This is a genomic window from Bradyrhizobium iriomotense (assembly GCF_018130765.1).
In the GTDB taxonomy this organism is placed as follows: Bacteria; Pseudomonadota; Alphaproteobacteria; order Rhizobiales; family Xanthobacteraceae; genus Bradyrhizobium; species Bradyrhizobium iriomotense_A.
In genome coordinates, this window is record NZ_JAFCJZ010000027.1 from 1 (window position 1) to 113792 (window position 113792).

Consider the following 113792-nt stretch of genomic DNA (forward strand, 5'->3'; position numbering starts at 1 on the left):
TCCGGCCGCGCCTCGCAATCGGCCGGTTCGTTCCAGCCTGAGCAACCAAACCACCAATTCTTGCCCAGCCTCGACGGGTCAAACGAATTTCGGATAATGCGTAAGTACTTGTTTTCGCACGCCCCGGCTACTGTGCATGGGGTTGTTTTGCGACTTTTTTGTTCAGCTCGTCCGGGCGGCGTGAGGAATCCGTGCGGCTCTCACATTCGCGTGCGGAAAAATTCCGTCTGCATCGCCGCGACCGTTTGAAAGATTAATCATGCACTCCGCCACAAGCGCAGTGCTCGCATCGCTATTTTTCCGCGTGTCTCGACACCTCCGCCGCTCCGCACCATCATTCCCGAAACGTGAATGGTGACGGGCGCAGGCGGCCGGGAGTGTGGAATGAAGCGTCGGGACTTTCTGAAACTGTCGATCGGAACAGCGGCTGCCGCGGCGTTCGCCTCACGCGCGAATGCACAAGGCGCGGTGAAGGAAATTCGTATCGGCTACCAGAAGAACGGCGTGCTGGTCATCACGCGCCAGCAGGCCGCCCTGGAAAAACATTTCGCCCCGCAAGGCATCGAGGTGAAATGGGTGGAGTTCTCCTCAGGTCCTCCGATGATGGAGGCGATGAATGTCGGCAGCGTCGATTACGGCGCCGTCGGCGATTCCCCGCCGGTGTTCGCCCAGGCCGCGGGCGCGGCGATCGTCTACGCCGCCGGACAGCCGATCACCAACGGCCAGGGCATCCTGGTGCCGAAGGATTCGCCGATCCGCTCCATTGCTGAACTGAAGGGCAAGCGCGTCGGCTTCACCAAGGGCTCCAGCGCCCACAACATCGTGGTGCAGACGCTGGAGAAGGCCGGCCTCACCTATGCCGACATCACCCCGGTCTATCTGACGCCGCCGGACGCCGGCCCCGCCTTCGCCAATGGCAGCATCGAGGCCTGGGCGATCTGGGATCCGTATTTCGCGATCGGCGAGACCAAGCAGAACGGCCGCATCCTGATCAATGCGCGCGAGGTCACCAAGACCAACTCGTTCTACATCGCCAACCGCGACTTCGCGAAGAACCACGGCGCCATTCTGCAGCAGATCGTCGACGTCACCACCGCGACCGCCAAATGGGCCGAGCAGCATCGCGATGATGTGGCAAAGTCGCTCGCCGCAGTCACCGGCATTCCGCTAGACATCCAGACCATCGCTGCCAACCGCTCGTCCTTCGTGGTCGGCCCCGTCACCGACGACATCGTCGCGACCCAGCAGGGCGTTGCCGACCGCTTCCACAAGCTCGGCCTGATCCCGAGGCCGATCGTCATCCGCGACATCGTCTGGCGCAACTCGGCAGCCTGACCGTGCCGATCGATCTTCCCATTTCAAAAGGTCTGAACATGAAACGCATCGTTCAACGCGTGATCGCAGCCATCGTCATGTCGATCGGCATCGTCGCGGCCGCCGTCGGCACGACCTACGGCTAGGGGCACAGAGATGAGTAAACAATCAAACGCCAACATCCTCTGGTTCCTGCCGACCCACGGTGACGGCCGCTATCTCGGCACCGGCATCGGCGGCCGCGAGGTCAATTTCAACTATCTGCGCCAGGTCGCGCAGGCCGCCGACCAGCTCGGCTATTTTGGCGTGCTGCTGCCGACGGGCCGATCCTGCGAGGATTCCTGGATCGTCGCGTCCAGCGTCGCACCGTTCACCGAGCGGCTTCGCTACCTCGTGGCGGTGAGGCCCGGTCTGCAATCGCCAAGCGTTGCCGCGCGCATGACCGCGACGCTCGACCGTGTCACGGGCGGCCGGCTCCTCGTCAACGTCGTCACCGGCGGCGATCCCGTCGAGAACAAGGGTGACGGGATCTTCCTCGCCCACGACGAGCGCTACGAGGTCACCCGCGAGTTCCTCAACGTCTATAGCGACCTGCTCGCGGGCAAGACGGTGAATGTCGAGGGCAAGCACATCCACATCGAGGATGGCAAGCTGCTGTTTCCGCCGGTGCAGTCGCCGCGCCCGCCGCTCTATTTCGGCGGCTCGTCGGATGCCGGCATCGACGTCGCCGTCGACACCGTCGACAAATATCTCACCTGGGGCGAGCCGCCGGCCCTGGTTGCGGAGAAGATCGCCAAGGTGAGGGAGGTCGCAGCGGCCCGCGGCCGAAAACTATCCTTCGGCATCCGTCTTCATGTGATCGTCCGCGAGACCAATGAAGAGGCCTGGCGCGCCGCGAATGAGCTGATCAAGCATGTCAGCGACGACACCATCGCGCTGGCGCAGAAGAACTTTGCCCGCATGGACTCGGTCGGTCAGCAGCGCATGGCGCAGCTCCATGGCGGCAAGCGCGACAAGCTCGAGATCGCCCCGAACCTGTGGGCCGGGGTCGGCCTCGTGCGCGGCGGCGCCGGCACGGCGCTGGTCGGCGATGCCCGGACCGTCGCGGCCCGCATCAAGGAGTATCAGGACATCGGCATCGATACCTTCATCATGTCGGGCTATCCGCATCTGGAGGAGGCCTATCGCTTCGCCGAGCTGGTGTTCCCGCTGCTCTCGCTGGAGCAGCCGAGCGACGTGACCAGGCTGCACTTCAACGGCGGTCCTTTCGGCGAGACGGTCGGCAGCGATTTCCGTCCGCAGCACCGGGTGTCGCAATCATGAGTCTCATCGACAGCATTCCCCTTCCGCGTAGCCTTCGCCTGCCGCGCGTGGACGGCCTGGTCCAGTGGATCGTGCCGCTCGCCATCATCGCGATCTGGCAGGTCGCGAGCGTCACCGGCTTCGTGCCGGTTCGCGTGCTGCCGGCGCCGAGCGATGTCGCGCTGGCGGGCTGGAAGCTGCTGCTCTCCGGCGAGCTCGTCCGCAACATCTGGGTGTCGTTCTGGCGCGCCTCGATCGGCTTTCTGATCGGCGGCAGCATCGGCTTCGCCTTCGGGCTCGCCAACGGCCTGTCGCAGCTTTCGGCCAAGCTCACCGACACCACGCTGCAGATGGTGCGCAACGTGCCGCATCTGGCGCTGATCCCGCTGGTCATCCTCTGGTTCGGCATCGACGAGAGCGCCAAGCTCTTCCTCGTGGCGTTAGGGGTGTTCTTCCCGATCTATCTCAACACGCTGCACGGCATCCGCACCGTCGATCCGCAGCTGATCGAGATGGGCCGCATCTACGGCATGACCGATGGCGAATTGTTCCGCCGCGTCATCTTCCCGGGCGCGCTGCCCTCGATCTTCGTCGGCATCCGCTTCGCGCTCGGCATCATGTGGCTGACGCTGATCGTCGCCGAGACCATCGCTGCGTCCTCAGGGCTAGGCTACATGGCGATGCAGGCGCGCGAGTTCATGTTGATCGACGTCGTCGTGCTCTCGATCCTGATCTACGCCCTGCTCGGCAAGCTCGCCGACAGCGCCTCCCGCGTGCTGGAGCGCCTGACGCTCTCCTGGCACCCCGCCTTCCAGAAACGTTGAGCAGAAATACTGGGAATCACATGCAGACAGCGCTTCGTACGTCCCTTTCCGAGACCGAGTTCGCCAGCCGCGCCAGTTTTGCGCCTCACGCCCGCGTGGTCCGTGAGGAGCGGCCGATGCAGATCAGCGGCCTGCCGCTCAGCATCCGCGGCTTGCGCAAATCCTTCGGTGATAACGAGGTGCTGCGCGGTATCGATCTGCACATCCCCGCCGGCCAGTTCGTCGCTATCGTGGGAAAAAGCGGTTGCGGCAAGAGCACGCTGCTGCGCCTGATCGCTGGCCTGGACAAGATCGATGCCGGCAGCATCAGCTTCGGCGGTGACGTCCAGCCCGAAGACATCCGTGTCATGTTCCAGGAGCCGCGGCTGCTGCCCTGGGCCCGCGTGCTCGCCAATGTCGAGGTCGGTCTCGGCCGCGATCGCGCCTCGAAGGACGCGCATGCCCGCGCCGAGAAGGCGCTGACCGAGGTCGGTCTCGCCGACAAGCGCGACCAGTGGCCTTCCGTGCTGTCGGGCGGCCAGAAGCAGCGCGTCGCGCTCGGCCGCGCGCTGGTCTCCCGTCCGCGCGTGCTCGCCTTCGACGAGCCGCTTGGTGCGCTCGATGCCCTGACCCGCATCTCGATGCAGCGCCTTCTGGAGCGCGTCTGGCGCGACCAGGGCTTTACCGCGATTCTGGTCACCCACGACGTCGCCGAGGCTGTCGCCCTGGCCGACCGGGTGCTGGTGATCGAGGAGGGCCGTATCGCCCATGATGTCACGATTAACGTGGCTCGCCCCCGCCAGCGTGGCTCGGCCGAGCTGGCGGGCCTCGAAGGCTCGATCCTGAGCCACCTTTTGTCGGCGGACGATCGTACCTAAATAGAAGGGAACCCCATTTCGGGGACCACGCCATGAATGTAGTGCCCCGCGATCTCATGACCGAAATCCCCGTTTCGCCCGCCGATTTCCGCGGCGCCATGCGCCACCTCACCGGTGGCGTCAGCGTCATCACCGCCGGGCGGGGCAAGGACATCACCGGCATGACGGTGACATCCGTAACCTCGCTGTCGGTGGAGCCGCCAACCCTGCTGGTCAGCATCAATCGCGATGCCTCGTCCTTCCCGCTGATCAAGCGCCATGGCGCCTTCGGCGTGAACATCCTCAATGCCGACCAGCTCGATGTCGCCGAGCGCTTTGCCGGCAAGGGCGGGCTGAAGGGCGCCGATCGCTTTGCCGGCGCCCAGTGGGTGACGGCAGTCTCGGGAGTCCCGCTGCTGGTCGGTGCATTGTCGGTGTTCGACTGCGAGGTCGAGGAGATCGTCGAGCGTCACTCGCACGGCATCGTCATCGGCCGTGTCAGGGACGTCAGGAACTCGACGCGCAATGCGGCGCTCGCCTATTGGCACGGCCAGTATGTGGCGGTCGACCAGGACGAGGACGCCGCAAGGCTCGCCGATGTCAGCGTTCCCGCGCGCACCCGGCGCGGCATTTGATCGCCGCCCGCAGGCGCCGGCTGGCCTTTTCCGCCTCATCGCTCTAGAAGCGCTGCTTGAGCCGTCCCGCCGGGACGGCATCGGAGCGGATAGATGAAGCGCGTCGCGACCCTAGCCTTCTACGCCATCGGCGCGCTCGCGATCGCCTATCTCGCGCTCTACGCCTACGCGATGTTCTCCGGGCAGCCGATCGTGCCTGGCGATCCCATCCACATCTTCCGCAAGCCCGACGCGCCGAGTTATTCGTGACGGTCTCGTAGGTGCGTAGGGTGGGTTAGCCGAAGGCGTAACCCACCACTGTTTGTGTCCGCGGAGACGAAAGAGGTGGGTTACGCCGAGCAGATGCGCGTCGCGCATCTGCAGGGCTAACCCACCCTACGACCCTACGGCACCTCTCCCTCACCCCCTCAAAATCGCCAGCGCCAGCGCCTGTGCGCGCGGCACGATGCTGTCGACCTCGAGATATTCCTCCGGCGTGTGCGCGAGCCCGCCGACCGGGCCGAGGCCGCAAATCGTCGGCGTGCCCACCGCGGCGGTGAAGCCGGAATCGGCGCAGCCGCCGGAGAACTCGCCCTGCAGCGTGGTGAGGCCGACCTGCCTAGCAGCGGCCTGATAGCCCTCGAACAGCGTCTTCGACTCCGCGCTTTGCACCACCGGCACGAACTCGCCCTTGATCGTCAGCGTCGCGCTGGTGCCCGGCACGTAAGATGTGGCGACGATCTTTTCGATTGCGGCCATGATCCGCGCGCGATCGGCCGGATCGACATAGCGCAGGTCGATCTGGCCTTCGGCGAAAGGCGCCGTGGTGTTGACGGACTGGCCGCCCGAGACGAGGCCGACATTGAGCGTGATGCCCTTGTCGAGATCGGTCAGCGCGTGGATCTGGACGATCTTGTGCGCGAGCTCGCCGATCGCGCTGACGCCGGCAGCGAAATTGGCGCCGGAATGCGCGGCCTTGCCGGTGATGGTCATGTGCATGAAGATGCCGCCCTTGCGTCCCGTCACGACATTGCCCGTGGGCCGGCCAGGCTCGGAGTTGAACACGGCGCGCGCGGCGCGTCCTTCGCGCTCGATGATGGGGCGGCAGGCGGGCGAGCCAATCTCCTCGTCCGAGGTGATCAGCACCTTGATCGGATGCGGCGAGCCGCCGAACTTATGGAAGGCGGTGGCCACGAACACGTTCATGACGAGGCCCGACTTCATATCGGCGACGCCGGGGCCATAGGCGCGGCCGTCTTTGATGGTGAACGCGCGCCGCCCGGCCTCGCCCTTGCCGAACACGGTGTCGCGATGCCCCATCAACAGCACCGGCTTCTCGTTGCTGCCGGGCTTGGCCACCTCGGCATGGATCGCATCGCCGAAGGTGGCGTTGGCCTCGCGCCGGAACGGAATGCCGTGCTCGGCAAAATGCCGCTCGAACCGCGCACCGACCGCATCGACGCCTTCCTTGTCATAGGACCCGGAATCGATGTTCACGACGTCGCGCAAGAGATCGATCATCGCCTGCTTCTGCGACGCCAGCCAGTCCGTGATTTGAGCTTCAGACATGTTTACCCTCGTGGTTCTCACGCGGGGTTATAGGGCCTTGCGCCGGCCGGACCTAGTCGCCGGATGCGGTGCGGCCATGTGCTGGCTCCCGTAGCCCGGATGAGCGAAGCGATATCCGGGACTCTTTTTCACGGCTTCCCGCATGTCGCTGCGCTCATGCGGGCTACGGCGCTCCAAAAAGGTCGCCCGCCTAGCGGCTTGGCTGCGCTATTGCCTCGACACCGCGAAGCTGCGTCGCGACGACCAGCGCACCGACCTTTCGGCCCATGTCCTTGCCGACTTCGGTCGAGAAGCGGTAGTGAAAGCCGGCCCAGATGCGCGCATTGGAGACTTCGTCGCTATAGTCCTGCAGCCGCGACCATTTGCGCGTGACCCCCGGTGCCGTCGGGCTGGTCAGGGAGAACTCGCCAAAATCTCCAACGACAGTTTGCAGCACGGTCGAAATTGCGGCCGAGACGATGCAGTGGGCGCAGGGATATTCCGGATGCATCGGCGTGTCCCCGAGCGGCAGCCAGGAGGGATCGCGAGGCGTCGCGGCATTCGAGGTCAGATCGGCATTGCGTATGGCCGTGATCGGGCGCCAGAAATTGTAGTGGTACTTGGCGTCAAACACGGCGACGATGGCATCGTTGCCGGCAATCGACGTCAAGGCGAACAGGCGGGCGCAGTCGACGAGATCCATTCCCTTGGCCATCGCGGCCTGCCTCACGATGGGATTGTAGGTGCGGGCGCCGACAAAGAACCAGAAGCGGCCGATCGTCGTTTGCTCAGGCGTCCGGGCCGAACTGCCCCGGCTGCCGACCTCGCGGATTTCGTTGACGTCCCTGGTCCAGACCTCTGAATCGAGCGCGGGCGGCGGTCCGGGACGGAACTGCGATCCCGACGTCATGACCCACGGCGTCGTCGCACCCGTGGTCGAGAAAAGCGGGACGACGGTTGGAACATAGGCGCCCGGCGTGGTCAGGGGCCGGTACGTTTCCACGGCGGCGCTGCCATCCTTCGCACGAAGCTCGATGATCTGCACTGCCGCCTCTTTCCCGAGCGTGATGCCGGCAGTCTTGGACTCGCCGTCGGCAATCGGCGCCAGCGCGTTCGTCAGTGTCGCATCCAGGTCCGGCTTGAGGTCCGGATAGATCGACAGCAGTACGTCGTGAGCCGCAACTGCCGCTGCAGCTTCCCGCGAGGTCGAACGATCCGCGGACAACGAGATCTTGTAAGGCGCGTAGCGGTGGTCGATCGCGTTGACGGCCTCGAACATGGCAACGTGCATCATGGACAAGGCGCGGCTATGCGGCGCCGGTAGAATTTGCTTCTCGGCAGCGATCGCGTCGGCTTTGGCGTTCCAGTCCATGATCACGTCGGCGCGCGCAAGCGGCGCTGTGGCTGCGATCAGCGTTGCAATCAGCGATAAGCGGGAAATCGTCCACGAAAAGCGGTTCATGGCATGCCCTTTCGGTTGGAAGGACGTTCGCAAAGCGGATGCGCCCCCCGGTGGACGGACATCACGCCACGCTGCTCTTGAACACTAGCGCTCCCGGCGCATCCTGCTTGTGAACTGCTTCACTCTGCGCGCGGCCGGGTCAGTCTCGGCCGGCACGATAGTCCGGTAGCCCGGATGAGCGAAGCGATATCCGGGGTTCCATAAGGCGGCGCTGTTCCCGCATGTCGCTGCGCTCATGCGGGCTACGACAGCAGTGTATCTCCGTCATCCTGAGGTGCTCGCGAAGCGAGCCTCGAAGGGCGACGGCCCGGCTGAGGCCGTGCATCCTTCGAGGCTCCCCATGGGACGCGTCGCGTCCCATGCCTCGCACCTCAGGATGACGGAACGGGTGTTGGTGCGTGTGGCGAAAAGAAAATGCCCGGGACTGGCCCGGGCATTTGCATCTCTCAATCTTCGAACGAGGCGCCTATGCCCCCACCATCGGCATCCGCGGATACTCCCCTGGCGTGCCCGCGGGCGGGATCGGGATGCCGCCGTCGGCGTATTCGTTGAGCTTGTTGCGCAGCGTGCGGATGGAGATGCCGAGAATGTTGGCGGCATGGGTGCGGTTGCCGAGGCAGTGCTTCAGCGTCTCCAGGATCAGGTCGCGTTCGACGTCGGCGACGGTGCGCCCCACGAGCGCGCGCGTCACCTGCTCGGCGGCCATGGTCGCATGCGCCACGGCCGGGGCGGTCTTGGCGAGGTCGAGGCGGTCGCCGTCCGGGGTGATGATCGCGTCGGGGCCGATCTCGTCGCCCTGCGCCATCAGCACCGCGCGGTGCATGGTGTTCTCGAGCTCGCGGACGTTGCCCTGCCAGCGGTTGGCCGAGAGCACGCGGCGCGCCTCCGCCGAGATCGGGCGCAGCGGAACGCCGTTGGCCTCGGCATATTTCTTCACGAAGTGCTGGGCGAGCTCGAGGATGTCGGCGGGACGCTCGCGCAGCGGCGGGATCTTCAAATTGACGACGTTGAGGCGGAACAGCAAATCCTCGCGGAACGTGCCTTCGCGCACGGCCTCCGCCAGATTGCGGTTCGAGGTCGCGATGATGCGGATGTCCACGGCGACAGGCTTGGTGCCGCCGACGCGGTCGATCACGCGCTCCTGGATGGCGCGCAGCAGTTTTGATTGCAGGCGGACGTCCATCTCCGAGATTTCGTCGAGCAGCAGCGTGCCGCCGGTGGCTTCCTCGAACTTGCCGATGCGGCGGGCCACCGCCCCGGTGAACGCGCCCTTCTCGTGGCCGAACAGCTCGGACTCCAGCAGATGCTCGGGGATCGCGGCGCAATTGATCGAGATGAACGGACGCTTGGCGCGAGCCGAGCGGGTGTGGACGTAGCGCGCCAGCACTTCCTTGCCCGTGCCGGACTCGCCGGTGATCATCACCGAGGCGTCGGAGCCTGCGATCTGCTGGGCGAGCTTGATCACGCGCGCCATGGCTTCGTCGCGATAGACCAGCTCGCGGGAATCATTGGCGACGGCAGCCAGCACCGCAGCGATCAGCTCCGGATCCGGCGGCAGCGGGATGTATTCCTTAGCGCCGGCGTGGATCGCGGCGACCGCGGCGCGGGCGTCGTTGGTGATGCCGCATGCGACGATCGGAGCGTGGATGTGCTCGGCCTCCAGCCGCATCACGAGGTCGCGGATGTCGAGGGCGACATCGACCAGCAGGAGGTCGGCGCCCTTGCCGCCGCGCAGCACCCGCATCGCCTGCTCGTGATCCTCGGCGTGGGTCACGGTGGCGCCGTTCTCCATCGCGATCTTGGTGGCGGTGGTGAGCTGGCCCTTCAATGTGCCAACGATGAGAAGCCGCATGTCAGTCTCCTGTCCGTCTGGTCGCGCTATTGCGCGTTATCACGTGCGTTCGGTCTTGATGATTTCGGTCATGGTCACGCCGAGCTTGTCCTCGACCAGGACGACCTCGCCGCGGGCGACCAGCTTGTTGTTGACGTAGATGTCGATGGCCTCGCCGACGCGCCGGTCGAGCTCGAGCACGGTGCCGGGCCCGAGCTTCAGGAGCTCGCCGACATCCATCTTGGAGCGGCCGAGCACGGCCGAGACCTGCACCGGCACGTCGAACACCGCCTCGAGGTCGGCGGCGGCGCGCGCCGCATATTCGTCCTCGTTGTAGCCGACATCCGCGGTCGGCGGCATCGGGCCGTTGAGATCGGGCAGCGGGACCTGTCCGTCGGTGTCGCTCATGGCTTAGCTCCCCCTGCGGGACGCGATATAGCGTCCGACCATGTCGTCGATCTTGGCCGCGATGGCGCCGCGCTCCAGCACGACACCGCCATCGGCCCATTCGATCCGGCAGTCGCCGGTGGCAATTTCCGGCTCGGCCAGGATCACCAGCCGTCCCTCGAAGCCGCTCTGCTTGGCGAGCCGCTCGATCTTCTCGCGCGCGCTGTCGTAGAGCGAATCGTTGATGCGGACGACGAGATGCGGCGTCGCGACCAGATGCGAGAAGCAATCCTTGACCAGCGCGACGATCTCGCCGAGCGGCTCGGCGGCGACGAGGTCGGCGCACAGCTTGCGCGCCACCGCGATCGCGACCTCGACCGCCTCGGTCTCCATCTTGGTCTCGATGTTGCCGAAGCCAGCGGCGACGCCCCGGATACCGATATTGATCTCTTCCATGGCGAGCGCGACGCGGCGGTCGCTCTCGGCCTTGGCCTCGCGCTGGCCGGCGGCAAAACCGTCCTGATAGGCGCGCGCCTCCGCTTCCGCGATCTTCTGTGCGATCTCGGCCGCGGTCGCGGCCTTCTCGCGCGGCGACCGCTCGGGCGCCGCGAAGTCGGTGTCGAACAGGAATTTTGCCGGAGCGGCCATCAATACACCAGCTCGTCGTCGGCGCGGTTCTTGGTCAGCATGATCTCGCCCTTGGCCGCGAGGTCTTTCGCGAGATTGACCAGCAGCGCCTGGGCCTCGTCGACGTCGCGCAGGCGCACGGGGCCCATCGCCGCCATGTCGTCCTGGAGCATCTTGGCCGCGCGCGAGGACATGTTGCCGAAGAAGAAGTTGCGGACGTCCTCGTTGGCGCTCTTGAGCGCGACGCCGAGCTTGTCCTTGTCGACGTTGCGCATCAGGGTCTGGGCCGAGCCGGAATCCAGCTTCACGAGGTCGTCGAAGGTGAACATCAGCGCCTTGATGCGTTCGGCCGATTCCCGGTTCTCCTCTTCCAGCGAGGTGATGAAGCGGGTTTCGGTCTGGCGATCGAAATTGTTGAAGATTTCCGCCATCACCTCGTGGGCGTCGCGGCGGCGGGTCTGCGACAGGTTCGACATGAACTCGGTGCGCAGCGTCTTCTCCACGCTCTCGATCACCTCCTTCTGCACCGCCTCCATCTTCAGCATGCGGTTGACGACGTCGAGCGCGAGATCCTCGGGGAAGATGCCGAGCACGCGTGCGGCGTGTTCCGGCTTCAGCTTCGACAGCACCACGGCGATGGTCTGCGGGTATTCGTTCTTGAGGTAGTTGGCGAGGACCTCTTCCTGCACGTTGGAGAGCTTCTCCCACATGTTGCGGCCCGCGGGGCCGCGGATCTCGTCCATGATGCCGTTGACGCGCTCCGGCGGCAGGTATTGCTGCAGCAGCCGCTCGGTGGCGTCGAAATTGCCCATCAGCGCGCCGGAGGCCGACATGCGCGAGACGAATTCGAGCAGCATGTCCTCGACGGTGTCGACCTCGACGGTGCCGAGCGTCGACATTTCCAGCGAGAGCTGGCGCACCTCGTCGTCGTCAAGCAGCCCCCAGATCTTGCCGCCATACTGCTCGCCCAGCGCCAGCATCAGGATCGCGGCGCGCCGCGGCCCGGCCAATTGCTCGGGACCCTTGCCGCCCTTGGCGCGGTCGCCGGCACGCTGGCCGAGCGTGGAGATCACGCTGGTGATGTCGTTGGAGTTGGCATTCTGCAGGGAAGCGGCCATGTCAGTTCACTTCTCGATCACTTCGTGGGTTCCGCCAGCCACTGGCGGATGATGGCGACGGTTTCGTTGGGGTTGCGCTCGGCGAGCTCGCCGACGCGATGAACTGACTGGGCGTGGACCTGGCCCTGGATGGTGGCGACGTCGATGGCGCTGGCGGCGCCGCCGGGCAGCAGCGCCTGTCCGCCGGCGGCGGGAGCTGTCTCTTCCGAGGCGGAGGGGCCGGCGAGGACGCCGGAGATGGCGGCGGCGACTTCGTCCGAGGCGAGGATGCGCTTGACCAGCGGGCGGATCACCATGAACAGCACGACGAGGCCGAGCAGCATCATCACGCCGAGCTCGACGAAGTACATGACGTCGTCCTTGGTGAACTGCAGCATGCCGAGGAAGCCGCCGGGTTCGCCGATCGGGGCGGTGGAGGGGGCGTCGGCGAAGCGCAGATTGACGACCTCGACCTGGTCGCCGCGCTTCTGGTCGAAGCCGATCGCCGAGCGCACCAGAGTGGCGATGCTGTCGAGCTGCTCCTTGGTGCGGTCCGTATAGGCGAGCTCGCCCTTGTCGTTCTTGGTGTAGATGCCGTCGACCAGCACTGCGACCGAGATGCGGTTGACCCGGCCGGCCTCGGTCACCTCGGTCTTGGTGGTGCGGGAGATCTCGTAATTGTTGGTCTCCTCGGTCTTCTTGCTCTGGTCCTTGGCCGCGACGCCGTTGTTCTGCTGGTTGCCGGGCAGCTCGTTGTTGACGGTGACCTGGCCGTTATTGTCGGCGGTCATGCTGCTTTCTTCGCGGGTCTGGCTCGAGCGCAGCACGCGGCCCTCGGGGTCGAACTTGTCCGAGGTCTGGGTGATCTTGTTGAAGTCGAAATCGGCGGAGAGCTGGACGCGGGCCCGGCCGGAGCCGACCACCGAGGAGACGATGTCCTCGACCTGCTTGCGCATCCGCTTCTCGAAGGCGGTGCGGCGTTCGTCGCCGAGCGCCTGCTCCGGATCGGTCTGGGCGCCGTCGGCGAGCAGCTGGCCGGCCTCATCGACGATCGAGACCCGCTGCGGCTTCAACCCGTTGACGGCGGAGGCGACGAGATGGCGGATGGCGCGGATCTGCTGGGCTTCGAGCGAGCCGCGCACGCGCACGACGATCGAGGCCGACGGCTCCGGCGCCTCGCGCGCGAACAGCGGACGCTCGGGCAGCACCAAATGCACGCGAGCGGCCTGGATGCGGTCGATGGCGCGGATGGTGCGGGCGAGCTCGCCTTCGAGGGCGCGGAGATGATTGATGTTTTGGACGAAGGAGGTGGTGCCGAGCGCGTCCGACTTGTCGAACACCTCGTAGCCGACGCCGCCGCCCTTGGGCAGGCCGCCCTCGGCGAGCTTCATCCGCAGCCGCGTGACCTTGTCCTTGGGCACCATGATGATGGAGCCCTCATTGCGGATCTCGAACTGGATCCCCTGGCGTTCCAGATCCTTGATAATGCTGGAGGAATCTTCGACGCTGAGGTCCGTGAACAGCGTCGTCATCTGCGGCGTGGTGACGCGCATGATGACGAACGCGAAGAAGCCGATGAGCGCGGCGGTGACCGCGATCATCGCCCCGAACCGGGCGGCGCCGATACTTTTTAAGAAGTCCGCAAGACCTTGCAAGCAACCGCCCCGACCAATTCGACCCGCAACCGAGCGGCCGACTGGGCAATTATTGCCTAGGGGATGGTTTCGATATGGTTAACGAAGGTTAAGAGGTCGGACAAAAGTAGCGTCATGAAAAAAATCGGCCTCGCGGGGCGAGGCCGATTTTCGTCAAAAGCTGCAGATTTCCGGATCGCTTACTGGCGATATTGCTGGATGCGGGTGGTGCGAAGACCCGCCAGACCGTGCTGGTCAATGGAAAACTGCCAGGAGAGGAATTCGTCGACCGTCAGGGTGTAACGGCTGCAGGCCTCCTCAAGGGAGAGAAGTCCGCCACGCACAGCGGCGACGACCTCGGCCTTGCGGCGGATGACCCAGCGTTTGGTGCCGGGTGCGGGCAGATCTGCGATCGTCAGCGGACTGCCGTCCGGCCCGATGACGTATTTTACCCTCGGGCGATGGGGTTCTGTCATGGCGTACTCACAAACTCTCAACCACTGAACTCACGCCGTAACCGTAACCCCGGCGGCTTAAAAATCCGCTAAGCCTAAGGCTTCAATACAATTCTCGTTGAAACTTGCGGGAACGCGGCCGGCCTGGCGGGCGAAAAGGCCGGTCAGGCGGGCAGAAGGTAAATACTTTACTAACGAACAGGGGCCTGTGCGCGATGTCGGCAAGCCCTCAAACCGTCGTCCCGGGGCGCGCGTAGCGCGAGCTATGATGCGCAATTGCGCATCTGAGGACCCATAACCCCAGGAAGGGGTTTGACGAAGACTCGGAGTGACCAGCTGCGCGCTACAACCGCTCCCTGGGGTTATGGAGCCCCGCGTTCGCGGGGATGACACTGAATCTGTTGCTGCAGCGTTCCGCTATCAATTGCTGCTCGTCGCGATGATGCTCTTCACCTGGCTCAGCGTGTAGCTGGCGCCGTCGATGGTGAGCAGCGGCGGCGACTGGGTCAGGTCGACGGACGACACCACGCCCTGCACCTGCGCGGCGATGCCGATATTGTTGTTCGCGACGTCCTTGCCCGTGGCGGAGATCGTGTACTTGCCGTCGGGCCATTGCGTGCCGTCATTGCCCATGCCGTTCCAGGTGAAGGGAATGTCGGTGCCGGCGGCGGCGGTGTATTTGCCGGTGAACACGGTCTGGCCGCTGGCATTGGCGACGGTGATGTCGACGGTGGAGTCGGTCGGCACGTTGAGATGCCAGGTCGCCGACGAATTCTTCATGGTCGCGGTCGAGCCGTCGACCAGCGCGGTCTTGCCGACGAAGCCCAGCGCCTGGGTCGCCTGCGTGGTCTGCTGCAGGGTGACGAGCTGGGCCAGCGAGTCGTTGGTTTTGAGCTGCTGCTCGACGCCGGCGAACTGCACCAGCTGCTGCGTGAACTGGTTGGTGTCGAGCGGATCGAGCGGGTTCTGGTTCTGCAGCTGCGTCGTCAGCAGCGTCAGGAAGGTCTGGAAGTTGCCGGCGAGCGTCGAGCCCGTGCTCGAGCTCATGGTCGAGCTCGATGAGGATTTCGGGATGTCGGTCGTGCCGGAGACGACGGCGGGCGCGGTGGCGGCATTCGTTGTGGTCATTGTCGAATACTCCTCACACTCTGATGTCGACGCCGCTGCTCGATCCGAGCAGGCGGCCGTAGCCGCGCCCCACGGGCGCTGCGGGAACGCTGTCGTCCTCGCTGATGATCAGCCGGCGGGCATTGCCGCCATTGTCGTTGTTCTGGCCGGACTGCTGGCCCGATGAATTCTGGTCGCGCAGGCTGAAGGAGAGCCCGTTGCTGCCGGTCTTGAAGCCGGCATCGTCGAGCGCGCGCTGCAATTGCGGCGCGTCCTGGCGCAGCATCTGCAGCGTCTCCGGCTTCTCGACCGTGAGATGCGAGGTGACCTGGCCGTTGCGGTCGACATTGATGCGGACGTCGATGCGGCCGAGATCGACCGGATCGAGGCTGATGTCGAAGCGTGTCTTGCCCGCGCGTGCGGCCGCCGCGATCTCGATCGGCACGGCGTTGATCGGCACCGCCGCGGAGGTCGCCGCAGTCGCGGTCAGCGTTGCGGTCGAGGCGGTCGCGGCCGAGGTCGTCGTGGTCAGCGGGGCCTGGACGGCGGCGGCGGCCTGCGCGCTGCTGTCGGTTGCGTTGAAAGCGGCCTGCGCATTGGCATGGGCGTGGGCGGCCGGTGCCGCCGGGATCGCGTCGGGCGCACGGTCCGCGGTACCTGGCTTCGCGTCGGTCGCGCTGCCATCGGCCTGCGGCTTGGCGGCTTGCGGATGCGCGGCGGCGTTGGTCGCGGTCGCGGGCGCCTGCGGCGTGGCCGCGCTGGTCTTGCCCGTATCCTGGCCGATGTTGGAGACGTCGGTCTGGGCCTGCGCGGTCGCGGCGGCCTTGAACGAGGTTTTTGGCGTGCCCTGGTCGACGGCGGCGATCAGCCCGCCTTTGCTCTTGGCCTCGGTCGCGGTGCCGTCGGTGGTGCCGGTCGCGGCATCGGCAAGCGTCGCCGAGGTGTCGGCATCGACCTTCGCGCCGGCGGTCTTGGCGCTCTTGTCGCCGGGCGTCGCGGTGTCGGTCTTGCTGCCCGCGATCTGCGCCGCGGTGGAGGCGCTGGCGGCGATGCCGGCGGCGGCGATCGTCAGCGGCGAGGACGCGGTGTCGGTGGCCTGGCTCGCAGCCGCATTCGGATCGACCGGCACGACGGGCGCGGCGACCGGAATCGCGTTCGGATCGGGCACGGCGGTTTGCGTCGCGTCGACTTGCACTGTCGCCGCGGCATCGACGGCAGCAAGACCGTCGGTGGTCTTGTCACCCTTTGTCTCGTCGGACTTGTCCGCCGACTTGGCGTCTGACGTCTCGGACTTGTCCTTGGCTTTGGTGGGCTTGGTGGAATCCTTGGCCGGATCGGCGGTCGCCTCGCTCATGGTGTCGTTCCCGGCGGGCGCAGTGTCGGTGTCGTCGCTGGCCTTGCTCCGCGCGGAGGAGTCCGTGGAGGCGGTGTCGCGCGAGCTGCGGTCGGAGGCGGAGGACGACGAGGCGGAATCGGTCCGGCGCGGCGCGGTGTCCTGGGCCGGCGAATTGTTGCTGATCGCCTGGGTGTTGCTGTCGACCAGCGAGCCGAAGGAGTCGCTCGGAGAGGTGTCCTTGTGCCCTTGCGACCGCGCAGGCTTCTGCTGCGCGCTCGAAACCTGCACGCTGGCAGCTAGATCTGAGGAAACACCGACCACAGGCAACCCCTTGGAAACATCTTCGGCAGAGGGGTAGCAAGGAGCGGGCCAGCCCCTTCATGTGCGATTTTATCAAGTAAAATCAATGCATTACATGATTTGTCGCCGAGCTGCGAGGGGCGCAAAAGCCCCGCCATTTCTGCCGCCCCGGCAAGAATTGCCCCAAGCTTGAGGCCGGCGTGATTGCTTCACCGGAAGGCCGCCTATATTAAAGAGGCAGCTCTCAGCCGCTTTCGACCGGGCAAGCCGCGCCCCCGCGGGAACCGAAGTTCCCCCGGGACCGTTCATGTCCCGGCCAGAAGCAAATCGCGGATCGCCGAACCGCCGTCACAGCTTAAGAACCCATGCTCAACAGTCTGGATCTTGAAGGCCGTCCTGAGGACACCAGGGTCGTCGTCGCCATGTCGGGCGGCGTCGATTCCTCGACGACGGCTGCGCTGCTGAAGGCTGAAGGCTACGACGTCGTCGGCATCACGCTGCAGCTTTACGACCATGGCGCGGCCACCCATCGCAAGGGCGCCTGCTGCGCCGGCCAGGACATCCACGACGCCCGCGACGTCGCCGCCAAGCTTGGCATTCCCCATTACGTGCTCGACTACGAGGACCGCTTCCGCGAGTCGGTCATCGACAATTTTGCCGACTCTTACGCGCTCGGTGAGACACCGGTCCCGTGCATCGAGTGCAACCGCAGCGTCAAATTCCGCGACCTGCTGAAGACCGCGCGCGAGTTAGGGGCGCAGGCGCTCGCCACCGGCCATTACGTTGCTTCGCGCCGCCAGGGCGACGGCTCGCGCGCGCTGGTCTGCGCCGCCGACGCCGACCGGGACCAGAGCTATTTCCTGTTCGCGACCACGCAGGAGCAGCTCGACTTCCTGCGCTTCCCGCTCGGCGACATGACCAAGCCCGAGACGCGCGAGCTGGCTCGCCGCTTTGGCCTCAGCGTCGCCGACAAGCACGACAGCCAGGACATCTGCTTCGTGCCGACGGGCCGCTACACCGACATCATCACGCGCCTGCGTCCGAACGCGATGGACCCCGGCGACATCGTCGATCTCGACGGTCGCGTGCTCGGCCAGCATCACGGCATCGCCAATTTCACCGTCGGCCAGCGCCGCGGCCTCGGCATCGCCTCCGGCTCGCCGCTGTTCGTGGTGAGGCTGGATGCGGCGCACCGCCGCGTCGTCGTCGGCCCGCGCGATGCGCTGAAGATGCACCGCATCAGCTTGCGCGACGTCAACTGGATCGGCGGCGGCGACATCGATAGCGCCATCGGCAACGGCTTGGAGATGTTCGTGCGCGTGCGCTCGACCCGCTCGCCGCAGCCGGCCTGGCTGCGCGGCGGCAATGGCCATTACGAGGTCGAGCTCGTCGCCGGCGAAGAGGGTGTCTCGCCCGGCCAGGCCTGCGTGTTCTACGACGCGCCTGGCGGCCAGGCCCGTGTGCTCGGCGGCGGTTTTATTCAGAGCGCGGCGGCGAAGGTCGCGACAAGCACAGCGAGGCCGCTCGCTGAGGCGGTCCGCGGCTAATCTTGCCGAGATTGGCCCCACCTGCTACCGCGAAGGCAGTGCACCCCCTCTCCCGCTTGCGGGGGAGGGTCGGGGAGGGGGCTCTCTCCACCAGCGATATATCGCGAACGGATAAAGCCCTCACCCGGCGCTACGCGCCGACCTCTCCCGCAAGCGGGAGAGGCGCTAGACCGAGTTCGGGACTGACTCCAATCTCACCAATGATCATTTCTCTTTAGAGTTTCGCGTAAGGGCAGGGGGCATGGCAGCAGACATCTCGCGGGCCGGGGTCGAGAAGGCCTATGGCCGCTGGGCGCCGGTCTACGATCTCGTGTTCGGCAAGGTCTTCGACGCCGGACGGCAGTCGACGATTGCGGAGGCCGACCGCATCGGCGGCCGCATCCTCGACGTCGGCGTCGGCACCGGTCTGTCGCTGTCGGATTACGCGCGCACCACAAAAATCTGTGGCGTCGACATTTCCGAGCCGATGCTGCGCAAGGCGCAGGCCCGCGTGCGCGCGTTGCGCCTTAGCAATGTCGAAGTGCTCTCGGTGATGGATGCGAAGAACCTCGCCTTCCCCGCAAACTTCTTCGATGCGGTGGTCGCGCAATATGTCATCACCGCCGTGCCCGATCCGGAAGGAACGCTCGACGAGTTCGTCCGCGTGCTCAAGCCGGGCGGCGAGCTGATCCTCGTCAACCACATCGGCGCCGAGAAGGGTCTTCGCAAGCTCTCCGAGCTCGCCTTCGCGCCCCTGGCGCGCCGGCTCGGCTGGCGCCCGGAATTCCCGTGGGACCGCCTCGTCAATTGGGCCGCAAAGCACGGCGGCGTCACGCTCGCCGAGCGCCGCCCGATGCCGCCGATGGGCCATTTCTCGCTGATCCGCTACCGCAAATCGTGATCGTGTCGGGGGAACGCGCGCCAAGGCCGGCGCGTTTTCCTCCCATGCGCACGACATCAAACATCATCCTGGCTGGCCTCCTGATCGCCGCCTCAGGCGCAGCGATCGCGCAGGCCCCGCCCGCTCCTGCGACGCCGCCGCAAGCGACCGCGCCGCCATCCCCGCAGCATGCGGCCAACTGCACCCCGCAGGACCGCCCGAACCGTCTGGCCGACGGCACCACCACCGGCCAGTCCCGGGAACCGCTCGGCGACAAGCTGGCAAAGTCCGACGGCGTGCTCTGCCCGCCCGCCGGCATCGACCCCGACATGCACGCCCCGGCCCCCGACACCGGCGGCAACACCCCGGTCATCCCGCCCCCCGGCAGCCCCGGCGGCGACCCGAATGTGAGGCCGAAATAGGCGGCTTTTCTTTCGCCTCTCCCCGCGCGCGGGGAGAGGCCGGAATCCGCGCAAAGCGCGGATTCCGGGTGAGGGGGCTCTCCGCGAGTCTGGTGCCGGAAACGGACGAATCCGGCGCCAAATCGCCCGCTTTTCCACCCTCAAACGCCTCGTCTTGCAAACCTTTCCGCAAACGCGGATTGACTTCCCGCCGCCCCCTTCATTATATGCCGCGCGTTCGCGAGATCGGCGGTAACAGCCGTTCGCGACCCTGTGGCGGGGTAGCTCAGCTGGTTAGAGCACGGGAATCATAATCCTGGGGTCGGGGGTTCGAGTCCCTCTCCCGCTACCAAATTGACTTCCCCAATTGATCTGCATTTCTGTGCGCTGAAGGACGAGCCCTAGCGGCGCTACAGTTTTTTACCCAGACTACGACTATCGAGCTCGTTTCTCATTGTTTGGGCTCGGCCTTCGGATTCGCTTGACCGCAACCAAAGTTGCGTTTCCCCCGATATGTTAATCGCTTCACTTTTTAGCGACGATTCGAGGCGCTATAGATCTTACGTCAATTAATCGGGTGGCGACCTTTGGTTGCAAGGCCATCATGGGGGCTGTGAAGAAGATGGCGTCCGGCGATCGTAGGTCGCTGGCGTGCGTTGATCTATTTGCCGGGGCTGGCGGCTTTTCACTGGCTGCCCATCGGGCCGGCTTTTCGGTGAAGCTCGCAGTGGAGCGAGACAAGCATGCATGTGCCACCTACAAGCATAACTTCCGTCGACGCCGAACGATTCTCGAAGAGGGCGACATAACCGAAATGTCGCCGCGTGAATTGGCGCGCAGGCACTTTGATCGGGGCAGCATTTGCGACCTCCTATTGGGTGGCCCGCCATGCCAAGGATTCTCGATACATCGCATCAACGACGCTGGCGTCGAGGATCCGCGAAACAACCTGATACATACTTACTTTGATTTCGTTAGAGCGTTTGAACCGTCGATATTCCTGATGGAAAACGTGCCCGGGATGCTCTGGAGCCGCCACTCAGAATTCCTCGCAGACTTCTATGCCCGTGCAAGGGCCGCCCATTATGACGTCCGCCAGCCTGTGGTTATTGACGCTCGGGACCATGGATTGCCTCAACGGCGGAAGCGAGTCTTCATCCTAGGCGTCCGAAAAGAGTTGGAGAGTGACAGCCTATCGTGGCCACCAGCTCCCACGCATGGTAATGACGCAAAGCTTTTGAAAAACAAGAACTTGAAGCGCTGGATCTCTTGCGCTTCAGTCTTTAGAAATTTGCCGCTGGACGATGAGAACGCCATCTGTATGCAGCATTCTAAGGAGTTGGTGGAAGCATTCAGAAATACGCCCGCCAACGGCGGTAGCCGCAGCGATTCCGGCCGAGTGCTGGATTGCCACAAGGGGCATGACGGACATCGAGACGTCTACGGTCGGATTGACCCGAGGCAGCCTGGTCCGACAATGACAACCGCCTGCATTAATCCTTCTAAGGGAAGATTCGTGCACCCCACGCAGCACCATGGCATTACGGTCCGCCAAGCCGCACGTATTCAAACGTTCCCAGACGACTTTCTGTTCAAGGGCGGATTAATGGCCGCCGGAGTGCAGATTGGAAACGCGGTGCCGGTGCAACTGGGCGAGATCCTCATCAAGTCTCTTCGGCCGTTTTTAAGGAAGGCAAGACGGCAAAGAAGTGGCTGATCGATCGAGGTTTTTTATCGCGAGTGATTCGCCCTATGCCACCCGATCAGACCCGATGAAGTCGAGCCCGACGCGGGTAAAATTGGTGCCCAGCATCTGTGCAAGATTGATGGCGTATTCGTAGCGGAGTTGTGCGACTACCGCGGCTTGATGTTCCTTGGCAGCGATTTTTCCCTGATCTATATGCAGTTTGGTGAATGTGAATCTTTTGTCCTCATCTTCAAAGCGCCCAAGGTTGGACGCGTGTAGAGGGTACCAGTGTGGCGATGAATTTGGATGGTCCGGTTCATTGATGCACAGGGTGTGGGACTTGCCATCCAACTCCAGGAAAATATATCGATTCGAATGCACGTCGGGGGGCACCTCGCTCTTGTGCCATGGCTTGAGCCGAACGGCTAGAAACGGCATGTGGTCCGACATATCCTTGAACATCCCGGTTTTCCTCTGGCCGGGAACAAGATCGCACGAGGGTGACAAACATACCCAGAAAGCATTCTCAGCCCTGAAAATATGCCCAGTCTGCAGATGCCAGCCATGCGCCTTCTTCGTGCACGCGAAGATATTGTGATCTTCGTCTGCCTTGTTGCTCGATCTCTTGTCGGTGAGATCTACCTTAAAATGCTGCTTGACGAGTTCGTCACCGGCTAGTGGTCCGTTGGAATCAGCCTTTATCAGTCGTTCCGCAAACTCGAGCACATTCTCTTGCACATAGTCCAACAGCTGCTCCGAGTGGCGTGCAACAGCAGTGCCGATGAGCGTGCGACGCGCAGGTAGATCGCCTTTCAAGAGCTCACTGTACCATCTTGCAAGCACGTAATCATTGCCAAGTGCGGCATCCTCGGCGGCTACGCCGAACTCCCCTAGCTGCGAGCGAAGCTTGGTCAAGAAGAGCCGAGACGGTTTGGGACTCCACGCGATCAGGGACTTGAAGAGCACCTGTAGTATATCGACCTCACCGTCATTCTTGTTCGTGAACGCTATAAATCCTTCTTTCGACCGGATCCAAAGATCGTCCTCGCTCCACTGAGGCTGTGCCTGCACTTTGGCCGGCTGCATTTTGCCGGCGGATCGTTGTTCGAAATCCTTCACGATCCACCTGAAAATAATCTTCAGATCAGCTTCCCTCCAGCCAGCCGCTTCGCAGATGTCAGATAGGATCGAGAAGGGCTGTTCGCCTTTTCGAAATGCGATAAACGCCTTCTTTGCGTCCTTCCTCAAGCAGAAATATTGCTCTACGCGGAAAGCTGCGCGGATATTCACCAGCAAGTTGTCATCATCAAATTCGGCTTTGGATATAAGATGCGTGGAGCGATCGCTTTCTTTCTCGGATAGCTTCTCAGTGCAGGGCGACATCAGCCCAAGCAGCATCTCTCGAAACGCATCCTCCAACTTGGCAGATGTGTGAACCACGACAAGATTGAAGCGATCATTCGCCATGACTTGGCGTGCGATTTCGATCGCGCGCGTTCCGTCGCCGTCAGCCCCATTCAACTGATAATCGAGAACCAAGAGATCAGATTGATGAAGGTGATATGCGAGCTGTTCCTCGCTTCCATCATTGCCGCGGCCGTCATGGATGTCGACCAAGAGAGGGAGCTTACGGAAACCTTCTACGATCTTTTTGATTTTCGTAGGACCCTTCATCCACGCCTTGGTGGATTGTGGGGGCTTTTCACCCTTGAGGACAATGCTTTGAATATCGAGGATTTCAGAATACGTGGGATAATCGTCGTCCACGATCAAGACCGATCTAATCGGCTTGATGAATGCCTCCTCTATAAACGCGTGATAGCCGGGGTTACTCCCCATATTCCGCCCCTCTAAATTCTATTACGAAGTTTGCGCCCGGTAACTCCGGTCCCGAACTAGAGCCGCGCAAATAACTGATCTTGTGGCCGCCAGCTGCTAGATTTGCCCGGCACAGATAAAGTCCCACGCCCCGTCCGCCTCGAAGCTTACGTGTAAAGAACAAACTAAAGAGGTTATTCACGTCGTCGCTATCTACACCTGGGCCAGTGTCGGAAACGACCACCCGATTTTGGGCGGCGGATAGCAAAATCTTTCGGGGCGGCTCCTTCACCCCGACCCAATAGAGACTGTTGTTCACCAGGTTTATAAAGACCGGATACAATCTTGAAGGTTGATCGTAGACTCTGAATTTTTTGAATTCCGGCGTCGCCTCGAAGGATACTGTGGCTCTGACGAACAGTGGCCCAAAGAAATCTCTGATGTAGTTGAAAATCTGCTCTCCTGTCACCCAGAGTGTCGGTCGATGTCCCGACAGCTTGAGTGGAGATAGAAAGCGCAGTTGGTCCGTCAGTCCCTCGCAGCCGAACTCGATATCCTTTGCCGCCGAACTCGATTTCACTTCAGGCGGTAAACGATTGAGGCCTGATCGAATCATGTCGTCGTAAGATTCCATCTCATGGCCAATAATCTCGACAGCTATTCCGAGTTGAGCGAGGCTATTCAAGCGATCGAGTTCCTGTCGGAGCTCGTTGACTTCCTCCATGCCGAAATTCGCGAGATGTTCTAAGTCGATGCTTTCGCCGAGGCTCTCGAGAGCGCTGATATAGGGCTCGAATAGATTGGCGTTCTCGCGATCCATGCGCTCGCGCAAATCGTCCATCGTCTTGACGAGAACAGGCAGGCTCAGCTCGTTGCGGTCGAGGGAGTTTAGGAGAGGGGACATTTGTAAGTGAAAGGCTTTGTTGCGCTGATCTATGAGCGCAAGCATCCTTGAGAATTCTTGCTTTTGAAGCACGTCAATCCTTTTTCGCCATGTGCTGATGCGGCGGGATAATAGTGTGCCGTTCCGCGCCAAATGGCGTTGCGCAAATTCCCGTGGTTTGGTCGGTGCAAGGGTTTTTATTGCCTCTTGAATGCGCTCGTCCAAACCAGAGATCGCCGCCTGCGCGGACTGGATATCGCTCCGATACTGTTTGAAGGCGGACTCTAAGCTGCCGAGATTTTGTGGTGTCTCTCCCAAATTGAAGCCGACGCGTCGGTCCTTGAGCTCGCCGAGACTTGCCTGTGCAGCCTCAACACCCTTTTCCGAGTCGAGTTTTGCGGATTGCTCGGCTTCTCGGATCATCGCCAAGAAGGCTGGAAGCTCCCTGCTAAACTGTCTTAGTTTCGTGCTGAACTGCGATCTCTGTTTTCGTCGTAGCTTGTTTCTTTCTTCAGTCGCCTTCGCCTTTCTGTTGGCTTCCTGAATCTCCGGCAGTATTTCGGTTCGGATGTCCGACGCCGATCCGAAGAACTCCCGCGCAAGCTTCATTAAGATATTGGATACTATGATCTTCAGCGCCTTCGCGGCATTATTGTCTAGAAGTCCCTCGCGGCCGGCCTTGTCCTTTAAGTTGGGGTTGCGCGCACGACTGATGCCGAGACGTCCGAACATCTGCCGGTGGTTCCAGAACTCGCGACCCGCGCTCTTAGAGCGCCTCATCTCAATCTCGAAGAAGTCGTTGTCCGTTCTGCCGTAGGGCATGATCCGCAATCCGTCGCGGAACATCATGAAACCAGCGTACCTTTTGGCGAGCTCTCTGAAGTGAGTGAATTGGGCCGTTGTTAGTGTCGAGTTGATAGCTTCGAACTCCATTGCAGCGATGTAGATGTCAATCGGGCCCATTGCTGCATCGGGACGTTTGGAGATGACAAGGTCTTGAGGAGGCTGGATCTCGAAGCTGCTGGAACGCCACTCGCCGAAGGCCTTAATTCGTCCCCGAAACACTCCATTGATGTCTATGACGCCATCAATGATGTGCTCGATAGGATCGAGCATCTGACGGTTGAATTCTTTGCCGACCCCGACGATCGTCCTCGACTTGTCTCCCGCCCAACTTCGTACTTCGTAAGCGAATTGCGGATCTCTTGCGCTGATCGTTAGCGCGCTGGACGATATGTAAGGATCAACGAAATTAGATAGAGTTTCGGTGAACTTCTCCCGCGCAGCCGTCGAGGCGGCGTCTGGAACGGTGGAGGGCAGCTGTGCCTGCAAATCGAAGTTGATTTGGGAAACGAGGAGAGCGGTTCCATGATCCGATGCTCCGGACCAAACCGGCCATTGCGCAATGTGCCGCTCTTCGAACGATGCATCGATAAGAGTAGCCGCGATTCGAGCCGACGGTGCTGGACGCTTCTCCGGCGGATCACGTCGAGCATCCTCCCGTTCCTGCAGAGCGTCATAGTCGTTCCAAGCTGCCCGGATGCGCGATTGTCGCGCCACATCCCCACCTCCCCACACGTTTTCCATGAGCTGGTCATATAATCCACCCAGAAGCTCAAAGAGTTGTCTTTTACTTGAGAATTCGACGACAGGAATTTGGACGTCGGCCAGATTGAGAAACGGGTTTTCGAATAGACGCCAATCCAACAGAGCCGCGACGAAGTCTTGATCGCGACGTTTCGATACGAACAGCAGCAGAGGGCCTAAGTTCGCGCATGAGAGTCGACCGATACCCTTCTGGCCCTGCTTGGGTCTATAGTCCAAGCCGTTGCGGTCCTCGATATCAGCTAGACTATCGACGGCTTTAGACTCGGTTCCAACGACGAGCCATTTCTCTACGAACTCGCGACGGTTCATTCCATGACCATCGTCGACGACGGCCGCGACCGGTTCCGCTCCGTCGAAGATGTCCAGATATACCGACCGCGCGTAGGCGTCGAAACTATTCTTCCATAGCTCGGAGATGGCGGTTGGGCAGTCGGCAATCTGCTCGCGTCCGAGATGGTCGAGAGTTCGGGCCTTCGTCTGAAAAGCAATGCTTTCAATCATGAAGAGGCTGGGAAAATGAAATGAGAAAAGAGCAGGACCGACTCCCAAGTGGCAAACGGATGGCTCTGAGCGTTGGCTCGGCGCCCGAACGATGCGGCCGCCGAAGTCCGGTGAGGGAGACCCAGGCCGACCGTACCTATGACCATAAGAGCAATCCCCCGCTTCGACAACCAGGAGACGTTATGGCGCGGGCCGCCGATGGCTTATACTTAATTCCAATGCCAGCAGGAGAGAGCAAGGCAGCCGTCGCTTCATCACTTCCGGGGACGCCGGAACGCTAACGAGGGAATGCGTCGGAGGGCTTCGGTTGCCGCAAGATCATCGCCAATATTGCATTGCCAAATAACCGCGACGTGCCAGCCTATGGCCCGGAGTGCAGCATGGTTCTGGCGATCTCGTTTGACATTCCCCGCCAACTTCTTGCGCCAGAATTCAACGTTGGAGGTCGGCAATCTGGACCTACGACACCCCCGGTGGCCGTGCCAAAAGCAGCCGTTCACAAATACAGCCGTTTTCCATCGAGGAAAGATCAAGTCGGGACATCCCGGCAAATCTCGGCGATGCAAACGGAAACGCAGGCCTAATTTGTGAGCTGCCCTCCGCACGGCCATTTCGGGGGCCGTATTCTTTCCTCGGACCGCCTTCATGTTGGCCGACCGTTGGAGCTTCGAAATCGTATCCATTCGTCGTACGCTAAGGGACGGTCGCTGCTGATGCAACGGGCGAGCGGCGATTTGATTTTGCAAGAAGGCTGAACGGTGGTTCTCGCGAGAAGCTCCAGCACTGTGTCGCCACCCCGTCAACCCCTCCCCGCAAAAATATTCCACTTTACCGAAATTCGGAAATAGCGTACATCTCGCCCATCCCGGCTCATCCTTGAGGGGCGATCGTGAGGTCGTCATTTTCGCGAGCCGGGCTTGCGGTGGACGCGGCAGCGTCGGCACGAGAGGGTGCGGGCAGGGCGGGTAGTCCCTGTGAGCTCGTCACCGCGTGCGGACGAGCGGCGCTGCTAGGCTTCGTCTCGTCTGTAAGTTTTCGGCTCCGTCGACAGGGCTGGAAATACTGCGGCGACATGGCGGGCCGAGCGTACGGCAAAACCGTGTGGTCCTGGCCGTCGTTGCTACGGTCAAGCTCTTGCGAAGATGCGCGCGAACCCAACCGGGCAGACGGCATCGTCAATTCGCGAGGGCGAGGGAGGCCAGAGGGAACTCGGCTCCCGGGAGAGCGCGGCATAAGCCGTCCAACCATCGCGCAGGGAAGGCCGAGTGATTGGCTCCACCTGTATGCTGCTGTGCGGTCTCCTTGCGCTACATTTTCGCGCGGCGGACCGCGGGTGCGATGTCAGCACCCGGCCTTCCCTGCGCCCTCTTGGCTTTGAGGGTGGAGAGATCAAGCAAAACTCGGGCGACATCAGCCGCGAGAATTCAGAGCTGCGTCGCGTGCGCGGCGCAGGCTGCCGCAGCGACGATCAAGAGAATGAGAGATGTGAGGGATCTCACACGGGGATCTCGAGTCTTGCACTAGTCAGGGCTTCGACTCTCTTCGAACCAACGGAGGTTCGCATGAAGCTCCTGATGATCTCTGTCCTGGCCGCGCTGACGGCTGTCGTGGCCGCGGAGAATATGCTGCGCTCGCATCCGCTACCGGTGAATAGTACATCGCGGGCAGGGATGCCTTCGGTGCAAGAGATGCAAAGGCAGGCGCAACAGCGCGGACTTCCGGTTCAAGATTTCGCAGATCGATCTCTGGTGTTTCCAGGGGGAACGCAGCAGTAGAGAAAATCCTGCCGTTGCGTCTCAACCAACAGTGATCGAGCCAGGACGTCCTGGACGGCTCGCATATCTTCGAACAGGGCGATGCGTCATGCGGCCGGTCGAGCCGCGCGTGCCCGCAATGGCCGCACGCGCGGTCTCAAGGACTCATGAAGATCGGGTTGATCCCATGGGGATCGCCGGGCAGATCCAGGGATGGAAGCCGGTGGAGGTCGATTTCAAGCACAACCAGGAGCGTCGCCAACACGACGACGATGTAGATGAGCAGCGGCGATGCGCCCTGCGTGTCGGGATCGCGATGTCGCGGCGGCTGCGCGAGAAAGTGCCACAACCGCGAGATGAATTGCAGATAGGCTTTCGGGCGTAGCTGCATCTTCGGCCTCGGTCCATGAGGCGCCGCTAGCCAGACTGCGACCACGTTGATCGCCATTCAAGGCGCCGCTTGTCGCACCTGGAACCGGATACGAGCTGCCCTCGTTGAGCTGGATCAAGGGGCTGCGCTTTTGCCCGGAGGCCAGGACTGCGCGACGCGCCACGGCGGATCGCCGCAGAACGATCGCCGGCGGCAATCGCCCGGCGTCACGGGACCGAATTTGGCCGTGGTGCAAAGCCGGGCAGAGTGGCACGGTGGGGGCTTCGAGTGTCTCCGACGGCCAATGGATTTGACCTTGCGCCTTGCCACCGTCCTTCTGACGGCATCGCTGCTGCTCCCGCTGCGGCCCACGCAGGCGCAACTGGCGGGGCACGGCGGGCCTGTCCGCGCGATCGCCGTTTCGGTCGATGGCAGGACGGTCTTGTCGGGCAGCTTCGACACGGCCGCGATCCGATGGTCGCTGGCCACCGAGTCCGCCGAGCAGGTCCTTCGCTTCCATTCGGGTGCGGTGAACGCGGCCGCCTTTCTCGGAGACGGACGAATGGCGACGGCCGGTGCGGACGGCCAGATTGCGATCTGGAAGGCGGGCCAGCCGCAACCGGACCAGGTCGTCGAAGCTCATACGGGACCCATTGTCGGGCTCGCCGTGTCTCCCGATGCATCGAAGCTCGCATCAGCCTCGTGGGACCACACCGTGCGGATCTTGTCGCTGTCCGACGGCGGGACGCGCGTGCTGCATGGCCACTCGCAAGGTGTGAACGGCGTGGCCTTTGCTCCGGACGGACAATCGCTGGTGAGCGTCGGCTACGACCTGACGGTGCGGATCTGGCCCCTGCCGGGCGGCAGCCCCGAGACCATCGTGATGCCGGCACCGCTGAACGTCGTCGCCATTTCGCCCGATGGCGGAATCGTCACCGGCGCGGCAGACGGCAAGCTGCGCATGATGACCGCCGATGGCAAGGAAAACGGCGAGGTCATGGTCGGCGCCAGTCCGATCGTGGCGCTTGCGATTGCGCAAGACGGCACCTTGCTGGCCACGGGGGCCATCGACGGCACTGTCGCGATCGTCGATCGCAAGGCGAGGAGCGTGTTGCGCACGCTCGCCGGGCCTGGCGCGCCGGTCTGGTCGGTCGCGTTCTTGCCCGATGGCGCGACGCTGCTGACTGGCGGTGCTGACGGCAGGATCAGGCGCTGGAACGCGCTGACCGGCGCGGCGATCGGGTCGAATGTGCTGGGCACGCCGGCGGATCCGCTTGCGGCCTATGCCGGCGATCACGGCGCCGAAATCTTCAGGGCTTGCGTGGCCTGCCATACATTGTCGGAAACCGAGGTCCAGCGTGCCGGGCCGACGCTTGCGGGACTGTTCGGCCGGAAGATCGCCTCGCTGCCGGGGTATCGCTTCTCCGACGCGCTCAAGGCCATGGATATCGTCTGGACGCCGGAGACCGTCTCAAGACTGTTCGAGATCGGGCCGAACGCCTACACGCCCGGCACCAAGATGCCGGAGCAGCACATCGGCTCGGCCGAGGATCGCCGCGCGCTCACCGACTTTCTGGCGCGCGCGACGTCGAAATAGCCCGGCAACAACGCTCTAATAGGCCGGCCATTGCTCGACGGGAATATCTGTCAGCTCCGGGTTCTCGTTGAGCATGCTAGCGACGTCGATGCTGGGATGTTCCTTGAGCGCCGTCACGACGCACTCATTGACGTATTTCCGGCGTGACAGCCACTTGATCTTCTTGCCCTTTGCCTCGGCCTTGCAGGCAACGACCGCCTGTTTGAGCGCGACCTTTTCCGCCTTGGTGAGGGCGGCGGCCTCGGCGGCCGTGCCGGCGAGAACCGTGATGGCAAGGCACGTCGAAAAACCCATCGTGAAACGAGGCATGCGGCTATTCCTTGTTCTCGCGTTGACGCAGATAGTCGTCCGTCGTCCGTGGTGGCGCGCGCTCCGGAACGTCCTGGATCGGATCGAACTGCTGTTCGCTCATGACAATGACGCGACAATCGGCGCACATCCGCAAGGCCTCGGTTCGGCGGTCCCCGGCGGGATACATCCAATGGCGCCCCTCGAGCTTGGCCGCGATCCGATCGATCGTGCTCTTGACGCCGAAGGGCGTGCCGCAGCGAACGCACAGGGCCGGTTCTTCCTCCTTGATCACCCGCGCCGGCGCGCGCCTCGCCCGGAAGTCGATCTGCGGGGTGAGCGTGATGACTTTCTCAGGACAGGTGCTCTGGCACAGACCGCACTGCACGCAGGCGTCCTCCACGAATTTCAGGACGGGACGCTCGGGATCGGCGCGAAGCGCGCCGGTCGGGCAGGCCGACACACAGGACAGGCACAGCGTGCAACCGCCGGTGTCAACGGTGACTGCACCGATCGGTGCGCCCGAGGGCAGGGCGATCACGTCGACCGGCTTGGGCGCGAGGTTATGCAATTCACTGAGGCCAAAGCGAAGCAGATCGCCGCGCTTGCCGACCGTCCGGAAAGTTGCAGGAGTGGCGAGGCTGGCGAGGGGACCAATCCCCGTCAGCTGGTCAGCCAGAATGTCGGGATCGTCGGTTTCGATCGTGGCCACGCGGCGGCCGTCAAATCCGAGCCCGGCAAGAACCGTCTCGGCCATGGCGATCGTCTGCAACAACCCGGTCACACCGTGTCGCGGCTTGGCGCGCAGCAGGAACCGTACGGCCGCCGCGCCATACGCAAACACGCCGATCACGGCCTCCAGGCCGACCTGCGTCAACTCGTTGACGGCGAGGGGAAGCACGTTGGCCGGCAATCCGTCGCCATGACGGGCGAGCGCATCGATCAGCGGCGTGCCGTGCCCGCTGTCATGCAGCAGCAGGACCGGATCCGCACCGCCGGCCTCGCGATAGGCGAGCAACATGGCGCGAAGGATCTGCAACTGGGTGTCGGCGGGCGGCAGCGCGTAGGATGCTGCTCCCGTCGGGCAAGCCGCCGCGCATTGCCCGCAACCTGCGCAGACTTCTGCGTTGACGACGACATGGTCGCCGCCCGGCGTGATCGCGCCGGTCGGGCAGAGATCGAGGCAGCGATGGCATCCGGTCAGCTTCGAGCGCGAATGCGCGCAGAGGCTGGGGGTGAAGTCGACATATCTCGGCTTGTCGAAACGTCCGACGAGATCGCGCGCGGCAAGCACCGCACGCAGCACGGCCGCGGGATCTCTCGGGTCCGCGCGGAGATAGCCGTCCCGCAGGTCGTGCGCAGGGAACAGCGGCGAGTCGCCGGAGAGGTCGAGCACGAGATTGCAGCGTGAGGTCGCCCCATTGCGCGGGGTTTGGAACACAAAGTGGTCGCGCGAAGACGGGTGCGGCTGTGCGTAGTCGTCGATCGTGAGCTCGAATGCGCCAAAATGGCCGCGCGCGTTGCGGATCGTGCCCTTCACGATCGGGAACACTGCCGCGGCAGGCGGCGTCACGTCTGCCGGCTGCTTGAGCATGACCGTCACATCGAGATGATCGGCGAGCAGCCGCCCGGCTTCGATCGCGGCCTCGTCCCGCCCATAGACCAGGATGATGCCGTCGCTCGACAGCGTGACGAGCGGATAGTCCGGCGCGGGAATCTCAGCCGCGGCAAGCAGCGCCGCCATCTTCGCGCCAGCATTCGCGCCGTCGCGAGACCAGCCCGCCGTCTCGCGGATGTTGACGAAGCTGATCCCTCCAGGGCGTTCGCCTGCCTCATCGGTGAACTGTGCAGCCTGCTGGGTGCAGGCAACCGTCAGCGGGCCATCAGCCTTTGCCGCGTTGCGGAAATGATCGAGCTCCGCGCCGCAGAGATGACGATAGCTGCTGATCTCGCAATTGGGGCATCCACGCCGGATCGTGGCCACGTCTGGGCGCATCGTGTCTTCACACGAGCAGATCAGGACGGTTTTCGCTGGCTGCTTCAGGTCAATCCCTCCGCCAGTGCGGCGCCGACTTACGGACTCGCGCCATTGTTGCACCTCGTATAGATATTCACTATCGGGAAGAAAAGGAAAGTGGAGGACGGCCCTGCGGTCGACCCCAACCAGCCACGTTTCCCTGGCGGAGCCGATCCAGCTGCCGCCGCCATTCACGCTCGTCCGCTTGCGTGAGAGCAAAGACGCCTTTGCCGACGCTTGCCGCATTGCACCCAAGAGCGGCGCCGGCACGCTGGTGTATGTCGGGCGGTTCGATCTCGCCGAATTCGCCGTGGTGCTCGAGCCGGGCGAACCCTTGCGCACCGCGCGGCGCGCCTTCTACGCCGGCATGGTCGCGCTCACGGACGCTCTTCGCGCCTACGCACCGCCGAACAAGACCGTCACGATCGGCTGGCCCGATGCCGTCGAGATCGATGGCGGGCTGGTCGGCGGTGGGCGGATGGGATGGCCGTCGTCTGTGCGCGAGGCCGCGCGGCCCGCCTGGCTGGTGTTTGGCGCCATGATCCGGACGGTCGCAATGGCCGACCAGGGGCCCGGCATTCATCCGCTCGCGTCCGCACTGGATGAGGAGGGGTTTGGCGAAGCCGGAGCCGCAGAGGTGACCGAGAGTTTTGCGCGGCACCTGATGCGGGTGTTCGATAGTTGGCAGGTCGACGGCTTTGACAGCGTCGCACGCGATTATCTGAGCCGGGTTCCCCGTGAGCGGCGGACCGTGCTGAGGATCGACGAGAGCGGCGATCTCCTCACGCGCCGTGTCGGCACCGATAGGGTCGAGCGGAGCGAGCTCGTCAAGGCGCTCGCCAAGCCATCCTGGCTCGATCCGAAACTCGGAGGACCGCGACTGTGAAACTGCTCCGCACCATCGCGCTCGATCCCTCCGACACCTTCGTGTTCGATGCGGCGGCGGAGCCCGGCGAATGGGCCGTCTCAGGCGCGTTCCGCTTCTGCGACCAGGATCCCGCGACGCTGAGCGGCAAGGCGCGCGCGGCGTTTCGCAGCGGCTTCCTCGGGGTGCAATCCTGGGGCTGGTCGACGCTGGCGCAGATTGTGCCGGCAACGGAGAGCGATTGCCGGGCGCTGATCGAGCTCCTTGCCGGCCAACTCATCGATCGTTTCGGCGCGCCGGATCCTGCAACCGCGCGAACGGCCGCCGAAGAGGAGGTCGCCTTTGTGCAGTCGCTCTGCACGCATCCGATCAGTTCGCTCATCGCCGTCCACCGCTCGGTGAGCGACGGCGAAGTCCGCGAGTCGTTCCGCAGGCTGCAGCTGCGGCAAGGGCAGGGGCACAGCAAGGCGTTCTCGTTCATGGAGGTCGAGGAGGACGTCGAACCCGACGGCAATGTCAGACTTGCCGATATGAGCCAGGAGCGACAGCACCGATGAACGATTTCTGGATCGCGTGCGGCCACCATCTGCTCGATCGCAATGAGAGCGGCGGGCTTTGCGTCACCGACGAGTTCCTGAAGGCCTATTTTGCTCGTCCCGAGCTGATGCCGCCGGACGAGGCGTGCCCGGTCGAGCGGCGGCTGCACCGCGCGCTGCTCGCCGCTCCCCGCCGACCGGTCGGCGCTGATGAGGTCGCAGCGATTGTCGATGCGGATGCCCGGGAGAACTGGCGGTTCGTGCTTGCCTTTCGCGATCTCCTGGTGCGGCATCCGACGCTCGAGGCCGCCTATCTCGCAACCGTCCGCTCGCGGACCAACGATCTGCCGCCGCTGTTCGTCAATCAGCTCGTGCATGTGATCCTGCGCAATGCGCTCGATGGCTGCGATGATCCCTTCGTGCTGCGCGCAGCCGAACTGTTCTTCCGCCCGCAGCGCATCCTGCCGCATGAGCAGGCCTTGCTGCTCGGAGATGAGGAGGTCGTCGGTGGGCAGAGCCCGACCCCGGTGCTGTCGCTGATGTCGATGCTGGGGGCCGTGACCGATGCCCAGCTCGACGTCCTGAGCGAGGACAATGCCGACGACTATTGGCACCGAAGCGACGATTTCGACATGGCCTTCGACCTCACCGCAGGGGGCCGCGGGCCGAAGGCGTTGGCGCAGGCGATGGCGCGCTGGATCTCCCATCTGCTTGGGATCGACGTCGGCATCGAGCCGCTGCGCGAATTGCGTGATGTGCGGCTCACCTGGTATGTCGGGCTCGACGCCGATGCGACCAGGCTGGGCGACCGTCTCTGGCACGGGGAGCAACTCGATGACCGCAGCGCCGGCCGTGTGCTTTCATTGTTCCGCCTGACGTTTGCGGACAAGAGTGCGGCCGCGGACGAGATGCAGGGTGAGCCGATCTATCTCATTCTGTCGATGAATTCCGATCAGAAGCTCCGGATGAAGCCGCAGAATTTGCTGACGGGGTTGCCGATCAAACATCTGGAGATGGTGACATGAGCCCGGCTGCGCTGCCGCTCGTGCGCATTCCCGTCGGCATCGTGGTCGAGCGCCACAAGGCGGAATCGCCCTGGGCCGACTTTGTCTGGCGCGCTGTCGCCGTGCTGCCGGACGAGCCGGACACAAGGTCCTGGACGGTGCTCCGTCAAGAGGGCGGCGAGACACTGTTTTATGCCGGCAGCGCTATGGTCGATCTCTACAGTTCCGAGACGGCGCGCTATCGCGATAATCTCGTTTCGGGCAGTCCGAGCATCTGGACAGTGTTGTCGCCTGCGGAAGGCGCCTGGCCCTATTCGGTGGTTGCCGCCACCGCCGATCCTGCGGAAGGCGAAGCGTTCACGGAGGCCGGTGCCAATCTGGTCGAGGCCGTTCCCATGCCCGACGTGCTGCGCGAGCAGATTGAAAGCTTCGTTGCCGAGCACCACGTCGAACGGGAGTTCTTCAAACGCAAGCGGCGGCAGGCCGATCCGGAGGCGCTGGCGCGCCGGCAGCATGAAGGCGGACACGAATGAGCGAGGATAAGTTCCTGGCGCGCTGGTCCCGGCTCAAGCAGGAGGCAAAGACGAACGCCCCGCAGCCGGATCCGGCAATGCGCGACGACCTGCAGCCGGCACCGCCGCCCGCCACGAAGGACGACGAAGTGGCGTTCGACCTCTCGAGCCTGCCTTCGATCGACTCGATTACGTCAGCGACCGATATCCAGGCGTTCCTGCGAAAAGGGATACCGCAGGAGCTGACACGTGCGGCGCTTCGTCGCGCCTGGAGCGCCGATCCCGCCATACGCGACTTCGTAGGACTTGCCGAAAACGCATGGGACTTCAACGATCCCTCCGCAATGCCGGGTTTTGGGCCGCTGGATTGTTCGGAAGCAGAATTGGCTGCGTTCGTGGACAGGATCATCGGTGGCATCAGCAAGTCAGCCGAGACGCTGTCCGAGACCCCGGTTGAAGTCGCGGATTCTTCGCGGGAATTGCGCCAGGTCGAGGGACTAGGTGACGAGATCGTCGCCGAAGAAGAAGTGCGACCCGAGCTAGCACCTGCTCCTGCTGCAACGCAACGAACGGTCGCCGAAAGCTCTGGAAGCGAACAGCTGTCGATTCCTCGGCGCACGCATGGCGGCGCGCTGCCCCGCTAGGGCCCCCGACGAAAGACCATAGCCTCAGACTATGGGGAGGTGATTGACCCTCTGTCGGGCCAGGACTACGCTTCGTCTAGTGCTTTGTAGCAAAAGCAAAATCAGCACCTGGGACTTGGATGGGAGGTCCACGTGCGTGATGACGGCCTTGAACGAGCCATTGACGCCGCTGGCGGCGTCGCAGGACTTGCGCGCAAAATCGGCATTAGCCAGCCCTCCGTTTCGAACTGGAACAAGGTGCCCGCACAGCGGGTGATTGCGGTCGAAGCGGCCACCGGCGTATCGCGCAATGACTTGCGGCCTGATCTGTACGGCGAGGCGCTTCTGTCCGAAGTTCCGATTGAACCCGTCGATGCGGCGCGCGCGCAGGAATATCTGTTGCTGGCGACGCTCTTGTCGGCAGCACCGTCAGGAAGGCTGCTCGATCAACTGGCCGCATTGACTGGTGATGCGACGCCGCTCGGGCGCGCGCATGCCGAGCTGGCCGCAGCCGCCGCCAATGCAGTCCCAGCGAAGGTCGAGCGCGAATATTTCGATCTGTTCACAGGTCTCGGCCGCGGCGAGCTCCTGCCCTATGCCTCCTACTACCTGACGGGATTTCTCAACGAGCGGCCGCTGTCGCGCCTGCGCGCCGATCTCGCCGTGTCAGGGATCGAGCGCGCCGCGAACAATCCGGAGCCGGAAGATCACGCCGCCATCCTGTGCGAGATCATGGCGGGCTTCGCGGGAGGCCGCTTCCCGGCGTCGTTCGAGGCGCAGCGCGCATTCTTTGACAAACACCTCGGGCCCTGGATAGGCCGGCTGTTCGCCGACATCGAGCGCGCGGAGAGCGCCAACTTCTATCGTGCAGTCGGCGCGCTCGGTCGCGCCTTTATCGACATCGAGACGGAAGCATTCACGTTCGCCAACTGACCTGCACCGGCAGGTCCAGGAGAGATGCGATGAGTGAAGACAGGAAAACCACAGTCGGGCGGCGCGATTTCCTGCGCAAGGTCGGCGTCGGCGCGGCGGGCGCCGGCGCGACGCTCGCGACACCGCTGGTCGGATCCGCTCAGGCGGATAGCGAAACCAGCGATGAAAAGCGCAAGGCGCGCTACAAGGAAACCGATCACGTCAAGACCTTCTATCGCGTCAATCGTTATCCGGCCAAGGGAGGTTGACCGTGCTGATCAAGCGAACAAACCCGCGTTCCCTGCGCCATGGTTCCGTTGCCGAATCCCTTGCGGGGCAAGCCGGCGGTCTCGACCGCCGCAGCTTCTTGCGCAAATCCGGTCTTGCCGGTGGCGCGCTCGCCGCGCTCGGCACGCTGCCGGTTGGCGGCGTACGCAAGGCGGAAGCGGCGGTGGCCGGTCCGCTCACCGCAGGCGCGACCGTCCGCAAGAGCATCTGCACGCATTGCTCGGTTGGGTGCACGGTCACGGCCGAGGTCCTGAACGGGGTATGGATCGGTCAGGAGCCGAGCTGGGATTCGCCGATCAATCGCGGTTCGCATTGCGCGAAGGGCGCCTCCGTGCGTGAGCTCGTGCATAGCGAGCGGCGGTTGCGCTATCCGATGAAACTGGTGGGTGGCCAGTGGACCCGCGTCTCCTGGGATACCGCGATCAACGAGATTGGAGACAAGCTTCAGGCTGTGCGCGAGAAGTCGGGCCCTGACTCCGTTTATTGGCTCGGCTCGGCCAAGATGACCAATGAAGGCGCGTACCTGTTCCGCAAGCTCGGTGCATTCTGGGGAACCAACAACACCGATCACCAGGCCCGCATCTGCCATTCGACCACCGTCACCGGCGTCGCCAACACCTGGGGCTACGGCGCGATGACCAACAGCTACAATGACATCCGCAATGCGAAGACGCAGATGATCCTGGGCGGCAATCCGGCAGAGGCACATCCGGTCTCGCTGCAGCACCTGCTCGAGGGGAAGGAGCTGAAAAAGGCCAACTTCATCGTCATCGACCCGCGCCTGACGCGCACCGCCGCGCACGCGACCGAATATGTGCGGATGCGGCCGGGCACCGACATCCCCATACTCTACGGCATGATGTGGCACATCCTCCAGAACGGCTGGGAGGACAAGGAGTTCATCCGGCAGCGGGTCTACGGTTTTGACGACCTCAAGAAGGAGGTTGAGAAGTGGAATCCGGAAGAAGTCGAGCGTGTCACCGGCATTCCCGGCGAGCAGCTCAAGCGCGTCGCCAAGATGTTTGCCACCGAGAAGCCGGCGACGCTGATCTGGGCGATGGGGCAGACCCAGAAGACCGTCGGCACCGCCAACGTGCGCGCCAGCTGCATCCTGCTGCTGATGACCGGCAATGTCGGCGGAGAGGGCAAGGGAGCCAACATCTTCCGTGGCCACGACAACGTGCAGGGCGCGACCGACGTCGGGCTCGATATCGTCACGCTGCCGTTCTACTACGGCCTCGCCGAAGGCGCCTGGAAGCATTGGTCGCGGGTTTGGGAAGTCGACTATGACTTCCTGAAGTCGCGCTTCGACTCCAAGCAGATCATGGAAACGCCGGGCATCCCGCTGACCCGCTGGTTCGAAGCGGCGACGCTGCCGAAGGACCAGGTCGCGCAGAAGGACAATGTCAGGGCGGTGTTCGTGCAGGGACACGCCTCCAACAGCATCACCCGTATCCCTGAATCCCTCAATGGCCTGAAGGCGCTGGAACTGCTCGTCATTGCCGACCCGCATCCGACGACCTGGGCCTCGCTGGCAGTCGAAGCGGGGCGCAAGGATGGCGTCTACATTCTGCCGGTCGCCACGCAATTCGAGTGCAAGGGCTCGCGCGTCGCCTCCAACCGCTCGCTGCAATGGGGCGAGCAGATCGTGAAGCCGGTCTTCGAGTCGAAGGATGATCTCGAAATCATCTATCTGATGGCGAAGAAGCTCGGCGTCGCCGACCAGATGTTCAAGAAGATCAAGGTCGAGAACAATCTTCCTGAAGCGGAGGATGTCCTGCGCGAGATGAACCGCGGCAGCTGGTCGACCGGCTATTGCGGGCAATCGCCTGAGCGCCTCAAGGCGCACATGAAGAACCAGGCCAAGTTCGACATGCTGACGATGCGCGCGCCGAAGGACGACCCCGAGGTCGGCGGCGACTATTACGGCCTGCCCTGGCCGTGCTGGGGATCACCGGAGGTCAAGCATCCCGGCACGCCGCTGCTCTACAATACCAATCTGCACGTGATGGACGGCGGCGGCACGTTCCGCCCGCGGTTCGGCATCGAGCGCGAGGAGAAGCTGCCGGACGGCACGACGCGCAAGGTGAGCCTGCTCGCGGATGGCTCGTACTCGCTGGGGTCGGGTATCCAGGACGGCTATCCGGAATTTACGCTCGCGAGCTTGAAGAAGCTCGGCTGGGACACCGAACTCACCGAAGCGGAAATGGCCGTGATCAACAAGGTCAACCCGGCCACTCCGGACGCGGTGTCGTGGGCGCTCGACCTGTCGGGCGGCATCCAGCGCGTCGCGCTGGCGCATGGCTGCGTTCCCTATGGTAACGGCAAGGCCCGTATGCATGCCTTCGGCTTGCCCGATCCCATCCCGGTTCACCGCGAGCCGATCTACACGCCGCGCGTCGATCTCGTCGCCAAATACCCGACGCTGCCCGACGCCAAGCAGTTCCGGATGCCCAATATCGGCTTCTCCGTGCAGAAGGCTGCGGTGGAGAAGGGAATTGCAAAACAGTTCCCGCTCATCCTGTCGTCCGGCCGCCTGGTCGAATATGAGGGTGGCGGCGAGGAGACCCGGACCAACCCGTGGCTCGCCGAATTGCAGCAGGACATGTTCATCGAGATCAACCCTGCCGACGCCGCCGAGCGCGGCGTCAAGGACGGCGGCTGGGTCTGGGTTACGGGAGCCGAGAACAATTCCCGGGCAAGGATGAAGGCGCTCGTCACCGAGCGGGTCGGCAAGGGCGTTGCCTGGATGCCGTTCCACTTCGGTGGCTGGCTTGGAGGCAAGGACCTTCGCGGCAACTACCCGAAGGGCACCGACCCGATCGTGCTCGGCGAAAGCGCGAACACGATCACCACCTACGGCTACGATCCCGCGACGAACATGCAGGAAGCCAAGGTCACTCTCTGCCAGATCGCGGCGGCATAAGGAGCAACGACGATGGCACGTATGAAGTTTCTCTGCGACGCCGACCGTTGCATCGAGTGCAACGCCTGCGTCACGGCCTGCAAGAACGAGCACGAAGTCCCCTGGGGCATCAACCGCCGCAGGGTCGTCACCATCGCCGACGGCAAGCCGGGCGAACGATCGGTCTCGATGGCCTGCATGCACTGCACGGATGCGCCGTGCGCGGCAGTGTGTCCGGTGAACTGCTTCTATACCACCGCCGATGGCGTGGTCCTGCACTCCAAGGATCTCTGCATCGGCTGCGGCTATTGCTTCTACGCTTGCCCGTTTGGCGCGCCGCAATATCCGAAGGTCGGCAATTTCGGCTCGCGCGGAAAAATGGACAAATGCACCTATTGCGCCGGCGGCCCCGAGGCCGACGGCAGCAAGGAGGAATACGAAAAATACGGTGCGAACCGCCTGGCCGAGGGCAAGCTGCCGCTGTGTGCCGAGATGTGCTCGACCAAGTCGCTGCTCGCCGGCGACGGCGAGATCATCGCCCAGATCTATAAGGAGCGCGTGTTGAAGCGCGGCTATGGCTCAGGCGCATGGGGCTGGAAGACCGCCTATCGCGAAACAATCGAGTCCTGAAGGCGCCGCGCGCCGGGGCATAAATGCCGGGAGGAGCAGATGTCCTCATTTGCAAGGTTCATTCGACCAGCCATCGGCGCGTGGGCGTTGCTTCTGTTGGTCATGGCAGCGCCAATGCCGTCGCCGGCCCAGCAGATCAATCCGACGGCGAGCTCGGTCAATGAGCAGAAGTTGCTACAGGAGATGGATCGGATCCAGGGACGCGTCAGCATCCCCGACCAGCGCTCCGGCGTGCTGATGCAACCTGCCGGCCGCGAATGGCGTGAATTCCGCAACGTCGCGCTGCGGTGGATCGGCGGCGTTGCTGTGCTCGGCATGCTGGTGGTGCTGGTGATCTTCTATCTGACACGCGGCATGGTCCGCCTCGAAAGCGGGCGATCCGGCCGCACCATCGTGCGGTTCAACACCTTCGAGCGTTTCGTGCACTGGATGACCGCGACCTGCTTCATCATCCTGGCGGTCTCGGGATTGAACATCACGTTCGGGCGCCCGCTGCTGCTTCCGCTGATCGGATTTGACGCCTTCTCGGAATGGTCGCAATGGGCGAAATTCGCCCACAACTACCTGAGCTTTCCCTTCACGATCGGCGTCGTGCTGATCTTTTTGATGTGGGTCGGCGGCAATATCCCGAGCAAGGTGGATCTGGAGTGGATCAAGCGCGGAGGCGGCCTGTTCGGTCACGATCATCCGCCGGCTCGCCGTTTCAACGCGGGTCAAAAGGGGATCTACTGGATCGTTGTGATCGGCGGTGGCCTCGTGGCGGCAACGGGCTACGTGCTGATGTTCCCGTTCTACCTGACGGGGATCGAGGGCATGCAGATGGCCCAGATCGTTCACTCCATCGTGGCCGTGCTGTTCATCGCCGCGATGCTCGCTCACATCTACATCGGCACGATCGGGATGGAGGGGGCTTTCGAGGCGATGGGATCAGGCGAGGTGGATGTCAACTGGGCGCGCGAGCACCATAGTCTGTGGCTCGACCAGGAAATGGCACGGAGCGGCCCGAACGATTCTCGGCCGCAGCCTCGCCATGCTGCGTCCGCAGCCGAATAGAGCTGACGGAGTATTGCCTAAAGCACGAAGCGGTTCTCCGGAAAGATCATGCGTAAACAATAGCCTAAAGCGCGATGACGATTCATCCAAATCTCATCGCGTTTAGAGCCGCACGCCCGTCGTCGCAAAGGCTTCTGCGACGGGTTGCTGTAGGCTGTCGAGCACGGCAACTCCGGCCATCGTGATGACGATCGTCGCAACACAGGCAAGGATGAAAGCCTTCATCGCGATCCCTCCTCGCGAGCATTATACAGGAGCTCCGGCCGCGGACAAAGGCTGCGCTTGGGATCGCGTAAGGAGATGCAGACCGCCCGCCCGGGCCCGCGTTCGTTCATCCGTGGCTCCAATCAAGGCCGGGCGATCTATCCTTGTCGCCGGATGAACCCGGTGATCGTGACCTTCTCCCAGATGCCGGCCGCTGCGAAGGGGTCCGCGCGGTTAAAGGCCTCGACTTCCGCACGCGTGGGGGCCTCGACCAGGAACAGGCTGCCGATCATGGTCCCGCCGTCGTCGGAGACGAGTGGTCCCGACATCACAATCTTGATGCCGAAACGCGAGGTGTCGCCGAGGAAGGCCTTGTGCGCGTCGTAGTTCGCAAGCCGGGTGGGAAGCGCGCCGGCGCGGTCGAGGGCATGTATGGCAAAGAGCATGGTGTTCTCCGTTTTCTTGCTTCGGTTCTTGGGACGGCCGCGCGGGGCGGCCGTCCGGGCTTGTCGCGATGGGGCGTCTATTTGCCGCCGAGCTTGCCGGCGTCCTCGAAGGTCGGGCAGCTCCGCTGCTCCAGCGGGACGTCGAACGGCCCAAAATTGTCCTTGGTGATGACGGTCGGCTTCAGCACGATCTCGTTGATGACGGGTTGATTGCGCAGCGAGCGGACAGCCATCATGGTGCCGAGGCAGCCTTGCGCGAACCCGTTGTAGTCGCCGCTCGCGAGCAGCTTGCCGGACTTGATCGCGTCGATCGCCTCCTTGGTGCCGTTGATGCCGATCACCTGCGCCTTGCGGTTGGCGCCGTCGAGTGCCTCGATCGCGCCGACCGCCATGGCGTCGTTGGCAGCTAACACGCCGTCGATCTGCGAATTCGACTGCATCAGGTTCTCCATCACCTGAAGCGCCTGGAGCCGCTGATAGTTACCGGGTTGCGAGACCAGCAGCTTGGCGCCCGGCGTCTCCTTCAGCGCGTCGTTGAACCCGCGCACGCGATCGACATTGGTCAGCGAGCCCTTGACGCCCTCGATGATGACGATATTGCCCTTGCCGCCCAGCGTCTTGAGCAGGAACCGCGCGGTCTCGAGGCCGAGGCTGTAATCGTCGGCGCCGACAAAGGAGAGGAATTTTCCGCCGGCGGAGCGGTCGGTGATGTTGACGACGGGGATCTTGGCATCGTTGATCTTCTCGACACCCGGCACCATCGCCTTGTAGTCGACCGGCGTGAAGACGATCGCGCTCGGCTTCTTCACCACGACGTCCTCGATCTGGCTGAGTTGCTCGGGGATCGAGTCCGGCTTGGTCGGGATGTACTGCAGCGTCTTAGCGTTCAGCGCCTTGGCCATGTTGTCGGCGCCGACCCGTACCGTCTGGAAGAACGGGTTGGTCTGGTTCTTGGTGAAGACGGCGATGGTTTCGCCGTCGGCGCGCGCCCCGGTCGTGAACGCGGCCGCCATCAGCAGCGGCAGCGCCAGATAGTCCAGTCTCAATTTCATATTGCCTCCATCCCTGATCTTGCTTGTTGGATTTCTAAAACTCATTGCGCGCGGCGGCGCGTCTTCATGTCGAGCCAGACCGCGAGAATGACGATGATGCCTGTCACCAGCGGCTGCCAATTGGCGCTGACCGACAAAAGGTTCATGCCGTTCAGCACCAGCGTCAGGATCAGCGCGCCGATGAAGGTGCCGAACACGGTGCCGACGCCGCCGAACAGCGAGGTGCCGCCGATCAGCACAGCCGCGATCGCCGGCAGCGTCAGGCTTTCGCCGATGTCGGCTTCCGCCGAATTGAGGCGCGACAGGAAGATGATCGAGGCAAGGCCCGCCATGGTGCCGGAGACCGCGTAGACCAGCAGCAAGCGGCGCGCGACGGGGATACCTGATAGTCGTGCTGCGACCGGATTGGCGCCGATCGCGTAGATCTCCTGGCCCCAGATCGTGCGTTGCGCGAACAGCGTTCCGATCCCGAGAAACACCAGCAGCAGATAGACCGGGATGGGCAGGCCGAACAGATAGCCGCTGCCGATCTGGCGGAAGCCCGCCGGGAAGCCGTGCAGGGTCTCGCCCGCCATGTACCAATAGGTGAGGCCGTTCAGCACCCAGAGCATGCCGTAGGTGGCAATGAAGGAGGGGATGCGGAGCGCGGTGACCATGATGCCGTTGAGCAGGCCCACGATGCCGCCGCAGGCAAGCCCGGTGAGGATGCCGAGCGCAGGCGAGCCGGTCTTGTGGATCACGGTGCCGGCGATACAGGCCGACAGCGCGACATTGGCGCCGACGGAGAGATCGAGGCCGGCAGTAAGCACCACCAGCGTCAGGCCGGAGGCGATGAAGAAGGTCAGGCTCGCCTGCCGGAGCACGTTGAGGATGTTGCCGAGGCTGAGGAAGGAATCGCTGAGCACGGCGAGCACCGCGCAGATCAGGAGCGCGGCGAGCAGGCGATAGAACACCTGGATCGCATCCTGCGACAGGAACGAGCGGGGCGGCATCATCGCCTCTTTGGTGATGTCGGTCATGCGCGGCTCCGGAGGCCATCGAGGAACAGGGCAACGATCACGAGCACGCCGACGCTTGCGACCTGCACCGAGGACGGCAGCGAGATCAGGTTCAGCCCGTTGCGCAAGACGCCGACGGAGAGCACGCCGAGGAGCGTGCCGAGCAGCCAGCCATTGCCGCGTTCGAACGAGGTGCCGCCGACGGCGACGGCGGCGATCGCATCGAATTCGAGGCCAAGGCCGGCGGTCGGGTGGCCGGAATTCATCCGCGCGGTCATCAGCAAGCCGGCGATGCCGGCCATGGCGCCGCCGATTGCGTAGACCGCGATCAGCAGCTTGTTCGGCGAGAGACCGGCATAGCGCAGCGCCTCGCGATTGCCGCCGAGCGCGAAGATGTAGGTGCCAAAGCGGGTGTGATAGAGCAGGCCGTGGAACGCTGCGTAAGTTACCAGCGCCATCACGATCGGCACGGGCACGCCGAGCAACGTCGCCGAGTAGATGTCGCGCACGCTGTGGGGGATGCCGACCACGCTCTGGCCGTCGCTGACGATCAGCGAGAGGCCCTGCGCCATGCCGAGTGTGCCGAGCGTAGCGACGAAGGGCGGGATGCCAAGGATCGCGATCAGCCAGCCGTTGGCGACGCCGAAGGCCGCGCCGACGAGGAGGCCGGCGCCAAGGCCGAGCAGCATCGACTTGGTCGCGAGCGACACGATCGCGACGCAGAGCGAGGTCAGCGTCAGCACCGCACCCATCGACAAGTCGAGCCCCTCGGTCATGATGATCAAGGTCATCGGCAGTGCGAGCATGGTCAGGATGGTCGACTGCACCAGCACGTTGGAAAGGTTGGCGACCGACAGGAAGCCGGGCGCGATCGCGCTGAACAGCGCGATCAGCAGCACCAGCACGATGGCAACGCCGGGAATCCGTTGCAGCGGATTGGGCTCCGAGACGACCGCGGCCTCACGCATGATGCATCCCCAGTCGCACGATGTTCTCCTCGGTCAGTTCGTTGCGTGTCAAATGTCCGGCGATGCGCCCCTCGCGCATCACATAGGCGCGGTCGCAGACATGGCAGATCTCGACCTGCTCGGACGAGATCATCAGCGCCGCCGCGCCCTCGGCGACCAGCCGGTCGATCAGTGCAAAGATCTCGGACTTGGCGCCGATATCGATGCCGCGCGTCGGCTCGTCGAAGATGAAAAGCTTTGACCCGGCAGCGAGCCACTTCCCGATCACGACCTTCTGCTGGTTGCCGCCGGAGAGCAGGCCGACGGTCTGCCGCGCGCTGGGCGTCGCGATGCGCAGCTGCCGGATCAGGCCGTCGGAGGTGCGCTGCGCGCTGCGCTGGTCGAACAGGCCGCTCGGAAAAAGCTTCTTGAGTGCGGACACCACCAGATTGTCGCCGACGGACCGGAGCAGCGCGAGACCTTCGCTCTTGCGGCTCTCCGGGATCAGTGCGATGCCACGGCGGGCGGACAGATCAGGCTCGCCCGACATGGTCTTGCCGTCGAAGACGATCTCGCCTGAGGTCACGGGATCAGCGCCGAAGATGGCGCGCGCGACCTCGCTGCGGCCGGAGCCGACCAGACCGCACAGGCCGACGATCTCGCCCCGCCGCACCTCGATGTTGATGTCGGCGATGCCGGTGGACGAAGTCAGGCCCTTGACCTCGAGCAGCAGTTCGCCGGGCTTGTCGGCAAAATTTCGCGGATAGGTCATGTCGACGTTGCGGCCGACCATCATGCGGACGAGCTGGTCCGGCGTGACGTCGGCCGGTCGGACGCCGTCGATGCGCCGGCCGTCGCGCAGTACCGTGATGCGGTCGCCGAGCGCGAACACCTCGGCCATGCGGTGCGAGATGTAGACGATGGAGACGCCGTCCGCCTTCAGCCGCGCGATCAGCGCGAACAAGAGCTCGGTCTCGCGGTCGGACAGCGCCGCGGTCGGCTCGTCCATCACGAGGATGCGGGCATTCTGGCTGATCGCCTTGGCGATCTCGACCATCTGCTGCTGTGCCACCCCTAGCTTGTCGACGGTGGTGGAGGGATCGATATCGAAGCCGATCGTGTCGAGCACGCGCTTCGCATCGGCCAGTATCCTGCGGCGGTCGATGGTGCCGGGAATCCGGCCCTTCGGCTCGCGTCCCAGAAAGATGTTCTGGGCGATGTCGAGATAGGGGACCAGCGAGAATTCCTGGAAGATCACGGCAATGCCGAGCTGCTGCGCGTCGGCGGTGGATGAGATCGCGACCTTCTCGCCGTTATAGTAGAACTCGCCGGCGTCGGCGCGGTAGGCGCCGCACAGCACCTTCATCAGGCTCGACTTGCCGGCGCCGTTCTCGCCGAGCAGCATGTGAACTTCGCCGGGATAGACGGCAAAGGACACGTCATCCAGCGCCTTGACGCCGGGAAACTCCTTGCTGATGCCGCGCAGCTCCAGCAGCGGGACAGGCGAGGTGACTTCGATCGGGAGCGCGTCGCTCATGCCTTATCACTCATGCCTTGGCTCCGCCTGCAAAGATCTTTCCAGGGTTCATCAGTCCATCAGGATCGAGCGCCGTCTTGATCGATCGCATGACATCCACGGCCTCGCCGAGCTCGTCAGCGAGATAGTCGATCTTGCCGAGCCCGATGCCGTGCTCGCCGGTGCAGGTGCCGTCCATGGCGATGGCGCGGGCGACCATGCGGGCCTGCAGCGCCTTGGCGCCTTCGGCCTCCTCGGGCTTGGCCGGATCGATCAGGATCAGCATGTGGAAATTGCCGTCGCCGACATGGCCGACGATGGGCGCAGTGAAGCCGTGCTCATCCGCATCGCGCCGCGTTTCGGTGAGGCATTCCGCCAGCCGCGAGATCGGCACGCAGACGTCGGTGATCACCGCGCGGGCGCCGGGCCGCAGGCCCAGGCCCGCATAGAGCGTGTTGTCGCGGGCGTGCCAGAGCCGGCTGCGGTCTTCCTGTGCCTTGGCCCAGGCAAAGCCGTGGCCGCCATGGTCGGCAGCGATGGCCTGTGCTGCCTCGGCCTGCTCGGCGACGGAGGCTTCCGAGCCGTGGAATTCGAAGAACAGGGTGGGCGCTTCGCGATATCCGAGCTTGGCGTAGGCGTTGATGCCGCGCATCATGACATCGTCGACCAGCTCGATGCGCGCCACGGGGATCGCGGACTGGATCACGGAGATCGCGGTGTCGACGGCATCGTGCAGGGTGTCGAAGCTGCACACCGCGGCCGAGATCGCCTGCGGCACGGGATGCACCTTCAGCGTGATCTCGGTGATGACGCCGAGCGTGCCTTCGGCACCGACGAACATGCGCGTCAGGTCATAGCCGGCGGCCGACTTCCGCGCGCGCTTCGCTGTCCGGATCACGCGCCCGTCCGCGAGCACCACCTCCAGCGCCATGACATTGTCCTTCATGGTGCCGTAGCGCACCGCCATCGTGCCGGAGGCGCGGGTGGAGGTCATGCCGCCGATCGAGGCGTCGGCGCCGGGGTCGATCGGGAAGAACAGGCCGGTGTTGCGCAGCTCCGCATTGAGCTGCTTGCGGGTGATGCCGGGCTGCACCACGACATCCATGTCGCTGTCGTGGACCGCCAGCACCTTGTTCATGCGCGCGAAGTCGAAGCAGACGCCTCCCGCGACCGCCGCGGCATTGCCTTCGAGCGAGGTCCCGGCGCCGAACGGGACGATCGGCATGCCCGCGCTCGCGCACAGCTTCACGATCTCGGCCACCTCCTGCGTCGTCTCGGGGAAGACGACGATGTCAGGCGGCAAATTGCGATAATGCGACTCGCTCTGCCCATGCTGATCGAGCACGCCGCGCGCAACGCTCGCGCGCGGACCGATCATGCCGGTGAGGCGATCGGCCAATATGCTCGTGCTGACCCGCGGTCCCATCCTTGCTCCCTGTCTGCCCCGATCACGGACTCTTATCGGCCCGCTGCGTTGTCGTTTGGCTTAGGCGGCTCTTGCGCTGCTCGCAACCTGCTTCAAGCCGAAATCATAGTTGAGATGAAAGTAGTCGCTGTCCACCATGCGACCATCCGGCGCACGGCCGGCGGGATGACGAACGAATTCGCGGATCAGGCTGTCCTTGACGCCGAACACCACGTCGCTGTCGAGATACTGGTCGCCGGCGACGAACACATGCGTCACCAGCTGCTCGAAACCGGGCGCCGAAATCATGAAATGCACATGCGCCGGCCGCCACGGATGGCGACCCTGCGCCTCCAGCATGTCGCCGACCGGGCCGTCATGCGGGATCGGATAGGCGGCAGGCTTGATCGACCAGAAATGGAAGCGGCCGTTGCTGTCGGTGTGGAAGCGCGCGCGCATCGCGAGATCGCCGATCTGGTCGAGCTGCTGCACATCGTAATAGCCGTCATCGTCGGAATGCCAGACATCCACGACGGCACCCGCGAGCGGCTTGCCGTCGACGGTCGAGACCGAGCCGGTGACCAGCATCGGATCGCCTTCCATCGGGCCGGAGATATCCGAGCCGCTGTCCTTCTCCGGTGCGGCCTGGACGAAGAACGGGCCGAGCACGGTCGTCTCGGTCGCGCCCTCCGGCACCGGATGATTGATCGCATCGACCAGCATGGAAACGCCGAGCGTGTCCGACAGCAGGATGAACTCCTGGCGCTTGTCGTCGCACATGTGCCCGGTGCGGGTCAGGAAGTCGATGCCGTACTCCCATTCCTTCTGGGTCGGCCGCACCTCGCGGACGAAGGCGTGCAAGTGCCGCACCAGCGCTTCGCTGACCTCTTTGATGCGCGGATCGGTTGCGCCCGCGATCCGCTCCAGCACCGCGTCCGTGATCGTGTTCTCGTTGAAGTTACGCATAGGGGGCTCCGTGGATCAGAGTTTGGGCTCACCGAGGCCGGACAACCGCTCGAGATGCTTGACGGTCGCGATGAAATCAGTGTCGCCGTCGCCCTGGGCGACCAGCGAGCCATAGGTCTCGCGTACTTGTGCGGCGAGCTGCAGCGGCACGCCGACGGCGTGGCCGGCGCCGAGGATCAAATCGAGATCCTTGGCCATCTGCTTGCAGGAGAAGGTGGACTCGAAGTCCCGCGTGCGCAGCGGCGCGGTCTTGTACTTGACCATAGGGGAGGCGACCGCGCTGTCGTCGAGCACCTTCAAGATGTCCTGCCAGGCGATGCCGCCCTTGCGCGCCAGCGCCAGGCTCTCCGCCATCATCGCCGCCGATACCGCGATCATCAGATTGACCGAGAGCTTTGCGTAGCGGGCTTCCTCGGCCGGCCCGAGATAAGTCTGGGCGCGGGTGAAGGCTGCGAACAGCGGCTTTGCGCTTTCGAAAGCGTCCTTCGGACCTGAGACGAAGCAGGTGAGGGCGCCGGTATGAACGATGCTGGCATTGCCGGAGACCGGGGAGCGCAGATAGGCAATACCGCGCGCCTGCGCTGCGGTTGCAACTTCGGTCGATGCCTCGACGCTCACGGTGCTGGTCTCGATCAGAACGGTTTTGGGCGCCATCGCGGCGATCAGGCCGGTAGGGCCGAGCAGGGCGCCGCGCAGGGCGGCGTCATCGGGAAGAGACGTAATGACGGCGGCCTTGCCGCTAACGGCCTCGGTCGGCGAGGCGGCAATCGCAATGCCCTGCGCGCGAGCCTCATCGATCCGCGCCGCGCTCTGGTCGAATGCGGTGACGGCGTAGCCGGCCTTGGCGACGAGCGCTGACATCGGCAGGCCCATCTTGCCGATCCCGACGAAAGCGACGCTCTTTGGCGTGTCAGTCATTGTTGTTATCCATTGGCGTCGTCAGGCGGCGCGTCCCTGTCGTTCGATGTCCTGAACGAGCCGCCGGCCGGATTGCGCCAGCAGCTCCTTCTTCGTCTCCAGCCCCTCGACCAGCAGCCGGCCGTTCCGCTTCTTCCAGGCGCCGCCGATCATGACGGACTCGATATTGGCAAGGCTCGTCTGCATCACCACGGTCGCGACGGGATCGTGCATTGGGACGAGATTGAGATCGGAGGCGTTGATGATGACGAGGTCGGCGAGCTTGCCCGGCGTCAGCGATCCGATCCGGTGTTCGCGGCCGAGCATGCGGGCGCCCTCCGTCGTGATCCAACGCAGCGCTTCCCGCACGGGGATCGTGGTGCTCGCCGGAATGGTGCCGCTCGCTTTGCGCGACTGCGCATTGTCGAGCGCCCGCTGCATCGACAGGGCAACGCGGGCGGCGGAGAAGAGATCGCCGGCCAGCACGGATTCGAGATCGATGCCGATGGTCGGCCGCACGCCGCGCTTGAGCAGCCGCCCGGTGATCGGAAAACCGTGGCCCTGGATCATTTCGTTCTCGGGCGTCACCGAGAACGACACGCCGAGATCGATCATCCGATCCAGCAAGGTGTCGGGCAGATCGTTGCCATGGACGATGTTGATGCCGGGGCCGACGAGGCCGGCCTCGATCAGCTTCTCCCAGCCATCAGGCGTCTTGGCTGGTCCGCCGCCCTGATGCATGGATGCGATCAGGTTCAGCTCGCGCGCCAGGCGGAAATCGTGCATGGCAACATCGAGCGTCGAGTAGTGCGGACCGAGAATGGCGAGCCCGAGCGTGACGAGGCCGTCGCGATCGGCGAGGGGACCTGCCAGCAGCCGCTCGACCTCGCGGCGCGGATGCGGCACTTCCGAGAAATGCGGCTCGCCCGGCTTCGGCTCCGGTTTGGGCGAGCCGTGGAAGAAGGCGGCGCGAATGCCGCTTTCGATCAGGCCGCGGACGGCGGCGTCGGTGTGATCGGGCGTCGGGTTGTTGTGGCACCAGTCGACCAGCGTGGTGACGCCGTGGTTGATCTGGTTCAGCGCGCCGACGAGCGTTGCGATATGGATGTCGTCGGGCCGGAACACAGTCGCGAGACCGGCATGCATGCGGCGGAAATATTCCAGCAGCGTCCAGTTCGCGGCAAAGCCGCGCAAGCCCGTCTGCCAGGTGTGCATATGCGCGTTGATGAGGCCGGGAATGACGATGCGGCCCCTGCCGTCGACGATCTCCGTGTCGGCCGCGACGTCGATCGACGGCCGCACATCGACGATGCGGCTGCCCTCGACCAGCACGTCGCCGGTGCCGAGGTCGCCGATCGCGTCATCCATGCTGATGACGGTGGCCGATCTGATCAGCGTGCGCCGCATCGCGTTACGCCGCCGCTTTGGCGGCGCCCGGCGGCTCGCCGGCCCAGGCGCGTGCGATCAGGTCGCGGATGGCATTGCGCTCGAGCGGGCGCGGGTTCCAATAGGCGTTCGTGACGGCGAGATCGGCCGCCTTGTCGATGCCGCTTTCGGGCATGCCGACATCGCGTAGCGCCAGCTTTGCGCCCAGTCCCTTCGCAAGGTCGTAGAGACCCTGCGATGCATCGGCAGCGCCGATCGCGCGCGAAATGCGGGCCATAGCGTCGGGCACGGCCGGCGCGTTGTAGGCCAGCGCATGGGGCAGCACGATGGTATGGGTCTCCGCATGCGGCAGATCAAAAGTGCCGCCGAGCGTGTGGCAGAGCTTGTGGTGCAGCGCCATGCCGACGGTACCGAGGCAGACGCCGCACAGCCATGCGCCATAGAGTGCTTCGGTGCGGGCCTCGCGATCGTCGCTTTTCGCAGCGATTGCGGGCAGGGCGCGCGCCAGCGCGCGGATGCCTTCTTCCGCCATCAGCGAGGTCACGGGATTGGTGTCGCGTGCATAGAGCGCTTCGACCGCATGCGCGATCGCGTTGATGCCTGATGTCGCAGCCAGGCTCGCCGGCAGCGTCAGGGTGAGGTCGACATCGTAGATCACGGTCTCCGGCAGTATCGCCGCGTCGCGCACCGTGGTCTTCAGGCCGTTCTCGGTCTGGCCGACGATCGGTGTCATCTCCGACCCGGCATAGGTGGTGGGAATGCAGAGCTGGTTGACGCCGGTGCGCAGGGCCAGCGCCTTGCCGAGGCCGGTGGTCGAGCCACCGCCGAGCGAGACGACACAGTCGGCCTCGCACGCCTTCATCGCTGCGAGCGCGCGCTCCGTGACCTCGACCGGCGTGTGCATGGTGGCGCCAGGAAAGATGCCGGCATAGAGCGGGCCGAGCGCGGCCCCCAGGCTCTTGCCCTGGGCCTCCTGCTGCGGCGTTGTCAGCACCAGCGCGCGTTTGCCGCCGAGCCGTTCGACCTCGGCCTTGGCCGAAGCCAGCGTTCCGCTGCCGAACACGACACGGCAGGGCAGGTTTTCAAAGGTGAACGAACCGATCATGCGCCGGTCTCTTTGATGGGATAATCGACCTGGAAGCGTCCGATCCGCAAGTCGCCCAGCGCCTCGCGGACGCGCAAATGCTCGGGGTGATTGGCATAGGCGCTGAGCGCGGCCTGGTCGGTGAATTCGGAGAAGAGGACCACGTCGCAGGCGTAGTCGACGGCACTGACGTCCATGCCAACTTCGATATGGGTGAGGCCGTCGATCCGGCCCTTGAGGCCCTCGAACAGGGTCTTGACCTTGATCCGGGCGGCGGAGCGCTCCTCTTGGGTCTCCCCACGCAGCCGCCACATCACGATGTGCCTGATCGGGCCCGACATTTCCCTGCTTCCTCGCCTGCTATTCTGCTTGTGTTCTGGCCATTTTGGCTTGCGGAAGACGGAAATAAAGACCAATAATCGCAAGTCTCTTTTCCTGTTTGCGAAAAAATGGACCGCCTGCTCCAGCTGGAGGTGTTTTCCAAGACGGCCGAGCTCGGCAGCCTGTCCAAGGCCGCCGAGGCGCTGCGCATGTCGAACGCAGCCGCGAGCCGCCATCTCAGCGCGCTCGAGGAGCGCCTCGCCGTTCGCCTGATCGAGCGCAACACGCGCCGGCTGTGGTTGACGGAGGCGGGACAGGAGCTGTTGGAGCGCTCCAGCCGGGTCTTGAGCGAATTGGCGGAAGCCGAGGACATCGTCAGCGATCGCGCACTGTCGCCGCAAGGCATGCTGCGGGTCACCAGTTCGCTGTCCTTTGCGGTGATCTATCTCGCGCCGATGCTGCCCGCCTTCCGCGCGCGCTACCCGAAGCTCAACGTGCAGATCACGACCGCCAACCGCTATCCTGATTTCATCGAGGCCGGCATCGATGTGGCGATCCGCACGCGCGAGCAGGAGCCGGATTCGAACATCATCGTCCGCCGCATCGGCCAGATGCGGCGCGTGCTCGCGGCCGCGCCCTCTTATCTCGCAAGCTGCGGCGCGCCTGAACAGCCAGCCGATCTCGCTCGCCACAACATGCTGGTCTACAATCTCGCCAACGATCCCTATTCACTGCGCCTGCGCAAAGGCCATGGCGCGCAGACTGTCCGCATCGCGCCGACGCTCGACAGCAATGACGGCCAGGTCATCCGCGGTGCGGCACTCGCCGGGCTCGGCATCCTCATCCAGCCGCTCTACATCGTTCAGAACGACATCGCGGCGGGCCGTCTCGTTCCGGTCCTGATGGATTGGGAGCTGCCGCTGCTCACCATGAACATCGCCTATCAGAACCGCGCCGGCCTGCCCGCCAAGATCAGGGTCTTCTCCGACTTCCTGGTCGCCCATATCCGCGAGCATTCGGAGCCGGGGATATGGATCGACGCGACGAAGTAGACGGGAAGCATCCATGTATCTCGGCATCGATCTCGGCACCTCGGCGGTCAAGACCGTTCTCGTCGATGATGCCCAGCGCGTGATTGCAAGCGAGAGCCGGCTGCTTGCGACCGCCTCGCCGCAATCGGGCTATTACGAGCAGGACCCCGCGCAGTGGATCGATGCGACCTTTGCCACGCTGGATGCCCTGAAGGCGTCGCACGCCGACGCGTTGGCGGCGGTCCGGGGCATCGGACTGTCCGGCCAGATGCATGGCGCCACGCTGCTCGACTCGAGCTTGAGACCCTTGCGGCCCTGCATCCTCTGGAACGACGGACGCGCTGCCGCCGAGTGCCGTATCCTGGAGCAGCGCTGGCCTGCGCTGCGTGCTGTGACGGGCAACAAGGCGATGGCTGGATTCACCGCGCCAAAACTGCTCTGGATCGCGACGCACGAGTCGGAGATCTTTGCGGCGACGAAACTCGTTCTGCTGCCGAAGGCCTATTTGCGCCTGGTGCTATCAGGCGAGGCCATCGAGGATGTCTCGGATGCATCGGGATCGCTCTGGCTCGACGCTGCGCGCCGGGATTGGTCGGACGCCGCACTGGCAGCAACCGGCCTGTCGCGCGATCACATGCCGCGTCTGGTCGAGGGATGCGCGCCGGCAACGACGCTACGCAGCGAGCTCGCGCGGCGCTGGGGCATGGCCAGGCCGCCGATCATCGCGGGCGGTGCCGGCGACAATCCGGCCGGCGCCGTCGGTATCGGCGCGATCGAGCCGGGAACCGCATTCGTATCGCTGGGAACCTCGGGTGCCTTGTTGGCGCCGACCAACAGAATAGCCGCCAATCCCGATCGCGTCGTGCACACGTTCTGCCACGCCATTCCCGGCATGTGGATTCAGGCCGGCGCGATCCTCTCGGCCGCCTCCTGCCTCGCCTGGGCTGCGCGCCTGTTTGGCGTCACCGAAGCCGAGTTGCTGGCGCCGCTTGGAGCGCGCCCGCAGGCGCCGTCGCCGGTGAGCTTCCTGCCGTATCTCGCAGGTGAGCGGACGCCTCACGACGATCCCGCCGTGCGCGGCATGCTCGACGGTTTGAGCCATGGCACCGATCGCGGGGAGATCGTGCAGGCGGTGCTCGAGGGCGTTGCCTTCGCGCTCGCCGATTGCCGCGACGTGCTTGCGGATGCCGGCATTGCGATTGCCGAAGCCGATGTCATTGGCGGCGGTTCACGATCCCCGTACTGGCTCGCGGTGCTGGCGGGCGTGCTGAACATTCCGATCCATCGCTTCGCCGGAGGCGAGACCGGCGCGGCGTTCGGTGCGGCAAGATTGGGGCGGCTTGCTGTCACGGGTGAGGCAATCGCCGCCGTGTGCACGCGGCCGCAGCGCGTCGAGACGTTTGAACCCGACGCTGGACTGGCCGATGCCTATGCCGAGCGGCTTCCGGCCTGGCGCGAACTGTATCGGCCGCGCCACTAGCCTCGCCTTGATGCTGCATTCCCGTCTGTTCGGTATTGCCCTGGCCTGCGGCCTTTTGTTTAATGCGCGAACCGCGCTGACAGACTGATTGAGACGCGGGTGGGAAACGCATTGTGCGCCGGGAGGCACGATGAACGATCCGATCCTCGAGATGCGCGGGGTCTCAAAGACCTTCTTCGGCATCAGGGCGCTGCGTGCCGTAGATCTCACCGTCTATGCCGGCGAAATTCATGCGCTGATGGGGGAGAACGGCGCCGGCAAGTCGACGCTGATGAAGATCCTGTCCGGCGCCTACCGGCCTGATCCCGGCGGCGAGATCCGCATCGAAGGACACCCGGTGCGGATCGAAGGTCCGCTCGGCGGCCGCGCCGCGGGCATCTCCATCATCTATCAGGAGCTGTCGCTGGCGCCCAATCTCAGTGTTGCCGAGAACATCTATTTGGGACGGGAGATGTCGCGCGCAGGCTTGCTGGCACGCGGCGCCATGCGCGAGGGCGTCGGCCCGATCCTGAAACGGCTGGGTGCGGACTTCCTGCCGTCGACGCTGGTGGCGCACCTCTCCATGGGCCAGCGGCAACTGGTCGAGATCGCGCGTGCGCTGCACGCCAGATCAAAGATCCTTATCATGGACGAGCCGACCACATCGTTGTCGGCCGCCGAAAGCGAGCGGCTGTTCGCGCTGGTCCGCCAGCTTCGCTCCGAGGGGCTTGCGATCATCTACATCTCGCATCGCATGGACGAGGTCTATGCGCTCGGCGACCGCGTCACCGTGCTGCGCGACGGCCGGCTGGTCGGCTCACTCGACAAGCCTGAGATCCGCGCCGACACCATCGTCCGGCTGATGGTCGGGCGCGACGTCTCCTCGTTCTACAAGAAGGATCACGATCCCGAAGCGGGGCGGGGACATCCCGTGCTCTCGGCGATCGACATGGCCGACGGCCAGCGCGTCAAGGGTTGCTCGCTGACCGTGCATGCGGGCGAGGTGGTCGGGCTTGCCGGCCTGATCGGCGCCGGCCGCACCGAGCTTGCGCATCTCATCATCGGCGCGGCGTCGAAAACCTCCGGCCGGCTCGAGTTGGAGGGACGTCCGGTCGAGATCCGCACGCCGGGCGAGGCGCTCGAGGCCGGCATCGCCTATCTGACCGAGGACAGGAAGGCGCTCGGCTTGTTCCTGGACATGTCGTGCCTCGACAACATCAATCTCGCCGTGCTCGGACGCGATGCGAAGCTCGGCTGGGTCCTGGATCGCGATAAGGCGCGTGAGCGCGCCGACCGGGCCTTCGTCGGGCTCAGCATCCGCGCCGCCAATGTCGGTGTCCCCGCCGGCGGCCTGTCCGGCGGCAACCAGCAGAAGGTGCTGCTGTCGCGCCTTCTCGCCATTGCGCCCAAGGTCCTCATCCTCGACGAGCCGACGCGTGGCGTCGACGTCGGTGCCAAGTCCGAGATCTATTCGATCATCGACAATCTCGCCAAGGCCGGCACCGCGATTCTCGTCATCTCCTCCGATCTGCCCGAGATCATCGGCATCTGCGACCGCGTCGTCGTGATGCGTAGTGGGCACATCGCCGGCGAGGTCACCCGCGGCCCGAATTCGCCGCTGACGCAGGAAGACATTATGGCGCTTGCCACGGGGATGGAGCATATCGATGCCTGACAATGGTGCTTCGGAGGCCCAGCCCGCCCCGGCGACGACCAACGGCGCCGCCGCAGAGACACGGCGCCAGCGGATGCGGATGCTGATCAGCGCGCTCGGGATGCTGCCGGTGCTGCTGATCCTCTGTATCGGCTTTCATGTTCTTTCCGAGGGCCGCTTCTTTACCGGACAAAATCTCGGCATCGTGTTGCAGCAGGCCGCGGTGAACACCGTGCTCGCCGCAGGCATGACCTTCGTCATCCTCACCGGCGGCATCGACCTCTCGGTCGGCTCGATCCTGGCGGCTTCCGCGATGGCCGGGCTGACGCTCTCCAAGCTGCCGGAGCTTGGGATGCTGTGGCTGCCGGCTGCGCTGCTCACGGGCCTTGGCTTCGGGGTCGTCAACGGCGCGCTGATCGCGCTGCTTCGCCTGCCGCCCTTCATCGTCACGCTCGGCTCGCTCACCGCGGTGCGCGGTCTGGCGCGGCTGCTCGGGGCCGACACCACCGTGTTCAACCCCTCCATTCCCTATGCCTTCATCGGCAACGGCTCGCTGACGCTCATCCCTGGCGTCGCGTCGATCCCGTGGCTCTCGGTGATCGCCCTGTTCGTCATCTTCGTCTCGTGGCTGGTGCTGCGCCGGACCGTGCTCGGCGTGCACATCTACGCGGTGGGCGGCAATGAAAGCGCGGCGCGGCTTGCCGGCATCAAGGTCTGGGCCGTGCTAATCTTCGTCTACGGCGTCTCCGGACTTTTCGCCGGGCTCGGCGGCGCCATGCAGGCGGCGCGGCTCTATGCGGCCAACGGCCTGCAGCTCGGTCAGTCCTATGAGCTCGATGCCATCACCGCCGTGATCCTCGGCGGCACCTCCTTCGTCGGCGGTATCGGCTCGATCTGGGGCACGCTGGTCGGCGCGCTGATCATCGCCGTGCTCTCGAACGGCCTCATCCTCATCGGTGTCTCCGACATCTGGCAATATGTGATCAAGGGCCTGGTGATCATCGGCGCCGTGGCACTCGATCGCTACCGGTTGCAGGGCTCCGCCAGGACTTAGGGGGCTCCGCCAGAACCTGAAGGTTCGGTGCGCACCTGAGGGCGCGTGGTTTGATGCAAGTTCCGTTGCGGCAACTGGTCTGCCGTGCCGGGGATGAAGACAGACCAGGGAGGAAACCAATGTTGAAGACGATCACGCTCGCCGGCGCCGCCATGGCGCTTGCCCTAAGCACCGCGCCGTCCTTCGCCAAGGAGCTCAAGTCGATCGGCGTCTCGCTGGGATCGATGGGCAACCCGTTCTTCGTCGCGCTGTCGAAGGGCGCCGAGTTCGAGGCGAAGAAGACCAATCCCAATGTAAAGATCACCGCGGTCGGCTTCGAATACGACCTCGGCAAGCAGGTCACCCAGATCGACAATTTCATCGCCGCCGGCGTCGACCTGATCCTGCTCAATCCCGGCGATCCCAAGGCGATCGGGCCGGCGATCAAGAAGGCGCAAGGCGCCGGCATCGTCGTCGTCGCCGTCGACACCGCGGCCGAAGGCGCCGATGCCACCGTGACCACGAACAACGTGCAGGCCGGCGAGATCTCCTGCCAGTACATCGTCGACAAGCTGGGCGGCAAGGGCGACGTCGTCATCGAGAACGGGCCGCAGGTCTCCGCGGTGATCGACCGCGTCGTCGGCTGCAAGAACGTCTTCTCGAAGAATCCCGGCATCAAGGTGCTGTCCAGCGATCAGGACGGCAAGGGCTCGCGCGAGGGCGGTCTCACCGTCGCGCAGGGCTATCTGACGCGCTTCCCCAAGATCGACGCCATCTTCGCCATCAACGACCCGCAGGCGATCGGCACCGACCTTGCCGCTCGCCAGCAGAACCGTACGGGCATTGTCATCACGGCGGTGGACGGTGCGCCCGATATCGAGGCCGCGCTGAAAGATCCGCAATCGCCGCAGGTCCAGGCCTCGGCTTCGCAGGATCCGTTCTTCATGGCGCGGCGGGCCGTGCAGGTCGGTGTCGGCATTCTCAACGGCCAGAAGCCGGCCTCGACCGTCGAGCTCCTGCCGTCCAAGCTCGTGACCAGGGACAACGTCGCCGAGTACAAGGGCTGGACCTCGGATCGCTCGCAGTAAGACGCGGTCCGCTACCGAGAACGCCCGAAACACGAGATGACGGGCGGCGTTTTGCTCGACGCCGCTCGCCGCCAACGCAACTGCGCTGATCGGCCGTACGAGCGCGCCGGGCTGCCTGTTGTGTTAGCGTGGCACGATCTCGATCGGTCGATTCGGAAAGCAGATCTCGTGAAAGCCAAGACCCCCGGCACAGCATCCGGCACCGCGTGGCGGCATGCCAATATCGGTCGCCTGCTCAACAACGCCGTGCGGCGCTTCGAAGGCCGCGTGCTCGAATTGATGAGCGAGCGCGGGCACGACGAGACACGCATCGCCCATGTCAGCCTGACCCGCAATCTCGACGTGGAGGGGACGCGGCTCACCGAGCTCGCCCGCCGCGCCTCCATGAGCAAGCAGGCGATGGGCGAGCTGGTCGATCAATGCGCCGAGCTCGGTCTCGTCGATCGCATCGCGGACCCGACCGACCGGCGCGCGCGCATCGTCATGTTCACGCCGGCCGGGCGCAAATGGCTGGATGCGTTTCGGGACGCCGTCGACGTCGCCGAGCGGGAGATGCGCGCCGAGCTCGGCAAGGCCACCATGGACGCGATCCTGAAGGGGTTGGCGGTCTATGGCGAGAGGTTCGACACGCTCGATGATGCCGATTAGTCAGGCTACTTGACGATATCGTCAGGCTACCTTACCATGCAAGATAATGCTGGTAGGGAGAAGCGTCTTGGAAACACGTCTGACGGCCGCGGTGCTCATCGTGGGCGGGGGCCCTTGCGGGCTGATGCTGGCCAACGAGCTCGGCCGACGCGGCGTGTCCGCGATCCTGGTCGATGAAAAGCCCGGTACGGCCTTCAATCCGCAAGCCAATGCGACGCAGGCGCGCTCGATGGAGCATTATCGGCGGTTGGGTTTCGCCGACGAGATCAGGCGCGAAGGTCTGCCCGCGGATTATCCGACCGACGTTGCCTACTTCACGCGCTATACGGCTTACGAGCTGGCGCGCTTTGCGTTGCCGTCATCATCACGCGCGGGCGAGCTGATCAAGGGCATGTCGGGCTCCTGGAGCGCGGCGGAGCTGCCGCACCGGGTCTCGCAGAAATATGTCGAGGCGGTGTTGCGACGCCACGCCGAACGGCTTGCCGGCATCAAGCTCAACTATGGTCACCGTCTGATCGGCTACACCGAAAGCGACGACGGCATCGTCGGCGACATCGAATGTCTCGATGACGGCAGTCGCTTCCAGGTCCGGGCCGATTTTTTGGTCGGCGCCGACGGACCGCGCTCGATGGTCCGGCAATCGCTGGGGATCGTCTACGGCGGCGAAACCGGGACGCAGCGCGATTTCATGGGCGGCCGCATGCTGGCGGTCTATCTTCGTTCGCCGGAGTTCTACGCCAGCGTCCCGCACGCCAAGGCGTGGATGTACAATTGCTTCAACGGCGATCGCCGCGCTTTCATGGCGTCGGTGAACGGGCGCGACGAATTCGCCTTTCACACGCAGCTTCGGCCGGGCGAGGACGAGAATGCGATCACGGTCAACGAGGCCAGGGCCGCGTTCCAGCGTGCCTGCGGCGCGCCGATCGAATGCGAGGTGCTGTCGTTCCTGACCTGGACCGCCGGTCATGCGCTGGTCGCGAATGGGATGCAGCGGGGCAGGGTGTTCCTCGGCGGCGACGCGGCGCATCTGTTCACGCCGACCGGCGGGCTCGGCTACAACACCGCGATCGAGGACGCTGTCAATCTCGGCTGGAAGCTTGCCAGCGTCGTCAAGGGTGTCAGCCCGGCGACACTGCTCGACAGCTACGAGATTGAGCGGCGACCGGTGGCGCTGCGCAACACCGATTATGCGCGGCGCTTTGCCGATTCCCTCGGTCTGTTCGCGCCGGCGCCTGACATCGAGGACGCCACGGACGCCGGCGGCGCGGCGCGGCAGACGGCGGGCGTCTATCTCGAGCAGCATGCCCGCGCCGAGTTCAACATCCCCGGCGTCACCTTCGGCGGACGCTACGACGGCTCGCCGATCATCGTCTCCGATGGCAGCCAGCCGCCGCCGGATGCCGCGAACGTCTACATCCCGAGCGCCTGTCCCGGCGGCCGCGCACCGCATGCCTGGCTGGAGGACGGCGTGTCCTTGTACGACCTGTTCGGGTTCGAATGGACGCTGCTCCAGTTTGGCGAGGTCGCGCCGGCTCGCGCTGCGGTCACGGATGCCGTCCGCAAGCTCGGCGTCGACGTGAAGCTCGTGAAGCTCCCGGCATCTCTGCGCGACCTCTATGAGGCCGATCTCGCCCTGATACGTCCCGACCAGATCGTGGCCTGGCGCGGTGCCGCATCGCAGGCCGGAAATATCGGACGCGTCCTTGCCCGTGCGCTCGGGCACAGCGCGAGCGACGGCGCGCGGCTGGCAAGCTGAGCAATTTCCGCCGCCGCACCGATGCGGCAGCGCGGCCAATAACAACAAGACAACAAGACACCGGAGGAGGAAACATGACCACTGGAGCATTCGAGGACTACGACGATCGGGTCGCCACCGTCGGCGCCGGGCAGACGGCCAGCAGCCGCCGGCGCATCCTGATCGCCGGCACCATCGGCACCGCGATCGAATGGTACGACTTCTTCATCTACGGCCTGATCGCGCCGCTGGTGTTCGACCAGCTGTTCTTTCCGAAGTTCGATCAGCTCACGGCCACCATCGCGGTGTTCGCGACGTTCGCCGTCGGATTCCTGGCGCGTCCGCTCGGCGGTCTCGTGTTCGGCCATTTCGGCGACCGCCTCGGCCGCAAGTCGGTCCTTCTGTGCACGCTGCTGCTCATGGGTCTTGCGACCATGTCGATCGGGTTGTTGCCGACCTATGCCAGCGCGGGTTTGGGCGCGACCGTCGCGCTCGTCGTGCTGCGCTTCCTCCAGGGCTTTGCGCTCGGCGGCGAATCCACCGCGGCGATCCTCATGGCGATCGAGACCGCGCCCGGCCATCGGCGCGGCTTCTCGGCCGCGGTGATCCAGGCTGCAGGCCCCGTCGGCGTCGTGCTCGCCTCGTTCGCCGCGCTGGCGATCTCGCGGCTGCCTGAGGCGGACCTCTTGTCATGGGGCTGGCGCGTGCCGTTCCTGATCAGCGCGGTGCTGGTGGCGCTCGGCGTCTACATGCGCTGGCGCATCGAGGAGAGCACGACTTTCCGCGAGGCCGGAGAGTCCGAAGAGGTGCCGGCTGTCGAGGCAATCAAAGGACACTGGCGGCCGATCCTCATCGTGTTCTTCGCCGAGATGGCGCAGACGTCGTATTTCTACCTGACGGCCATCTTCACCATCTCGTTTGCGACGCGTCAGCTCGGTGTCCAGAAGGACGTGATCACGCAAGCCGTGCTGTTCGCCAATCTCGTCGGGCTCGTGGCCATGCCGCTGATCGGCGCCTGGTCCGACCGGATCGGACGCAAGCGCCTGTTCCTCGCCGGCGTCGTGCTCGCGGCCGCCTCGATGTTCGCATTCTACGGCGTGGTCGCGAGCCGCGATACGCTTCTGATAACGGGCGCGGTGATCCTTGCCGCGGGCATCATCCATCCGCTGATGTTCAGCACCGAGGGAAGCTATTTCCCGGAGCTGTTTCCGACCCGCATCCGCTTCACCGGCGTGTCGATCGGAAAGCAGCTCGGCACGGTGCTCGGCGGCGGCATCGCGCCGCTCGTCGCCACCAGCCTGTTTGCGCAGACGGGCTCCACCTACGCGATCACGGGCTACTACGTGGCCCTCGCGCTTGCGGCGATGATCGCGCTTGGCTTCGCGCACGAAACCAGCAAATCGCGGCTGCTCGGCTGAGCCCGGCCAAGACATCAGCAAGACATCAGGGAGGTTCTCATGGACGTCAGTCTTCTCATCAACGGCCAGGATCAGGCCGCGTCGACCGGCAAGATGTTCGAGCGGCGCAATCCGCTGTCGCAGGAGATCGCAAGCCGCGCCGCCGCCGCGACGACTTCGGATGCCGATGCCGCGGTGGCGGCGGCCTCCGCCGCGCTTCCCGCATGGTCTGCGCTTGGCCCCAACGCAAGACGCGCGCTGCTGCTGAAGGCGGCCGATGCGCTCGATGCCAGGCGCGATGCCTTCATCAAGATCATGATGGCGGAGATCGGCACGACCGAGGTCTGGTCGGCCTTCAATGTCAAGCTCGCTTCCGGCATGCTGCGCGAGGCGGCGTCGCTGACGACGCAGATCGCAGGCGAGGTGATCCCGTCCGACAAGCCGGGATGCCTTGCGATGTCCGTGCGCCAGCCGGCGGGCGTGTGTCTCGGCATCGCGCCGTGGAATGCGCCGATCATTCTCGGCGTGCGCGCGGTGGCGACGCCGCTCGCCTGCGGCAACACGGTGGTGCTCAAGGCCTCCGAGATCTGCCCGGGAACGCACCGGCTGGTTGGTGAGGTTTTCAAGGACGCAGGCTTCCCGCCCGGCGTGGTGAACGTCGTGACCAATGCACTGGCGGATGCGCCCGCCGTGGTCGAGCGTCTCATCGCCAATCCTGCGGTGCGGCGGATCAACTTCACCGGCTCGACCCGCGTCGGCCGCGTCATTGCCGAGCTCGCGGGACGCCACCTCAAGCCGGTGTTGCTGGAGCTTGGCGGCAAGGCGCCGCTGGTCGTGCTCGACGATGCCGATCTCGATGCTGCCGTCGCGGCCGTGGCGTTCGGCGCCTTCATCAACCAGGGCCAGGTCTGCATGTCGACCGAGCGGGTGATCGTCGACGAGGCGGTGGCCGCGTCCTTTGTCGAGAAGCTCGCGAAGAAGGCGAGCGCGCTTCCGGCCGGCGACCCGCGCTCCGGCCCGGTGGTCGTCGGCTCGATGATCGACGAAGCGCCGGCCAAGCACGTCGTCGCGCTGATCGACGACGCCATCGCCAAGGGCGCCGTCAAGCTCGCGGGCGGAGAACGCGCCGGCACGGTCGTTCCGGCGACCGTGCTCGACCGCGTCGTGCCGGGCATGCGGATCTATACCGAAGAGAGTTTTGGTCCGGTCGTCTCCGTGATCCGTGCCCGCGGCGTCGACGAGGCCGTGCGGCTCGCCAATGACACCGAGTACGGCCTCTCGGCCGCGGTGTTCGGCCGCGACGTCGCGCGTGCGTTGACGGTGGCGCAGCGCATCGAGAGCGGTATCTGCCACGTCAACGGCCCGACCGTGCATGACGAGGCGCAGATGCCGTTCGGCGGCGTGAAGGGATCGGGCTATGGCCGCTTCGGCGGCCAGGCCGGGATCGCCGAATTCACCGATCTGCGCTGGATCACGATCGAGACGCAGCCGCAGCACTATCCGTTCTGATTGCGCGAGCAGCGAAGCACCCAAGGAAAACGACCAATGAACTCCAAAGTCCTGACGGTTCGGGAAGCGACCTTCGGTGTGCTTCGCTCCTTCGGCGTCGACCGCGTCTTCGGCAATCCGGGCTCGACCGAGCTTGCCTTCCTCGGCGACTGGCCCGACGACATCGATTACGTGCTGGGCCCGCAGGAAGGCTGCGTCGTCGGCATGGCCGACGGCTATGCGCAGGCGACGGGGCGGCCGGCCTTCGTCAATCTGCACTCGGCAGCCGGGCTCGGTCACGCGCTCGGCAATCTCTTCACGGCCTTTCGCAACAAGACGCCGATGGTGGTGACGGCAGGCCAGCAGGCGCGCAGCCTGCTGCGGATGCGGCCTTATCTCTTCGCCGAGGATGCCGAGCAATTTCCAAAGCCCTATGTGAAATGGAGTGCGGAGCCGGCGCGCGCCGAGGACGTCCCCGCGGCCATTGCACAGGCTTTCCTCACCGCCATGCAGCATCCACGCGGCCCGACCTTCGTGTCGGTGCCGTCGGATTGATTGGGCGCGGCCTGCTGTGGCTCCGCCGGTCCGCCACATCGCGACCGAATTTGCGCCGGACCCGGCGGCGATCGTTCGGCTCGGCGCTGCGATCGCGTCGGCCAGGAGGCCCGTCTTCGTCGTCGGGCCGGAAATCGATCGCAGCTTCTGTGTCGATGCGATGATCGCAGTCGCCGAACGGGCGAGGGCGGCGGTGTGGGCAAGCCCGATGTCGAGCCGTTCGAGCTTTCCGGAATTGCATCCGCGATTCGCAGGCTTCCTTCCGGCCGCGCCGGGAGGGCTCGCCCGCGCCTTGCGCGACGCCGATCTGATCGTCGTGATCGGCGCGCCGGTGTTCACCTTCCATGTCGAAGGACAATGCGAATTGCTCGACGACGGAACGCCGGTCTGGCAGATCACCGACGATCCGACTGAGGCCGCGTCTGCGGCCGTTGGAGACACCATCATCAGCACGCTGCCAAAGGCGCTCGTCGCGCTTCAGGCGGCGCTGCCCGCCGTGGCGAAGCGCGAGATGCCGGCCGCGCGCACGCGGCCTGCCGCGCCTGCGGCGCAAAATCCGATTCCTCCGACCTATGCGCTGAGCCGGCTGTCGGCGCTGATGCCGCGCGATGCGATCGTGGTCGAGGAGGCGCCATCGCATCGTCCCGCCATTCAACAATTCCTGCCGAGGCCGGGTGCCGACAGCTTCTACACGATGGCGAGCGGCGGACTCGGTTACAGCCTGCCGGCCTCGGTCGGTGTCGCATTGGCGCGTCCCGGCCGCCGCATCGTCGCCCTGATCGGCGATGGGTCGGCGATGTACTGCATCCAGGCGATCTGGACCGCCGCGCAACGCCAGTTGCCGATCACCTTCGTGATCATGAACAATTCAGGCTATGGCGCGATGCGTGCTTTCAGCCGGCTCATGCAGGCCCATCACCCGCCCGGAATCGACCTGCCCGGGCTCGACTTCGTCGCGCTCGCCAGGGGAATGGGTTGCGCGGGCCAGCGCCTCACCGATGCCGGCGATGTCGACCGTATCCTGAGCGAAGCGCTGGCCTCGCGCGGTCCCGCGCTGGTCGAGATCGCGGTCGACGACGCCACGACGGACCTGTTCAGCCATTCACGCTGAATTGCGAAGCGCCGCGACAAACCGACCGCGGCGCTACGCATTCTACATCCTTTGCGGCTACGAGCTTCGATACCAGCTCGCCAGATTCCACGTCGTGACGTCCCAGCCCGACATGTCGACCATCAGGTTGTTGACGCCGGCGTTGACGATGTGGCGCGAGAGTAGGGGCAGGAGTACGTTGGCCTCGCAGAAGATCTCGTCGACCTTGATCAGCAGCGCGGCGCGCTTGACCGGGTCGAGCTCGTTCTGCGCGGCCTTGTAGGCCTTGTCGGCCTCGGGATCGGAATAGCGCGAATTGTTGCGGCCCAGCCATTTGTTGTCCTTGCTGGCGATCTCCCAGGAGACGCACTGGTTCAGGAAGCGCTCCGGATCGGGCTGCGGCTGCGTCGTGTTGTACATCTCCATGTCGGCATAGAATTTCGAGTAGGTGTCGGGGTTGCCGACATCAGAGGAGAAGAACACCGATGCGGCGACCGCCTTGATCTCGATCTCGATGCCGGCCTTCTGGCAGGCTTGCTTGATGATGGCCTGGGTCTTCTGGCGCGGGGCGTTGGTCGAAGTCTGAAACACGTATTTGAGCTTCTTGCCGTTCTTCTCGCGGATGCCGTCCGCGCCCCTGGTCCAACCGGCCTCGTCGAGGATCTTGTTGGCCTTGTCGGCGTCGAATTCGTATTTCAGCTTGGGCGACTTGAACTGCTTGGGCGCGTTGACGAAGCTCGCGGTTGCGACGCCGCCGCGTCCGTAGATGAACTTCTGGATCGAGTCGCGGTCGATCAGGAGATTGATCGCCCGGCGGACGGCGGGATCGGACAGCGTTGGGTGCTTGGTCTTGACGCTCGAACGTTCGCCGTCGACCTCGGTCCACGGGTCCGTCGTGTTGAGGATAATGAACTCGACGTTGCCGGAGGGCGTGACGTCGAGCTTTCCTTTGCCGCCCGCCTCCATGCGCTTGAGGACCTCCTCCTCCACCTGCATGTTCCAGGCATAGTCGTATTCGCCGGTCTGCAGCACGGCGCGCGCCGCAGAGACCGCGTCGCCGCCACCCTTGACCTCGAGCGTGTCGAAATGCGGCTGGTTCTTGACGTGGTAATCGGGGTTGCGCTCGGCGCGGATCAAGTCGCCCGGCTTGAACTCGACGAATTTGTATGGGCCGGTGCCGACCGGCTTCAGATTGCCGGGAGCCTCGCGTGACTTTGCGCCGGCATAATCGCCGAAATGATGCTTCGGCAGGATCTGGCCGACCGAGCCGACGAACGGGTCGGCCCAGAATGGCGTCGGCGCCTTGAAGATCACCTTGACGGCGTGGTCGTCGATCTTCTCGACCTTGATGTCCTTGTAGGAGCCCGTGGTGTAGGCCGCGGTTGCGAGATCCGCCGCGTATTGCCAGGTGAACACGACGTCGTCGGCGGTGAAGGGCTTGCCGTCATGCCATTTGACGCCCTGCTTCAGTTTCCAGATCACGCTCATGCCATCGGCTGCAAGGCCGCCGTTCGCCTTGGTCGGGACCTCGGCGGCAAGGCAGGGGATGAGATTGCCGTCCTTGTCCCAGCCGGCGAGCGGCTCGAAGAAGACGCGCGAGGCGATCTGGTCCTTGGTGCCGTTCGCGAAATGCGGATTGAGCAAAGTGGGCGCCTGCCAGAGCAGGATCTTGAGCGGGCCGCCGCCGCCGGCCTGGGTCGGCTTGTACGCGAGCGTCGCATCCGCCATCGCCACGTCGTTCCAGAGCAGGATCTGGCTTGCGACCGGCGCTGCGATCCCGACCGCAGCCATGGTCCGGATGAACGAGCGTCGCGACAGCGTGCCGTGCTTCACCTCCGCGATCAGACCCCGGATGTCGTTTTCGTTCATCAGATGCCTCCACCTCAACAAAAAAGTCGTCACCGGCATGCAAGTTACGTGCACTCTAGCTTGGGACGCCTGATGTCGTGGAGTCAAAGGGATACCCTGCGGCGAAATGACGAACGCGCCCAGATGCGCGTTCCCGGGCGATCGGCCGCGCCGCAGCAACATGGCCCGGCTCTTGCTGGCCAGTATGATGGATATGTATAAACATCATACTTGGAGGTGGCGTGGTTCGGTCAGGTGGTGTCTTGAGGCAGGCGTTCGAGCCTGGCGTGCTGTTCGGCGGGCTGATCGCCGCCAACATCGCCGTATGGGCTTTCGCCTTCGCAGCGTTCGGCGACCGGCCGACGGTGATGGCGACTGCTCTGCTGGCCTGGGTGTTCGGCCTGCGCCATGCCGTCGATGCCGACCATATCGCCGCGATCGACAATGCCGTGCGCAAGCTGATGCAGGCGGGCGATACGCCGCGCAGCGCCGGTCTCTATTTTGCGCTCGGCCATTCCACGGTCGTCCTGGTCGCAACCATGCTGCTCGCGCTCGGCGTCGTGAGCTTCGGCGGCGATGGCCTGCTGAAGGAGATCGGCGGCCTGATCGGCACCTCGGTATCGGCGCTGTTCCTGCTGGTGATCGCGGCGATCAATCTCGCCATCTTCGCCGGGCTGTGGCGGATCCTGCGCGAGGTGCGCGAGCAGGGCGTCCATGACGCCGCGCAGCTCGAGGCGCTGCTTGCCGCCCGCGGGTTCATGGCGCGATGTCTCGCTCCGATGTTCCGCCTTGTGACCAGGCCCTGGCACATGTATCCGCTCGGGCTGCTGTTCGGGCTCGGCTTCGACACCGCGACGGAGATCGGCCTGCTCGGCATCTCTGCCACCGAAGCCGCGCGCGGCGTCTCGCTCGCGCAGGTGCTGGTCTTCCCCGCGCTGTTCGCCGCCGGCATGGCGCTGGTCGACACGGCCGATTCCGCGCTGATGGTGAGTGCCTATCGCTGGGCTTTCGTCGATCCCTATCGCAAGCTCTGGTACAATCTCACGATCACCGGCGCCTCCGTCGCGGTTGCGCTGTTCATCGGCGGCATCGAGGCGCTCGGTCTGATCGCGGACCGGCTCGGTCTGTCGGGCGGGCCGTGGTGGCTGGTTGAGACCCTCAACGATTCGCTCGCCAATGTCGGCTTCGCCGTGATCATGTTGTTCGTGATCGCATGGCTGCTCTCGGTCGTGCTCTATCGCCGCATGGCTCCGAACGACCGGCGGCGGATGGTCGATCCTGACCAGCTGAGCAGGGATGCCGCGCCGGGGTGATCGCACCCTGGTGTGTCGCAACGGCAACAATCGGCGACTTTCCGCGATCCGTGATCAGATCAAAATTCCGCGCGCCCTTGCGAACGACCAACTCGCGCCAACATAGCGTCCGGTAAGGATCACACGCCAGGGGGCGGGTGAAACAGGCGGCTGTCGACAGCGAGTGAGCATCATGCGCGCGTTCTTCCGAATCGCGTTCGTTCTATCTGCCCTGTGGTTTTCTGCTCATCCAAACGCATCCCAGGCCCACGCCATCATCGTCTCGTCCTCGCCGGCAACCGGCGCGACAATATCCGGTGATACCGTGGCGATCCGCCTGCACTTCAACAGCCGGATCGATCGCGCACGCTCCAAACTGACGCTGCTGGCTCCGGACGGTGCGGCGCGCGCCCTGACGCCGGCTTCCGATGCGCCCGCCGACGAGCTCAACGCCGATGCGACGCTGCTGCCGGCAGGGGCATGGCACTTGCGCTGGCAGGTGCTGAGCGTCGACGGGCACATCACCCGCGGCGACATTCCGTTCACCGTCCACTGACGTGTACCTGCTCCTCGACATCTTCGGCTATCTGTCGGTGGTCCTGCGGGGCCTGATCCTGATCGCCCAGTCGTTCACCCTCGGCGGTCTCGCGTTTCAGCTGTTGCTGTGGGGACCGTTGCAGCCGGAGCTCTCCGTCTATGGCCTCACGATCGAGGAGCGATGCCGCGCGTTCCTGCGGTTCAGCGCCTTCGCATGGGCGCTCCTCACCGTCGCCTCGCTGGCGCTCAATGCGGCCGCGCTGGTCGGGACGCTCCAGGTGCCCTGGAGCGAGGCGGTCAGCGCCGATTTCGGCCGTGCCGACCTCGTCATCGCGGCTTGCGCAGTCGGCATCACCGTCCTGGCGAACGGTCCCGCGCACCGGCTGCGGTCCGCTGCACTTCTCGCCCTTTCGGTGCTGGCGCTGGCGATGCAGACCCGGCTCACGCATGCGGCCAGCCGGCCGGATGTGCGCTGGCCGCTGCTGCTGTCCGACGCAGGCCACATGGCGGGGGCGGCGGTCTGGATCGGCGGTCTTCCCTATTTCCTGATCGCGCTGAACGGCTGCAAGGACGCCGGCGACTGGCGCCTGATCGCGCGCCGCTATTCGCTGATGTCGATGGCCGCGGTTGCCGCGATCGTCTGCGGCGGCCTCGTTATGGCCGCGAACTATATCGGCTCGGTCGCGGCGATCTACGGCACCGCCTATGGTGTCATGACCCTGGCCAAGCTCGGCCTGCTCCTGATGCTGCTGACGCTTGGCGCGGGCAACTACTTCCTGGTCGAGCGGCTGCGCCGCGATCCATCGACGCCGATCCTTCGCCTGAAGCGTTTCGCCGAGGTCGAGATCGGCATCGGCCTCACCGTGCTGCTCGCCGCCGCGTCCCTGACCTCGTTGCCGCCGGGCGCGGATCTCCCGCACGATCGCCTCGCCTGGCATGAGATTGTCGAGCGCGCCACGCCGCAATGGCCGCCGCGCCTGACCAGCCCGGATTACGACAAGCTCACCGTCGCGCAGCTCCAGGCGAAGATCACGCTTGCGGACGCCGGGCGCGCCAACGCACAAGCGGCCTATGTTCCCGGCGAGGGCACGATCCTGCCGCGCAATGCCGAGGACATCGCCTGGTCCGAGTACAACCACCATTGGGCTGGCATCTTCGTGGTGCTGATCGGGCTCCTGGCGCTGGTCGAGCATTTTCGCTGGGGCCGCTGGGCGCGGCATTGGCCGCTGCTCTTCCTTGCGATGGCGGCCTTCTTGTTCTTCCGCGCCGACGAGCAGGCCTGGCCGCTCGGCCCGGCCGGCTTCTTCGAGTCGCTGCGCGATCCCGAAGTGGCGCAGCATCGCATTTTCGTGCTTCTCATCGCCGTGTTCGGGCTGTTCGAATGGCGTGTGCGCTTACGCGGCAGCAAGGCCGGGCCGGCGGCCCTGGTGTTTCCCCTGACCACGGCGCTCGGAGGCGCGCTGCTGCTCACGCATTCCCATGCGATCGCCAACATCAAGGACCAGCTGCTCATCGAGATGAGCCACACCCCGCTCGCGCTGTGCGGCGTCGCCGCCGGCTGGGCGCGCTGGCTCGAGCTGCGGCTCGACGGACGGGTCAGCCGGGCGGCGGCCTGGATCTGGCCGGTGGCCTTCATCCTGGTCGGGCTGATCCTGCTCGATTACCGCGAAGCCTGAACGCGCTTTCAGTCGTACTGATCCGGCCCCATCGCCCACGACGTCTGATCGTGGCCGAACGCGTAATTGCGGTTGTTGACCGCTGGATTGCGATTGACCATCGGCCGCATGAACATCGGATGGGTCGCGCTGCGCACCTCGTGCTCGACCGTGAACAGAGGCTTGCCGCTGTCGAGATCGACGATGTCGCAGAACCGGTATTGATATTGGTTGTCCTCGCGCGAGATCAAATTGCGTGCGAGCAGCTTGCGGTACGGGCCGGAGAAGTCGGTGATGTACATTTGGACGTGGTGCCCGTCATAGTCGCCCAGCGGCCGGTCGGTCTCGCGAAACAAGAGATGCTGGTCGCGGCCCGTCTTCACCGCCGCAACGGTGCCGTCGCCATTGCGCAAACTAGCGGGCATGCCCATGACCTCCGGATAGAAGGCGCAGATCGGCAGCGCCGTTCCAATCGGCACCTCGAACTCGACATAGGGAATGCCGAGCGTGATGCGGCCGAAGCGCGCCGCGTCCGGCTCATAAACGCGCATGCGGTTGCCCCACGGGCAGACGGCCTCGACATGGTCATTGTGCTCGGAGAAGGTGAAGGCGGTGCCTTCGAGCTTCTTCGCGACCGATGCCAGTCGCGCTAGCAGCGCCTCGCGTCCCTCGATGACGAGGCCGGTATGGCCGCGCAACACCTGCGGCCTGCCGCTCGGCAGGTGGAACTGGCTCCGTCCGGCGTTGATCCACATGTTGGTGTCGGACACCATCAGATAGGGATCGCGGGTGAGCCCAAGTCCCGTGACGTAGAATAATGTCGCCAGGCGCTGGTCCGGGACCTGGATGTTGACGTGCTCGAAATGAATCGCGTTGCCGAGATCTTCTGCGGATCGATCGAATTGTTGCGGCATGGCTGTGCGCTCTGGATGAGGGGATGGACAGGCCATACTAGAGCACAATTTCCGTCAGCCGAAACAGTTCGGCGATCACATCTTGAGGGCGGGCATCACGTCTTTCGCCACCTTGCCGCGGCAACCAGTCCCTGTAATCTGGGCAAAAGACATCAAGGAAAGGACCTATGGGGGGAGTTCTGGAAGGCGTGCGCGTCCTCGATTTCGGGCGCTACATCGCGGGGCCGTATTGCGCGACCCTGCTGGCCGAATTCGGCGCCGAGGTCATTCGCGTGGAGAAGCGCGACGGCAGCGAGGACCGCTTCGTCGCGCCGGTCGGTGAGGGCGGCGAAGGCGCGCTGTTCCTCCAGATCAATCGCAACAAGAAGTGCATCACGCTCGATCCGATGACGCCGGAAGGGCAGGAGGTGATGCGCCGCCTGATCGCGACCGCCGACGTCGTCGTCGCCAATCTGCCGCCGCAGACCCTGCACGCGATGAAGCTCGATTACGACTCGCTTCGAGCGATCAAGCCCGACATCATCCTGACCACGGCAACGGCGTTCGGCGGGCCGGGACCGTGGTCCGACCGCGTCGGCTTCGACGGTGTCGGCCAGGTCATGTCGGGCTCAGTGTACATGACCGGTGCCGGCGATCCGCCCTACCGCGCCGCGGTGAACTGGGTCGATTTCGGAACCGCGCTGCATTGCGCGTTCGGGACGCTCGCCGCGCTGATCGAGCGCGGCAAGTCCGGCCGCGGGCAGATCGTCGAGGGCGCGCTGCTGGCCACCGCGTTGTCCTTCACCAATGCCACGCTGATCGAGCAGGCCGTCATCAACGTCAATCGCGTTCCGACAGGAAATCTCGGCCAGACGGCAGCGCCGGCCGACATCTACCGCACCAAGGACGGCTGGGTGCTGTGCCAGGTCACCGGACATCCGCTGTTCAAGCGCTGGGCGAAACTGATGGGCGAGGAGGAGCAGTGGCTGAACGATCCGCGCTTTGCCGACGACATCAGCCGCGGCAATAACGGCGCCATCATCAGTGAGCGGATGGCGCGCTGGTGCGCCGAGCGCACTACGCAGGAGGCTGTCGATACGTTGGGCAAGGCGATGATCCCGACCGGGCCCGTGCTGAGCCCGCAGCAGGCGCTCGATCATCCGCACATCCGCGCCGCCGGTTTCATGCAGGATGTCGACTATCCTGGCTTGCCGAAGCCTGCGCCGGTGGTGCGCGCCGCCGTGCGGCTGTCGGAAACGCCGGGAGAGATCGCGGCGCGCCCGCCTACGCTCGGCGAACATACCGATCGAATCCTCGCCGAGCTCGGCTATGACAACGCGGCGATCGCTGCTCTTCGGCAGAGTGGCATCGTCTAGCGGAGGCTGGACTGGACCGCCGGCTGAAACGTTCAGTCGGCGGTCCAGTGCGATCTAGAGGAACTTGGGGAAGTTCTAAGGCCGCAAGGCAACGCTAACCTGTCCCGCGCAAACGCATCAAGTTTCGTAGTGTTGCTCCGGCGACAGATTCGTTGCCGCGGCCAGGAAATGGCCATACTTGCAGCACGCGGCCTGCCGCTGCTCGATCCTAGCCGGCCTTGGTCGTGTAAATGGTGGCGAAGCGCTCGCGGAGCAGATTCTTCTGCACCTTGCCCATGGTGTTGCGCGGCAACGTCTCGACGAAGATAACGCGCTTGGGCTGCTTGAATTTCGCGAGGCGCCCCGACAGCGCGTCGAGAATGGCGCGCTCGTCGACCGACGAATTGGGCGAGCGGACCACGGCGGCGGTGACGCCCTCGCCGAAGTCCGCGTGCGGCACGCCGACCACGGCGCTTTCCGATACGCCGTCAATGGCGTCGATCTCGGTCTCGATCTCCTTCGGATAGACATTGAAGCCGCCGGTGATGATGAGATCCTTGCCGCGGCCGACGATGTGGAGATAACCGTCCGCATCGAGCTTGCCGAGATCGCCGGTGATGAAGAAGCCATCGGCGCGGAATTCTGCAGCGGTCTTGTCCGGCATGTTCCAGTAGCCTGCGAACACATTCGGCCCCTTCACCTCGATCATGCCGACGTCGCCAACGGGGAGGATTGCGCCGGTCTCGGGATCGGTGACGCGAACCTCGACGGCGGGAAGCGGCCGGCCGACCGAGCCGGCAATGCGCGCGCCCTCGTAGGGATTGGAGGCGATCATTCCCGTCTCGGTCATGCCGTAGCGTTCCAGAATCGCGTGCCCGGTCCGCTCCTTCCAGGCCCGGTGTGTTTCGGCCAGAAGCGGCGCCGAGCCGGCGACGAACAGCCTCATGTTGGAGGTGGCTTGCTCGTTCAGCTTCGCGCTCTCGAGCAGGCGGACATAGAAGGTCGGCACGCCCATCAGCACGGTGCTGCGCGCCATCGTTGCCAGAATCCGTTCGGCGTCGAACTTCTGCATGAACAGGATGCGCGCGCGCGCGGCGAAGCTGACGTTGCAGGCCACGAAGAGCCCGTGAACGTGATAGATCGGCAGCGCATGGATCAGCGCGTCCTTGCTCGAATAGCGCCACTCCTGGACGAGCGTCAGGGCGTTCGAAGAAAGGTTGCCGTGCGTCAGCATGGCTCCCTTCGAGCGGCCGGTCGTGCCCGAGGTGTAGAGGATGGCGGCGAGATCGTCATTCGTCCTGGAGACGGTGTCGAATCCCGTCGGAAAGCCTGCCGCGGCATCGGCGAGCGAGCCCTTGCCGTGGTGATCGAGCGTCTCGACCCGGCCGCCTGCCTTGGCGGCGATGGCGCGCAAATCGGCCTCTTCCCGGGGATCGCACACGATCAATGTCGGCTGCGCGTCGCGGATGAAATACTCGGTCTCAGTCGGCGTATAGGCGGTGTTGAGCGGCAGATAGACCGCGCCAGTGCGCAGCGTTGCAAGATAGAGCGCGACGGCCTCGACGGATTTCTCCACCTTGACCGCGACGCGGTGGTCCGGGCCAATGCCGATCCTCGTAAGGAAATTCGCGAACCTGCCGCTCAGCGCGGCAAGGTCGGCATAGCTCAACGTCGTGCCGTCGTCCTTCTCGATGCAGATGGATGGGTCGGACTCCGCGCCGGCGAGCATGCGATCATACAGGTTCGAGGTCATGACGAGATCTTCCGTTGCGAGTTGGTGTGAGGACTGGGAACGAGGTCGCGCGATGACAATTTCGCGCGAAGCGCCTTCTTCACCTTGTCGGACGCGACGACGGTGCCGGCTTCCGCAAAGGCTTCGTGGTTCGCCTCGATGTGCTCGAGCGCGTAGAGATAGTTCACCATCAGCCCGTACGACTGCTTCATGCCCTTGGCCGAAGCATCCCCCAGGAAATTCAGCCGCTCCAGGCGCGCGCCGTTGCCGAGGTGGAAGCGGGCGACCGGGTCGACCGGCTTACCCGACGGCAGCTTCGCCTTGAGGAAGTAATAGGCGGCCAGTGACGTGATGGCGTCCTTGGCGTTCGCAATGTCACCGCCCTCATCGAGCGCGGCCATCGCCCGCCTTGTGTCCTCGTCGATCGCGGCGGAGGCCTCGGTCTTGTGCTCGCGCCGGACCCAACCGGCAAAGCCGGGCACCGGCGACAGGGTGACGAAGGTCTTCAGGTTCGGCAGCTCGCGGGCGAGATCCTGCACCACCTGCTTGATCAGGAAATTACCGAAGGAGACGCCGGCAAGGCCCTTTTGCGTGTTCGAGATCGAGTAGAACACGGCGGTGGTCGCCTCGCGCGCGGCAATCGCCTGGCGCGATTTGTCCAGCAGCGGGCCGATCGCGCCGGGAATCTCCCTGGTGAGCGCGACCTCGACGAAGATCAGCGGCTCGTCGACCAGCTGCGGATGAAAGAACGCGTAGCAGCGGCGGTCCGGCGGTTCGAGCCGGTTGCGCAAATCGTCCCAGTCCTGGATGGCGTGGACGGCTTCATACCTGATGATCTTCTCCAGGATGTTCGCCGAGGTGGTCCAGTCGATCGGCCGCAGCACCAGAAAACCCCGGTTGAACCAGGACGAGAACAGATGGACGAAATCGTCGTCGACGGCCTGGAGCTCGGGATGCGCGCGCAGCAGCGACAGCAGCACCTCGCGCATCCGCACCAGTGACGACGTCCCGCCGGGCGCGAGGTTGAGGCGCCGGATCAGTTCCTGCCGGCGCGGCTCCGCGGCGGCATGGAGCGCCTCGAGCTTGCTTCCGTCGCCGCCCTCCTTGCGCTGATAGGCGGCGATCGCGAGCTCGATCGCGCGACGGTCCGGCCCGAACCGGTCGGCGAGCGAGGATAGAAATTTGAGCCGCTGCGGCTCGGCCGCGGCTTCGAACGCTGAGAGCAGCGATTGCGCGATCGCAACGCCGGAGGCCTCGCCGCGCCGCGACAGCAGCGCCTCGCCGAGAAGCTCGAGGTCGCGATCTTCGCTCCCGTCCCGTTCCGCCTTCATGCCCAGGACCGCGCGGCCGCGTTGCGTCAACGTGTCGATCAGCCCCTGCAGGAATTCGGGCGCGGCGATGCGTCCGGATCGGATGTCGTTCAGCATGGTTCGTGCCTCCTCGGGTTATCGCGATGGCGGACCCATCACGAGGTTGGGCAGATAGGTCGAGATCGACGGCACCAGGCACAGCAGGACGACCGCAAGGGCCATCAGCACGACGAAAGGCAGCGTTCCCCAGATCACGTCCCGCAGGGGGATGTCGGGTGCGATGTTCCTGATGACGAAGATGTTGAGCCCGACCGGCGGATGGATGAGGCCCATCTCCATCACGATCGTCATCACCACGCCGAACCAGATCAGGTCGAAGCCGGCGTCCTTGAGCGGCGGCAGGATGATCGGCGCTGTCATCAGGATGATCGAGACCGGCGGCAGGAAGAAGCCGAGCACGACCACCAGGACCAGGATCGCGCCCAGCAGCACCCAGCGCGACAGCTGCATCGCGACGATCGCCTGTGCCGCGCCCTGGCTGATGTGGAGATAGCTCATCACGTAGGAGTAGAGCAGCGACATGCCGATGATCAGCATCAGCATGGTCGATTCCTTCAGCGTCGATTCCAGGATCGGGCCGAGATCCCGCGGGCGCCACACGCCGTAGATCGAGGCGATCAGGACCAGCGCCAGGATGCCGCCGAGGCCGGCGGTTTCCGACGGCGTCGCGTACCCGCCATAGAGCGCGATCATGACGCCGCTGAGCAGCACGACGAAGGGCAGCACGCGCGGCAGCGCGCCGAACCGCATCGCCATGGTGAAGCGCTCGTTCGACAGGATCGGATGCTGCGCCGGATCGGCCGCATAGGCGCGCTGCGCCGCTTTGTATTCGGCCTTGAACCTCAGCACCGCATAGGTCGCAAACAGCAGCACCAGGAGAAGGCCCGGCCCGATGCCTGCGAGGAAGAGACGGCCGAGCGACTGCTCCGCCGCGACCGCATAGAGGATCATGGTGATCGAAGGCGGCAGCAGGATGCCGAGCGTACCGCCGGCGGCGATCACGCCCGCGGCGAAGCCGCCGGAATAGCCGCGCTTGCGCATCTCGGGAATGCCGGCCGAGCCGATCGCCGAGCAGGTGGCCGGAGAGGATCCGGCCATCGCGGCGAACAGCGCGCAGGCGAAGACGTTGGCGATGCCGAGACCGCCGGGAATGCGGCCCATCCAGACATGCAGCGCGCTGTAGAGATCCTGTCCCGCCTTCGACTTGCCGATCGCGGCGCCCTTCAGGATGAAGAGCGGGATCGCCAGCAGCGTGATCGAGGCCATCTCCTCGTAGACGTTCTGCGTCACCGTATCGAGCGATGCGGCGGGCATGAAATAATACATGAAGACGACGGCGACCGCGCCGAGCGCCAGCGCGATCGGCATGCCCGAGGCCATGACGGCGAGGGTCGCACCACCATACATCAGTCCGACGGCAAGCGTGCTCATTTGCTCCTCCATGCGTCGACGCTCGCGGCGAGCTGAAGCGCGATCTGCAGCGTCATCAGCGTCATGCCCAGCGACATCATGCTGTAGGGGATCCACAGCGGCGGGGCCCAGGTCGAGCCAGACACCTGGCCGTCCACCCAGGCTTCGTGGAGCAGCGTCCAGGATTTCCAGGCGAAGAAGCAGCAGAACAGCAGGCTCGCGATGTCGACCACGAGCATGCGGATCGCGTTGCCGCGCTTCGACAGATAGCCGGTGAGGGCCTCGATGCCGATATGGCCGCGCCCGGCCTGCACGAACGCGGTGGACAGGAACGTGGCACCGACCAGCAGGAACACCGCGGCCTCGTCCTGCCAATAGGTTGCCGCGTTGAAGAAGTAGCGCGCGGCCACGCTGTAGCTGAGGATCGTGCTCGCGACGATGAGCGCGATCGAGCAGAGCACGACGATCGTCCTGTTGAGCAGGCTCATCGCGCGGGCGATCCGTCCCACCGGGGATCCGGGGCGCGCCGCCGTCACTGTGGCTGAATGGCCGAGATCGATGCCGTGCGCGCTCATGAGCCGGCCTCCATGGCAAGCTTGATCAGGCGGGCGCAGTTCTCGTTCTTGTTGGCGTAGTCCTTCCAGGCCGTGTCGCGGGCAAGCTCCCGCCACACCTGAACCGTCTTGTCGTCGAGATCGTGCACCGTCGCGCCGGCGGCCTGGTAGACCTTGGCCACGCGGACGTCGTCCTCCACCGCAGCAGTGCGGCCGAACGCTTCGAGCTCGGCGCCGACCGAGACGATGATGTCGCGCTCCTCGCTCGAAAGCCGGTCGAATACCGCCTTCGACATCACGAGCGGCTCGAGCATGAACCAGTAGCTCTTGGCCCGCCCGGTCGTCAGATGCTTGGCGAGCTCTTCCAGGCGGAACGAGGTCAGGCTGGTGGACGAGGTGAGGGCGGCATCGCACGCGCCGGTTTGCATCGCCGCATAGAGTTCGTTGGAGGGCAGCGACAGCACCGAGGCGCCGGCCGCCTGCAGCACGAGATCCATCTCGCGCGAGCCGCCGCGGATCTTCATGCCCTTGGCATCGCCGACCTCGACCAGCGGACGCGCACGGCTGGCGACGCCGCCGGCCTGCCAGATCCAGGTGATGATGACGAGGCCTTTGGCGGCGAGGAATTTGCCGAACTCCTGGCCGATCGGCTTGTTCTTCCAGCCGAGGCCTTCGTCGTAACCGGTGACGAGGCCCGGCATCAGGCCGATGTTCAGTTCGGGAAGATCGCCGCCGGCGTAGGAGATCGGGATGAGGCTCATGTCGAGCGCGCCTTTGCGCATCGCCGAGACCTGTGCGTTGGTCTTCATCAGCGACGAGCCCGGATAGATCTCGGCGGTCATCGCGCCCTTGCTGCGCTCCTGGATCAGCGCCGCAAAGCGCCGGCAGAGCCGGTCGCGGAAATCGCCCTCGGTCGCGGTGCCTCCCGGAAACTGGTGCGAGATCTTCAGGGCCGTGGCCGCGTGCGCCTCTCCGAACCGGAGCAGTGCCGGGGCTGCGATCCCCAGAGCCAGGGCCTGGCGTCTTGAAATCCTCATTCCATACCTCCCGTTGCTAGATTGCATTTTTTGTTTCTAATCTTGCATACAATTTGTATATGAACTGCATGCTGTATGTTTTGTCAAGTCTATGGTATGGAATTAGCCGATAAGGTGCATACAATGAGCCAGGCCTTCAGACTGAAGCAGTCGATCGAAGACGCTGTGATTGCAGGGGAATTCCTGCCGGGCGATCGCCTGGACGAGGCCTCGCTCGCGGAGCGATTCGGGGTGTCGCGCACCCCCATCCGGGAGGCGTTGCTTCAGCTCGGCGCCGAAGGTTTCATCGATGTCCGCCCGCGCCGGGGTGCGATCGTCAGCGTTCCCTCACCGACCCGGCTGTTCGAGATGTTCGAGACCATGGCCGAGATCGAAAGCGCCTGCGGACGGCTGGCCGCGCGCCGGCTGACGCCGGACAATGACGCGGCGATGGAGACGGCTCACCGCGCCTGCGAGATTGCCGCGCACGAAGGCGACAGCGAGCAGTACTACGCGGACAACCGCAATTTTCATGAAGCGATCTATCGCGCCAGCCGCAACAGCTTCCTGGCCGATCAGGCGTTCGCCCTGCACAAGCGCTTGAGCGCCTATCGCCGCATCCAGCTTCGGGCGCGCAATCGTCTGCTGCAATCGCTCCAGGAGCACGCCGGGATTCTCGAAGCGATCCGTGCCGGCGACGAGCAACTCGCCGCGACGCGGCTGCACGACCACGTTCTCGTGCAGGGCGAGCGGTTCTCGGACATGGTGCTCGGCCTTGCCGGCGATCGACGTTCGGATGCCGCCGGCAGGAGCGGGACGGCGAAATAGAGGCGGGCTGACGAGCGTCGGCTCCAGGCTCCGCCTCACCTGATGCTGGCGACACCGATTGCCAGCACCGACATCAAGAGCACATTCGTCAGCAGCTCCACCGCCGTCTTCGGCTCAGCCAGCCAGCGCGAGACCTTTTCAGTGAAGGACAGCGTGGCATCGCCGAACATCGGCGCGCTGTTGTGCCTGAAGGCGCGCGGAAATTTCGCCGCGAGCCAGGGCGTCATGAGACCGTGGAAAGTCGCCGCGAGCACGATGAAGATGGTGGCGCCATAGCGCTCGCTGACGATCGCGGAGGCCGCCACGAGCTTCATCATCAGGACGACGCTGGAATAGAGCGGCACGCCCTGGAAGACGGCGTACAGCGCAAAGCATTCGAGGCGATTATGGGCCGCGAATTTCGGAGCGGTGAGGGCGGTCATGACGGCTCTCCTGGCTGGTGGTTCTCGCCAGTTTCGCTCTTCGGGAGCTGCTTCGCCGTGATGCGCCTCACGCTTGCTATGGCGCCGTCGTCGCCGCGAATTCGTTTCCTGTTTCAGGCCGAATGGAGAAAGGCTCGCCCGCCGAAGGCCGCCAATATGGATTTCCTTTTTATTGATTTCGCGCTGCGGAGAAGCGAATACGGTTCCAATGATTGTCGTTGAGTGATGGAGACCAAGATGTCGTTTCGCCTTCCCCTGATCCTGTCGGCCGTGCTCGCCGCATGGTCCGCCGCAGCCGCGGCCGAGACCATCAAGATCGGCGTGACGCCGGGGCCGCACGCGCAGATCCTCGAAGCCGTGAAGCCGATCGCCGCCAAGCGGGGGCTCGACATCCAGCTGATCGAGTTCTCCGATTACGTGGTGCCGAACGCTGCGCTCGATGCCGGCGAGATCCAGGCCAATTCGTTCCAGAACCAGCCCTATCTCGACAACCAGAAGGCCGACCGCGGCTACAAGATCGAGGCTGTCGCTCTGACCGTGAACTTCCCGATCGGCGTCTATTCGAAGAAGCACAAGGCCTTCGCCGATATCCCCGAGGGCGGCAAGGTCTCGATCCCGAACGATCCGACCAATGGCGGCCGCGTGCTGCTGCTGCTCCGCGACAAGGGCGTGATCAAGCTGAAGGACGGCACGGGCTTCAAGCCGACCGTGCTCGACATCACCGAGAATCCCAAGAAGCTGAAATTCATCGAGGTCGATGCGGCGCAGGCTCCACGCGCGCTCGACGACGTCGACGCAGCCGCGATCAACACCAATTATGCAACCCAGGCGGGCCTCGATCCGGTCAAGGACCCGATCCTGCGCGAGGACCCGAAGGGTCCTTATGTGAACCTGATCGCCGTGCGCACCGCCGACAAGGACAAGCCCTGGGTCAAGGTGCTGGTGGACAGCTATCACACGCCCGAGGTCAAGGAGTTCGTCCTGACCAAGTTCAAGGGCGCGGTGCTGCCGAGCTGGTAGGCAGTCTGCCCAGCGAGAGTCCAGCGCGGGAGGGATGATCCGGCGGGCAGCCTTGCGCAATGCCCGCTTGTCTGAAGCTGCGGCAACCGACATCATCGGGGCCCATCCTCGCCCGACAGGGATCGTATGAAACGCTTTGCAAATCTGAAACGCCTGGGCTTCTTCACGCGGCTGCTCGACGAGGCGCCGCCGGCGGACCGCTATCGCTTCGCCGCCGAGCAGATCGTGCGCGCCGAGAAGGCCGGGCTCGATTCCGCGTGGATCGCGCAACATCATTTTCACGAGCGCGAGGGCGGTCTGCCGTCGCCCTTCACCTTCCTCGGTTATGTCGCAGCCCAGACCTCGCGCATCCGCCTCGGCACCGGCATCGTAACGCTGCCGCTGGAGAATGCGGTGCGGGTGGCGGAGGACGCTGCGGTGCTCGATCTTCTCTGCAACGGGCGCTTCGAGCTCGGCGTCGGCACCGGCGGCAACCCGTCGGCCTTCGCCGCCTTCGGCCTCGACGGCGCCCAGCGCAATGAGATCTTTGCGCGCAATCTCGAAATCGTCCGCAAGGCACTGACCGGCAAGCCGCTCGACGGCGGCGACACGCTCTATCCGCAGCGGCCGCAACTGGACAAGCGCATCTGGCAGGCGACGTTCTCCGTCGCCGGCGGCGCCCGGGCCGGCAAGGCCGGTGATGGCCTTCTGCTCTCGCGCACCCAGCCGCGATCCAAGGACGCGCCGAAGGCGACGCTCGCCGAGATCCAGAACCCGATCATCGACGCCTATCTCGAAGCGCTGCCGCCAGGCTGCGAGCCGCGCATCATGGCCTCGCGCAGCGTCTTCGTCGCCGACGACCATCGCGAGGCGATGCGGCTTGCCGATCTCGGACTGCGCCGCGCGCTGCCGCAATTCATGAAGGGCGGTCACCTTCCGCCGGGCGAGACGCTGGAGGAGATGATCGCGGCGTTCGACACCCATGTCGGCGCTGCCGACGAGGTGATCGCCTCGCTCCGCACCGATGCGACGCTGGAGCGGGTGACCGATCTGGTCTTCCAGGTGCATTCGGTCGATGCGCCGCATCCCTATGTCCTGCGCTCGATCGAGCTGGTCGCGGAGAAGGTGGCGCCCGCGCTGGGCTGGACCCGGACGGCGGCCAAAGACGTTGCCCTCGCAGACTAGTCCGGATGAATGTGATCGCGTTGCACGAGGCTGAATGATGGCACCGAAGGATATCATCGACACGCTCGCCGGCATCGAGCCCGGCTCCACCCTGGACGCCATCCGCGCGCGCCGCCTGCAGGCGCGCGAGAACGCGCAGAAGAGCTATCTCTCGCTGTTCGAGCCGATCGACGCCGGCGATTTTTCGCTTGCCGAACGCGCTGCGGTCGCGGCCTTCGTGACCGGGCTCCATGGCGAGTCCCCCGTCGCCGCCTTCTATCGCGAGAAGCTCGCAGCGAACGCGGATGGAGCGGCGCTCATCGAGCCGATCCAGGTCGAAATCGCGCGCGGCAAGACGTCGGGTCCCTATGGCGCTTTTCCGGCCGGACCATTGTCGGTCGAGAACAAGGCCGGCTTGATCTATCGCGTCAGCGCGGAACGCAAACCGCAGCTCGGCGCCCGGCTCGTTGCGGCGTTTGAGCATGCGCATCTGCTGGTCTTCCGCCCGCGCGATGCCGCATCCGCCGACATGAAGGCGCTGCTGGCCGCCGGCTGGTCGACCACCGGCATCGTCACGTTCTCCCAGCTCGTTGCGTTCCTGTCGTTTCAGGTCCGCGTCGTCAGCGGCTTGCGCACGCTCGCAGCGGCAAGCGCGTAGGAGGTTGCATCATGAGCACCGTCAATCCGCCGGTCGTGTTTACCCAGGACGAGCTCGGCTGGGTGTCGTGGATCGATCCGCTGCCCGAGGCCGAGCTGACCGAGCGGCACTTTGCCGGCCTCGTCGATCGTGCCCGCGCCAAGTCGGAATATTTCCGCCTGCTGGTGCGCGACCCTGAGGTGCTGGAGGCCCGCACCAAGACCGACAAGGACATCTTCTACAACGTCGCCGACGGTCTGCCGCGCGCCGAGCGCGAGCTCGCTGCCGCCGCGACCTCACGCTACAACGGCTGCATCTATTGCGCCTCCGTGCATGCGCGCTTTGCCAGCACCTATTCCAAGCGCCGCGAGGATGTGCAGCGCCTGCTCGATGAAGGCGTTGGTGCCGATCTCGGCGAGCGCTGGAATGCCGTGGTCAAGGCCTCCGTGGCACTGGCCGAGACGCCGATCGCCTTCGGTCCCGACAATATCGCGGAGCTGCGCCGCGCCGGTCTCGACGACGCCGAGATTGTCGACGTCATCAACGGCGCCTCGTTCTTCAACTGGGCGAACCGGCTGATGCTGTCGCTCGGCGAGCCCTCGAAATAGGCAATCTCACCGGCACAAGAATTGCTGCTTGTATCAACTAAAGTGGATGGAGCCGTGCATGAGCAACATCGATCGTCGTACCCTGGTCAAAGGATCGCTCGCCGCCATGATGGCGGGCGCGGCCTTCTCGCGCAGCGCGTTTGCGCAATCCGCCGAGCCGATCCTGCTCGGCGTCAGCGGCCCCCTAACCGGGCCGAACGCGCAATATGGCACGCAGTGGAAGCAGGGCTTTGACCTCGCGCTCGACGAGATCACGGCGGCCGGCGGCATCAACGGCCGCAAGCTCGCCTATCAATTCGAGGACAGCCAGAGCGATCCGCGCCAGTCGGTGGCGATCGCGCAGAAGTTCGTCTCCGATCCCCGCATCGTGCTGGAGCTCGGCGATTTCTCGAGTCCCGCCTCGATGGCGGCTTCGCCAATCTATCAGCGCGGCGGCCTCGTGCAGTTCGGCTTCACCAACTCGCACCCCGACTTTACCAAGGGCGGCGACTTCATGTGGAGCACGTCTGTGAGCCAGGCCGACGAGCAGCCGCTGCTGGCGGCCTATGCCGTGAAGCGCCTCGGCCTGAAGAAGCTCGCAGTGCTGCATCTCAACACCGATTGGGGCCGGACCAGCCGCGACTATTTCGTCAAGGCCGCCAAGGAATACGGCGCCGAGGTCGCGGTGACCGAAGGCTACATCGCGGAGGAGCGCGACTTCCGCTCGACGCTGGTGCGCGTGCGCGATGCCAATCCGGATGGGCTGATCCTGATCTCTTATTATTCTGACGGCGCACTCATCGCGCGCCAGGCCCGCCAGGTCGGCTTGAAGCAGACCATCTGCGCGGCAAGCTCGGTCTACTCTCCGAAATTCCTGGAGCTCGGCGGCGAGGCGGTCGAGGCCGTCCATCTCGGCACGCGCTATTTCCCCGAGGATCCCAGGCCCGAGGTGAAGAAATTCATCGCCGGTTTCAAGGCCAAGTATGGCGGGCAGGAGCCCGACGCCTTCAACGCCTATTCCTATGATGCGATGAACATGGCGGCCGCCGTCGTCAAGATCGGCGGCACCGACCGCCGCGCCATTCGCGACGCCTTCGCCAAGGTGAAGGATGTCTCGAGCGTCATCTTCGGCTCGGCGACGTTCGACGTCGAGAGCCGCCGCGTCAAGGGCGCGATGAACGCCGAACTCGTCGTGCGCAAGGGCCAGTTCGCGCTATGGGACGGCAAGCCGACCTGACATGATGGCCGGAGCGGGGGCTCCGGCCGCTTTCCTCTCTTCGCGGTGATATCAGCGTGTCTTCCTGGCTCGACTACACGATCAACGGGCTGATCGTCGGCAATGTCTACGCCCTCGTTGCGGTCGGGCTCGCGCTGATCTTCGGCGTCAGCCGGCTGATCAACTTCGCGCAAGGCTCGATCTATCTGGTCGGCGCCTATATCGGCTGGGTCGCGGTGGTGCAGCTGCATACGCCGCTGCCGCTCACCATCATCGTGGTGGCGGCGGCCGCGGCGGTGGTTGGCCTGATCATCGAGCGGTTCGGCCTGCGGCCGCTGCAGAATTCGGTGCGCATCGCGCCGCTGCTCGCGACGATCGGCATCAGCTTCGTGCTCGATCAGCTGGTGATGCTGACCTTCTCGCCCAATCCGCGCGCGCTGCCGAGCCAGCTGCCTGATGTCCGCTTCCAGCTCGGCGGCGGCACCATCGGCCCGCTCGATCTGCTCATCGCCGGCGTCGGCATCACCAGCGCGCTGCTGCTGTTCGTGTTCCTGCGCTACAGCAAGCTCGGCTGGGCGGTGCGCGCCGCCTCGCAGGATCGCGACGCCGCGATGCAGATGGGCGTCGACGTCAACCGCGTCAATCAGGCCGTTTTCGGCATCGCCGCCGCGCTCGGCGGCGTCTCCGGCATGCTGGTCGGCATGTACTACAACCAGATCGACACCGCGATGAGCCTTCAGGCGACGCTCAAGGGCGTCGTTGCCGAAGTCGTCGGCGGCGCCGGCAACGTGCCGGGCGCGGTCATCGGCAGCCTGCTGCTGGGCCTCGTCGAGAGCTACGGCGTTGCCGTGTTCGGCACCAGCTATCGCAATTTGTTCGCCTTCCTGCTGCTGGTCGTCGTGCTCGTGCTGCGGCCGAACGGCCTGTTCGCCAGCGCGCGGCAGGCGCCGCCCGAGCCGCTCACCGGCACCTTTATCGCGCCGAGCCGTCCGGTGCGCATTCCGCGCTGGGCCTTGGCCGTCGCGGCCGCTGGCTTTGCGATCCTGCCGTTCTTCCCGGTGTCCTTCTACGTGCTCCAGACCCTGATCAACGCCTGGCTGCTCGGCATGCTCGCGCTCAGCCTGACGCTGGTTGCGGGCACGATGGGCCAGGTCTCGCTCGGACATGCCGCGCTGCTGGCGATCGGCGCCTATACGTCGGCGCTGCTGTCGCTGACGCTCTCCGTCCCGGTCGGCCTTGCCGTGATCGGCGGCGGCCTGGTGAGCGCTGCGCTCGGCACGCTGCTGATCTCGCCATCCTTCCGCCTGCGCGGGCACTATGTGTCGATCGCCACCCTCGCCATCGGCGAGATCGTGTCGCTGGTGATCCTGAACTGGGAGAGCGTGACGCGCGGTCCGATCGGCATTTCCGGCATCCCGCCGCTGTCGCTGTTCGGCTACGATCTGATCAGTCCGACTTCGATCTACTGGTTCAGCTTTGCCGTGATGGTCGTGCTGGCACTGCTGCAAGGACGCCTGCTCGGCTCGCATCTCGGCCGCAGCTTCCGTGCTATCAGAGACGACGACATCGCCGCGCGCGCCTATGGCCTCAGCCTGAACCGCTACAAGTCGCTGGCCTTCATCTTCGGCGGCTTCGCTGCGGGCGTCAGCGGCGGCATCGCCGCGCATCTCTATTCCTACATCAACCACGAGACCTTCAACACGCAGCAATCCATCCTGGCGCTGACCGTCGTCATCCTCGGCGGGCTCGGCAATGTCGTCGGCGCGATTGTCGGATCGGTGGCGCTGGTCGGCCTGCCCGAGGTCTTCCGGATCGCGGCGGAGTATCGCATCCTGATCTACGGCATCGTGCTGCTGCTGCTGGTGCGGTTCAGGCCGCAGGGCCTGTTGGGGACGATCTGATGGCGGAGCAGCTTCACGCCATGCTGTCCCTGCGCGGGCTGACGCGCCGCTTCGGCGGCCTCACCGCGGTGGACGCCATCGATCTCGACCTCGCCAGGGGCGAGCTCATCAGCATCATCGGCCCGAACGGCGCCGGCAAGACGACGCTGTTCAATCTCGTGACCGGGCTCGATCGGCCCGATGCCGGGACGGTTCGTTTCGAGGGCCAGGACATCACCGGCCTGTCGCCGGAACGGCTTGCCGCCGAAGGCATCGCGCGCACCTTCCAGCTCGGTCGCGTGTTCGGCAATCTCAGCGTCATGGACAATGTCCTGATCGGCGCGCATACGCGCTTGCGCGCCGTCAAGCCGGCGGTGCCGGTGATCGGGCCGCTGCTCGAGTTGGGCCTGGCCTTGCTGCGTCCCTCGAGCGTCAAGGCGGAAGAGGAGCGGCTGCGCGAGGAGGTGAGGGCCATCCTCGCCCGCTTCGGCGAGCGCCTGCTGCCGCGCATCGACCAGCCTGCCTATAGCCTGTCCTACGCCAACCGCCGCCGCGTCGAGATCGCGCGTGCTCTGGCGCTCAAACCGCGCCTCTTGCTGCTCGACGAGCCCACCGCCGGCATGAACCCGACCGAGACCGCGGAGATGCAGGCGCTCGTCGCCGAATTGAAAGCCGAAGGACTGACCATCCTCCTGATCGAGCACAAGCTGGAGATGGTGATGCGCCTGTCCGACCGTGTCATCGTTATGGACGAGGGCAAGAAGATCGCGGAAGGGCCGGGCGAACAGGTGCGAACCGATCCCAAGGTGATCGAGGCCTATCTCGGCCACGGCCTGTCGGGCGCGGCGGAGCAGGAGAGCGCGGCATGACGACGAGCGCACCCGAACCGCTGCTGGCGTTATCCAATGTCAACACCTTCTACGGCCAAGCGCAGGTGCATTTCGACCTGTCGATCACGGTCGCCCGCGGCCACATCGTCTGCCTGCTCGGCGGCAATGCCAGCGGCAAGTCGACGACGATGAAGATCATTCTGGGTCTGGTGAAGCCGCGCTCGGGCGAGGTCACGTTCGACGGCGCCTCGCTGATCGGCCTGTCCACGCCGCAGATCGTCCGCCGCGGCATCGCCTCGGTGCCGGAGGCGCGGCGGCTGTTCGCCGACATGAGCGTGCGCGAAAACATTTTGATGGGCGCCTTCGTGCGCAACGACCGCGATGCCGTCGCGCAGGATCTCGACAGGATGCTGACGCTGTTCCCAAAACTCGGCCAGCGGCTGTCGCAGCGCGCAGGCTCGCTCTCCGGCGGCGAGCAGCAGATGGTGGCGATGGCGCGCGCGCTGATGAGCCGTCCCAGGATGATCGTGATGGACGAGCCGACCATGGGCCTGTCGCCACTCTATGTCGATCGCGTGCTGGAGCTGATCCGCGCCATCAACCAGGAAGGCGTCTCGGTCTTCATGGTCGAGCAGAACGCCAGCCTTGCGCTGGAGATCGCGCATGAAGCCTATGTGCTGCAGACCGGCAAGATCGTGCTGTCAGGGTCAGCGCGCGCGCTGAAGGACGATCCGCGGGTGCGCGACGCCTATCTCGGCGGCTCCGAAGCCGCGTAGCGTTTCAAGCGGAAGCTGCGCTTTGCGCCGGCTCCGCCGGCTGGTCATCGCCATTGGGATCGCCCGGCGCGGTCGCCCAGGCCAGCTCCACCAGCGTCACGATCCTGCGGCCGCCGCCGTCGAGCTGGACGACGATCAGGCCCTGCTCCTCCATATAGCCGAGCAGGCGCTGCGCGCGGCGCAGCGAATGCGAGCCATAGGCGCGCGCGATCGCGGCGTCGCCGGGGCAGGGCCAGCCTTCCTTGGCCGCGCGCGCGATCATCATGAACACGCCCTGCATGTCGTCGGGCAGGATCGAGGCGCGCAGCGACACCTCCTGCCAGGCGTCATCCTCGGCCAGATCAGTGCCGACGCCAGCGCGCGCATGCGTCAGCATGCGGCGGAATTCGTTGAGATCGGGCACCGCCGCCCCTAAGCCCTCGATGCGGCAGCGGACCACGAATTCCTGATACAGCACGCCGATGGCGCGGAAGCCGGCGTCGGGCTCGGCGAGCACGGCCCTGAGCGTGCGATCGACGCGCTCGCGCCGCTCGGCGAGCTCTTCGGCGCTGACAGGCACCTCGATCGGCTCCGCACGCGCTTCCGGCACGGTGGCGGCTTTCGCGGCGCGGAGCTGCTCGAGCAGATCCGGCGCGGGCCGGCGCTGCGGCCGGCTGGCATCGGGCGGCGGCGCAGCCAGGATCACGGCGCGCATCTCTTCGCTTGCGGCTTCCGGCAGCGGCATCAGCCGCGGCGTCGAATTGCGCGGGCTGGTGTCGGTCGGGCCGATGTTGAGGCGCAGCGGACGGCGCGACAGCGCCGGTCCCAGCGCCATGAATTGCCCGCGCTCGAGATCCCGAAAGGCTTCGGCCTGCCGCCGCTCCATGCCGAGCAGATCGGCGGCGCGCGCCATGTCGATGTCGAGGAAGGTCCGGCCCATCAAAAAATTCGAGGCTTCCGCCGCGACGTTCTTGGCGAGTTTTGCGAGGCGCTGGGTCGCGATGATGCCGGCGAGCCCGCGCTTGCGGCCGCGGCACATCAGATTGGTCATGGCGCCGAGCGAGAGTTTTCGCGCTTCGTCCGAGACTTCGCCCGCGACGGCCGGCGCGAACAGCTGCGCCTCGTCCACCACCACCAGCATCGGGTACCAATGGTCGCGGTCGACATCGAACATCCCGCCGAGAAAGGCGGCCGCGCGCCGCATCTGGTTCTCGGCGTCCAGTCCTTCGAGATTGAGCACAGTGGACACGCGATGCAGCCGCGCGCGCTCACCGGCAACCTGCAGGCCACGCTCGGTGTGGTCCTCGGCGTCGATTACGAGATGGCCGAAGCGCTCGGCCAGCGTGACGAAATCGCCTTCGGGATCGATGATGGCCTGCTGCACCCAGGGCGCGCTCTGCTCCAGCAGGCGCCGCAGCAGATGCGACTTGCCGGAGCCCGAATTGCCCTGCACCAGGAGACGGGTCGCCAGGAGTTCCTCGAGGTCCATGGCCGCCGCGGCGCCGGCCGTGGTCTGCCCCATCTCGATCGCAACCGTCATGTCCCCGACTCAAGTCCCCATCATCCGCGGACAGGGGCTTATCAATCCCGCCGCGGCGCGTCGAGCGCTCCAGCGCGAATCAGGCCACGTTGCCCACGGCGGCGTTCAGGTGTGATTCGACAGCCGTAGAAGTGCGGGCCGGTAGGGAGCCTGCGGGTCGTCGTCCTCGTTCTCTGGAATCGCGCAGGAGCCGAATTCCTGCCTGATCCGCTCGATCTCGGCGACGCGCGCATGCAGCCGCTGCAAATGCTCGGGCGAGGACGCCCGCCAGAACCGGAAGGTGTCGGCGGTGAGCGGCAGGAACGCCGTTCCGAACAATGTCGGCTCGGGCACGACGGTGCGTCCGAGCAGCAGGAACCGCTCGGCTCCGGAGACGATCAGGGTCGCATAGCCGCGGTTTCCGATCCGCCTGATCCCATTCAGCGACCATTCGGCGAGCTTGCTGAAATAGGGCTCCTCGCGCCAGCGGTCGGGGCAATCGTCGTCGACGGTGACGTTGACGGCGTCCTGGCTGAAATGCACCACGATGCCCGACTTCGCCGGGAACCAGTCGTCGTCGAGATGGCCCTGCAGCCAGGCGCAGACGAAGGACCGGCACATTTGCGGACGGCGCTCGTAGATGGTGCATCCCGTGCCGGCCTGCCAATGCCGGCACAGCTGGTTGACCGGCTTGTCGACGCCGGCCACTTCGAGGATGTCGCAGCAGGCGTTGCACGATCCGCATTGCCGGGCCGGCCGCGCCGTCTTCGGCAGGCCGGTCGCACGAAAGCCCTGGCCGTCGCGGACCAGCAGCTTCTGCTTCTCCAGCGCGATCAGAGCACGTTCGATCTTGAGGCGGGAAAGCCCGGTGGCGTCGATCACGCCCTTCATCGTCGTCGCGCCGGCCTCGACCGCGCGGACGACGCTCAGCATCGCCTGGTCCATCGTCTTTTCTTGTTGTTGTCGTCCGGTCCCGGACGCCGGCATCGCAGGCCGGTGCCGGGGAGTGGCGGCGAGTTGCCGGTTGTGAAAGTAATGGCTTACTCCAAAAGCTATCTTTCTCCGTTTTGTCGAACAACAAGCCGAGCCCGACATGCACGCATGCGGCACTTGCGCAAATGCGGGATCACGCATGGCGATCACGGTCGCCTGCGAAGTGGTTTGCAAACGCCAAACGCGAGCGATCGGCTCAATTCGCCCTCAAGTGCGGCCATTTCGTCGCCGCGCAGCGCCAGGAAAGGAGACGCGACACGCATTGTCGTCACGCAGTCGTGATATCTGCGGTGTGTGCGCTCGCGCCGCGTGAGGCGACACGTTTGCGTGATGAGGAGCGGCGGACTGAGGACATCGCGCCGCGTTGCTGCTGCATCACACCGGGAACAATCTGTGGTGGGGGCGACAGGGACATCCCATCATCGCATGACCCAGATCAAGACCTGTCGGCACGCCACCTGCTAGCTGAAGGCATGAACTTCCTGACCTTCCTCACGGCGACCTGCTTCCTTCTCGCCATGCCCGGACCGACCAACACCTTGCTCGCGACATCGGGGGCCGGGGTCGGTATCTCCCACTCGCTTCATCTGCTTGCGGCGGAATTATGCGGCTATCTCGCGGCAATCGCGCTGTTGCGGCTGGCGCTCGGGCCGATCGTGAGCGACATCCCGCTCGCGGCGGTCGTGCTCCGCGTGGCGGTGACCGTCTACATCCTCGGCCTTGCCGTCATGCTCTGGCGCGTCAACGCGCGCGGGCTCCGCGACGGTGCCGTGGTGACGTTCCGCCAGGTGCTGCTCACCACGCTCTTGAATCCGAAGGCGATGGTGTTCGCCTTCCTGCTGCTGCCGCTTCAGGCCGGGCTGTTCGAACTCCTGCCCTGGCTCGGTGTGATCGCGCTGCTGATCGTCATGGCCGGTGCTGCCTGGGTGACGCTGGGCGCGACCCTCGGCCGTGCTGCCCGTCGTCGCGGGCGGCCCGAGTTGATCACGCGCACCGGCGCGGTCACGCTCGTCGCCGTCACCGGCCTGATCTGGCTTCAATCGTTCCTGAGCGCGTGAAGGCTTGCGGATGTCGAGGCGGAGGCGCGTCGTCCATCGCAGTCTCGGCTCCTCGTGGAGGTATCGGCTGTCATGGTCAATCGGCGCAGCGTCGTGGCGGGACTGGCGTGTGCCGCCGTCATGTCTCCAAACGGATCGCGTGCGGCTACGGCAGTGACCTACGCGGAAGCGGTGCGCACCACCTGGGCGCCGCTGCGTCCAGATGAGGGCGTCCATGACATCGTGCGTTACGCGACCCTCGCCGCCAACAGCGACAACACCCAGCCCTGGCGTTTCACGCTGAGTCCGGAGAACATCGTCATTGCGCCGGATCTCTCGCGTCGCTGTCCCGCGGTCGACCCCGACGATCACCACCTGTACGTCAGTCTCGGATGCGCAGCCGAAAATCTCACGCATGCGGCGGCCGCCGCCGGCCTGAGGTCGACATTGCGGTTTGAAGCCGGTGCGGTCGTTGCGGATCTCGAGCGCGCGACTGCGCAGGTCTCGGCCCAGTTCGCCGCGATCCCGAACCGGCAGTCGACGCGCACGGCCTTTGATGGTCGGCCCGTTTCAAACGATCTGCTTCGCAGCCTCGAGCAGGCCGGCACCGGCGAAGGCGTCGCGGTCTTGCTCTTGACCGACCGTCAGCAGATGCAGCGCCTCGCCGACTACGTCGTCGAAGGCAACACGATGCAGCTGCGTGATCCGAAGTTCATGGAGGAGCTCCAGGCCTGGATGCGCTTCAACGAGGGCGAGGCGGTTGCAACGATGGATGGCCTGTTCTCGCGCGCATCCGGCAATCCGGCCTTGCCGCGGTGGCTGGCGCGGCCGCTGCTGCCGTTCGTGTTCACCGAACGCCGCGAGAACGACAAGTATCGCGCCTGTATCGAGAGCTCCGCCGGCCTTGCGGTGTTCGTCGCCGAGCATGACGACAAGGCGCATTGGGTCGAAGTCGGGCGCGCCTGCCAGCGCTTCGCGCTGCAGGCGACGGCGCTCGGCCTCAAATATGCCTTCGTCAACCAACCGGTCGAGATTCCTGGCCTGCGACGGCAGCTCGCGGCGTATCTCGGTCTCGGCGGGCGCTTGCCCGATCTCGTCGTGCGCTTCGGCGCGGGGCCGGAGCTGCCGAAGTCGTTGCGGCGGCCCGTCGCGCAGGTGATCGCGTAAGGCCGTCCGCTGCCGCCAAGCGGCGCTACTGTGCGCCCGATCCGCCCTGCACGATCTTCTCGTTCAGCTTCTGGTCAACGGTCTCGACCGTGCGGTCGATCTCGGCATTGGGCGCGCCGAGCTGATGCGAGATCAGCTTCACCAGGAGGTCGACGCGCTCGATGAAGGGCGCGCCGCTCGCCACCGCGCGCGCGGCCGACGACGGCTTGAGCAGGCTTTCCGCCGCCTTGGCATATTTCGCGAACGGTACCTGGTCCTGCGGATCGGCGCCGAGGCGGCGGGCGATGGCGTCGACGTGGTCGTAGATCGTCTGCGAGCGCTTGAGATCGCCGTGCACGGCGTCGCGGATCGACTGCGGCTCGTTCGGGGTGATGCAGCGGTAGTTGCCGGTGAGCAGCATCGACCATTTCGCCAGCGGTACGAACAGGGAATCGAACACCTTCAGCTTCACCGGCACGTCGTGGCCGTCGAGCGTCACCGCGTCGATGTCGGCTTCGAGTTCGCGCAGCAGCTTGTTGTGCTTCTCGTCGGCGAAGACCGATGCCTTGAAATTGGTGGGCAGGCCGACATGGAGCACGTTCGCGGCTTCCTCCGGCGGGCGGAAGGCCTGCGGGTCGGGCGAGCACAGCGTCACGAGGCCCGGCTCGAACCGCTCCCACACCTGCGCATTGGTGTAGGCCTCCTCGAGATCCATGTCGGCGAGCGCCGGAATCCGCTTCAGATAGGGCAGCGGCGGCATGTTCATGATCGACAGGCACGGCAGCTTCGCCGCGGCGATCTTGACCATGAGCACGCGCACCGTGTGATTGGTGTATTGCGGCTCCTGCATCGCGAGGCCGACCAGATCGTAACGGGAGAGGTCGACGTTGGCCGGCGTCACGGCGTCGAGCTTGCCGGGCAGGTCGCGCGAGAAGATCGCCCGGTGCACTGCCTCGTCGCGCAACTTGATGCGCACCTCGGTACCGTCGCGGTTGATGAGCTCCGCGGTCTTGGCGCGGCAGACCAGGGTGACATTGTGCCCCGCCATCAGCAGCTTCGTGCCCAGCAGGGAGCCGTAGGAAGCCCCGAGAATCAGAATGTTGCGCGCCATGTTTCGTCCCTTGGAGATGTCATGTGATTTTTGCGCCCCGACGGTCGTCCGAGGGGGCGATTTGCCGGCATGTAAAGCGAAGTGGCCAGCAATGGCAACTGGGATAATGCATACAAGATGCAGAAGGCGGGCTGCCCGGTCGCGCCGTGACCAATGAAGTGCGACGAATCTGTCCGGCCTGGGGCTGCAGATCCGTCCGTTGCTTGAAACAAATTATCTCTGGACGTTCGGAATGTTTGTACGCGAATGAGCGCCCCCGGGGAGCCGTCTCGTCGATTTCCCGCCGCATCGACAGTCCGAAAATCCCGGGCGAAGACAATCGGCAGTGATGAAGCGGCAATCGGCCGGATCTATCAGTGCTGCGGTGATTGGTGGCGTGCCGGATGCGCCCATAAGAAGTTCATGAGAAGCCGATACCGGTCATGCCTCTTCTGTCATCAAGCGGCATCCAAATTTTAGTCGTCAGCCGCAACAAAAAACTGCAAACGGAAGGCCGAAAAAATGGCAATGTGGCGCGGGGCCGTAACTGTAGATCAGCAACGGAGCTGAGACGTGACGATTGAGTTGGAGCCGGCGTGCAACTTGTGTTGAGACCGGCTGATGGGGGTGGCACACCGTGTGGCCCAGTGCCCTCGCTCGCGCGAAGCGAACACGAACTGAACATCAGATGGGATTTCGGTTCACCAAAGGCTCGATCCCGCGCGGGGGGCGTTCTGCCCCTACGCGGAATGGCAGCGAAACAGATCGACGAGGCCGACAGCATCAGCAGACGCACGCGTGATGCACGCGACCAGGTACGCCTGGGATCGCAGCGAGCAGGCGTGCACGGCGCTGCGCTGAGAGCGCAGCCGGCAAGTCTGGCCAATCGCTGACGGCACCGTTCGGGGAAAAAGATGGAAGGTGATCATTGGCCTCACGGCTCCTGCGATGGAGCCGGTGGAAGCCTGGTACGCTTGCGAAAGCGCGCGTCCGAATTTTTCGAAAGTCTGTCTGTCGCGGAGCTTGCGCGCGAGACGCACAGGCATCTGTGGGTTTCAGACTGGTTGAGGGTCGCGGAAGACTACCGTAGCTCCGCCGAATCCGCGCGCGCGGACGGTGCCGACCGGATCGTCGCATGCGAAGCGTGGATATGCGCGCTGATGGCGTTCGAAGTCGCGCGAAGCCTGTCTGCTCCGGACGATCTCGCGAGTACCGACTTCGCCGATAGGGTCGGTCTCAGCCTGAGAGGCTTCGCGGACGATGCGGCTCAAGCGATCGAGCGCGTGGAGATAGATGGCTTCGATCAGGGAGCATTGACCGGCTTCTTCCTGCCGGCGCTCTGTCACGGGCCTTCCGCGCCTGCGGTCATCTGCATCGCCGACGAGGACGTCACCCTGGCCTCGATGATGAGCAGGCTCTTGCCCGCCTCGCTGCGCCGGAACATGTCACTTCTGCTCATCGATCCCGGCAGTTCGCCCGTTCGTCGACCGCTCAGACAGGAGCACGTCCTCCAATGCTGGCTGGACTATCTGGAGGCGCGTCCGGATGTCGACTCGCAGCGGATAGCGATCTACGGCGAAGGGGCGGGCGCCAGTCATGCCTCCCGCCTTGTCCTCTCGGATCGCAGGGTCGCCGCCGCCGTGTGCGACGGCGGTCTTTTGCGGTCGGTCGCGCACCGGGCATCGGTTCATTGGATGACAGGCGTCGAGCAGGTCGTCGAGGGCGGAGCCTCGATGCGTCCGTTGCCGTCGCCGCGCCGAATGGCCTGTCCGCTTCTCATGGTGGTCGGGAGCCGCTCGATGGTGCGTGAACAGGAGGCGCTCGAGCTGCAAGCCGGCTATCGCCAGGCCGGAGCCGATTGCTCGGTCGTCGTGCCGAACCGCATCCCGTATCCTCTGGGCGAGGTCGAGAATTTCGTCACGGTGGACGACTTCATTTTTGAGTGGCTCGACGCCAAGCTTGGAGCTGCTCGTCGCCTCGATCCCGTCACCTACCTCTAGTGGATGATCCTCGAGAGTGTGCCGCGGTCTTCTCGCGACGAACGCGGTGCAGTCATGCTGAGACAACGCCAGAAGGGCCTGGAATTCCTTCTCTTCCCGTCGCGCTTTGGCCGCGTCGGGAAGAGCCGCGGATCACGACACGTCGATAGCCAGTAGCCGTGCAGCGAGCCGGGCATTCTTGGCAATGGTCGCGAGCGCGGCATTCAGATCGGCGAGGGTCTTCTCGTCGAGCTCGTTGAACATGGTCGAATTCAGGGCGAGCTTCCGCTTGGACAGTTTTTCGATGTCCGTTGTCGCCTTTTCCGTCAGCGACATCAGAACGAAGCGGGCGTCGTCGGCCGCCGGCCGTCGCGACAGGAATCCGCTTTTCTCGAGGCTCTTGGTCTGGTTGGTCACGAAGGCGGGGTGGATCCGCAGTTTGTTCGCGATATCGATTCCGGCGACGCCTCGTCCCTCGTCCAGCTCGGTGATGGCCATCAGGATCAGCCATTGCGGCTCGGTAATGCCCAGCAGTCCGGCCCAGCTGCCGTGGATGTCCTCCAGCTGCGAGTGGATTTCAACGATATTCCAGATGAACTCCGTAATCGCCCGGTCGGCCTTCTTCTCGATCATATGGCTTCCCCCAATCGATCATTTTCTTTTTGTCTTGGTCGGTCTTTTTACCCGGATATTGGCAAACCGTCTCGCATATCGTGCGCGGAACACTTCATTGGGGAAATTGTGCCGTCACTTAATGCTTGCGAAAAGCAATTGATTAAGTTACGCCTCTTCCCACTCAGAATTTGCTGCTCTTGACCATCGTCAGTGGACAGCGATGTGAGACCTCCAAGAAAGCCCTCGGGATGCCCCCTGAGGGCTTTTTCTTTTATTTCAATCGCTTGTGTCGCGTCCTGCATTCGCTGTTGCTCCCAGGCAACATCCCCTTCCGAACTTGCGCTTCACCAAATCAATGAATTGAGACGATTGTTTTTATAAACTATATGTGAGGTCACGACGGAGGGGGGGCACCTCGCTGTCGTTTCAGTCCGGACCCTCAGTGCGGACCTGAATTGAACGGAAATTGAGAGGGTCAAGCGGCCTCCACCGAGGAGCCGAGCCCCCTGAACCGACCTGGAGGTTTATCTAATGAAGTTGACGAAGACGCTCTTTCTCGGCTCGGCAGCCGGCCTGATGGCCGTCTCCGGTGCGTTCGCAGCCGATCTTCCCGTGAAGGCCAAGGCGGTCGAATACGTGAAGGTCTGCTCGCTGTACGGCGCCGGCTTCTACTACATCCCGGGCACCGACACCTGCATCAAGCTCGGTGGTTACCTGCGCGCTGACGCCGTGCTGGGCTCCAATTCGGACTTCAATCCGAACCAGGGCGGTACTGCCGGTGCTCGCAACCGCATGATGAACTACTACACCTTCCGCGCTCGTGAAGACCTGAACATCGACACGCGCACCGCGACCGAATACGGCGTGGTCCGTACCTTCTTCGACGGCGTGTTCACCTGGACGACCGGCAACTACACGCCCACCGGTTCGGCCACCGGCGGCACCGTGTACAGCGGCGCGCTCACTCTCAACGCTGCGGGCACCGGCCTCGTCGGTTCGAACGGCTCTGGCTCGGTGAACGGCACCGACGGTAACACCTCGGCCGGTGCGCTCGGCGTGTACTACGCCTTCATCCAGTTCGCCGGTTTCACGATGGGTAAGGCCGTGTCGCAGTTCGACGCGCCCTGGACCAACTATCCCGGCAACATCACCGACAACCTCGTCGGCGGCAGCGGCACCGTGACCGGCGTCACCCAGTTCACCTACACGGCCGATTTCGGCCAGGGCGTGACGGCGTCGTTCTCGGCTGAAGATGCCACCGCGTACTATCAGGCCGGCAACCTCAACATGACCGGCGCGACCGCGGGCGGCATGATCGGCGGCTCGTACGGCACCAACGCTATCGGCGGCTCGCGTTCGCCGAACCTCGTCGGTCAGGTGCGTGTCGACCAGGCCTGGGGCCTGTTCCAGGCGTCGGTGGCTGCGCATGACAACCACGTCGGCTATTACGGCGCGACCGAAGCCACGGGCCATCCCGACGACAAGTGGGGCTGGGCGGTTCAGCTCGCTCTCTCGATCAAGAACATCCCGACTGGCGCGGGTGACACGATCAACATCCAGGGCGTCTACACCGACGGTGCAACCCGCTACAACTTCCAGAACCTGTCGGGCAGCTCCTACGCGCTGTACGGTAGCTCGAGCACGGCCTACGGCAGCCTCGGCTTCGCCAACGCTCCCGACACGGTGTTCGTGACCGGCAGCTCGCAGGAAACCGTCAAGACCTGGGGCTTCCGTGGCGCTTACACCCACAACTGGGATCCCTACTGGAACTCCGCGCTGTACGGTGCCTACGCTCAGGCCCAGTTCGGCACGCTGGCCAAGACCACGCTCTGCGGCGCCGGTGGTGCTGGCGGCGTGTTCGGTGGCCTGGCCGGTGTCACCTCGTGTAACCCGGACTTCGCGATCGGCCAGCTCGGTATCGTCACCCGCTGGACCCCGGTCAAGAACCTGACCTTCTCGGCCGACCTCTCCTGGACCCATCTCGACCAGAAGTACTCGGGCACTGTCGCTATCGCCCCGGGCGTCACGACCGCCAAGCCGGCCGCGACCTACGAGCTGAAGGATCAGGACTCGATCGCCATGATCCTGCGCGCTCAGCGCAACTGGTAAGATCTGTCGAAAGATCTCAAAGAGCACCCGGCGGGCAACCGCCGGGTGTTTTTTGTTGTGCGAGGCTGATGACGTGAGGGCGGGTCGAAGCCCCGTAGCCCGGGTGAGCGAAGCGACACCCGGGAAACCGCTCGGAAGGATGATCCCGGATGTCGCTCCGCTCATCCGGGCTACAGGACCGGGCTGTGTCGCCCGGCTGTCAACCCGTCGCGCCAAAAATATTCCGTTTTACCGAAATTCGGATTTGTCGTATGTGTCGCTCATCCCGGCTCATCCTTGAGGGGCGATCATGTGGTCGTCATTTTCGCGAGCCGGATTGCGGTGGACGCGGCAGCGTCGGCACGGGAGGTGCGGGCAGGGCGGGTAGTCCCTGTGAGCTCGTAACCACGTGTGGACGAACGGCGCTGACAGGTTCGTCTCGTCTGTAAGTTTCCGGCTCCGTCGACGGGGCTGGGAAAACTGCGGCGAAATGGCGGACCGCGCGTACGGCAAAACCGTGTGGTCCTGGCCGTCGTTGCTACGGCCAAGCTCTTGCGGATGCGGCCCTCGCGTCAACCGGCGCGGCGCCGGTGAATTTCGTGAGGGTGAGGGAGGCCAGAACGAACTCGGCTCCCGGGAGAGCACGGCATAAGCCGTCCGACCATCGCGCAGGGAAGGCCGAGTGATTGGCTACACCTGTATGCTGCTGTGCGGTCTCTTTGCGCACCATTTTCGCGCAGCAGACCGCGGGTGCCAGCCGGCACCCGGCCTTCCCTGCGCCCTCTTGGTTTAGAGGGTGGAGAGACCACGCAAAGCTCGGGCGAAATCAGCCGCGAGGAGGCGAAGGCGTGTCCGCAATTCGAAATGCGCGCCGTAAGAGCGACGCTGCTGCCTCATACTCCGTCATTGCGAGCGCAGCGAAGCAATCCAGAATCCCACCGCGGAAAGAGTCTGGCTTGCTTCGCTGCGCTCGCAATGACGATGATGAAGCAGTTTCACCGATGCCCGTGAAACTATCCGCAAGCCTTGCAATCGCCAGCGCCCGGAAATTGCGCGCGCCTCAACCCTGGCTCGCCACGCGGGCGCGATCGAGATGCTCCTCGATCTTGGGGCGGTCGCGGGTGCGCTCGAAACTGGTGCAGAGCAGCTCGGTCTCCTCGAGCGAAACAGGAGCGCGATACAACCGGCACATGAACTCGGCGGTTGCACGTCCCTTCGCGGCGGCCGGACCGAGGCCTGGGCTGCGTTCGGCGAGAAACATGCAGTCCCGGCAGATGCTGGCATCGAGTCGTTGATGCGCGGCGTCGAGGTGATTGAGGATCTCCCGCAGCGAGTCGCGCAAGCGGATGCACTCGTCGGTCCCGAGCGCCGTGACCGCATTCACCACGTGGTTGATCGGGTCGTGCTGGCTCAGGCACTTCTCGCCCTGCGCGGTGACGTGGAGCACCACGGAACGCTTGTCCTCATGCGAGGGCTTTCGCTGCAGGAAAGACTTGCTCTCCAGCGTCTTCACGATCTGCGATGCCGTCGCCCTGGTGGCGCCGATGAAGCCGGCGAGTGCGGACGGTGTGCGCGAAAACCTGTTGGCGCGGCCGAGGAAGCGCAGCGCCATCCATTCCCGATCGCGCAACCCATGCTGATTGCCTTCGAAATACCAAGCCCGCGCCGCCTGGACCAGCAGCTCGACGGCTTCTCTTGCCAATGGCATGGATTCCTACCTCGCCCCCGGAACTTCGTCTGCGGCGTCCCGAAGCCGCCCGGCGCCCAGGCTCGCGAATCTTTCGAGGACCATCAGACCTCCGGACGCGTCCGATGAGCGTCGCGCCGTCCGGAACGTCAGGTTGCGTCGCTGATGGCATACCAGTCGCGTCGTCGCACGGGAGCCCGAGTTGCCGTCACCAGCGGATGATGGATCGGAGTTGTTCAACCGAAGGCCCCTGAAGTTCAAGTCACAAGCAGACGTTTCTTATCTTGCGCCGAAACGATGAATGAGCTTCTCAACAAAATCAAGTAGAGACGCTCTTTGAGACTGGGTGTCGCCGCAGGCGAATGTAACGTTCAAGACAATCTCGCTTCCAGGGACACATGATGGTGAATGCAATACGCTGTCCCGCGCGCAACATGCACGCAACTATACGACGGTTTGATTGCACAGGATGTTGATGTCTGCCGTTGATGCAGATTGATCGAAGCTTGTGCACGCAAAGGCGATCTGCGTTGACGAGTCATCCACAACTTGTGGGATCTGCGGGAGAATTGCCCGGGGGAACCTGCAGGAATTGCACGTGGCGGTTGTTGCGGGCGCGATTCGGAGAATCGACGATTCGCCCGCCTGCCACGCGGCCGCCCATGCTCCTCCGAACGGTTGAAGCGCTCATGAGCGGAAGCGCCGGCAGCCAAGGGGTGTGCACGCGCCGGCAGCGTGGCGGCATGCGCGAACGACCGTCGAAATAGTGAGCAAGGCGAAATCGCGGGCGCCGCGCGCCCGGTCCGGCCTGCTACTCGCCCTTGAGCATGTCCCGGAGCTCGCGGAACGGGTCGGCGCTCGGCGGCGCCGAAGCGTCCTGCCGCATGGCGCTGTAGATCCGCGGAACCATGTCGACCGCCTGGTCGAGGCCCGAATCGCGCCCCTGCTGGTATCCGCCCATCAGGCGCAGGTCGCGGGTGTCCTCGTATTTGGCGATCATGGTGCGCAGCTTGCTCACCAATTCGCGTTCCTCGGGGTCCCAGACGTTGTGGGCGAGGCGGGAGACCGAGGCCAGCACGTCCACGGCCGGATAGCGCGCCTGGTCGGCGATGTGCCTGGAGAGCACGATGTGCCCGTCGAGCGTACTGCGGATGGTGTCGGCGATCGGCTCGTTGTGGTCGTCGCCGTCGACCAGCACGGAGAAGATGCCGGTGATCGTTCCGGATCCCTCCTCGCCGGGGCCGGCGCGCTCCAGAAGGCGCGGCAGGTCGGTGAAGACCGTGGGCGCGTAGCCGCGCGCCACCGCGGGCTCGCCGGCGGCGAGCGCGACCTCGCGGGCTGCGTGGGCGAAACGGGTGATCGAATCGACCATGAGCAGGACCGATTCGCCCCGATCGCGGAAATATTCGGCGACGGCCATGGCCGTCTTCGGCGCCAGCCGCCGCATCATCGGGCTCTCGTCTCCCGTTGACACGATGGTGACGGCGCGGCTGCGATTGTTACCGAGCACGTCCTCGATGAATTCGCGCACCTCGCGGCCGCGCTCGCCGACCAGGGCCAGCACGACGGTGTCGAAGCCCTGGCTGCGGGCGAGCATGGCGAGCAGCGTCGATTTGCCGACGCCGGAACCGGCAAAGATACCGACGCGCTGGCCGGCGCAGATCGGGGCGAACAGGTCGATGACGCGCACGCCGGTGCGCAGCGGCTTGTGGACGCGCGCGCGCTTCATGGCCGACGGCGCCTCGGCCTCCGCCGAGACGGCGCGCGATCCCGGCGTGAGCGGGCCCTGTCCGTCCAGGGGGGCGCCGAGCGCGTTGATGACGCGGCCCTTCCAGCTCGGATCGGGCGCGAAGGACAGCGGCGGCATCCGGTAGGCGACGGAGCCGAGGCCGCCGCCGAACTGCCGGTCGAACGGCTTGGCGATGATGCCGTCGCTGTCGATCCGCACCACTTCGCCGATCTGGGGCTTGCTGCCGGAATTGACGCCGATCAGCTCACCAAGCCTGACGAAGCGCGACAGGCCAGAGACACGGAAATGCGTCGGCGCGATCTCGGAGATCGCGCCGCTGACGCTGGCCAGGGGAGTGCTCTGCTGAAGCTCCAGCAGCGCCCACTCGAGTTGCCGAAGAGCATTCAAGGAAACCGTCCACCCTCATTGCGCACGCGGCGCACTCTACTTGCAAGTCTACTTACCCGGCTCGCCCAGCGTCCGGATTGCGTTCTGGAGCGAGCTCTCGGTGCCCTCGATCATCGAATTGGTGCCGTCGAAGGCGCGCGAGGCGGCCATCAGCTTGGTCAATTCCATCATCGGATTGGCGCCGGACCCCTCGACATAGCCCTGCTTGAAGCCGTCGCGGGAGAAATCGGCAATCGCGGTCGCGGGCCGGTCGGGCGTGACGCCGGAATTGCCGTAGCGCTCGAGATTGGCGTCAGCGGGAATGTTGAACAGGCCGATGGTGCCGATCTCGTTGTTGTCCTGGGTGATCGCGCCGCTGCGCGAGATCGAGACCGGTCCGCCGTTCGGGTCGAGCGTGATCTGCGCGCCGCCGGCATCGACGACGGGGAAGCCGGACACCGTCTGAAGGTCGCCGTTGGCGGCGATCTGGAGCCGGCCGTCGCGCGTATAGACCGTGCCGTTCGGGCCGGCGAAGGCGAGCCAGCCCTGTCCCACCACGGCTACGTCGAGCGGATTGCCGCTCTCGGTGATGTTGCCCTGCTCGCGGGAGATGATGTTGTCGCCGGGGGAGGAGAAGGCGACCGGGTTCGCGCCGGCCTTGGACAGTACGGTCTCGAATTTCACCACGTCGGTGCGGAACGCCGCCGTGTTGACGTTGGCAACGTTGTTGGCGATCGTCTGGAGGCGCTTTTCGAGGGCGACCTGCGCCGACAATCCCACATAGAGAGCGGATTGCATGACTTACCTGTTGAACTTGATGTTCTGAAGCGTCGTGAGCATGTTGGTATCCAGGCTCATCGATGTCGCGGCGCCGGCGATCAGGACCAGCGCGGGATTGGTCGAGGTGTCGCTCTGGGCCTGGGTCGCATCCCACATCGCCGCGAAGCGCTGCACGAATTTGGTGACCTTGGTCGAGTCCTGGAAATCGGTGAGATCGATGTTGTCCGTGATCATCTTGGCCTGCATGTCGATGTCGGACGAGCTGATCGTCGACGACCAGCCCATTGCGGTCTGGACCACCTGCGTCAGGGCCTTGTCAGCGAGGATCTGGTAGGCGTTGGTGATCGTGGAGGCCTTGCGGGTGAAATAGAGCGCCAGCCGCAGGCCCTCGTTCTGGTCGCCGGCCTTCTCCTCCATCGTCTGCGTGACGTATTGGGTCGCCGTGCCGGTCGTGGCTGCGGTGGTCTGGGTCGCCTGGTCGCCGAGCGCGGCGAAATTGAAGGCGGTGGCGAACTGCCGGTAGCGGGTGTCGGAGAGCTTGTTGGCGAAGGCGTCGGAGTCCGAGACCCCCTCGGTCAGCACCTTGCGCATGAACGCCTTGGCATAGGTCATGTCGCTGAGGCCGTAGGCCTTCATCGCATAGCTGTAGAGGCGGTAGTCCTTCAGGAAGTCGTCGATCGTCTTCACATTGCCGATATGGCCGAGAAAATAATCGGTCTCGCGGCTGACGTCCGGCTCCTGCGCGACCTGGGTCATCGACTTGCCCAGGTCCGTGGTCAGTCTGGTGTAATCCGCGATGGTGGATAGCATGACACGCGCCCCTCTGGCCGCAATTGCGACATCGTCTCAAGCTGCCGCGAATTGCTTGCGCGAGGCTGGCGATGGGGGAAGCCAGCTTCGCGCAAGGCTCGCCGACTAGATATTCCCAGTGGGATCGGCGATGGAGCGGCGCGTTGGGCAGTTTCGTGGGGATTTTCATCACGGTGGCGGCGCTGCTCGGTGGATTTGCCGCCATGGGCGGGCATCTGGCCGTGCTGATGCAGCCGTGGGAATTCGTCATCATCATAGGCACCGCGGTCGGCACCTTCATCCTGGCCAATCCGTGGAAGACGGTCGTCGACACCGGGGTCGCCTGCATGCAGGCCATCACCAACGCGGTGCCGGGGCAGCGCTATTACCTCGACCTGCTCGGCGCGCTGCACGCCCTGATGCGTGAGCTGCGGGGCAAGGGCCGCAACGAGGTGGAGGCGCATATCGACGATCCTTCGAGCTCCGAGATCTTCAAGGCGTTCCCCAGCGTGCTCGGCGACCCCTCGCTGCTCCAGTTTATCTGCGACTATGTCCGTCTCATCATCATGGGCAACGCGCGCACGCACGAGATCGAGGCGCTGATGGACGAGGAAATCCACACCATCGTGAAGAGCAAGCTGGCGCCCTATCATGCGCTGGTGACGGTGTCCGAGGCGATGCCGGCGCTCGGCATCGTTGCTGCCGTGCTCGGCGTCATCAAGGCGATGGGCGCGCTCGACCAGTCGCCCAAGCTGCTGGGCGGCTTCATCGGCGCGGCCCTGGTCGGGACCTTCGCCGGCATCTTCATATCCTATGGTGTCCTTTCGCCCTTCGCGATCAAGATCAAGATGATGCGCGAGAAGAAGTGCCGGCCCTACATCATCGTCAAGCAGACGCTGCTGGCCTTCATGAACGGCGCCATGCCGCAGATCGCGGTCGAGCACGGCCGTAAGATGATCTCGAGCGGCGAGCGTCCCTCGATCGACGTCGTCGAAAACGAGACGATCGCAGGTCCCAAGGCCGTTCCGAGCGAAGCTGAACCGAAGGCCGCGCGCGCATGACGATGGAAGACGTCGAGATCGATCAGCGGAAGCAGCTGCCGAACTACCTGCTGGATGCGGCGGGTATCTCCATCGAACGCATGCCGATGCTCAATGTGATCTTCGATCGCATGGCGGCATCGTGCACCGACAGCCTGCAGCCGATGGCGGGAACGCCCTGCTATTTCTCGGTCAACGGCATCACCAACGACCCCCTCGGCGACATCATCAAGGATTACGAGGGCAACGCGGTCGCCGCCGTGCTCTATGCCGAGCAGTGGGACTCGCGCGTCATCATCATGCTGGATCGCGACTTCGTGTTCACGATGGTCGAGGCGATGTTCGGCTCCGACGGCGCCGAGCCGCCGCTCGACGTCGAGCGTACCTTCTCGAACATCGAGATCCGCCTGGTCCAGGCGCTGTTCGAACGGTTCGCCAAGGCGCTGCAATCCGCCTTCGCCGGCACGTCCAACGTCACCTTCCGCGTCGAGCGGGTCGAGACCGCGATGGCCTCGCTGGCGATCGGGCGCAGTGGCAACATGTCGATCTGCGCGAACATCATGGTGCAGGCGCTCTATCGCGGCGGTCAGATGTTCCTCATCGTCCCGCATTCAGCGCTCAATCCGCTGCGCCAGAAACTCGCCCATGTCGTCGTTAGCGACGGTCGTGCGTCAGATCCGCGCTGGCGCGAGCAGATGGAGAGCGAGGTTCAGCGGACCGAGGTGACGTTGAGTGCCGTGCTCGACGAGAAGATGGTGACGCTCGGCGACGTCGTGAAGTTCCAGGTCGGGCAGGTGCTCGAGCTCGAAGCCACGCCGCGCACGCTGGCTCGTCTCGAAAGCAACAATCAGGTGCTGTTCTGGTGTCAGATCGGCCAGCTGGATGGCTATTACGCCATGCAGGTGTCCGATCCCGTGGATCAGAAACGGGAGTTCGTCGATGATATCCTATCTCGTTGATGCCGTGCTGCTCATTGCCCTCGCCTTCACCAGCATGCGGGTGACCAAGATGCACCGCGAGCTGGCGCGCTTGCGCAGCTATCAGGGTGAATTCTCGACCATCGTCCACGAGACGGCGGGCGCCTTCGACACGGTCATCACGGCGGCACATGACTCCACGGCAAACCTCGGGCGACTCGCCAACGTGCTCAGCGCGAAGATCGACCAGGCTCACGAGGCGATCGCGGCGCTCGATGCCAGGAGCGGGCTCGCACCGGTCGCGGCCGCAGGCGGCGCGGACCTGAACAAGCACTGAAGCCCGGACTGGCGGAACAATTACGATCGGGACGTCGCGGCGTTCCGGGAGTGGAAATACCAAGAGGCGATACCAAATGGCGCAATCCTTCGATTATGAGTCTGCACCTGCATCGGGAGAGGCCGAAACGTCTCCGCTGGAGCGGCTGGCGGAGATCGCCCAGCGCACGGCTGAGGAGACCGGCAAGTTCGCCAATGTCGACGCCATCCTGCGCATTCCCGTCACCATGCAGGTGGTGCTCGGCTCGGCGACCATTCCGGTGGCGAACCTGATGAAGCTCGGCCGTGGCGCGGTCGTTCCGCTCGATCACCGGGTCGGCGAGCCCGTCGACGTCGTCGTCAACGGCCGCATCGTCGCCCGCGGCGAGGTGGTCGTGGTCGAAGAGGACAATTCCCGCTTCGGCGTCTCGCTCACTGAGATCGTCGGGCCGCTGGGGCAGGGTGATACCTGACCATGGCGGCACCGGTCGGCATCGCTCCCGTCAAGCAGCGAGGCGTTTCCACGCTGGGCGGCACGGAAAAGGTCGCCGCGCTCCTGCTGGCGATGGGCCGGCAGGCGGCCGCGAGCGTGCTTCAGCAGTTCGAGCCGCAGGAGATCCGCATCGTCACCAAGGCGGCGGCGGAGCTGCGGCCGATCACCGCGCAGGAGCTCGAGGGAATCGTCGAGGAGTTCGCCCAGCAGTTCTCGATGGGCGCGAACATTCTCGGCACTCTCGGTGGCCTGGAAGCCGTGCTCGGCGACGTGCTGCCGGCCGACCAGGTCTCGGCGATCATGACGGACCTGCTCGGCAATTCGAGCCGGTCGGTGTGGGACCGCGTCTCGTCGGTGTCGGAAAATTCGCTGGCGACCTACCTGTCCAAGGAGCATCCGCAGACCGCGGCGCTCATCCTGTCCAAGGTCAAGCCGTCCTGCGCCGCCAAGGTGATGAGCCAGTTGCCGTCGAGCCTGCGCAACGAATTGATGCGGCGCGTGCTGAGCCTCAAGCCGATCGTCGACGACGCGATGAAGGTCCTCGAGAAGACGCTGCACGAAGATCTGACGCTGAATTTCGCCCGCAACCTCGGCGCCGACACCTACGCCCGTGTCGCCGACATCATCAACAAGATGGAGCGCGGCCACATCGAGGACATACTGAAGAGCCTGTCGGAGAAGCGACCGAAGTCGGCCGAGGTGCTGAAGGAACTGCTGTTCACCTTCGACGACGTCATCAACCTGGCGCCGAAGGCGCGCACGATGATCTTCGACCAGGTGCCGACCGACCGCATCGTGGTCGCGCTGAAGGGGACCGACAAGCACTTCCGCGAACTGATCCTGTCCTCGGTCGCATCGCGCGTCCGCCGCGTCGTCGAGGCCGAGCTCGCGATGGGCGAGCCGTCGAACCAGCGCGACGTGCTGGAGGCGAGGCGCGTGATCACCGACCTCGCACTCGACCTCGCGGAGAAGGGCGAAATCGAGCTCAACCCCGACCAGGAGGATGAGCTGGTCTTCCGCTGACCGCTGAACGGGCATGGCAGAAACATCCGATCAGGAAAGCAAGACAGAAGAGCCGACCGAGAAGAAAGTCCGTGATTCGCTCGAACAGGGCAAAATTCCGGTCTCTCGGGAGGCATCCATCTTCGCCTCGATGGCCGCGCTGATGGTGATCCAGGCATTCCTGATCGGCCAGGGCGTGCAGCAATTGGTGCCGACGCTGAAGGGGCTGCTCGACGATCCCGAGGGCTTTCCTCTCGGCACCGGGGCCGACGCCCAGAATCTCCTCACCGTGGTGGGGCTTCAGGCGTTTCGATTCCTGGTGCCGCCGCTCGTCATCCTGGTGGTGTTCGGGCTCGCCGCATCGCTGCTGCAAAATGCGCCGCGCCTGGTGCTGCAGCGTATCATGCCGGATCTGTCACGGATTTCCCCGATCGGCGGCTGGAGCCGCCTGTTCGGAACGCGGGGCCTCGTCGAGTTCGGCAAGTCGCTGTTCAAGCTCGGCTCGGTGAGCGCCGTCGTCGCCTTCGTGCTGCGCTCGTCCGAAGCGAGGGCATTCGAGGCGATGTACACCGATCCGGTCGCTCTGCCGGAGATGATCCTCAACATCGCGATGCGGATCGTCTCGGCCATCTGCATCGCGACCATCGTCCTGGTCGCGATCGATCTCGCCTGGGCGCGCTTCCACTGGCGGCGCGAGCTGCGCATGACCAAGCAGGAAATCAAGGACGAGCACAAGCAGGCCGAGGGCGATCCGCTGGTCAAGGCGCGCCTGCGCTCGCTGGCGCGCGATCGCTCACGGCAGCGGATGATCGCCTCCGCTGCGCGCGCGACGCTGGTGATCGCGAACCCGACGCACTTTGCGATCGCGCTGCGCTACAAGCGCGAGGAGAACCCGGCGCCGCTCGTGGTGGCCAAGGGCATGGACGTGATCGCCCTGAAGATCCGCGAGGTCGCCGAGCAGAACAGGATCCCGGTGATCGAGAACAAGGCTTTGGCGCGCGCGCTCTACGAGGCGGTCCAGGTCGATCAGGTGATTCCGGCGGAGTTCTTCCGGCCCGTCGCCGAGATCATCTACTTCCTGCAGTCGAAGCAGGCACCGCGCCCGGAAAAGGTTCAGTAGATTTCCGAGGATGGTGCTCCGCGCAACAGCTTGACGAAAGCTTAACGCCCTAGGGTTCTTCCCGAATGGACCGGAATGGGGCTGTCGTGGGACCGCTTTATCTCTTCGAACTCGCATCGTCGCAGGCGCGGTACCTCGAGCTCCGCCAGTCGACCATCGCCACCAACGTCGCGAACGCCAATACGCCCGGCTACAGGGCGCGCGACGTCGAGCCGTTCAACAAGGTGCTCGACACCATGCCGGTCAGGCTTGCGGCGACATCGCCGTCACACATGCAGCTGTCGGCTGCCGAGACAGACACGCGCGCGAACGCCAAGAAGGACAGCTGGGAAGTGGTTCACTCCGGCAACTCCGTCAGTCTCGAGCAGGAAATGATCAAGGGCAACGACGTCAATCGCGACTATTCGATGAATTCGGCGGTCGTGCGCTCGTTCCATCGCATGCTGCTGTCGAGCGTGAAGACCTGAGGTGAATTGATATGCTGGACGCACTGAGCGCCTCTCTGACAGTTGCGAGCTCCGGACTCGAGGCGCAGTCGACGCGCATGCGCATCGTCTCGGAAAATCTTGCCAACGCGACGTCGACCGGCCGCACCGCCGGTGCCGATCCCTATCAGCGCAAGACCATCACGTTCGATGCCGCGATGGACCGTGCCTCGGGCGCGCAGCTCGCGAAGGTCAAGGAGATCGGCGTCGACACCACGCCGTACCGCGTCGAATACGATCCCGGGCATCCCGCCGCCGACAAGGCCGGCTATGTCAAGATGCCGAACGTCAACATGATGATCGAGATGGCCGACATGCGGGAAGTCAACCGATCCTATGAAGCCAATCTCCAGGTCGTGAAACAGGTGAGGTCGATGCTGGGCATGACCATCGACCTTCTGAGGAGCTGACAATGCTTGAGGCGATTTCATCCACCGCAATCTCTGCAGGGCAGGCGGCGTCCCGCGCCACCGAAACCCAGGCCATCGCGCCCGCTGCGCCGACGTCAATCCAGTCGCTCGACGATGTTGGATTTGAATCGGTAATGAAGCAGGTGACGACGGATGCGATCGGCACGCTGAAGGCGGGCGAGGCGGCGTCGATCTCGGCGATGCAGGGCAAAGAGTCGACGCGGAAGGTCGTCGAGGCGCTGATGTCGGCCGAGCAGGCCTTGCAGACGGCGGTCGCGGTTCGCGACAAGGTCGTGCAGGCCTACCAGGAAGTCGTCCGGATGTCGATTTGATCTGAGGGAGTGGGTTAAGTGAAATCGCTCGCCATTGCGGCCACGGGCATGAATGCCCAGCAGACCAATATCGAAGTCATCGCGAACAACATCGCCAACATCAATTCGACGTCGTACAAGCGGGCGCGCGCCGAATTCACCGATCTGTTCTACCAGATGGACCGCATGCAGGGCGTCGCGAACGTCAACGGTTCGTCGCCGATCCCGGAGGGCGCCAATCTCGGCCTCGGCGTCAAGTCGGCGGCGATCCGCAAGCTGCACATCCAGGGCGCGCTGACGCAGACCGGCAACCCTTACGACCTCGCGATCAACGGCCGCGGCTGGTTCCAGGTGCTCGGTCCCAACAACGAGGTGCAGTACACCCGCGCGGGTTCGTTCAACGTCAATGCCAACAGTCAGCTCGTCACCACCGACGGCTATCTGCTGGATCCCGCAATCACCATCCCGCAGGGAACGGTCGAGGTCACGGTCAATGCTACCGGCCAAGTATTTGCCAAGCTGGACACGGAAGTGAACCCGCGGCAGATCGGCCAGCTTAACCTCGCTAACTTCGCCAACGAAGCGGGCCTCGAGCCGCTGGGCAGCAATCTCTATCGCGAGACCACGGCGTCGGGCACGCCGGTCGTCGGGCTGCCGGGCGATGCCGGCTACGGCAAGATCAACCAGAAATATCTCGAAGCCTCGAACGTCGATCCCGTCAAGGAAATTACCGAGTTGATCTCGGCGCAGCGCGCCTACGAGATGAATGCCAAGGTCATTCAGGCCTCGGATGAAATGGCCTCGACCGTATCGAAGGGCCTTCGCTAGTTCCGGTGTGTCCATGTTGAACAGGGTGGGCCTGATCGTACGCGGGTTGGCCGCCGTGCTGCTGGTTCTCGTCTCCACGCGCGTCGCCGTGGCCGAGGAGAAGCGGCTGCCCGTGCCGGCGGTCTCGATCCGTGCCGGCGAGCTGATCCGGGACGACATGATCACGGAGCGCGCCTTCGCGCCGAACCTGCTCGGCGTCGCCATGTTCATCGAAGGACGCCAGGTCCTGGTCGGTCGCATGGCCCGGCGCGCGCTGCTGCCGGGCCAGCCGATCCCGACCAACGCGGTGGAGGATCCCTGGACCGTCGCCCGCGGCGCCATGGTCAAGGTCGTGGTGGAAGACAGTGGCCTGTCGATCGTCACTTACGGCTCGGCAATGCAATCGGGCGCCGCCGGTGCGCTCATTCCGGTACGCAACACCGACACCGGCGTGATCATCAGGGGCATCGTTCAGCCGGACGGCACCGTCAAGGTCGTGGACGGGTCATGACCAGGTTCCTGCTCGCGCTCGTCCTGCTCGTTTCCGCCGCCAGCGCCCAGGCCGCCGTCCGCATCAAGGACATCGCGGATATCAAGGGACTGCGTGAGAATCAGATCGTCGGCTATGGCCTCGTCATTGGCCTGAACGGTACCGGCGACACGCTGCGCAATGCCCCGTTCACGGAGCAGTCCCTGCAATCGATGCTCGAGAACATGGGCATCAACGTCAGGAACGAGACCACGAGCACCAACAATCCCCCGCGTCCGACCACGTTGCGCACGCGCAACGTCGCGGCCGTGATGGTCACGGCAGACCTGCCGCCCTCGATCGGGCCCGGTGAGCGGATGGACGTGACGGTGTCGTCGCTCGGCGATGCGACCTCGCTGCTCGGCGGCACGCTGGTGATGACGTCGCTGCGCGCGGCGGACGGTGCGGTCTACGCGGTGGCGCAAGGGGCGGTCACGGTTGCCGGCTACAGTGTGGGAGGCCAGGCCCAGAACGTCAGCCAGGGCACGCCGACCGCCGGGCGCATCCCGAACGGGGCGCTGGTCGAGCGTGAGGTGCAGGGAAGCCTCCATGAAATGGAATTCCTGGTGCTGGAGCTCAAGAACCCGGATTTCGTCACCGCAACCCGCATCCTCGACGCCATCAACCGCTATGCCGGCGGCCGCTATCGTGCGCAGATCGCCTTCGAGCGCGACTACCGCACCATCGTGCTGTCGAAGCCGCGCTACATCGGCCCGGTTCGTTTCCTCGCCGAAATCGGCGAGCTGACCGTCGAGCCGGACACGCCGGCGCGGGTGGTGATCAACGAACGCACCGGCACCGTGGTGATCGGACGCGACGTGCGGATATCGACGGTTGCGGTGACGCACGGCAATTTGACGGTCCGCGTCACCGAGATGCCTGTGGTGTCGCAGCCGGCACCGTTCTCGCGGGGCCAGACCGTGGTCGTGCCCCAGACCATGGTCGAGGCCAACGAGGCCGGATCGCAAGTGGCCATTCTGAGCGGCGTCGACCTCCAGCGCCTGGTTCGCGGATTGAACCAGATCGGCCTCAAGCCATCGGGCATCATCGCCATTCTCCAGGCGATCAAGACGGCCGGCGCGCTCCAGGCCGACGTCATCGTCCAATGATGCATAAGCGTCGTGCAAGCTTGGTCGCGCATTGCTCAAGTCTCGACCGAGAATCGCACGCGGCCCGATGTTGAAGCTGGATCACAAAGCCAAACTCCTCCTGCTGGTCGCGGCCGCGGCACTTGCGGGCACTTCGCCCGTGCTTGCGCTGGATGAAGCCAAGCCATCGAAGCCGCTGAACCTGCTGTCCTTCGCGCGTGCCCGCGCGCCGGGACCGCAAAAGCCGGCTCCCGCGTCGCCGATACCAGGCGATAATGCATCAATCCGGGCGACTGCGTGGGCGGCCGAAGATTCCGGGCCCGCCACGACCGGCGCGGTGCCGGCACCCGAGCCTCCTGCCCCAACCCCTGCTCCTGCACGCGCAGCGGCACCTGCACCCGCAGCCGCGCCCGTTCGGCCCGCCAAGCCCGGCAGCGTCACGGCGCCGCCGAAGCCTGCATCGCCGCAGGCTGCCGTCTCCGCCGACAACGAGGTCCCCCTGTTCTGCAGCAACGTGGCCGATCCCGCCGTCGATGCGAGGCTCGCCTGGCAGATCAAGGAGCTGGAGAAGGCCGAGACGCAGCTCCGTGAGCGGATCGCCGAGGTCGAGGCCAAGCGTGCCGAATACGAGAAATGGATGGTGCTGCGCGACGACTTCCTGAAGAAGGCCGAGGCGCAGGTCGTCGAGATCTATTCGAAGATGAAGCCGGACGCCGCGGCCACC

107 protein-coding genes, 1 tRNA gene and 1 pseudogene (1 of these 109 running past the window's edge) are annotated in these 113792 nt (G+C 64.7%); 65 read left to right on the forward strand and 44 right to left on the reverse strand.

The genetic code is table 11. The features are described from left to right. Positions 1-384 precede the first annotated feature (384 nt). From JQ635_RS33295 to JQ635_RS33320, 7 genes are all read left to right on the forward strand, one after another. A complete protein-coding gene (locus tag JQ635_RS33295; RefSeq protein ID WP_211414011.1) occupies positions 385-1335 on the forward strand; it encodes a sulfonate ABC transporter substrate-binding protein in 951 nt (316 codons plus the stop codon). A gap of 2 nt (positions 1336-1337) precedes the next feature. After that, positions 1338-1460, forward strand: a complete 123-nt coding sequence (locus tag JQ635_RS39280; RefSeq protein WP_283826917.1) for a hypothetical protein — start codon at positions 1338-1340, stop codon at positions 1458-1460. Positions 1461-1470: 10 nt separating this feature from the next. Further along, positions 1471-2637, forward strand: a complete 1167-nt coding sequence (ssuD, locus tag JQ635_RS33300; RefSeq protein ID WP_211414012.1) for an FMNH2-dependent alkanesulfonate monooxygenase — start codon at positions 1471-1473, stop codon at positions 2635-2637. Continuing rightward, positions 2634-3440: an ABC transporter permease subunit gene (locus JQ635_RS33305; protein ID WP_211414013.1), complete on the forward strand. Its 807-nt coding sequence runs from the start codon at positions 2634-2636 to the stop codon at positions 3438-3440. The genes ssuD and JQ635_RS33305 overlap by 4 nt, the downstream gene beginning before the upstream one ends. Positions 3441-3460: 20 nt before the next feature. After that, positions 3461-4297 (forward strand): ATP-binding cassette domain-containing protein, encoded by an 837-nt coding sequence (locus tag JQ635_RS33310; protein ID WP_211414014.1) that lies wholly within the window; start codon positions 3461-3463, stop codon positions 4295-4297. Positions 4298-4329: 32 nt separating this feature from the next. Beyond that, positions 4330-4911: a flavin reductase family protein gene (locus tag JQ635_RS33315; RefSeq protein ID WP_211414015.1), complete on the forward strand. Its 582-nt coding sequence runs from the start codon at positions 4330-4332 to the stop codon at positions 4909-4911. Positions 4912-5004: 93 nt separating this feature from the next. Beyond that, complete coding sequence (locus JQ635_RS33320; protein ID WP_167523728.1) at positions 5005-5160, forward strand: hypothetical protein; 156 nt, start codon at positions 5005-5007, stop codon at positions 5158-5160. Between the two features lie 150 nt (positions 5161-5310). Here JQ635_RS33320 and JQ635_RS33325 read toward each other — a convergent pair whose 3' ends face one another. The 10 genes from JQ635_RS33325 to JQ635_RS33370 form a co-directional block, all read right to left on the reverse strand. Then, positions 5311-6459, reverse strand: coding sequence for a M20 family metallopeptidase (locus JQ635_RS33325; RefSeq protein WP_211414016.1), 1149 nt, complete (start codon positions 6457-6459; stop codon positions 5311-5313). Positions 6460-6649: 190 nt separating this feature from the next. Beyond that, on the reverse strand, positions 6650-7900 hold the full coding sequence (locus tag JQ635_RS33330; RefSeq protein ID WP_211414017.1) for a vanadium-dependent haloperoxidase: 1251 nt from the start codon (positions 7898-7900) through the stop codon (positions 6650-6652). A gap of 466 nt (positions 7901-8366) precedes the next feature. After that, entirely contained in the window at positions 8367-9752 is a 1386-nt protein-coding gene (flbD, locus tag JQ635_RS33335; RefSeq protein ID WP_211414018.1) for a sigma-54-dependent transcriptional regulator FlbD, read from the reverse strand. A gap of 39 nt (positions 9753-9791) precedes the next feature. Next, entirely contained in the window at positions 9792-10139 is a 348-nt protein-coding gene (gene fliN / locus JQ635_RS33340) for a flagellar motor switch protein FliN (protein ID WP_080139212.1), read from the reverse strand. A 3-nt stretch (positions 10140-10142) separates the two neighbouring features. Beyond that, entirely contained in the window at positions 10143-10766 is a 624-nt protein-coding gene (locus JQ635_RS33345) for a FliH/SctL family protein (RefSeq protein WP_211414019.1), read from the reverse strand. Then, positions 10766-11863: a flagellar motor switch protein FliG gene (gene fliG / locus JQ635_RS33350; protein WP_211414020.1), complete on the reverse strand. Its 1098-nt coding sequence runs from the start codon at positions 11861-11863 to the stop codon at positions 10766-10768. Before fliG ends, JQ635_RS33345 begins: the two co-directional genes overlap by 1 nt. A 17-nt stretch (positions 11864-11880) precedes the next feature. Beyond that, the gene (gene fliF, locus JQ635_RS33355) at positions 11881-13497 is read right to left on the reverse strand and encodes a flagellar basal-body MS-ring/collar protein FliF (RefSeq protein ID WP_211414021.1); all 1617 of its coding nucleotides are present in this window, start codon (positions 13495-13497) and stop codon (positions 11881-11883) included. Positions 13498-13676: 179 nt separating this feature from the next. Further along, complete coding sequence (locus tag JQ635_RS33360) at positions 13677-13952, reverse strand: DUF1153 domain-containing protein (protein WP_002714638.1); 276 nt, start codon at positions 13950-13952, stop codon at positions 13677-13679. 399 nt (positions 13953-14351) lie between these two features. After that, positions 14352-15059 (reverse strand): flagellar hook assembly protein FlgD, encoded by a 708-nt coding sequence (locus JQ635_RS33365; protein ID WP_211406855.1) that lies wholly within the window; start codon positions 15057-15059, stop codon positions 14352-14354. A 13-nt stretch (positions 15060-15072) separates the two neighbouring features. Then, positions 15073-16695, reverse strand: a complete 1623-nt coding sequence (locus tag JQ635_RS33370; RefSeq protein WP_211414022.1) for a flagellar hook-length control protein FliK — start codon at positions 16693-16695, stop codon at positions 15073-15075. 344 nt (positions 16696-17039) lie between these two features. On the opposite strand from JQ635_RS33370, the gene mnmA reads away from it, so the two are divergent. The 5 genes from mnmA (at position 17040) to JQ635_RS33395 (ending at position 21198) form a co-directional block, all read left to right on the forward strand. Next, positions 17040-18221, forward strand: coding sequence for a tRNA 2-thiouridine(34) synthase MnmA (gene mnmA, locus JQ635_RS33375; protein WP_211414023.1), 1182 nt, complete (start codon positions 17040-17042; stop codon positions 18219-18221). Positions 18222-18462: 241 nt separating this feature from the next. Next, positions 18463-19101, forward strand: a complete 639-nt coding sequence (locus tag JQ635_RS33380; protein ID WP_211414024.1) for a class I SAM-dependent methyltransferase — start codon at positions 18463-18465, stop codon at positions 19099-19101. Positions 19102-19145: 44 nt separating this feature from the next. Beyond that, on the forward strand, positions 19146-19502 hold the full coding sequence (locus tag JQ635_RS33385; protein WP_211414025.1) for a hypothetical protein: 357 nt from the start codon (positions 19146-19148) through the stop codon (positions 19500-19502). 254 nt (positions 19503-19756) lie between these two features. Then, positions 19757-19833, forward strand: a tRNA-Met gene (locus JQ635_RS33390). Positions 19834-20085: 252 nt separating this feature from the next. Further along, on the forward strand, positions 20086-21198 hold the full coding sequence (locus JQ635_RS33395) for a DNA cytosine methyltransferase (protein WP_211414026.1): 1113 nt from the start codon (positions 20086-20088) through the stop codon (positions 21196-21198). 33 nt (positions 21199-21231) lie between these two features. Here the strand turns inward: JQ635_RS33395 and JQ635_RS33400 are convergent, their stop codons facing one another. From JQ635_RS33400 to JQ635_RS33410, 3 genes are all read right to left on the reverse strand, one after another. Further along, positions 21232-22941 (reverse strand): response regulator receiver domain, encoded by a 1710-nt coding sequence (locus JQ635_RS33400; protein ID WP_211414027.1) that lies wholly within the window; start codon positions 22939-22941, stop codon positions 21232-21234. A gap of 55 nt (positions 22942-22996) precedes the next feature. Beyond that, a complete protein-coding gene (locus JQ635_RS33405) occupies positions 22997-25978 on the reverse strand; it encodes an ATP-binding protein (protein ID WP_211414028.1) in 2982 nt (993 codons plus the stop codon). Positions 25979-26232: 254 nt separating this feature from the next. After that, on the reverse strand, positions 26233-26880 hold the full coding sequence (locus JQ635_RS33410; RefSeq protein WP_349631893.1) for a very short patch repair endonuclease: 648 nt from the start codon (positions 26878-26880) through the stop codon (positions 26233-26235). Positions 26881-27540: 660 nt separating this feature from the next. Between JQ635_RS33410 and JQ635_RS33415 the strand changes: the two genes are divergently transcribed. Beyond that, positions 27541-27753, forward strand: coding sequence for a hypothetical protein (locus JQ635_RS33415; protein WP_211414030.1), 213 nt, complete (start codon positions 27541-27543; stop codon positions 27751-27753). A 136-nt stretch (positions 27754-27889) separates the two neighbouring features. Here the strand turns inward: JQ635_RS33415 and JQ635_RS33420 are convergent, their stop codons facing one another. Continuing rightward, positions 27890-28180, reverse strand: a complete 291-nt coding sequence (locus JQ635_RS33420; RefSeq protein ID WP_246583926.1) for a hypothetical protein — start codon at positions 28178-28180, stop codon at positions 27890-27892. 226 nt (positions 28181-28406) lie between these two features. Between JQ635_RS33420 and JQ635_RS33425 the strand changes: the two genes are divergently transcribed. Further along, positions 28407-29699 carry a c-type cytochrome gene (locus JQ635_RS33425; RefSeq protein ID WP_211414031.1) on the forward strand — a complete coding sequence of 431 codons (1293 nt, stop codon included), beginning with the start codon at positions 28407-28409 and terminating at the stop codon, positions 29697-29699. A gap of 15 nt (positions 29700-29714) precedes the next feature. On the opposite strand, the gene JQ635_RS33430 is transcribed toward JQ635_RS33425, so the two are convergent. Then, the gene (locus JQ635_RS33430; RefSeq protein ID WP_246583927.1) at positions 29715-30008 is read right to left on the reverse strand and encodes a hypothetical protein; all 294 of its coding nucleotides are present in this window, start codon (positions 30006-30008) and stop codon (positions 29715-29717) included. 4 nt (positions 30009-30012) lie between these two features. Beyond that, a complete protein-coding gene (locus JQ635_RS33435; protein WP_211414032.1) occupies positions 30013-31983 on the reverse strand; it encodes a 4Fe-4S binding protein in 1971 nt (656 codons plus the stop codon). Positions 31984-32047: 64 nt separating this feature from the next. Between JQ635_RS33435 and JQ635_RS33440 the strand changes: the two genes are divergently transcribed. The 10 genes from JQ635_RS33440 to JQ635_RS33485 all read left to right on the forward strand — a co-directional run bounded on the left by JQ635_RS33440 (position 32048) and on the right by JQ635_RS33485 (position 41332). Next, on the forward strand, positions 32048-32890 hold the full coding sequence (locus JQ635_RS33440) for a biotin/lipoate--protein ligase family protein (protein WP_349631894.1): 843 nt from the start codon (positions 32048-32050) through the stop codon (positions 32888-32890). After that, a complete protein-coding gene (locus tag JQ635_RS33445; RefSeq protein ID WP_211414033.1) occupies positions 32887-33426 on the forward strand; it encodes a DUF6505 family protein in 540 nt (179 codons plus the stop codon). The genes JQ635_RS33440 and JQ635_RS33445 overlap by 4 nt, the downstream gene beginning before the upstream one ends. Continuing rightward, the gene (locus JQ635_RS33450) at positions 33423-34430 is read left to right on the forward strand and encodes a DUF6352 family protein (protein WP_211414034.1); all 1008 of its coding nucleotides are present in this window, start codon (positions 33423-33425) and stop codon (positions 34428-34430) included. The genes JQ635_RS33445 and JQ635_RS33450 overlap by 4 nt, the downstream gene beginning before the upstream one ends. After that, complete coding sequence (locus JQ635_RS33455; protein WP_211414035.1) at positions 34427-34942, forward strand: DUF3305 domain-containing protein; 516 nt, start codon at positions 34427-34429, stop codon at positions 34940-34942. The genes JQ635_RS33450 and JQ635_RS33455 overlap by 4 nt, the downstream gene beginning before the upstream one ends. Further along, the gene (locus JQ635_RS33460) at positions 34939-35565 is read left to right on the forward strand and encodes a DUF3306 domain-containing protein (RefSeq protein ID WP_211414036.1); all 627 of its coding nucleotides are present in this window, start codon (positions 34939-34941) and stop codon (positions 35563-35565) included. The genes JQ635_RS33455 and JQ635_RS33460 overlap by 4 nt, the downstream gene beginning before the upstream one ends. Before the next feature lie 132 nt (positions 35566-35697). Continuing rightward, positions 35698-36477 (forward strand): molecular chaperone TorD family protein, encoded by a 780-nt coding sequence (locus tag JQ635_RS33465; protein WP_211414037.1) that lies wholly within the window; start codon positions 35698-35700, stop codon positions 36475-36477. A 29-nt stretch (positions 36478-36506) separates the two neighbouring features. Further along, a complete protein-coding gene (locus JQ635_RS33470; protein ID WP_211414038.1) occupies positions 36507-36725 on the forward strand; it encodes a twin-arginine translocation signal domain-containing protein in 219 nt (72 codons plus the stop codon). Positions 36726-36727: 2 nt separating this feature from the next. Beyond that, positions 36728-39670, forward strand: coding sequence for a formate dehydrogenase subunit alpha (locus tag JQ635_RS33475; protein ID WP_211414039.1), 2943 nt, complete (start codon positions 36728-36730; stop codon positions 39668-39670). A 12-nt stretch (positions 39671-39682) separates the two neighbouring features. Further along, positions 39683-40279: a formate dehydrogenase FDH3 subunit beta gene (gene fdh3B, locus JQ635_RS33480; protein WP_011088224.1), complete on the forward strand. Its 597-nt coding sequence runs from the start codon at positions 39683-39685 to the stop codon at positions 40277-40279. Between the two features lie 39 nt (positions 40280-40318). After that, entirely contained in the window at positions 40319-41332 is a 1014-nt protein-coding gene (locus JQ635_RS33485; RefSeq protein WP_211414040.1) for a formate dehydrogenase subunit gamma, read from the forward strand. Positions 41333-41434: 102 nt separating this feature from the next. On the opposite strand, the gene JQ635_RS39285 is transcribed toward JQ635_RS33485, so the two are convergent. The 12 genes from JQ635_RS39285 to JQ635_RS33540 form a co-directional block, all read right to left on the reverse strand. Continuing rightward, a complete protein-coding gene (locus tag JQ635_RS39285; protein WP_283826918.1) occupies positions 41435-41557 on the reverse strand; it encodes a hypothetical protein in 123 nt (40 codons plus the stop codon). 137 nt (positions 41558-41694) lie between these two features. Further along, entirely contained in the window at positions 41695-41982 is a 288-nt protein-coding gene (locus tag JQ635_RS33490; RefSeq protein ID WP_211414041.1) for a YciI family protein, read from the reverse strand. Positions 41983-42059: 77 nt separating this feature from the next. Next, a complete protein-coding gene (locus tag JQ635_RS33495) occupies positions 42060-43034 on the reverse strand; it encodes a sugar ABC transporter substrate-binding protein (protein ID WP_211414042.1) in 975 nt (324 codons plus the stop codon). Between the two features lie 41 nt (positions 43035-43075). After that, positions 43076-44053: an ABC transporter permease gene (locus tag JQ635_RS33500; protein WP_018316000.1), complete on the reverse strand. Its 978-nt coding sequence runs from the start codon at positions 44051-44053 to the stop codon at positions 43076-43078. After that, positions 44050-45000 (reverse strand): ABC transporter permease, encoded by a 951-nt coding sequence (locus tag JQ635_RS33505; protein ID WP_211414043.1) that lies wholly within the window; start codon positions 44998-45000, stop codon positions 44050-44052. The genes JQ635_RS33500 and JQ635_RS33505 overlap by 4 nt, the downstream gene beginning before the upstream one ends. Then, complete coding sequence (locus JQ635_RS33510; protein WP_211414044.1) at positions 44993-46516, reverse strand: sugar ABC transporter ATP-binding protein; 1524 nt, start codon at positions 46514-46516, stop codon at positions 44993-44995. The genes JQ635_RS33505 and JQ635_RS33510 overlap by 8 nt, the downstream gene beginning before the upstream one ends. A 10-nt stretch (positions 46517-46526) precedes the next feature. Beyond that, positions 46527-47921, reverse strand: a complete 1395-nt coding sequence (locus JQ635_RS33515; protein ID WP_211414045.1) for an FAD-linked oxidase C-terminal domain-containing protein — start codon at positions 47919-47921, stop codon at positions 46527-46529. Positions 47922-47981: 60 nt separating this feature from the next. Next, positions 47982-48866: an intradiol ring-cleavage dioxygenase gene (locus JQ635_RS33520; RefSeq protein ID WP_211414046.1), complete on the reverse strand. Its 885-nt coding sequence runs from the start codon at positions 48864-48866 to the stop codon at positions 47982-47984. A gap of 15 nt (positions 48867-48881) precedes the next feature. Further along, positions 48882-49784: an NAD(P)-dependent oxidoreductase gene (locus tag JQ635_RS33525; protein WP_211414047.1), complete on the reverse strand. Its 903-nt coding sequence runs from the start codon at positions 49782-49784 to the stop codon at positions 48882-48884. A 21-nt stretch (positions 49785-49805) separates the two neighbouring features. Beyond that, the gene (locus tag JQ635_RS33530) at positions 49806-51170 is read right to left on the reverse strand and encodes an amidohydrolase family protein (RefSeq protein WP_211414048.1); all 1365 of its coding nucleotides are present in this window, start codon (positions 51168-51170) and stop codon (positions 49806-49808) included. Positions 51171-51174: 4 nt separating this feature from the next. Continuing rightward, positions 51175-52254 (reverse strand): maleylacetate reductase, encoded by a 1080-nt coding sequence (locus JQ635_RS33535; protein ID WP_211414049.1) that lies wholly within the window; start codon positions 52252-52254, stop codon positions 51175-51177. Beyond that, a complete protein-coding gene (locus JQ635_RS33540; protein WP_080139770.1) occupies positions 52251-52574 on the reverse strand; it encodes a Dabb family protein in 324 nt (107 codons plus the stop codon). The genes JQ635_RS33535 and JQ635_RS33540 overlap by 4 nt, the downstream gene beginning before the upstream one ends. A gap of 108 nt (positions 52575-52682) precedes the next feature. On the opposite strand from JQ635_RS33540, the gene JQ635_RS33545 reads away from it, so the two are divergent. The 10 genes and pseudogenes from JQ635_RS33545 to mdlC all read left to right on the forward strand — a co-directional run bounded on the left by JQ635_RS33545 (position 52683) and on the right by mdlC (position 65753). Then, the gene (locus JQ635_RS33545) at positions 52683-53606 is read left to right on the forward strand and encodes a LysR family transcriptional regulator (protein WP_211414050.1); all 924 of its coding nucleotides are present in this window, start codon (positions 52683-52685) and stop codon (positions 53604-53606) included. Positions 53607-53619: 13 nt separating this feature from the next. Further along, on the forward strand, positions 53620-55065 hold the full coding sequence (gene xylB, locus JQ635_RS33550) for a xylulokinase (protein WP_211414051.1): 1446 nt from the start codon (positions 53620-53622) through the stop codon (positions 55063-55065). 130 nt (positions 55066-55195) lie between these two features. Beyond that, positions 55196-56719 carry a sugar ABC transporter ATP-binding protein gene (locus JQ635_RS33555; protein ID WP_211414052.1) on the forward strand — a complete coding sequence of 508 codons (1524 nt, stop codon included), beginning with the start codon at positions 55196-55198 and terminating at the stop codon, positions 56717-56719. After that, a complete protein-coding gene (locus JQ635_RS33560) occupies positions 56712-57752 on the forward strand; it encodes an ABC transporter permease subunit (protein WP_211414053.1) in 1041 nt (346 codons plus the stop codon). The genes JQ635_RS33555 and JQ635_RS33560 overlap by 8 nt, the downstream gene beginning before the upstream one ends. 119 nt (positions 57753-57871) lie before the next feature. Then, positions 57872-58819, forward strand: coding sequence for an ABC transporter substrate-binding protein (locus tag JQ635_RS33565; protein ID WP_211414054.1), 948 nt, complete (start codon positions 57872-57874; stop codon positions 58817-58819). A gap of 168 nt (positions 58820-58987) precedes the next feature. Continuing rightward, positions 58988-59467, forward strand: coding sequence for a MarR family winged helix-turn-helix transcriptional regulator (locus JQ635_RS33570; protein ID WP_211414055.1), 480 nt, complete (start codon positions 58988-58990; stop codon positions 59465-59467). 46 nt (positions 59468-59513) lie between these two features. Then, positions 59514-61223, forward strand: a complete 1710-nt coding sequence (locus JQ635_RS33575) for an FAD-dependent oxidoreductase (RefSeq protein ID WP_211414056.1) — start codon at positions 59514-59516, stop codon at positions 61221-61223. Between the two features lie 74 nt (positions 61224-61297). Continuing rightward, entirely contained in the window at positions 61298-62620 is a 1323-nt protein-coding gene (locus JQ635_RS33580) for an MFS transporter (protein ID WP_211414057.1), read from the forward strand. Between the two features lie 39 nt (positions 62621-62659). Continuing rightward, positions 62660-64108 (forward strand): aldehyde dehydrogenase, encoded by a 1449-nt coding sequence (locus tag JQ635_RS33585; RefSeq protein WP_211414058.1) that lies wholly within the window; start codon positions 62660-62662, stop codon positions 64106-64108. A 36-nt stretch (positions 64109-64144) separates the two neighbouring features. Beyond that, positions 64145-65753, forward strand: a pseudogene (gene mdlC / locus JQ635_RS33590) (benzoylformate decarboxylase). 57 nt (positions 65754-65810) lie between these two features. Here mdlC and JQ635_RS33595 read toward each other — a convergent pair. Further along, on the reverse strand, positions 65811-67601 hold the full coding sequence (locus tag JQ635_RS33595; RefSeq protein ID WP_211414059.1) for a peptide ABC transporter substrate-binding protein: 1791 nt from the start codon (positions 67599-67601) through the stop codon (positions 65811-65813). A 242-nt stretch (positions 67602-67843) separates the two neighbouring features. On the opposite strand from JQ635_RS33595, the gene JQ635_RS33600 reads away from it, so the two are divergent. The 3 genes from JQ635_RS33600 (at position 67844) to JQ635_RS33610 (ending at position 71085) form a co-directional block, all read left to right on the forward strand. Further along, a complete protein-coding gene (locus JQ635_RS33600; protein WP_211414060.1) occupies positions 67844-68893 on the forward strand; it encodes a HoxN/HupN/NixA family nickel/cobalt transporter in 1050 nt (349 codons plus the stop codon). Positions 68894-69065: 172 nt separating this feature from the next. Further along, on the forward strand, positions 69066-69428 hold the full coding sequence (locus tag JQ635_RS33605) for a copper resistance CopC family protein (protein ID WP_211414061.1): 363 nt from the start codon (positions 69066-69068) through the stop codon (positions 69426-69428). A gap of 1 nt (position 69429) precedes the next feature. After that, positions 69430-71085 (forward strand): copper resistance D family protein, encoded by a 1656-nt coding sequence (locus JQ635_RS33610; RefSeq protein ID WP_211414062.1) that lies wholly within the window; start codon positions 69430-69432, stop codon positions 71083-71085. 8 nt (positions 71086-71093) lie between these two features. On the opposite strand, the gene JQ635_RS33615 is transcribed toward JQ635_RS33610, so the two are convergent. Continuing rightward, the gene (locus tag JQ635_RS33615) at positions 71094-71978 is read right to left on the reverse strand and encodes a VOC family protein (protein ID WP_211414063.1); all 885 of its coding nucleotides are present in this window, start codon (positions 71976-71978) and stop codon (positions 71094-71096) included. A gap of 167 nt (positions 71979-72145) precedes the next feature. Here JQ635_RS33615 and JQ635_RS33620 point away from each other — a divergent pair, with 167 nt between their 5' ends. Continuing rightward, on the forward strand, positions 72146-73333 hold the full coding sequence (locus tag JQ635_RS33620) for a CaiB/BaiF CoA transferase family protein (RefSeq protein ID WP_211414064.1): 1188 nt from the start codon (positions 72146-72148) through the stop codon (positions 73331-73333). A 208-nt stretch (positions 73334-73541) separates the two neighbouring features. Here the strand turns inward: JQ635_RS33620 and JQ635_RS33625 are convergent, their stop codons facing one another. The 5 genes from JQ635_RS33625 to dctP are packed head-to-tail and all read right to left on the reverse strand — an operon-like array spanning position 73542 to position 79415. After that, on the reverse strand, positions 73542-75065 hold the full coding sequence (locus tag JQ635_RS33625; protein ID WP_211414065.1) for a malonate--CoA ligase: 1524 nt from the start codon (positions 75063-75065) through the stop codon (positions 73542-73544). Beyond that, positions 75062-76471: a malonyl-CoA decarboxylase gene (locus JQ635_RS33630; protein WP_211414066.1), complete on the reverse strand. Its 1410-nt coding sequence runs from the start codon at positions 76469-76471 to the stop codon at positions 75062-75064. The genes JQ635_RS33625 and JQ635_RS33630 overlap by 4 nt, the downstream gene beginning before the upstream one ends. Before the next feature lie 18 nt (positions 76472-76489). Next, positions 76490-77845, reverse strand: coding sequence for a TRAP transporter large permease (locus JQ635_RS33635; RefSeq protein ID WP_211414067.1), 1356 nt, complete (start codon positions 77843-77845; stop codon positions 76490-76492). Then, entirely contained in the window at positions 77842-78399 is a 558-nt protein-coding gene (locus tag JQ635_RS33640; RefSeq protein WP_211414068.1) for a TRAP transporter small permease, read from the reverse strand. The genes JQ635_RS33635 and JQ635_RS33640 overlap by 4 nt, the downstream gene beginning before the upstream one ends. Next, positions 78396-79415 carry a TRAP transporter substrate-binding protein DctP gene (gene dctP / locus JQ635_RS33645; RefSeq protein ID WP_211414069.1) on the reverse strand — a complete coding sequence of 340 codons (1020 nt, stop codon included), beginning with the start codon at positions 79413-79415 and terminating at the stop codon, positions 78396-78398. Before dctP ends, JQ635_RS33640 begins: the two co-directional genes overlap by 4 nt. 123 nt (positions 79416-79538) lie before the next feature. On the opposite strand from dctP, the gene JQ635_RS33650 reads away from it, so the two are divergent. Beyond that, complete coding sequence (locus JQ635_RS33650; RefSeq protein ID WP_211414070.1) at positions 79539-80222, forward strand: GntR family transcriptional regulator; 684 nt, start codon at positions 79539-79541, stop codon at positions 80220-80222. A gap of 35 nt (positions 80223-80257) precedes the next feature. Here the strand turns inward: JQ635_RS33650 and JQ635_RS33655 are convergent, their stop codons facing one another. Beyond that, positions 80258-80644 carry a hypothetical protein gene (locus JQ635_RS33655; RefSeq protein ID WP_211414071.1) on the reverse strand — a complete coding sequence of 129 codons (387 nt, stop codon included), beginning with the start codon at positions 80642-80644 and terminating at the stop codon, positions 80258-80260. Positions 80645-80701: 57 nt separating this feature from the next. Between JQ635_RS33655 and JQ635_RS33660 the strand changes: the two genes are divergently transcribed. The 9 genes from JQ635_RS33660 to JQ635_RS33700 all read left to right on the forward strand — a co-directional run bounded on the left by JQ635_RS33660 (position 80702) and on the right by JQ635_RS33700 (position 88733). Continuing rightward, positions 80702-80866 carry a hypothetical protein gene (locus JQ635_RS33660; RefSeq protein ID WP_211414072.1) on the forward strand — a complete coding sequence of 55 codons (165 nt, stop codon included), beginning with the start codon at positions 80702-80704 and terminating at the stop codon, positions 80864-80866. A gap of 3 nt (positions 80867-80869) precedes the next feature. After that, positions 80870-81664 (forward strand): MetQ/NlpA family ABC transporter substrate-binding protein, encoded by a 795-nt coding sequence (locus JQ635_RS33665; RefSeq protein ID WP_211414106.1) that lies wholly within the window; start codon positions 80870-80872, stop codon positions 81662-81664. Positions 81665-81790: 126 nt separating this feature from the next. Continuing rightward, entirely contained in the window at positions 81791-82828 is a 1038-nt protein-coding gene (locus tag JQ635_RS33670; RefSeq protein WP_211414073.1) for a putative FMN-dependent luciferase-like monooxygenase, read from the forward strand. Between the two features lie 37 nt (positions 82829-82865). Further along, the gene (locus JQ635_RS33675; RefSeq protein ID WP_211414107.1) at positions 82866-83465 is read left to right on the forward strand and encodes a CMD domain protein; all 600 of its coding nucleotides are present in this window, start codon (positions 82866-82868) and stop codon (positions 83463-83465) included. A gap of 11 nt (positions 83466-83476) precedes the next feature. After that, entirely contained in the window at positions 83477-84052 is a 576-nt protein-coding gene (locus JQ635_RS33680; RefSeq protein ID WP_211414074.1) for an alkylhydroperoxidase domain protein, read from the forward strand. 58 nt (positions 84053-84110) lie between these two features. Beyond that, positions 84111-85268, forward strand: coding sequence for an ABC transporter substrate-binding protein (locus tag JQ635_RS33685; protein ID WP_211414075.1), 1158 nt, complete (start codon positions 84111-84113; stop codon positions 85266-85268). Positions 85269-85324: 56 nt separating this feature from the next. Then, positions 85325-87148, forward strand: a complete 1824-nt coding sequence (locus tag JQ635_RS33690; RefSeq protein ID WP_211414076.1) for an ABC transporter permease — start codon at positions 85325-85327, stop codon at positions 87146-87148. Further along, positions 87148-87996, forward strand: coding sequence for an ABC transporter ATP-binding protein (locus JQ635_RS33695; RefSeq protein WP_211414077.1), 849 nt, complete (start codon positions 87148-87150; stop codon positions 87994-87996). The genes JQ635_RS33690 and JQ635_RS33695 overlap by 1 nt, the downstream gene beginning before the upstream one ends. Next, on the forward strand, positions 87993-88733 hold the full coding sequence (locus JQ635_RS33700; protein ID WP_211414078.1) for an ABC transporter ATP-binding protein: 741 nt from the start codon (positions 87993-87995) through the stop codon (positions 88731-88733). Before JQ635_RS33695 ends, JQ635_RS33700 begins: the two co-directional genes overlap by 4 nt. Positions 88734-88737: 4 nt before the next feature. Here the strand turns inward: JQ635_RS33700 and JQ635_RS33705 are convergent, their stop codons facing one another. Both JQ635_RS33705 and JQ635_RS33710 read right to left on the reverse strand, forming a co-directional pair. Then, a complete protein-coding gene (locus JQ635_RS33705) occupies positions 88738-90252 on the reverse strand; it encodes an ATP-binding protein (protein ID WP_211414079.1) in 1515 nt (504 codons plus the stop codon). A 105-nt stretch (positions 90253-90357) separates the two neighbouring features. Further along, positions 90358-91176: a YkgJ family cysteine cluster protein gene (locus tag JQ635_RS33710; protein WP_211414080.1), complete on the reverse strand. Its 819-nt coding sequence runs from the start codon at positions 91174-91176 to the stop codon at positions 90358-90360. Between the two features lie 521 nt (positions 91177-91697). Here JQ635_RS33710 and JQ635_RS33715 point away from each other — a divergent pair. Together JQ635_RS33715 and JQ635_RS33720 are read left to right on the forward strand one after the other, a co-directional pair. Next, positions 91698-92282 (forward strand): LysE family translocator, encoded by a 585-nt coding sequence (locus tag JQ635_RS33715; RefSeq protein ID WP_211414081.1) that lies wholly within the window; start codon positions 91698-91700, stop codon positions 92280-92282. A 153-nt stretch (positions 92283-92435) separates the two neighbouring features. Next, positions 92436-93428 (forward strand): Acg family FMN-binding oxidoreductase, encoded by a 993-nt coding sequence (locus JQ635_RS33720; protein ID WP_349631895.1) that lies wholly within the window; start codon positions 92436-92438, stop codon positions 93426-93428. A gap of 25 nt (positions 93429-93453) precedes the next feature. On the opposite strand, the gene JQ635_RS33725 is transcribed toward JQ635_RS33720, so the two are convergent. Next, entirely contained in the window at positions 93454-94518 is a 1065-nt protein-coding gene (locus tag JQ635_RS33725; protein WP_211414083.1) for a ketopantoate reductase family protein, read from the reverse strand. An 893-nt stretch (positions 94519-95411) separates the two neighbouring features. On the opposite strand from JQ635_RS33725, the gene JQ635_RS33730 reads away from it, so the two are divergent. Continuing rightward, positions 95412-96497 (forward strand): alpha/beta hydrolase family protein, encoded by a 1086-nt coding sequence (locus tag JQ635_RS33730; protein WP_211414084.1) that lies wholly within the window; start codon positions 95412-95414, stop codon positions 96495-96497. A 132-nt stretch (positions 96498-96629) separates the two neighbouring features. On the opposite strand, the gene JQ635_RS33735 is transcribed toward JQ635_RS33730, so the two are convergent. Continuing rightward, positions 96630-97109 carry a MarR family winged helix-turn-helix transcriptional regulator gene (locus JQ635_RS33735; RefSeq protein ID WP_211414085.1) on the reverse strand — a complete coding sequence of 160 codons (480 nt, stop codon included), beginning with the start codon at positions 97107-97109 and terminating at the stop codon, positions 96630-96632. Between the two features lie 513 nt (positions 97110-97622). On the opposite strand from JQ635_RS33735, the gene JQ635_RS33740 reads away from it, so the two are divergent. Further along, entirely contained in the window at positions 97623-99200 is a 1578-nt protein-coding gene (locus JQ635_RS33740) for a porin (RefSeq protein ID WP_211414086.1), read from the forward strand. A gap of 1039 nt (positions 99201-100239) precedes the next feature. Here the strand turns inward: JQ635_RS33740 and JQ635_RS33745 are convergent. From JQ635_RS33745 to JQ635_RS33760, 4 genes are all read right to left on the reverse strand, one after another. Beyond that, positions 100240-100887 carry a MarR family winged helix-turn-helix transcriptional regulator gene (locus JQ635_RS33745; protein WP_211405017.1) on the reverse strand — a complete coding sequence of 216 codons (648 nt, stop codon included), beginning with the start codon at positions 100885-100887 and terminating at the stop codon, positions 100240-100242. A gap of 790 nt (positions 100888-101677) precedes the next feature. Beyond that, positions 101678-103003 (reverse strand): flagellar protein export ATPase FliI, encoded by a 1326-nt coding sequence (gene fliI / locus JQ635_RS33750; RefSeq protein ID WP_211414087.1) that lies wholly within the window; start codon positions 103001-103003, stop codon positions 101678-101680. A gap of 48 nt (positions 103004-103051) precedes the next feature. Further along, the gene (gene flgF / locus JQ635_RS33755) at positions 103052-103780 is read right to left on the reverse strand and encodes a flagellar basal-body rod protein FlgF (RefSeq protein ID WP_018641270.1); all 729 of its coding nucleotides are present in this window, start codon (positions 103778-103780) and stop codon (positions 103052-103054) included. A gap of 3 nt (positions 103781-103783) precedes the next feature. Next, positions 103784-104518, reverse strand: coding sequence for a DUF1217 domain-containing protein (locus JQ635_RS33760; RefSeq protein ID WP_433996587.1), 735 nt, complete (start codon positions 104516-104518; stop codon positions 103784-103786). Between the two features lie 197 nt (positions 104519-104715). Here JQ635_RS33760 and motA point away from each other — a divergent pair, with 197 nt between their 5' ends. From motA to JQ635_RS33825, 13 genes are all read left to right on the forward strand, one after another. Beyond that, positions 104716-105612: a flagellar motor stator protein MotA gene (motA, locus tag JQ635_RS33765; protein WP_211414089.1), complete on the forward strand. Its 897-nt coding sequence runs from the start codon at positions 104716-104718 to the stop codon at positions 105610-105612. Continuing rightward, the gene (locus JQ635_RS33770; RefSeq protein ID WP_211414090.1) at positions 105609-106550 is read left to right on the forward strand and encodes a flagellar motor switch protein FliM; all 942 of its coding nucleotides are present in this window, start codon (positions 105609-105611) and stop codon (positions 106548-106550) included. The genes motA and JQ635_RS33770 overlap by 4 nt, the downstream gene beginning before the upstream one ends. Further along, positions 106531-106845 (forward strand): hypothetical protein, encoded by a 315-nt coding sequence (locus tag JQ635_RS33775; protein ID WP_211414091.1) that lies wholly within the window; start codon positions 106531-106533, stop codon positions 106843-106845. The genes JQ635_RS33770 and JQ635_RS33775 overlap by 20 nt, the downstream gene beginning before the upstream one ends. 76 nt (positions 106846-106921) lie before the next feature. Continuing rightward, the gene (fliN, locus tag JQ635_RS33780; protein ID WP_018641265.1) at positions 106922-107296 is read left to right on the forward strand and encodes a flagellar motor switch protein FliN; all 375 of its coding nucleotides are present in this window, start codon (positions 106922-106924) and stop codon (positions 107294-107296) included. A 2-nt stretch (positions 107297-107298) separates the two neighbouring features. Next, positions 107299-108339 carry a flagellar motor switch protein FliG gene (locus JQ635_RS33785; RefSeq protein WP_211414092.1) on the forward strand — a complete coding sequence of 347 codons (1041 nt, stop codon included), beginning with the start codon at positions 107299-107301 and terminating at the stop codon, positions 108337-108339. A gap of 13 nt (positions 108340-108352) precedes the next feature. Beyond that, positions 108353-109438, forward strand: coding sequence for a flagellar biosynthesis protein FlhB (gene flhB, locus JQ635_RS33790; protein ID WP_211414093.1), 1086 nt, complete (start codon positions 108353-108355; stop codon positions 109436-109438). 65 nt (positions 109439-109503) lie between these two features. Next, positions 109504-109905: a flagellar basal body rod protein FlgB gene (gene flgB / locus JQ635_RS33795; RefSeq protein ID WP_211414094.1), complete on the forward strand. Its 402-nt coding sequence runs from the start codon at positions 109504-109506 to the stop codon at positions 109903-109905. 11 nt (positions 109906-109916) lie between these two features. Beyond that, positions 109917-110333: a flagellar basal body rod protein FlgC gene (flgC, locus tag JQ635_RS33800; protein WP_080135283.1), complete on the forward strand. Its 417-nt coding sequence runs from the start codon at positions 109917-109919 to the stop codon at positions 110331-110333. Positions 110334-110335: 2 nt separating this feature from the next. After that, positions 110336-110665 carry a flagellar hook-basal body complex protein FliE gene (locus JQ635_RS33805; RefSeq protein WP_211414095.1) on the forward strand — a complete coding sequence of 110 codons (330 nt, stop codon included), beginning with the start codon at positions 110336-110338 and terminating at the stop codon, positions 110663-110665. An 18-nt stretch (positions 110666-110683) separates the two neighbouring features. Continuing rightward, complete coding sequence (flgG, locus tag JQ635_RS33810; protein WP_018641259.1) at positions 110684-111472, forward strand: flagellar basal-body rod protein FlgG; 789 nt, start codon at positions 110684-110686, stop codon at positions 111470-111472. A gap of 13 nt (positions 111473-111485) precedes the next feature. Further along, on the forward strand, positions 111486-111962 hold the full coding sequence (flgA, locus tag JQ635_RS33815) for a flagellar basal body P-ring formation chaperone FlgA (RefSeq protein WP_211414096.1): 477 nt from the start codon (positions 111486-111488) through the stop codon (positions 111960-111962). Continuing rightward, the gene (gene flgI, locus JQ635_RS33820; RefSeq protein ID WP_211414097.1) at positions 111959-113089 is read left to right on the forward strand and encodes a flagellar basal body P-ring protein FlgI; all 1131 of its coding nucleotides are present in this window, start codon (positions 111959-111961) and stop codon (positions 113087-113089) included. The genes flgA and flgI overlap by 4 nt, the downstream gene beginning before the upstream one ends. 67 nt (positions 113090-113156) lie before the next feature. Next, positions 113157-113792 carry the 5' portion of a MotE family protein gene (locus JQ635_RS33825; RefSeq protein WP_211414098.1) on the forward strand. The gene runs 162 nt beyond the window's last position, so only the first 636 of its 798 coding nucleotides appear in the window; the start codon lies at positions 113157-113159; its stop codon lies off the right edge, out of view.

Coding starts and splice junctions, on each gene's coding strand:
- JQ635_RS33295 (WP_211414011.1), top strand. CDS start 385: ATGAAGCGTCGGGACTTTCTGAAACTGTCGATCGGAACAGCGGCTGCC.
- ssuD (WP_211414012.1), top strand. CDS start 1,471: ATGAGTAAACAATCAAACGCCAACATCCTCTGGTTCCTGCCGACCCAC.
- JQ635_RS33305 (WP_211414013.1), top strand. CDS start 2,634: ATGAGTCTCATCGACAGCATTCCCCTTCCGCGTAGCCTTCGCCTGCCG.
- JQ635_RS33310 (WP_211414014.1), top strand. CDS start 3,461: ATGCAGACAGCGCTTCGTACGTCCCTTTCCGAGACCGAGTTCGCCAGC.
- JQ635_RS33315 (WP_211414015.1), top strand. CDS start 4,330: ATGAATGTAGTGCCCCGCGATCTCATGACCGAAATCCCCGTTTCGCCC.
- JQ635_RS33320 (WP_167523728.1), top strand. CDS start 5,005: ATGAAGCGCGTCGCGACCCTAGCCTTCTACGCCATCGGCGCGCTCGCG.
- JQ635_RS33325 (WP_211414016.1), bottom strand. CDS start 6,459: ATGTCTGAAGCTCAAATCACGGACTGGCTGGCGTCGCAGAAGCAGGCG.
- JQ635_RS33330 (WP_211414017.1), bottom strand. CDS start 7,900: ATGAACCGCTTTTCGTGGACGATTTCCCGCTTATCGCTGATTGCAACG.
- flbD (WP_211414018.1), bottom strand. CDS start 9,752: ATGCGGCTTCTCATCGTTGGCACATTGAAGGGCCAGCTCACCACCGCC.
- fliN (WP_080139212.1), bottom strand. CDS start 10,139: ATGAGCGACACCGACGGACAGGTCCCGCTGCCCGATCTCAACGGCCCG.
- JQ635_RS33345 (WP_211414019.1), bottom strand. CDS start 10,766: ATGGCCGCTCCGGCAAAATTCCTGTTCGACACCGACTTCGCGGCGCCC.
- fliG (WP_211414020.1), bottom strand. CDS start 11,863: ATGGCCGCTTCCCTGCAGAATGCCAACTCCAACGACATCACCAGCGTG.
- JQ635_RS33360 (WP_002714638.1), bottom strand. CDS start 13,952: ATGACAGAACCCCATCGCCCGAGGGTAAAATACGTCATCGGGCCGGAC.
- JQ635_RS33365 (WP_211406855.1), bottom strand. CDS start 15,059: ATGACCACAACGAATGCCGCCACCGCGCCCGCCGTCGTCTCCGGCACG.
- mnmA (WP_211414023.1), top strand. CDS start 17,040: ATGCTCAACAGTCTGGATCTTGAAGGCCGTCCTGAGGACACCAGGGTC.
- JQ635_RS33380 (WP_211414024.1), top strand. CDS start 18,463: ATGGCAGCAGACATCTCGCGGGCCGGGGTCGAGAAGGCCTATGGCCGC.
- JQ635_RS33385 (WP_211414025.1), top strand. CDS start 19,146: ATGCGCACGACATCAAACATCATCCTGGCTGGCCTCCTGATCGCCGCC.
- JQ635_RS33395 (WP_211414026.1), top strand. CDS start 20,086: ATGGGGGCTGTGAAGAAGATGGCGTCCGGCGATCGTAGGTCGCTGGCG.
- JQ635_RS33405 (WP_211414028.1), bottom strand. CDS start 25,978: ATGATTGAAAGCATTGCTTTTCAGACGAAGGCCCGAACTCTCGACCAT.
- JQ635_RS33410 (WP_349631893.1), bottom strand. CDS start 26,880: ATGACGACCTCACGATCGCCCCTCAAGGATGAGCCGGGATGGGCGAGA.
- JQ635_RS33415 (WP_211414030.1), top strand. CDS start 27,541: ATGAAGCTCCTGATGATCTCTGTCCTGGCCGCGCTGACGGCTGTCGTG.
- JQ635_RS33420 (WP_246583926.1), bottom strand. CDS start 28,180: ATGGCGATCAACGTGGTCGCAGTCTGGCTAGCGGCGCCTCATGGACCG.
- JQ635_RS33425 (WP_211414031.1), top strand. CDS start 28,407: ATGGATTTGACCTTGCGCCTTGCCACCGTCCTTCTGACGGCATCGCTG.
- JQ635_RS33430 (WP_246583927.1), bottom strand. CDS start 30,008: ATGCCTCGTTTCACGATGGGTTTTTCGACGTGCCTTGCCATCACGGTT.
- JQ635_RS33435 (WP_211414032.1), bottom strand. CDS start 31,983: ATGCGCCCAGACGTGGCCACGATCCGGCGTGGATGCCCCAATTGCGAG.
- JQ635_RS33450 (WP_211414034.1), top strand. CDS start 33,423: ATGAACGATTTCTGGATCGCGTGCGGCCACCATCTGCTCGATCGCAAT.
- JQ635_RS33455 (WP_211414035.1), top strand. CDS start 34,427: ATGAGCCCGGCTGCGCTGCCGCTCGTGCGCATTCCCGTCGGCATCGTG.
- JQ635_RS33460 (WP_211414036.1), top strand. CDS start 34,939: ATGAGCGAGGATAAGTTCCTGGCGCGCTGGTCCCGGCTCAAGCAGGAG.
- JQ635_RS33470 (WP_211414038.1), top strand. CDS start 36,507: ATGAGTGAAGACAGGAAAACCACAGTCGGGCGGCGCGATTTCCTGCGC.
- fdh3B (WP_011088224.1), top strand. CDS start 39,683: ATGGCACGTATGAAGTTTCTCTGCGACGCCGACCGTTGCATCGAGTGC.
- JQ635_RS33485 (WP_211414040.1), top strand. CDS start 40,319: ATGTCCTCATTTGCAAGGTTCATTCGACCAGCCATCGGCGCGTGGGCG.
- JQ635_RS39285 (WP_283826918.1), bottom strand. CDS start 41,557: ATGAAGGCTTTCATCCTTGCCTGTGTTGCGACGATCGTCATCACGATG.
- JQ635_RS33490 (WP_211414041.1), bottom strand. CDS start 41,982: ATGCTCTTTGCCATACATGCCCTCGACCGCGCCGGCGCGCTTCCCACC.
- JQ635_RS33495 (WP_211414042.1), bottom strand. CDS start 43,034: ATGAAATTGAGACTGGACTATCTGGCGCTGCCGCTGCTGATGGCGGCC.
- JQ635_RS33500 (WP_018316000.1), bottom strand. CDS start 44,053: ATGACCGACATCACCAAAGAGGCGATGATGCCGCCCCGCTCGTTCCTG.
- JQ635_RS33505 (WP_211414043.1), bottom strand. CDS start 45,000: ATGCGTGAGGCCGCGGTCGTCTCGGAGCCCAATCCGCTGCAACGGATT.
- JQ635_RS33510 (WP_211414044.1), bottom strand. CDS start 46,516: ATGAGCGACGCGCTCCCGATCGAAGTCACCTCGCCTGTCCCGCTGCTG.
- JQ635_RS33515 (WP_211414045.1), bottom strand. CDS start 47,921: ATGGGACCGCGGGTCAGCACGAGCATATTGGCCGATCGCCTCACCGGC.
- JQ635_RS33520 (WP_211414046.1), bottom strand. CDS start 48,866: ATGCGTAACTTCAACGAGAACACGATCACGGACGCGGTGCTGGAGCGG.
- JQ635_RS33525 (WP_211414047.1), bottom strand. CDS start 49,784: ATGACTGACACGCCAAAGAGCGTCGCTTTCGTCGGGATCGGCAAGATG.
- JQ635_RS33530 (WP_211414048.1), bottom strand. CDS start 51,170: ATGCGGCGCACGCTGATCAGATCGGCCACCGTCATCAGCATGGATGAC.
- JQ635_RS33535 (WP_211414049.1), bottom strand. CDS start 52,254: ATGATCGGTTCGTTCACCTTTGAAAACCTGCCCTGCCGTGTCGTGTTC.
- JQ635_RS33540 (WP_080139770.1), bottom strand. CDS start 52,574: ATGTCGGGCCCGATCAGGCACATCGTGATGTGGCGGCTGCGTGGGGAG.
- JQ635_RS33545 (WP_211414050.1), top strand. CDS start 52,683: ATGGACCGCCTGCTCCAGCTGGAGGTGTTTTCCAAGACGGCCGAGCTC.
- xylB (WP_211414051.1), top strand. CDS start 53,620: ATGTATCTCGGCATCGATCTCGGCACCTCGGCGGTCAAGACCGTTCTC.
- JQ635_RS33555 (WP_211414052.1), top strand. CDS start 55,196: ATGAACGATCCGATCCTCGAGATGCGCGGGGTCTCAAAGACCTTCTTC.
- JQ635_RS33560 (WP_211414053.1), top strand. CDS start 56,712: ATGCCTGACAATGGTGCTTCGGAGGCCCAGCCCGCCCCGGCGACGACC.
- JQ635_RS33565 (WP_211414054.1), top strand. CDS start 57,872: ATGTTGAAGACGATCACGCTCGCCGGCGCCGCCATGGCGCTTGCCCTA.
- JQ635_RS33575 (WP_211414056.1), top strand. CDS start 59,514: ATGCTGGTAGGGAGAAGCGTCTTGGAAACACGTCTGACGGCCGCGGTG.
- JQ635_RS33580 (WP_211414057.1), top strand. CDS start 61,298: ATGACCACTGGAGCATTCGAGGACTACGACGATCGGGTCGCCACCGTC.
- JQ635_RS33585 (WP_211414058.1), top strand. CDS start 62,660: ATGGACGTCAGTCTTCTCATCAACGGCCAGGATCAGGCCGCGTCGACC.
- JQ635_RS33595 (WP_211414059.1), bottom strand. CDS start 67,601: ATGAACGAAAACGACATCCGGGGTCTGATCGCGGAGGTGAAGCACGGC.
- JQ635_RS33605 (WP_211414061.1), top strand. CDS start 69,066: ATGCGCGCGTTCTTCCGAATCGCGTTCGTTCTATCTGCCCTGTGGTTT.
- JQ635_RS33615 (WP_211414063.1), bottom strand. CDS start 71,978: ATGCCGCAACAATTCGATCGATCCGCAGAAGATCTCGGCAACGCGATT.
- JQ635_RS33620 (WP_211414064.1), top strand. CDS start 72,146: ATGGGGGGAGTTCTGGAAGGCGTGCGCGTCCTCGATTTCGGGCGCTAC.
- JQ635_RS33625 (WP_211414065.1), bottom strand. CDS start 75,065: ATGACCTCGAACCTGTATGATCGCATGCTCGCCGGCGCGGAGTCCGAC.
- JQ635_RS33630 (WP_211414066.1), bottom strand. CDS start 76,471: ATGCTGAACGACATCCGATCCGGACGCATCGCCGCGCCCGAATTCCTG.
- JQ635_RS33635 (WP_211414067.1), bottom strand. CDS start 77,845: ATGAGCACGCTTGCCGTCGGACTGATGTATGGTGGTGCGACCCTCGCC.
- JQ635_RS33640 (WP_211414068.1), bottom strand. CDS start 78,399: ATGAGCGCGCACGGCATCGATCTCGGCCATTCAGCCACAGTGACGGCG.
- dctP (WP_211414069.1), bottom strand. CDS start 79,415: ATGAGGATTTCAAGACGCCAGGCCCTGGCTCTGGGGATCGCAGCCCCG.
- JQ635_RS33650 (WP_211414070.1), top strand. CDS start 79,539: ATGAGCCAGGCCTTCAGACTGAAGCAGTCGATCGAAGACGCTGTGATT.
- JQ635_RS33655 (WP_211414071.1), bottom strand. CDS start 80,644: ATGACCGCCCTCACCGCTCCGAAATTCGCGGCCCATAATCGCCTCGAA.
- JQ635_RS33665 (WP_211414106.1), top strand. CDS start 80,870: ATGGAGACCAAGATGTCGTTTCGCCTTCCCCTGATCCTGTCGGCCGTG.
- JQ635_RS33670 (WP_211414073.1), top strand. CDS start 81,791: ATGAAACGCTTTGCAAATCTGAAACGCCTGGGCTTCTTCACGCGGCTG.
- JQ635_RS33675 (WP_211414107.1), top strand. CDS start 82,866: ATGGCACCGAAGGATATCATCGACACGCTCGCCGGCATCGAGCCCGGC.
- JQ635_RS33680 (WP_211414074.1), top strand. CDS start 83,477: ATGAGCACCGTCAATCCGCCGGTCGTGTTTACCCAGGACGAGCTCGGC.
- JQ635_RS33685 (WP_211414075.1), top strand. CDS start 84,111: ATGAGCAACATCGATCGTCGTACCCTGGTCAAAGGATCGCTCGCCGCC.
- JQ635_RS33695 (WP_211414077.1), top strand. CDS start 87,148: ATGGCGGAGCAGCTTCACGCCATGCTGTCCCTGCGCGGGCTGACGCGC.
- JQ635_RS33700 (WP_211414078.1), top strand. CDS start 87,993: ATGACGACGAGCGCACCCGAACCGCTGCTGGCGTTATCCAATGTCAAC.
- JQ635_RS33705 (WP_211414079.1), bottom strand. CDS start 90,252: ATGACGGTTGCGATCGAGATGGGGCAGACCACGGCCGGCGCCGCGGCG.
- JQ635_RS33710 (WP_211414080.1), bottom strand. CDS start 91,176: ATGGACCAGGCGATGCTGAGCGTCGTCCGCGCGGTCGAGGCCGGCGCG.
- JQ635_RS33715 (WP_211414081.1), top strand. CDS start 91,698: ATGAACTTCCTGACCTTCCTCACGGCGACCTGCTTCCTTCTCGCCATG.
- JQ635_RS33725 (WP_211414083.1), bottom strand. CDS start 94,518: ATGGCGCGCAACATTCTGATTCTCGGGGCTTCCTACGGCTCCCTGCTG.
- JQ635_RS33730 (WP_211414084.1), top strand. CDS start 95,412: ATGGAAGGTGATCATTGGCCTCACGGCTCCTGCGATGGAGCCGGTGGA.
- JQ635_RS33735 (WP_211414085.1), bottom strand. CDS start 97,109: ATGATCGAGAAGAAGGCCGACCGGGCGATTACGGAGTTCATCTGGAAT.
- JQ635_RS33740 (WP_211414086.1), top strand. CDS start 97,623: ATGAAGTTGACGAAGACGCTCTTTCTCGGCTCGGCAGCCGGCCTGATG.
- JQ635_RS33745 (WP_211405017.1), bottom strand. CDS start 100,887: ATGCCATTGGCAAGAGAAGCCGTCGAGCTGCTGGTCCAGGCGGCGCGG.
- flgF (WP_018641270.1), bottom strand. CDS start 103,780: ATGCAATCCGCTCTCTATGTGGGATTGTCGGCGCAGGTCGCCCTCGAA.
- JQ635_RS33760 (WP_433996587.1), bottom strand. CDS start 104,518: ATGACCCAGGTCGCGCAGGAGCCGGACGTCAGCCGCGAGACCGATTAT.
- JQ635_RS33770 (WP_211414090.1), top strand. CDS start 105,609: ATGACGATGGAAGACGTCGAGATCGATCAGCGGAAGCAGCTGCCGAAC.
- JQ635_RS33775 (WP_211414091.1), top strand. CDS start 106,531: ATGATATCCTATCTCGTTGATGCCGTGCTGCTCATTGCCCTCGCCTTC.
- fliN (WP_018641265.1), top strand. CDS start 106,922: ATGGCGCAATCCTTCGATTATGAGTCTGCACCTGCATCGGGAGAGGCC.
- JQ635_RS33785 (WP_211414092.1), top strand. CDS start 107,299: ATGGCGGCACCGGTCGGCATCGCTCCCGTCAAGCAGCGAGGCGTTTCC.
- flhB (WP_211414093.1), top strand. CDS start 108,353: ATGGCAGAAACATCCGATCAGGAAAGCAAGACAGAAGAGCCGACCGAG.
- flgB (WP_211414094.1), top strand. CDS start 109,504: ATGGACCGGAATGGGGCTGTCGTGGGACCGCTTTATCTCTTCGAACTC.
- flgC (WP_080135283.1), top strand. CDS start 109,917: ATGCTGGACGCACTGAGCGCCTCTCTGACAGTTGCGAGCTCCGGACTC.
- JQ635_RS33805 (WP_211414095.1), top strand. CDS start 110,336: ATGCTTGAGGCGATTTCATCCACCGCAATCTCTGCAGGGCAGGCGGCG.
- flgA (WP_211414096.1), top strand. CDS start 111,486: ATGTTGAACAGGGTGGGCCTGATCGTACGCGGGTTGGCCGCCGTGCTG.
- flgI (WP_211414097.1), top strand. CDS start 111,959: ATGACCAGGTTCCTGCTCGCGCTCGTCCTGCTCGTTTCCGCCGCCAGC.